This is a genomic window from Actinomadura decatromicini, assembly GCF_008121305.1.
Classification (GTDB): domain Bacteria; phylum Actinomycetota; class Actinomycetes; order Streptosporangiales; family Streptosporangiaceae; genus Spirillospora; species Spirillospora syzygii.
On record NZ_VSRQ01000004.1, the window covers coordinates 679,728 to 792,669 of the forward strand.

Below are 112,942 nucleotides of genomic sequence, written 5' to 3' on the forward strand. Positions count from 1 at the left end.
ATCCGGTCGGAGACCGCGAAGACGTCGTTCATGTTGTGCGAGATCAGCACGACGGCGAGGCCGCGGTCGGCGAGCCGCCGGACGGTCTCCAGCACCTGCTGGGTCTGCGCGACGCCGAGCGCGGCGGCGGGCTCGTCCAGGACGACGACCTTGCTGTCGTAGAGGACGGCGCGGGCGATCGCGACGGTCTGCCGCTGCCCGCCGGACAGCGTCGAGACCCGCCGCCGCACCGACCCCATCGTCCGGACGGCGAGCCCGGACAGCGCCGTCCGCGCCATCTCCTCCATCGTGTCCTCGTCGAGGGACAGGCCGCGGCGCCGCTCCCGGCCGAGGAAGAGGTTCTGGACGATGTCGAGGTTCTCGCAGAGCGCGAGGTCCTGGTGGACGACCTCGATGCCGAGCCGGCTCGCGTCGCGCGGGCTACCGACCCGCACCGGGCGCCCCTCGAAGCGGTACTCGCCCCGGTCGACCGGGTCGATGCCGCCGATGCACTTCACGAGGGTGGTCTTGCCCGCGCCGTTGTCGCCGACGAGCGCGGTGACCTCGCCCGGATAGGCGGTGAACGCGACGTCGTGGAGCACCCGGACGGAACCGAAGCTCTTGTCGACGCCGCGCAGATCCAGGACTGGCGTCACCGACATGCCGAGGGGCTCCCACCGTGCCACACCGCCCCCGCGCGCCAGGCGGTCGTGGTCAGTGAGCGTATCAGCAGCGTACGGAGCGCCGAAACGATCCGGAGCCGCGCCGTCCGGGACGGCCGGGGAGCCGATGGCGCGCGCCACCCGCTCCCCGCCGCCGTCCCCGCCGGCCGCCCCGCCGCCGTCCCCGGCCGGGTTCACGGGTCATCTCCCGGCGGTGGAGCGGCGCCGCCGGGCCAGCGCGTCGATGCTCGCCGCGAGCAGCAGCACCAGGCCGGTGATCAGGTAGCTGAGGTAGGCGCTGGTGCCGAGCAGCCCGAGCCCGTTGGCGATCAGCGCGATGACGAGCCCGCCGAGGACGGCGTCGCGGGCCTTGCCGCGCCCGCCGAACAGGCTCGTCCCGCCGATGACGGCGGCGCCGACGGCGTACAGCAGCGTGTTCCCGCCGCCCGCGTCGGTGGCGACGGAGCTGAGCCGGGACGCGGCGACGATCCCGCTGACCGCGGCCAGCCCGGACCCGATCATGAACACCGAGATCCGGATGCGGGTGACGTTGATCCCGGCCCGGCGGGCGGCCTCGGCGTTGCCGCCGACCGCGTAGACGTGCCGCCCGTAGGCGGTGCGTCCGAGCACGAACGAGCAGACGACCAGCAGGACGCCCGCGAGCAGCACGCCCCACGGGATGCCGCCGAGCGTGATCAGCGGGCTGGGCGCGCGGTCGAGGTTGAGGACGTAGGCGCTGACCAGGAGCGCCGCCGAGACGACCGCGCTCTGCGCGAGGACGAACTCCAGCGGCCGGGAGTGCAGCCCGCGGACGCGCTGCCGCCGCCAGCGCAGCACCTGCGTCGCCGTGTACGCGGCGGCGCAGCCCGCGGCGAGGACCCAGCCGAGCCAGACCGGCATGTTCTTGTTGGCGAGCGCGTAGATCACGTCGTCCCGGACGGGCACGGTGCCGCCCTGCCCGATCAGTTTCAGCGTGACGCCCTGCAGACCGAGGAAGAACGCCAGCGTGACGACGAACGACGGGATCCGCAGCACCGAGACGAGCCACCCGATCGTGGTTCCGATCACGATGCCGATCGCGACGGCGCTGATCGCAGCGACGTACCAGGGCTGCCCGGCGTCGGTGACCAGCTTGGCCAGCACCGCCGCGCACAGCCCGCTCGCGACGCCCGCCGACAGGTCGATCTCGCCGAGGAGCAGGACGAACACGAGCCCCATCGCGAGGATCGTGATCGGCAGCGCCTGCACCGAGAGGTTCGCCATGTTCCCCTTGCTGAGGAACGTGTCGGGTTTCAGCGCGGCGAACAGCACGACCAGGGAGATCAGCCCGAGGACGGCGGGCAGGGCGCCGAGCTCGCCGGACCTGATCCGGTTCCGGTAGTCCAGCAGCGCGGACCGCATGTCGTGCTCGCGGCGGTCGGCGGCGAAGTCGCCGTCCGACAGCGCCATGGCCGCCTCCCCGCCGTCGGCGAGGCTTTTCCCGGGGATGTCGGTGGACACCTGGTCCCCCCTTCAGATGCTCTCGGCGGCGGTCCGCGGCGCGAGGCCGAGATCGCCGGAACGGCCGGCGGTGATGAGCTCCACGACCTGGCCGTGGGTGACGTCGGCGCGGGCCACGTCCGCCGCGACCCGGCCGAGGTAGAGCGCGGTGACGCGGTCCGCGACCTCGAACACGTCGTTCATGTTGTGCGAGATGAGGACGACGGCGTGCCCGGTGTCGGCGAGCCGCCGGACGAGGTCGAGCACCTGCCGGGTCTGCGCGACGCCGAGCGCGGCGGTGGGCTCGTCCAGGATCACGAGCTTGGACTCCCACAGCGCGGCCTTGGCGATCGCGACGGTCTGCCGCTGCCCGCCGGACAGGCTCGCGACCCGCTGCCGGACGGACCGCACCGTCCGCACCGACAGCCGGGCGAGGGTCCGCCTGGCCGCCTCCTCCATGGACGCCTCGTCCAGGACGATCCCCTTCCGCCGTTCGCGGCCGAGGAACATGTTCTGCACGATGTCCAGGTTGTCGGCAAGTGCGAGGTCCTGGTAGACGACCTCGATCCCGAGCGCGGACGCGGCGCGCGGGCTGTCGATCGACACCGGGCGGCCGTCGAACTCGATCCGCCCGGAGTCGATCGGGTGGATCCCGGCGATGCACTTGATCAGCGTGGACTTCCCGGCGCCGTTGTCGCCGACGAGGGCCATCACCTCGCCGAGCCGCACCGCGAAGTCCACGTCGCGCAGCACATGGACGGCGCCGAAGCTCTTGTTGAGCCCGGTCACGCGGAGGACGGGGTCTCCGTTTTCTGCCACGTGTCTCCTTCCGAGGTGGGCAGAGGCGGGCGGGGCTACTCGATGCCCGCGTCCTTGCACTTGGCGGCGTACGCGCCCTTGCAGAGGTCGGCCTTCTTGACGAAGCCGTCGTCGACGACCCGCTTGACGCCGTCCTTGAAGATCGGGACTGGGTTGAGCAGCACGGACGGGACGTCCCGCTTGCCCTCCGGGTCGTTCACGGTGCCGTTCGTCTCGCCCTTCTCGCCCTTGATCAGGGCGACGGCGAGCTTGGCGACGGCGTCGGCCTCCTGCTTGACCGGCTTGTAGACCGTCATGCACTGGTTGCCGTCGAGGATGTTCTGCAGGCCCTCCAGCGTCGCGTCCTGGCCGGTGACGGCGACCTTCCCGGCCTCCTTGTTCTTCTTGAGGATCGACACCACCGCGTTGCCGACCCCGTCGTTGGCGGCGAGGACGCCGTCGATGGCGCCCTTCCGCTCCGTCCACATCTGCTCGAAGATCGTGGCGGCGTTCTCGGCCTTCCAGTCCGGGACGGCCTGCTCCGCGACCTTCGTGTACGACGCGGCCTTGTCGAGGACGCCGTGCGCGCCCCGCGCGAACAGCGTCGCGTTGTTGTCGGTGGGCGCGCCGTTCAGGTAGACGATGTTGCTCTTCTTGTCGCCGAGGCACTTCTGCAGGCCCTTGCCGAGCTCCTCGCCGACCTTCACGTTGTCGAACGACACGTAGTAGTCGGACACGCCGCCGAGCGCCAGCCGGTCGTAGTCGATGGTCTTCACGCCCTGCGCCTGCGCCTTGCGCTGGACGGCGGCGGCGGAATTGGAGTCGAGGCCGTCCACGACGAGGACGGTGACGCCGCTCGTGAGCATCTGGTCGGCGATCGTCTGGAACCGCTGGGTTGAGCCCTCCGCGTTCTGGATGTCGTAGCCGACCCCGGCGGCCTTGAACGCCTGCTCCAGGTAGGGACGGTCGAAGCTCTCGTAGCGGACGGACGACGTCGTGTCGGGCAGGATCACGCCGACCTTGCCCTTGACCGCTCCGGAGCCGGACGCCGCGGCGCCGTCGTCGGAGTCGTCCCCGCATGCGGTGAGAGTGAGCGCCGCGGCCGCCGCGACGGCCGTCAGGCTGAGGATCCCCTTGCGCATGTGCCCGGGTCCTTTCTGGGGGGCGGCCGCCGTGCCGCGGCCGGGGGGATGGCCGGTGCCGGTGGCCGCGCTCGGCGCGGCCCCGGCCGGGAATGTTGTGTCCCGCAACTTATGTCGCACGTGTCCGTCGCGCCAGACCTGCCGGACGGTCGATTTGTTGCGAGCGATAACAATCAAGTAACGCGAGTTCACCCCGCGAGAACCCGGACACGGCGGGAGGAAGCGACAAGAGGGCGCGGCGCCCGCGCGGGATCAGCCGAATGTTCGGCGGCTCAACATTTCAAGCCCGCGCCGTGCCCGGAGGCGGCGACGAGCCGCCGGTCCCGGGCAGGGCGCTGCGAAGGAAGAGCAGGCGCGCCGCGCTCAAGCGGCGCGCTCAGCCAGCGCGCTCAGACGGTACTCAGACGGTACTCAGACGGCGAGGACGCGCGCGACGCGGTCGGCCGCGGCCGCCGCGTCCCCGGCGGGCACGATGCGCTCGGCCCACGACCACCAGTACCACCAGCCGTCGGGGCCCTGCTCGGCGATGATGTTCTCGGTGAGCGCGGACGCCTCCGGGTTCAGCACGTGCAGGGCGGGCGACTGGCCCCTGGGCTGGACGATCCGCACCCGGAGCCCGCGCTTCGCGAGTTCTTCGCCGAGCTCTTCCAGATATTCGATCCGCGTCTTCGACGGCGCGGCGGTTCCCGTATCGTCAGGCGTCATCCTCAGTCCCCTCACGGACTCCGCGTGGCCCGACGAGATCACACCCTCCCCCCTCCACGCGCGGGAAGCAAGCACCCCGCAGGTCAGCGCGGTGCGGCGCGGCGCGCACAGGGCGCGGACGGGGCGCGGACGGGGCGGCGCGGAGGCTCCTCGACATATCGCGCGCGGTTACGGGATATCTTGCGCGTAGGCAGTGAAGCGGGAGCATGGGGGCGAAGATGACGCTGGGCCCGGAGCCGGCAGCCGACCCGGACGCCACTCCGATCGTCGGCACCCCGGCGGGCGCCGTCCCACCGGCGCCGCCAGGGCAGGTCGCGCCTGGACCGGTCGCACCGGGGCCGGGTGTGCCGGGTCCGGTCGTGTCAGGGCCGGGCGGACCGGCGGGCGCGCGGACGCGGAGCGGCCGCACGTGGCACCGCTTCCACTACGCGGTCGGCGTGTTCCTCATCGCCTACGGCGTGACGGGCCTCGCCACCGGCGTCCTCCTCTGGACCGACCGGCGGGACGAGATCGAGGGCTACTTCGCCTCCGTCGGGTCCGGGGCGGCGACCGGCGTGCTCGTCCTCGTGAAGGCGGTGGAGGCGGCGCTCGTGCTCGCCGCCGCCGCGGGCGTGGCGCTGCGCCGCGACATGCTGTTCGTGCCCGCGCTCGCGGGCTGGATGGCGGGGTTCGCGATGTTCGGCGTCCTCGACGTGTTCACCGCGCGGTGGGGCGGCCTCGCCGAGCACCTCGTCTACCTGGCCGGGTTCGTCCTGCTGCTGTTCCTGTCCTACGGGCTGAGCGCGAAGGCGCAGCTCGCGGGGGCCGCGCGGGAGGCTCCGGACGACCCGTCCGCCGGCTCGCGCGGGCTCACCCGGACGCAGGAGTTCGCCCTCCAGGCGATCAACCGGATCCCCACCGGGCTGACCGGCCCCCGCCCCCGCCCCGGCCGGCACGACTGACCGCGGCACGACCGACCACGGCACCGCTGACCACGCCAGACTGACCACGACGCGGCTGATCTTGGCAGAAGTTGCCCTTGGTGGGGCTTCGGGACGGTGCCACGTTGTGGCTCATGAGAGCCCGAAGACTGACGTTGCCGCTGGCACTGGCGGCGTCCCTGGCGGTGCCCGCGTCGCTGCTGACGCCCGCCGCCGCGCAGCCCCCGGCGTCCCCTCCGGCGGCCTGCGACGCTACGCGGACCGAACCCGTCTACCGGGGCAAGGTCCCCTCCCCCAAGCAGGTCCTCGGCTTCGACCTCGGCGACCGGCAGGCCACGGCCGCCGAGTCCGACAGGTACCTGGAGACGGTCGCCGCGAAGAGCGAGCGGGTCGTGTCCGGGACGCTCGCGACGACGGCGCGGGGCCGTCCGCTGAAGTACGCGATCGTCGGACGTCCCGTGCTCGTCTCCAAGGCGGGCCTGGCGAAGACCCGGCTGGAGGCGGGGCTGCTCCGCGACCCGCGCACGCCCGCTGCGCTCGCGAAGCGCATCACCGACCGCGGCGTCCCGATCCTGTGGGTCAGCGGGAACGTCCACGGCGACGAGCCGAGCGGCACGGACGCGGCGCTGAAGGTGCTCCGCGACCTCGGCGACCGGTCCGACTGCGCGGCGACGTCGATCCTCGACAACGCGCTCGTGATCGTCCTGCCGACGCAGAACCCGGACGGCCGCGAGGCGGTCACGCGCCAGAACGCCTACGGCTTCGACATGAACCGCGACTGGTTCGCGCGCACCCAGCCGGAGACGGACGGCAAGCTCGCGATGCTGAACCAGTACCCGCCCGCGCTCTACATCGACGCGCACGAGATGGGCGGGACGTCGTTCTTCTTCCCGCCGAACGCCGACCCGATCTACCACGAGACGCCCGAGCAGGCGGTCGGCTGGATCAACGACCTGTACGGCGCGGCGATGGCCGCCGAGTTCACCCGGCAGGGCATCGACTACTTCAACCGCGACGTGTACGACCTCTTCTACCAGGGGTACGGCGACTCGGTCCCGACCAGCGCGTTCCACGCCGCCGGGATGACGTACGAGAAGGGTGACGAGAGCCCGTACCCGGAGCGCGTGAAGGAGCAGTACCTCACGCAGTGGGTGTCGCTGTCGGCGGCGGCGCGCAACCGGCAGCGCATCCTCGGCGAGTGGCGGCAGATGACCGTGGACGCCTACGAGCAGGGCAAGGCGGGAACGCTGGAGCCCAACCAGATCTACAACCCGCCGAACCAGATCGACCGTCCGGTGCCCGACCGGAAGGTGCGGAGCTATTTCCTGCGGGACGACGTCCCCGCCAAGCACGCCCAGGTGAGCCTGATCGTGCGGCGGCTCCAGCGGATGGGCGTGCGCGTGGAGAAGCTCGTGCGGCCGCTGACCGTCCCGGACTTCAAGGAGTACGGGCGCGCGGAGGCGAGGACGACGCTGCCCGCCGGGACGTACTGGATCTCGATGGCGCAGGGCCAGAAGCACTGGATCCAGGCGATGCTCAACGAGGACTCCTACACGCCGTTCCCGTACTTCTACGACGTGACGGCGTGGAGCCTGCCGCTGCTCGGGAACGTGTCCGGCGGGTCGTCGGGCGCGGTGCTGTGGCCGAACGCCGTGCCGGTCAAGACCCTCCCGGCCGCGCGCCCGGGGCATGAGGGCAGGGCGCCGAAGCTCGCCGTCCTGCAACTGTCGCCGACGTCGTCGGCGGCGCGCCAGTCGACCGGCTGGCTGCGGAGCCGCCTCGACCGCGAGTGGAAGCTTCCGTTCACCCTGCTCACCCCGGCCGACGTCGCGGCGGGCAGGCTCGCCGGGATCGAGGTCCTGGTGACGCCGGACGGCCCGGCCGCCCCCGCCTACGCCGCCCTCGGCGACGCCGGACGGGCCGCGCTCCAGCGGTGGACGCGCGACGGCGGACGCTACATCGGCTGGCAGGGCGGCACGCAGATCGCCGCCTGGCTAGGGCTGACGACGGCGACGCTGGCCGAGCCGACGTCCGACATCCCCGGCACGCTGTTCCGCGTCAAGGTGGACGGGAGCAGCCCGCTCGGCAAGGGCGTGGGCGCGACGGCGTGGAACTTCACGTCCTACGACATGGTCATGCGGGCGTCCAGCGGCGTCGCCGTCTCCTACCCGGCGACGGACTCGCCCGACTGGTTCGTGTCCGGGTTCGAGAAGGGCGCGGCCGAGCTGGGCGGCACCGCCGCCGTCGTCGACCAGGCCGTGGGCGAGGGGCGTTCCGTGGTGTTCGCGGCCGACCCCAACTTCCGCGCGTTCAGCGACGGGACGGCCAAGCTGCTCTACAACGCGATCCTCGGCCCGGACCCGGCGAACGCGCCGCAGGCCACGGCCACCGCGCAGGCGGTGGAGCGGGCCGCCGCGCTGCCGTCGTACGAGTCGCCGATCCGCGTGTCGGTGCAGGCGGCGGACGCGGCGAAGGCGGCGTCCGTGCTGCGCTCGGTCGGCGCGGCGTGGACGGAGAGCCGGAGCGGCGGCGTCGTCCACTACGTGGTGGACAACCCGCGCGGGCTGCCGACCGACCACCATCCGTTCGCCGGACGGCTGCCGTCCCTGATCCGGAAGGCGGGGATCGACCCGGTCGCGGTCGTCCTGCCGTGACGGTCGTCCTGCCGTGACGGTCGTCCTGCCGTGACGGTCGTCCTGCCGTGACGGTCGTCCTGCCGTGACGGTCGCGCGGCGCGCCGGGGACGTCCCGGCGCGCCGCGCGCTACTTCCGGACGATCCAGGCGATCGCGGTCATCGTGCCGGGCGGGACCTCGGTGAACCCGCCGTCGCGGACCGCCACCGCCGCCTCCTTCACGCACCGCTTCCACGGGACGTCCGTAGCGAGGTGGACGCGGGCGCCGCCGTCCAGCCAGGCGGCGACGTCCTTGCACCGCCCGCCGCGCAGGAGGAGCTGGGCGGCGTGCCCGCACTGCGCGGCGGCCTTCCCGGTGGTCATCGTCACGTCCGGGTTGATCGCGATCACCGCGTACGGCGGTTCGGGCGGCGGCGCGGCGCCCTCGTCCGCAAGGTCGAGCCCGGCGACCTGGAGCTTCGCGAGCGCGGGCGGGACGTCCGCCACCGGCGCCGGCGGGAACACCCGGACCTGCGCGCCCGCGTGCTCGACGGTCACGCCCGGCAGCGCCCCGGCCTCCGGCCAGCGCACCCCGCGCGCCCGCCGCGTCACCTTCCGGATGCGGCGCGACTCCCATTCCAGGACGGCGCCGTGCCACTCCCCGCCGGGGTCCGCCGCGCGCGGGTCGGTCAGCAGCCGCACGACCGCCGTGGCCGCCGCCTCGCACACGGCGCGATGGCCCGGCGGATCGGCCTTCTCGGCGCGTACCACCAGTTGCATCGCCCAGGGCGGGTCGTCGCGGGGGTCGTATTCAGGACGCACGGGTGGAGTATTCCAAACCGAACGCGGCTTTCCCGACCCGGTAGTGGGTACTGCAACTTGTACCGTCCCCCGGACGTTCCACCTGTCACGGGCTTGACGGTCCTCGCCGTCACGGGCGAGGTGGCACGGCGGAGCAGTCGGGTCGGAGGTCGCCGGTGACCAGTGGCACATGGAGCGATTCCATACCGGGTGTCGGGACGTTCTTCGTCGGGATCGACGTCGCCCCCGGCCGCTACCGGTGCGACCAGGGCAAGGGCGGCTGGTGGGTGCGCTTCACCGGCCCGGGCGGCGGCGACCCGGTCGGCTCGTGGCCGCTGCCCGCGGGCCCGGTCGAGATCGAGATCGCGCGCACCGACTTCGCGTTCGAGACGCATGTCTCCACGTACTGGCGGCGGATCGCGCCGCCCCGCGCCGCCGAGGACGCCGCCCCCGCCGAGCCGCGCCCGGTCGCCGACCCGGCGCTGCGCGCCGAGCTGGACACGCTCGTCGCCCGCCGCCGCCCGCTGATGTGGCTCGCGCCGCTGTCGGTCCTCGGGCTCGGGCTGGTCGGGCACCCGCTGCTCGGCTCGCTGTGGCTGATCGCGCTCGGCATGCTCGCGGTGCTGGTCGCGCTCGGCACCCCGTCGGTGTCGCTCGACCTGCGGCGCGCCCGCGAGCTCGAACGCAGCCGCGACCGCTACTTCGTCCCGGACGACTTCGACGACGAGGGGCGGGCGCTGCTCGCCCGCGTCCAGGCGGCGGTGGACGCGGTCACCACCTCCGAGGTCAACCGCGAGGGCATGCTGGACGCGGTCGCCAACGCCGTGACGCTGCCCCGCCAGGAATGGGAGATCGCGCAGGTCCTCGCGCGGCAGTCCAAGCTGCGGGCCGAGCAGCGGGAGCTGGCCGAGGGCGCGACGCTGCCGGAGGTGGAGGCGGCGCTGCGGCCGCTGCGCGCGAAGCTCGACGTGTCCGTCGAGGCCGTGACGCGCCGCGTCGAGGCGCTCGAACGGTACGCGCGCAGCGCGCGGGAGGCGGACGAGGCCCTGCACGCCCAGCGCCACCTGGAGACGATCGCGGAGAAGGCGCACGAGTACGACGAGCTGCTCGCCGACACCGTCCGCGACGACCTCGCGCTGCCCGCGATCGAGCGGCTGCACGGGCAGAGCCACGAGCTGGTCAGGACGCTGCGCGAACGCCTCGCCAGGGCCGCCGAGGCCGCCGACGAACTACCGCCCTAGCCCCCGCGCGCAGCCCCTCGCTCACACGGCCCCGCTCACAGCAGGGCGCGGACCTGGGCGGGCGACTCGAACAGCTCGGCGCGCATGCCGAGGGCGCGGGCGGCGACGATGTTGCGCTCGGTGTCGTCGATGAACAGGACGTCCGACAGGTCCACGCCGAGCCGTTCGGCGCAGATCTTGTAGGCGCGCGGGTCGGGCTTGGCGACGCCGATGCGGCAGGAGTAGGTGAGCGCGTCGAACCGGCCTAGCCAGCCGCCGTGCCGGGCCTCGAAGCGGGGCACGAGGTCGTCGATGATGTTCGACAGGAGCCCGAGCGTCCGGCCGTCGTCGGCGAGCTCGTGGACGAGGGCGACCATCTCGTCGTCCGCCTCCGTCCAGCTGTCGAGGTCGGCCTCGATCAGGGCCGGGACGTCGGGGAACGCCGTGCCGAGCAGGCTCGCGACGTCCGCCCAGTAGGCCGCGCTGTCCCGCCCCGCGTCATAGGCGGGGCGGCAGGACCAGTACGCCTCCCAGAACGACGCGCCGCCCACTCCGGCGGTCTCCTCGATCCGCCGCACCGCCTCGGGGGTCTGGCCGCGCGCGATGACTCCGAACAGGTCGAAAACGATCACATCGGACATGCCCCGACCCTACGCGCGACGCGCCGCCGCCTCACCCCCTGCCGCCTCTTCATCAAGGCGGTACCAAGCGCTTGGTACAGGCGTACCCTGGTGCCCCCACCGAGCAAGCGGTAGGGCGACCCGGCGGGACCGGCACGGCATAATGAGGGGGTGACGACCACGAGCGCTGAATCCGGACGATCGAGAAGCCGCGCCGCCGGCGAGGGCGGGTCCCGCCGCCGCGGCAGGGGCTCGTCCGGCCCGGCGTCGGAACGCCGCGAGCACCTCGTGCGGCTGGCCGCCGAGCTGTTCGCCGAGAAGGGGTTCCAGGCCACGACGGTCCGCAACATCGCCGACGAGGCGGGCATCCTGTCGGGCAGCCTGTACCACCACTTCGACTCCAAGGAGTCGATCGTCGACGAGATCCTCGCGGGCTTCTTCAACGAGATCATGGCGGCGTACCAGCGGGTGGTCGACGAGAGCGCGGGCCCGCGCGAGACGGTCGCGGGGCTCGTCCGGGTCGCGTTCGGCAGCCTGGAGCCGCACCGCGCCGCGATCACGGTCATGCAGAACGACTGGAACTACCTCAAGGGCATGTCCCGCTTCGCCTACCTCACCAGGTCGGAGGAGGAGGTCGAGAAGATCTGGGTGGACGCCCTCGCGTCCGGCCAGCAGCGGGGCCTGTTCCGCGACGACCTCGACCCCCAGCTCACCTACCGGATGATCCGCGACACGATCTGGGTCGCGGTCCGGTGGTTCCGGCCGGGCGGCCGGCTGGACGCCGAGGGGCTCGCCGAGCACTACCTCAAGGTCATGTTCGACGGCATCAACGTCCACCCGGCCGCGACCCCGGAGTCCTAGCCCCGGAGTCCTGGCCCCGCGAGAGTCCTAGCCCCGCACCTCCGCCGGAGGCCGCTCCGAAGCGGCCGCGCCCCGGCGCGGGGGCAGCAGCTTCGCCAGCGGGCGCGGGAGCCACCAGTTCGCCTCGCCGAACAGCTCCATCAGCGCCGGGACGAGCACGAGCCGCACGACCGTCGCGTCGATCAGGATCGCCACGCCGAGGCCGAGGCCCATCTGCTTGACCGCGACGTCCGCGCCGAGCAGCACCGACAGGAACACCATCACCATGATCGCCGCAGCCGCCGTGATCACCCGGGCGGTGCGGGACAGCCCGAGCGCCACCGCCTCCCGGGTCGCGACGCCCGACTCGTACGTCTCGCGGATGCGGGACACGAGGAACACCTCGTAGTCCATCGAGAGCCCGAACAGGATCGGGAACATCATCAGCGGCACCCAGGTCGTCACCGGCATGTCCGTCGGGAACCCGAGCAGGCGCCCCGCCCAGCCCCACTGGACGACCGCCGTCACCACCCCGTACGCCGCCGCGATCGACAGCAGGTTCATCACCGCGGCCTGCAGCGCCACCGTCAGCGACCGGACGAGGGCGACGAGCAGCAGCAGCGACAGGCCGACGACGACGGCGATCAGCCACGGCAGCCGGGTGCTGACGTTCTCCGCGAAGTCGATGGACGCGGCGTTCTGCCCGCCGACGTAGGTGTGCGCGCCCGTCCCCCTGTTAACGCCCGGGATGACGTCGTCGCGCAGCGTGTGGACGAGCTTCGGCGTCGCCTCGTCCTGCACGCCGGTGGTCGGGAACGCGATGACGATGGACGCGGCGCCGTCCGCGCTGGTGCGCGGCGGCTGGACGGCCGCGACGCCCGGCGTCTGCCGGACCGCGGCGGCGAGCCGTCCGGCGTCGGCCTCCGTCCCGCCCTCGGTGACGAGGATCAGCGGCGCGGCCGTGCCCGGTCCGAAGCCGCGCGCCATGATCTGGCTCGCCTGGTAGCCGCTGTGGTCGCGCGGCTGGACGCTGGAGTCGGGCAGGCTGAGCCGCATCGACAGCGCGGGCACCGCGAGGACCAGCAGGATCGCGGCCGCGCACAGCCCCGCGACGACCGGGTGCCGCTGCACGACCCGCGCCCACCGCTCGGCGAGCGGACGCCGCCCGCCGCCGGCGGCGTGCCGGGTGCCCGGCAGCCGGAGCCGGTCGATGGCGCGCCCGGCGAAGCCGAGCAGGGCGGGCAGCAGGGTCACCGCGGCGAACATCGTCATCAGCACCGTGACCCCGGCCGCGACCGCGACGCCGTTGAGCAGGCTCTGCTGCATGACGAACAGGCCCATCAGCGCGATCACCACGGTGGTGCCAGCGAACAGGACGGCCCGCCCGGCGGTGGTGACGGCGGTGACCGTCGCCTCCTCGGGGTCGTTCCCGGCGTGCAGTTCCTCCCGGTAGCGGGTGACGATGAACAGCGCGTAGTCGATGCCGACGCCGAGCCCGATGAGCGCCGCGACGATCGGGCTGAACGACGGGGCGGGCAGCAGGTGCCCGATCAGCATGATCAGCGAGAGCCCGGTGCCGATGCCGAACAGCGCGGTCAGGATCGGCAGGCCCATGGCGAGCACCGAGCCGAACGCGACGAGCAGGATCACCATCGCGGCGACCACGCCGATGCCCTCGGACGGCCCGCCGCCCGGCGTCTCGGCGGAGTCCACGGCCGAGCCGCCCAGCTCGATCCGGACGGGCCCCGAGTCGGTGCGGACGTCGTCCAGCAGGGCCTTGACGTCGGACTTCGACATCTCGTCGGACGTGACGTCCAGGTTGGCGGCGGCGAACGCCGTCTTCCCGTCCTTGGAGACCTGCCCCGGCGTCGCGTAGGGCGACGACACCGAGGACACGTGCGGCGTCTTCGCGAGCCGCCCGATCGCCTGCTCGACCTTCGCCTTGGCCTCGGGGCTCCGGACGCCTCCGGGCGCGTAGACGGCGAGCGTGATCTCGTCGCCGCTCTGCTTCGGGAAGTGCTCGTCGAGGATGTCGCTCGCCTTCGCCGACCCGGAGTTCCCGCCGGAGAAGTCGTTCAGCGGCTCGGCCGCGAAGCCGAAGCCGACCGCCAGCACGACGACCAGGCCGGCTATCCAGCCCGCCACCGTCAGGCGTCGCCGCCGATAGCAGAATCGGGCGAGCCGGGCCAGCCTCATGGGGAACCACCTTCGTATGCGTGCCGCGTCGTGTGCATGCGTCGGTCCGCACGCCGCCGTCGATGACCTGATGACGTCCGGGCACTGGGGAATGTGACGGCTGCTACAGCGTTGCCTTTAGGCGGGCCCCGACACATCGGACGCGCGGTGTCATCCGCCCGGCCGTGTACATCCGTTGGAGTACACCCGGCGCGGTATCCCACTGTGCGAGTCCCCTAAGCCCCATAGTGTGCTTAGTCACAATTTGCCGAGTAGGGGTGACGCTTTGGCCCGTGGGGACGCTGTTACCGGAGAGATCGACGGGGGGAGGGCGGCATGACGGCTCAACGGGGCGCCGCCGGTCGCGACGAGCCCACGCCCGCCGCGATGCGGGCCGCCACCGCGCGCGGCCTGCAGGAGCAGTTTCCGGGCGTGCGGGTCTGGTACGGCGAGTCGACCGGGTCGTGGTGGGCGCTGGTGCCGACGCGCGGAGGTCCGCGCCTGGTGGAGGCGCCGACTCCGCAGCAGCTCCGCGAGGAGATCCTCAGCATCCGGAGCAGGGGCTGAGCCCTGCGGGGAGAGAGGGCGACGTGCCGCCCTCCGGGGACGGGGCGCGATCCGTCCCCGGGGGGCGTCTGTTCAGGAACGTAACCTGAAAATCGTTCAGGCACAAGCGCTTGCTCGGTGCTTCTCCGGACTCGGACGGCGGCGCGCCCGCCATGGTCACCGGCCCGCGAGCGGTCGGCTACAGCTCGTACTGGATGGCGGCGCGCTCCGCCACGATCGGCGCGACGTACTCCTCGACCACGGCTCGGTGGCTCGGGTGGTCGCGGTAAACGAGGTAGTCGTCCCGGTCGGCGAAGTCGGCCACCACGACGAAGTCGTACCCGCCCGGGTTCACCCCGGCGTTCGTCCCGAGGCTGTACTCCCGGATCTCCGGGAGCAGGCCGGGCAGCTCGCCCAGCCGCGCCGCGACCTCGTCCTGCTGGCCGGTCGTCGTGCCCTCGGCCCACCTGAACATCGCCACATGCCGGAATCCGCTCATGGGGGCACGCTATCGGGGCCCGGCCGCGCCGCCGCCGGTCAGAGGGCGCCGAGTTCCGCCGCCGTGACCGCGCCGAGCTCCCAGCACGCCTCCAGATCCTCCCTGGACGGCTCCCCGGTCACGACCACGGGCGGTTGGACGGCCTTCCACTTCAAGCCCGTGGTGATCGACTCAAGGGCGCGCAGCGCTCCCGTCGCGTCGCTGCCGCCGTGCAGGTACGCCCCGAACGGCCGCCGGACGGTCTCCTCCAGGCACGGGTAGTAGACCTGGTCGAAGAAATGCTTGAGAGCCCCGGACAGGTAGCCGAGGTTGACCGGCGAGCCGAGCAGGTAGCCGTCCGCTTCGAGGACGTCCACGGCGGTGGCCCCGAGCGCCGGACGGGTCACGACGTCCACGCCCTCGATCTCGTCGGTGCCCGCGCCGGACCGCACCGCCTCGAACATCGCCTGGAGGTTCGGCGACGGCGTGTGGTGGACGATCAGCAGCCTCTTCACCACCACGACACTAGACCGTGCGCGAACGACTGGACCGTGTGCGAACGGCCCCCACGTGGGAAGGGATCCCTTCGCGGGCGCGTCCTGACACGCCGTAACCTGAAGGGTGCGGACATGACCAACGTCCGGTCCGGGGAATGAGTTCCTAAGGATCTTGGTTGTGGGCCCAGCGGAGGTGTCCTTCGTGCAAGGCGATTCATCCTGGGGGGACGATCCCTCACTTCCGGCGCGGCCGGTGTGGCCGCTCGCCGCCGTCACGCTGGCCGTCGCCGTGCTGGTCGTCGTCCCGGCGGCGGCCGGGTCGCCGGAGTGGCTCGGGCGGCTGTCCCGGCTCGTCACCGGCAGCCCCCTGCTCCCGGCGCACGCCGTGGCGCTCGGCCTCGCGCTGCTGCTCGTCGCGCGCGGCGTCCTGCTGCGCCGCCGCGCCGCCTGGTACGGGCTCACGCTGCTGGTGCTCCTCGGCCTGCTCGCCGTCCTGACCGGGGACGACCCGGCCTGGCGGCTGCCGCTGCTCGCCGCCGTCCTCGGCGGGCTGTGGCTGGAGCGCGGGCGGTTCCCGGTCCGGCCGCATCCCGAGCGCGTCCGCGCGGCCGTGAAGACCGGGGCGTTCCTGGTGGTCGGCGCGGTCGCCGGGTCGCTCGTCCTCGGCGGCGTGTCGGTCCGGTCGGTCGGGCAGGTCGCGGGCGGGCTCGGCGCGACCGGCGCGCCCATCGACGGCGCGTCCTGGCTGCCCGGCGTGCTCGGGCTCGCGGGCGCGGCGGGCCTGCTCGTCATCGTCGTCACGCTGCTCGCGCCCGACCCGGCGCCGCCGCCCGGCGACGAGGCCGAGCGCCGCCGGGTCGCGGGCCTCGTCGCGCACCCCGGCTCCGACACCCTCGCCCCGTTCGCGCTCCGCCGCGACAAGGCGTACGTGTTCAGCCCGGACGGGCGCGCCGCGATCGGCTACCGCGTCCTGTTCGGGCTGGCGGTGGCGGGCGGCGACCCGGTCGGCGACCCCGCCTCGCACGCCGCCGCCGTCCGCGCGTTCCTCGCCCTGTGCCGGACGACCGGCTGGCGTCCCGCCGTGCTCGGCGCGAGCGACGGCCTGCTCCCGGTCTGGGGACGGTTCCGCTCCATCGGCTTCGGCGACGAGGTCGTGATCCGCCCGGAGGAGTTCACGCTGTCCGGGCGGACGATGCGGAACGTCCGGCAGGCGGTGCGGCGGACGGAGAACGCGGGGGTCACGTCCGAGATCGTCCCGGAGCGGGAGCTGGCGCCCGCGCTGCGCGACCGGCTGCTGGAGGTCGCGTCCCGCTCGCTCGGCGGCGCGGCCGAGCGCGGCTTCTCCATGAACCTGGACGAGCTGCTCACCGGCTACCACCCCGGGTCGCTCGTCGCCGTCGCCTACGACCAGGACAAGGAGCCCATCGCCTTCCAGCGCTACGTGACGGCGGGCGAGGGCGTCAGCCTGGACGCGATGCGCCGCGACCCCGGCGGGCCCAACGGCGTCAACGAGCGGCTGATCGTCGAGATGGTCGAGTACGCGGGCGAACGCGGGCACGGGGTCGTGTCGCTGAACTTCGCCGCGTTCCGCGAGCTGCTCGATGCCGCGGACCGCACGCCCCTGGAGAAGGCGGGCTACCGCGCCCTGCACCTGCTCGACCCGTGGATCGCGGTGGAGTCGCTGTACCTGTTCGACAAGAAGTTCAGGCCGTCCTACAAGCCGCGCAACGTGCTGTTCCGGTCGTGGTTCGACATCGCCTGGGTGGCCGCGGCGCTGCTCACGCTGGAGTTCGGCCGGACGCGCCCGGCCCGGCGCGCCGCCGACCCGGCGACCGAGCCCGTCCACCACCTGGGCTGACGCGGGCCGCCCGCGCCGCGGTCACTGCATGGTGATGCCACCGCTGACGGAGATCGTCTGGCCGGTGATGTACTCGGCGCGGTCCGTGCAGAGGAAGGCGACCAGCCCGGCGACGTCGTCCGGACGCCCGATCCGGCGCAGCGGGATCTGCTTGACGAACTTGTCGAGCATTCCGGAGTCGGGGTCGGCGCCGCCCCGGCGGAGCATCGGCGTGTCCGTCGGCCCGGGGCACACGACGTTGGACGTGACGCCGCCGCGCGCCGCCTCCCGCGCGAGCGTCTTCGCGAGCCCGAACAGCCCGGACTTCGTCGCCGCGTAGGCCGCCTCCCCGCCGCCGCCCGCCCGCGCCCCGTCCGAGGAGACGAACACGAGCCGTCCCCAGCCGCGCTCGGTCATGCCCGGCAGCAGCCGGTGCGTGAGCTGCATGGGCGCGCGCAGGTTGACGCGCCACATCAGGTCCCAGTGCGCCGGGTCGCTCGCGGTGAACGGCTCGATGATCGCGACGCCTGCGTTGTGGACGAGCACGTCCACCTTCCCGATCCCGGCGGCGAACGCGTCGACGGCGCCGTCATCGGCAAGGTCGACCGGGGCCGCCACGCCGCCGAGGTCTTGCGCTACCTCCCGGGCTCCCGTCTCGTCCCGGTCGGCGACGACGACGCGGGCGCCGAGCGCGGCGAGGTCGGCGCAGATCGCGCGTCCCATGCCGCCCGCGCCGCCGGTCACCACCGCCGTGCGGCCGTCGAGTCCCGTCCCGGTCAGATTGATCCCGTTCATGCGTACCTCCGAATCCGGTTCGATCAATACCTAACATCCGGCGTAATGTGCGGATTCATGGAGGTGCGCGTTCCGCACGAGTGGCCGTCCGGCGCGGCGGCCGCCGAGGCGATCCAGGACCGGCTGCGCCCACTGCTGGAGCTGGACGTTCCCGGCCCCGCAGCACCGCGGACCGTCGCGGGCCTCGACGTCTCCTACGCGGACGACGGCCGGCTCGCCGCCGCGGTCGTCGTCCTCGACGGGACGACCCTGGACGTCGTGGAGGAGTCGGTCGCCGCCGGCACGGCCGCGTTCCCCTACGTCCCCGGACTGTTCGCGTTCCGCGAGCTGCCCGCGCTGGTCGACGCGCTGCGCGCCCTCAAGACCGTCCCCGACCTGCTCGTCTGCGACGGGTTCGGCGTCGCGCACCCGCGCCGGTTCGGGCTCGCGTGCCATCTCGGCGTGCTGACCGGCCTGCCGTGCCTCGGCGTGGGCAAGACCGCGTTCGTCGGCGCGTACGCGCCGCCCGGCCCGCGGCGCGGCGACACCAGCCCGCTCGTGGACGGCGGCGAGGTCGTCGGGCGCGTCCTCCGCACGCAGGACGGCGTGAAACCGGTGTTCGTGTCGGTCGGGCATCGCACCGACCTCGACACGGCCTGCCGCAACGTCCTCGACCTGTGTCCCCGGTACCGGCTGCCGGAGACGACCCGCAGGGCGGACCGCCTGTCCCGCGACGCCCTCACCGCGTGACCCGGGCCGGTGGTGCGGACCGGTGGTGCAAGCTCGTGGTGCGGGGCCGTGGCGCGGCGGCAGGTGGCGCGGAGTTGCGGAAAATGGCAATCTCATCTGCAAGTAGACGGTGACAACCCCAGGTCATCCGCGACACCCGCTGGACGGTGCCCTTGGACACCCGGCCGATGCGGGCCGACGCCCGCCGCAACTACGAACGACTGATCACGACGGCTCGCACCGCGTTCATGGAGCACGGCACGGGCGCGTCCCTCGACGACATCGCGAAGCGGGCGGGCGTCGGCTCCGGGACGCTCTACCGCCACTTCCCCACCAGGGACGCCCTGCTGCACGCCGTCCTGCGCGACCGGATCGACGCACTGCTCGCCCACGCCGACGAACTCCTCGCCGAGCCCGCGCCCGACCCGGAGGCCGAGGCGCTGGACGCCGAGGCCGCGCTCGGCCGCTGGCTGCGCACCTACCTGACCGGCGCGGCCACGCCGCGCGGCACCGCCACAGTGATCATCGAGGCGATGTCGGCGGAGTGGGCGCACACCGGGCTCGGCGCCGCCGCCGCCGCGATCTGCGACGCGCTCGGCCGGCTGCTGGACCGGGCGCAGCGCGCGGGCGCCATCCGGCCGGAGGTCGGCCCGCGCGACCTGCTGCGGATCACCAACGCGATCGGCGTCGCCGCCGAGCGCACCTCCGACCCGTCCGCGTACTCCGACCGGATGCTGGCGCTGCTCTTCGACGGTCTGCGCACCGGCTAGGCCCTTGTTCAGTTGACCAAGCGTTCGCTAGGTTGACGGTCGTACGGGCGCGGGGCACGGCACGGCACGGCACGAGGAGCGTTGATGGGGCGGCTGGACGGCAAGGTTGCGCTGATCACCGGCGGTGCGCGCGGGATGGGCAAGTCCCACGTCCGCCGGTTCCTGGACGAGGGCGCCGAGGTGGTGTTCGGCGACGTCCTGACGGACGAGGGCGCGAAACTCGCCGCCGACCTCGGCGCGGGCGTCCGCTTCGTCGCCATGGACGTGACGCGCGAGGACGACTGGGCCGCCGCCGTCGAGACCGCGACCTCCGCCTTCGGTCGGCTGGACGTCCTCGTCAACAACGCGGGGATCATCCGGCACAAGACCATCGAGGAAATGTCCGTCGACGAATTCCGCCGGGTCGTCGACGTGAACCTGCTCGGGCAATGGCTCGGGGTGAAGTCCGTCATCGCGCCGATGCGGGAGGCGGGCGGCGGATCGATCGTCAACGTGTCCTCGACGGAGGGCTTCATCGGCGCGTCCGGCCTCGCCGCCTACAGCGCCAGCAAGTTCGGGATCCGCGGCCTCACCAAGGCCGCCGCCCGCGAACTCGGCCAGTACGGGATCCGGGTGAACTCCATTCATCCCGGCGGCGTCCTGACACCCCTCTCCCTCCAGGAGGACGTCGTCGCCGCCACCGCGGACAGCGCCGACGCCTTCCTGAAGGCCCTTCCGCTCGGCCGCATGGGAAAGTCGAAAGAGGTATCGGGACTCGTCGTCTACCTCGCGTCGGACGACTCGTCCTACTGCACGGGCAGCGAGGTCCTCGTGGACGGCGGAATGCTCACCGGAGCGGGCTACTGAGTTCGCGCGGGCGCCGTTCGGCCCATCCCTCGGCCGACTCCAGCTGGGCGGCGAGCGAGATCAGCGTCGCCTCGTCGGAGTCGTGCCCGAGAAGCTGCGCCCCGATCGGCAGGCCGCGCTCGGTGAACCCCGCCGGGACGTTCACTCCCGGCCAGCCGAGGACGTTCCACGTCCACGCGTAGGGGCACGCCGCGGCGACTCCGGACTGCGTGTCCCGATACCCCTTCCCGTCGAAGGCGCCCACTTTCAACGGCGGCAGCGCGGTCGTCGGCGTCAGCACCACGTCGGCGACCTGAAAAATCCGCCCGACCTTTCTTCTCAGATAAGGATCCAAGCGTTTTGCCAAGGGCAACAGCCGTCTGCCGACCGTGCGCCCGATCCGCGCCTCGACCTCCGTCCGCCGCTCCGGACGCGCCCCCGGAATCGAATCGAGCCACTCGGCGACCCCGACTGTTCCACGGGGAATGAGCCCGAGCCCCACCAACCCGTAATCGGGATCGGCGGGAAAGACCTTGTGCCCAAGCTCGGTCAGCCTCCGCGCCACCCGCTCAACAGCGGCCCGGATCTCCGGGTCGAGCTTCCCGCTGACCCCGAACGCCGTCCGAAACGAAACAGCGATACGCAGCCTCCCCGGCTCCCTCCTAGCCGCCTCCACGAAAGGCGTCGCTATCGGATCGAGCCGATACACATCCTCGCGATGGCTGCCGCTCAACACATCGAGCAGAAGCGCCGCGTCAGCGACATTCCTGGCGAGCGGCCCCCAAACGGTGAGCCCGTTGAACGGATCGGTGTGCGGATGGGCGGAGACCCGGCCCCGCTGCGGCTTGATGCCGACGAGCCCCGTCCACGCCGCCGGAATGCGGATCGACCCGGCCCCGTCCGAACCCACCGCCGCCGCGACCATTCCCGCCGCCACCGCCGCCGCCGACCCGCCCGACGACCCGCCCGGCGTGTATTCGGGATTCCACGGATTCCGCGCCGCCCCGAATCCGGGCGACTCGCTGAACGGCCACAGCCCCAGCTCACACGTCGTGGTCTTCCCCACGACGATCGCCCCGGCCGCCCGCAGCTTGCGCACGACCTCCCCGTCATTCACCGCCGGACGGTGATCCCCGGCCACGGCGAACGGCGTCGTCTCCCCCGCCACATCGGTGTCGTCCTTGACGGCGACGGGAACCCCCAGCAACGGCAGCCGCTCCCCTTCCCCGAGCCGCTTATCCGCCGCGACCGCCTCCCGCCGGGCCGCCTCCACCCGCACGACCCGAAACGCCCCGAGCGACTCCTGCCGCGCGATGCTCTCCAGACACTCCTCGACCAGCTCCCGCGCGGACACCTCCCCCCGCGCCAACGCGTCCGCCTGCCCGACCAGCCCCAACACCACACCACCCACTATCGTTCGTTCGAACGAACGATACAGAAGGCTCCAACCCTACGGAAGACTGTGCACCGATGAGCGCGCGCGACGAGATCGTCCAAGCAACCCTCCGCCTGATCGGCGAGCAGGGCATAGGCGCCGTGACCAACCGCGCCGTGGCCCGCGCCGCCGGCGTCTCCCTGGGCTCCCTCACCTACCATTTCCCGAGCCAGGAAGACCTTCTCCGCGAGGCCCTGCACACCTTCGTGGAAAACGAGATCGCCCGCATCACGGCCCACGTCGCGGCATTCACCGCCATGTCCCCGGCCGACGTCCCCGCCGAGGTTGAAAAGGCCGTGGCCGCCTTCGCCCACGGCCCGGAACAGATCGCCAACTTGGAACTACACCTGCACGCGGCCCGCGACCCGTCCCTCCGCGAGACCTCGACCCGCTCCGTGGAGGCGTACGACAACCTGGCCACGACCATACTCACCGCCCTCGGCATCCCCGACGCCGAACGCCACGCCCCCGCGGTGGTGGCCCTCCTCTACGGCCTGGCCGTCCGCCGCCTGGCCACCGGCGACACCACCGCCACCGGCACCGCCGACGCCTTCCGCCTGCTCCTCCAAGGCGCCCTCCCCCGCCCGTAGAAAGGATTCTGGCCCGCACGGCCCCAGAGCGGGGTACAAGGCCGTGCGGGCCAGAAACCTGTCTCATACAGGAACCTCAGTCGGAACCTCAGCCGACGTTCGCTCTGCTCTCCGTCTGTGCACCTCCGGCCGTGTCTCCGATGTGACACCCAGAACGCTAAGCCGCCCCCCACCCCAAAAGAACCCATTTAACCCTCACTTAGGGAACCGCTGAGCCCGCCTTATTCGGGCCCCGTCTGGGGTGGCCGGGGGAAGTCGCTCCGGAAGCCGTCCACCTGTGGAAACGGGAAGAGAGGCCATGGGAGCGTCTTGCGGCCATGCGTGATCGCATTCCCTGGGTGGACGGCCTGATCGCGGGCGCGGGCGTGGCGATCCTGGACGTCGGTCGCTGGAAACGGGCTGCTCTTGCCTGAGCGGAGTCTCACCGCGGCATTGCGACAACGGTCGGCGCCTACGCGAGCGCGCGCCCCAGGGGCGTCATCAGTCCCCATAAGCCGCTCAAAGCGCTCTAAGTGGCGCGGAGCGCGATGCCGTATAGCTGAATCTCGCCGCCACCCACGGCCCGCAAGGTCCTGAAATGAACGGGGTGTGATGGGCGCATTATGCCGCTGTCTTCGGTGAGGAAGAGTTCGGCGTGGGCGCGAATACCGTTTTCAACGCGCAGGTCGTGAATGAGCGGTTGGCAGACCTGGCGGGGAACGGCTCACCTGGGTGCGGGGTAGGTCATCAGAACGTCAATCGGTGGCGGTTTACGCCTGGACGTTCGCCACGGTTAGTTGCGGCCGGAAGTCGGCCTTGTCCGGCCTGATCAGGGGGCTTGGGGGTTGCTTCACTAAGAGTCTCCGTTGCTTAGGGTATTTGGTTGATTACTTTGGGTACATGGCGGGGTGTAGGTCGGAACACACTGGAGGGGAACAGATGGAGCTAGGTGTCAAGCTCGGTGCGGGGCTGGCGGCCTTCGTGCTGGCCGGGGGCGCGCTGGGTTACGGGGCGGTCGCCGAGGCGGCGCCCCCGCCGCAGCCGGGGCAGGGGCAGTCGGCGCAGGCCGCGCCGGCGCCCGTCGAGGAGGGCCAGGGCCCCGGGGCGATCTTCGTCGGGCCCGAGGGCAACGCCCTCGCGCTGCAGCGGATGGTGGACCAGGACGAGCAGCGGGTCCGCCTCTGCCGCGGGACGGTCGTGGTCGAGCGGCTGAACATCCGCAGAGGGCCCGGGCTCAGTTTCGCCATCGTCGGGCACTACAACCGCGGCGCGCGCATCACGACGGACTGGGACACCATCCAGCGCCGGGACGGCTACCTGTGGGTGCGCCTCGCCAACAGCACCCACTGGATCGCCGACTACAAGCTCGGCACCGGGAACAACGGCAAGTGGTACGTGCGGTACTCGAACTGCTGAGCGGGCGCCGGGGCCGGCGCGCGGGCGCCGGCCCCGGCCTCCGTTGGTAGCGTCTGCCGGTATGGACGGCGTGCCGTACACCGGCGGTGAGAAGGAGAACCTGAAGTCCAGCCTCGACCGGCACCGCGACGTGGTGCTGTGGAAGCTCGAGGGGCTGGACGAGGAGCAGGTCCGGCGGCCGATGACGCCGTCCGGGACGAACCTGCTCGGTCTGACCAAGCATCTGGCGTCCGTCGAGTACGGGTGGTTCTGCGAGACGTTCGGCCGCGAGTCCGACGCCGTCCCGTACGACGAGGACGATCCCGACGCCGACATGCGCGCGGAGCCCCACGAGACGACGGCGGACATCGTCGCCTACTACCGGCGCGCGCGCGAGGCGTCCGACCGAACCATCGAGGAGTTGGACCTCGACGCCCTCGGCACCTCCTGGCGCGGCGTGACCGTGTCGCTGAGGTGGGTGCTGCTGCACATGATCGAGGAGACGGCGCGGCACGCCGGGCACATGGACATCGTCCGCGAGCTGATCGACAGCGCCACCGGCTACCACCGGGACACCTAGGACCTGACGACGGAGGAGTTCGGGGCGTCCCCGCCCGTGACGAGCCCGAGAACCGCTAGCCGCGGGAGCGGGAGTGGCGGCGGCGGACGAGGCGGCGGGAGCGGCGGGCGGGCGGGAGCCATTTCGTCCGGAACCACATCTGCACCTGCGCCCCGCCGAGGACGCTCCGGTGGATGCGCAGGTAGCCGCCGGTGGACTCGGCGGCGCGGCGGGCGATGTCCAGGCCGAGGCCGGTGGAGCCGCCGCCGCTGCTGCCCCGCTTCAGCGCCGCGTCGGGGTCGGCGATGCCGGGGCCGCCGTCGGCGACGAGGATGCCGGTGACGCCCTGGCCCTGGTGGAGGGTGACGGCGAAGCCGGTGCCCTCGGACGTGTGCCGGAAGATGTTGCCGAGCAGCGCGTCCACGGCGGCGGCCAGCTCGGTGCCGGGGAGCGGGAGCGGCGCCGGACGTTCGGCGCCGATCAGCTCGCAGGAGCGGCCCTCGTCCTCGGCCAGCACCGACCAGAACGCGACGCGGTCGCGCAGCACCTTCGCGGCGTCGCAGCTCCCCCGGCCGGTCGGCCGCCGGACGGTCCGGATGATCTGGTCGACCTCGCGCTCGATGCGGTCGACGGCCTCGCGGGTCTGCTCGGCGACCGGGCCGTCGCCGAGCGCCTCGGCGTTGAGGCGCAGCGCGGCGAGCGGGGTGCGCAGCCGGTGCGACAGGTCGGCGGCCATCTCCCGCTCGGCGGCCAGGAGCTGGACGACGTGGTCCGCCATCGCGTTGAAGGCGAGCCCGGCCTCGACCAGCTCGGGCGGGCCGTCCGGCTCGATGCGGACGGACAGCTCCCCGTCCCCGAACGCGCCCGCCGCCTCCGCCAGCCGCCGGGTAGAGCGGATCATGCGGTTGCCGAGCCGGTCGGCGACGGCGACGGACCCGGCGACGAGCGCGGCGGCGACGGTCGTCATCACGAGCCACGCCTTCCACACGCCCTGGGAGAGGTCGCCGTCGGGCAGGTACACCTCGACGACGGCGGTGCGCCCCGCGTCCAGCGACACGGGCTGCAGGAGCGCGTAGCCGCCGCCGACGCGGGCGGTGTAGGAGCGGCCGCGCCGTCCCGCCTCGGCGATCTGCTCGGGGTCGGCGGAGCCGTCGCCGCGGGCGTCGCGCGGGACGACGCCGCCGTCCGGCATGTGCACGGTCATCCGCCCGGCGGCGCCCGCCTGCGTGCTGGCGACGGCGCGTTCGAGGGCGGGCGGGTCCTCGGTGACGACGAGGACGGGGCCGAGCGCGCTCGCCTGCCGCTCGGCGGTGGTGAGCGCGCGGTCCCGGGCGATCTCCCGGACGGTCAGCGCGAGCGGGATGAGGAACGCCAGCGCGACCATCGAGGTCACGGCCAGCGACACGAGGACGAGCGTCCGCCTCATGGCCGCGGGTCGGGCTCGGCGAGGCGGACCCCGACGCCGCGCACCGTGTGCAGGTACCGGGGCGCCGCGGCGGTCTCGCCCAGCTTGCGGCGCAGCCAGGACAGGTGGACGTCGATGGTCTGGTCGTCGCCGTACGCCTGCCGCCACACCTCGGCGAGCAGCTCGCGGCGCGCGACGACCCGGCCCGGCCGGGCGGCGAGGTAGGCCAGCAGGTCGAACTCGCGGCGGGTCAGTTCGAGCGGCGCGCCGTCGAGCGTCGCCTCCCGCCGGTCGAGGTCGATGTGCAGCCCGCCGACGCTCAGCTCGGCGGTCGGCCCGGAGCGCGCCGACCGGCGCAGCACGGCGGCGAGCCGCGCGCTCAGGTGCTCGATGGAGAACGGCTTGATGAGGTAGTCGTCGGCGCCCGCGTTCAGCAGCCGGACGATCTCGGGCTCGTCGTCGCGGGCGGTCGCGATGATGACCGGCACGTCGGAGATGCCGCGGAGCATCTTCAGCACCTCCGCGCCGTCGAGGTCGGGCAGTCCGAGGTCGAGGACGACGACGTCGGGCGGCGACTGCGTGACCTCGCGCAGCGCGTCCATCGCGGTGCCGACGCTGCGGACGACGTGCGACCGGGCGCTCAGTTCCCTGATCAGGGCGGTCCGGACGTTCGCGTCGTCCTCGACCACCAGAACACTCGCCATGGCGGAACCGTATGCCACCATGTGCCCATGCGTCGCGCGATGTCGTATGTTGCCCCGTGGGCGGGGGTGACGGCGCTCGCGGTCGCGCTCTCGTGGCTCGGGGTGCGCGACGTCGTGCGCGGCGCGGTGTCGGAGCGGTCGGCGCCGCCGCCGATCGCCGGGCCCGTCATCCACTCCAGCCCGGCGACGCCGCCGGGGCCGACGTCGATCGGCTCGCCGACGTCCCGGCCCGGCCCGGTGACCGGCGAGGACGTGGCGCCGCGCCCGTCGAGGCCGACGGTCCGGCCGTCGGAGAAGGCGCCGCCGCCGAAGCCGCCGGACAACGTGCGCAGCTTCGCCACCCGGGGCGGGCGCGCCGCGATGTCGTTCGAGAAGGACCGCGTGCGGCTCGTGTCGGCGACGCCCAACCCCGGCTACGAGACGCGGGTGACGCAGACCGAGGGCTGGCTCCGCGTCGACTTCCTCGACGACAAGCACACGTCGTCGGTGGTCGCGTCCTGGTACGGGCACGCCCCGACCGTCAAGGTCTACGAATACTGACGCCTGTGAGCGGTGTCAGTACTGGGACGTCACGAAGCGCTGCGGCATGACGAACAGCGCGGTGGCCTCGACGGTGACGCGGCCGTCTGGGGCGGCGATCGTCCCGGACGCGAACACCTTGCGGCCCTCCACGCGGCTCGCCTTCGCCTCGGCGAGCAGCGGGACGCCGAGCGGGGTCGGACGCCGGTAGCGCAGCTCCAGGGTCGCGGTCATGCCGGGCGTCCCGGTCGCGGCCGCCGCCATCCCGAGGACCTGGTCGAGCACCATCGCGGACACGCCGCCGTGCACGTACGACGGCGGCCCCTCGTAGACGGGCCCGAGCGTGAACTCGCCGCGGACGATGCCGTCCGAGGTGACTTCCAGCTCGATCGGCGGCGCGAGCGGGTTCAGCGGGCCGGTGACGGGGTTGGCGAGCTGCCGGTCCATGCGGACGCCGTCCGGGGACGCGGCGAACGGCGGGTGGTCGCGGCGCTCGGCGCCGAGGCGCGCGGTGAGGGCGGCGACCTCGTCCGCGACGGCGGCCGCCTCGGCGGCGTCCACGCCGGTGAGCACGGCGGCCTCGGTCAGCTCGCGGACGCGCGCGGCGAGCCCGGCCAGCGTCGCGGCCTCGGCCGCGTCGAGCCGGGGCCGTTCGTCCGGCATCGCGTTCATGCACCCCTCCCGTGCGGGACGTCCCCTACGTCCCCCGATGAGTCGAACGCGATTCTAAGATGTGCGGCGGACCGGTCCGAACGCCGGGGTCGGTCGACCGGAGGGCCGCATGCCCGGCCCGACCGGATTTGGATAGGTTCTGCGTGACTCCCGACCGCCTCGGACCAGAGGAAACGAGCAGTGACCGACCAGCCTCCCCCGTACGGACCGCCGCCCGGTCAGCCTCCCGGTCAGCCTCCCGGGCCGCCGCCGCCCGGCGGGCAGTACGACCCGCGCTGGGGATACGGGCCGCCCGGCGTCCCGAGCGGCATGCCGCGGCACGGGCAGGGCGAGGAGACGACCTGGGCGGTCTTCTCCTACGTCGGGATAGCGGTGATCGGGTTCCTCGCGCCGCTGATCATCTACTGCGTGAAGAAGAACGACTCCCCGTTCACCAGGTACCACGCGGCGCAGGCGCTGAACTACGAGATCACCCTGCTGATCCACCTGCTCGCCGTGGCCGCGCTCTGCGCGGCGCCCGCCATCGTGCTGTCGCCCTGGTTCCTCGTCGCGCTCGCCGTCCCCTACCTGGAGTCGCTGATCGGGCAGTTCGTGTTCGCCATCGTCGGCGCGGTGAAGGCCGGGAAGGGGGAGTACGTCCGCTTCCCGACGTTCTTCTGCTTCCGGATGATCCGCTAGCGGAAGACGCGCGCTCAAAGGTAGGCGCGGGCGTACTCGTCCAGCAGGGGCAGGACGGTGTCGCGTCCCGCGCCGGGCGCGCGCAGCACGACCTCCTCGATCCCGAGGGAGGCGTAGTAGTCGAGCTTCTCCGGGGTCGGGCTCGTGCCGAACGGGACGACCGGCACCATGTCGCGTCCGGCCTCCGCGCAGGCGCGGCGCAGGTCGGGCAGCGCCTCGCGGACGCCCGCCCCGCCGATCGGCAGCCATCCGTCGCCGTACTCGGCGATGTGCGCGAACAGCGTCGGCCCGGGCGCGCCGCCGAGCAGCACCGGCACCCGGCGGGACGGCTTCGGCCACGACCAGCACGGGCCGAAGTCGACGAACTCGCCTTTGAAGGACGCCTCGTCGTCCGTCCACAGGGCGCGCATGGCGAGGACGTGCTCGCGCGCCACCGCCCGCCGCCGCTTCCAGGGGACGCCGTGGTCCGCGCCCTCCTCGGCGTTCCAGCCGAAGCCGACGCCGAGCGCGACCCGACCGCCCGCGAGCCGGTCGAGGGTCGCGACGGCCTTCGCGGTGACGATCGGGTCGCGCTGCGCGGGGAGCAGGACGCCCGTCCCGAGCGTGATCCGCTCCGTCGCCGCCGCGGCGGCGGCGAGCGCGACGAGCGGGTCGAGCGTCCGCGCGTACTCGGCGGGCAGGGCCGCGTCGCCGGTCGGCGGCGGCGTCTCGCGGGACACCGGGATGTGCGTGTGCTCCGGCACGTAGACGGACGCGAACCCGCGCTCCTCCGCCGCGCGGGCCAGCTCGTGCGGCGGCATGGTCCGGTCGGTCGCGAACATCGTGATCCCGAGCCGCATCCCGCGGCCTCCTCCCGCCGGCGGACACCCGACCGCCCAGCCTACCGAACCAAACAGCCGCTCGGTTGGGACGGCGCGCCCGGTCAGAACACGCAGACCGCGACCGTCGCGTCGTCGTGGACCTTGCCGCGCGGCCACCGGACGGACCGGGGGTCGGTGCGCTCGACCTCGCGCGTCCGCTCGATCAGCGCGGCGGGCCCGGCGGCGCCCGAGGCGAGGTCGGCGAGGCCCTTCCAGTCGGTGACGCCGAACATGTCGGCGAGCCGGGTGGCGCCGTCGGTCAGCAGGAGGACGCGGCTCAGCTCGGCCGCCGGGACGGTCCCGGTGATCGCCTCGTCCGCCACCGCCGGGTCGGCCGCCGCGTAGTACGGCCCGCCGGTGATCGGCCGGAGCCCGCCGCGCCCGTCCAGGATCAGCGTGGAGTCGGCCAGCACCAGGTAGTCGACCAGCTCGCCGCGCCGCCGCACCGCGACCACGGTCGCCGCGGGCGTCGTCGCGAGGCGCAGGTCGCAGGTCGCCCGGTGCGCGGCGGCGACGTCCTCGATCGCCCCGGCGAGCCGCGCCACCAGCGGGCGCTCGCGGGGCCGGTGCGCGCCCTCCGGCGGGCCGACCGGCGCGCTCGCGACCGGGCCCAGGCCGTCCAGCAGCCGGGCGAGCAGCCGCGTGCCGAGCGAGCGCGCGTACCAGGCGGTCCCGTGCGCGCAGCCGAGGTCGGTGCCGAGCGGCAGCCCGCACCCGTCGAGGACGACGACGGCCCCGGCGGCCGCGGCCACGAAGTCCTCGTTGCCGCGTTCGGCGCTGCCCAGCTCGGTCGCCCACGAGACCCTCAAGACACCCGTCCTTCCGTTCGCCCGGATCCAGTATCGGTCACTCGCCGACGCGCGCCACGGCGCGGACGGGAGCGCCGTCGGCGCCCGCGAGGGCGATCGGGAACAGCGACACGTCGACCGCGCGGCCCGCGTCCCGCGCGGCGAGGACGCGGCCGAGCCCGGTGAGGTTCTCGGCGATCACCGCGCCCGCCCCGCAGAGGACGCGGTGCGCCGCGAGGGAGAAGCCGTCCGCGCCGGGCGGCGGGGTGCGGTCGACGCTGAGCGCGTCGACGCCGACCGTCCGCACCCCGGCGGCGACGATCGCCTCCGCCGTCTCCGGCGTCGGGTACGGGTGGGCGAGGTAGCCGTCGCTCCCCCAGTGCTCGGACCAGCCCGTCGCGATGAGCAGCACGACGCCGGGCGCGAGCCCGTCCGGGAGCAGTTCGGGGCCGATGGGCGCGCGGGGCGGGAGGCCGCGCGCGTCCAGGACGGCGGCCGGGCCGGTGAAGCGGGACAGGGGCAGCTCGTCCAGGCGGGGCAGCGCGTCGTCGATGTGGAACGGCGCGTCGACGTGCGTGCCGGTCTGCGAGCCCATGTGCAGCCGGAGCACGTTCACGCCCGCGTCCGCGACGGTCAGCGCCGGGACGGCCTCCACCTCTGGGTCGCCCGGGTACACGGGCATGCCCGTGGCGATCGGCACGGACAGGTCGAGCAGCTCAACGCCCATGCCGCCGATTATCCCGGCCCGCCGCGGACCCGGTAGCGTTGCGACGTGTTGCCACATGTGACGGCCATCCGCTACGTCACGCCGTTGCGTGAGGGCGGGTCGCTGCCGGGCGTCGTCGAGGCCGACGACCTCGGGACCTATGTCATGAAGTTCCACGGCGCCGGGCAGGGCCGCAAGGCGCTGATCGCCGAGGTCATCGCCGGTGAGCTGGCGCGCCGGCTCGGCTTCCGGGTGCCCGACCAGGTGCTCATCGACCTCGACCCGGCGATCGGGCGGCACGAGCCCGACCCCGACGTGCAGGACCTTCTCAAGGCGAGCCCCGGCTGGAACCTCGGCGTCGACTTCCTGCCCGGCTCGCTCGGGTTCGACCCGCTCGGCTGGAGCCCCGACCCCGACTTCGCGTCCCGCGTGCTGTGGCTGGACGCCTTCATCGGCAACGTCGACCGGAGCTGGCGGAACCCGAACATGCTGGTCTGGCACGGCGACGTGTGGCTGATCGACCACGGCGCGAGCCTGATCTTCCACCACGCCTGGACGAACGCGACCCGCCTGTTCTCCGGCCCCTACGACCTGGACGACCACGTCCTCACCCCGTACGCGACCCGGCTGGAGGCCGCCGAGGCCGAGCTCGCGCCGAAGCTCACCGAGGGCCTGCTGCGCGAGGTCGCCGCCCTGGTGCCGGACCTGTGGCTGGACGGCGAGCCCGGCTTCGCCGACCCGCAGGCGCTGCGCGACGCCTACGTCGACATCCTGCTGCCCCGCGCCGGGAAGCCGCGCGACTGGCTGCCGGACCTCGACGTCGCCGGGCGGGCGTCCGGGACGTCCGGCACGTCCGCGCCGCGCGGCCGGAACCGGCCGGACTGGCTCGGCGGCGGCGCGCCATGAGCCCCGGGACCAACATCAGGGCGGCGGGCCAGCCCACCGTGTTCGAGTACGCGGTGTTGCGGGTCGTGCCGCGCGTCGAGCGCGGCGAGGCGATGAACGTCGGCGTGGTCGTGTACTGCCGGGCGCTCGACTACCTCGGCTGCCGCGTCCACCTGGACGAGCGGCGCCTGCTCGCCCTCGACCCCTCGCTCGACATGGAGGGCGTCCGGGCGGCGCTCAAGGGCGTGGACGCGGTCTGCTGCGGCGGCGAGCGCGCGGGGCAGGCGGCCGAGGAGCCGCCGGGCGCGCGGTTCCGGTGGCTGACCGCGCCGCGCAGCACGATCGTCCAGCCGGGGCCGGTGCACGCCGGGCTCACCGACGACCCGGCCGCCGAGCTGGACCGGCTACTCGACCTCCTGGTCAAGTAGCACGGGTCGGTCAAGGAGCACTGGGCGGACTACGTCCACTCCCAGCGGATGCCGTGGTAGCCCGCGGCCATCCCGAACTCGATGAAGTGGACGCTGTGGTAGCTGGACAGCCGCAGGTCGGCGGAGTCCTTGAGCGCGGTGTGGCCGTCGGGGCGCCACGTCCGGTAGCACCGGGCGGGCAGCGCCGACGGGTGGAACCGCACCTCGATGAGGTACTCGTGCTGGGGCGCGCGGAACCCGCGGCCCTCCTCGTTGATCGGCGGGCCCGTCTCGTCGAACCCGAACCCGTACTCCAGCAGGTAGGTCTCGCCGCGGCCGAGCGACCGGTCGAACAGCAGCTCGGCGGCGATGAGGCCGGTGGCCTCGTCCATCCGGACGCGCCCGAACCGGCACCCGCGCACGGTGCGCGAGGACGGCAGCACGCCCTGCGGATGGTGGTACACGGCGATCCACCGGTCGACGCCGCGCTGCTGCGCCTGGAAGACCGCGCGGACGCGGACCTCGTGCAGCTCCCGGCGGCGGCCGATGATGTACTGGTCGTGCATGCTGAGCCCGGTGAGCTGCCGCTCGCCGCGATCGCCGATCTCGTTCAGCAGATCGCGGACGCCCGGCTCCGGGCACAGCTCCTCCACCGGCAGCCACGGCCCGGTGGAGCGTTCTGCCGTGGGCTTGAGCAGCGTCAGCAATGAATGACGCGGCAGTTCGAGGATGACCTCCAGGCCCCGCACCGCGCGCATCGAGTCGGCGCGCTCCGGCCGCGTCCGGCCGCGCTGCCAGTAGCTCAGCGTGGACAGGCTGACCGCGATGCCCTGCTCCTCCAGGCGCCGGCGCAGCGAGTCGAGACTGAGCCCGCGTGCCTGGATCGCCGCGTGCAGGGCGACGTTGAAGGGACCGTACTGAAGGACCTGTAGGAGATCGTCCTCTGCGACACTCTGCATTTTTCGGCCTCCGGATCCGCTCCGGCCGGCCCCCGCACAACGGCCTTGACTACTGCAATTGGAACTTCAGCGCTCACTGTAAGTCCCCCGTGGCTGGATGCCAACAGGCAACTTGCTACAACCGTGAGCCCCGGGGACCGCATCGCCGAGCACCGGAACCCCGGATCGTGCCTGGCGACGCATCTTACCCGCGCGGCCCGCGGCATGCCCGCGAACCGGACTTTCGGCCGCCATTCCTCCTCCCCATGCCATTGCCTCAATGCCATTCCCATTCGATGCCGACGATGCCGCGCCGGACGGCCCCGACCGCGATGTTCGCGCTGCCCGACGTCCCGATCCACAGCTCGCCGAGCCGCTGCCGGGGCGCCTCGGAGCTCTCCGCGGTGTAGCCGTAGCAGCGGGCCGGGAGCCGCTCGCCCTCGAACTGGATGATCGCCACGTAGTCGTGGACGGGGTGGGCGAAGCGCCGGTCGTAGCTGTCGTAGGCGGGCTCGTCGACGGGGCCGATCTCGTACTCGACGACGGCCGTGTCCCCCGCCGACAGGACGCGGTCGAAGACCAGCTCGAACGCGACCATCCCGCCCTCGGCGCGGATCCGGCCGGGACGGCAGTACCGCACCTCGGACAGCCCCGCCGTGGCGCTGGCCGTCGCCGCGCCGCCCGGCGCCTGACCGGTTGCGGCCGCCGGGTCGGCGGCGGCCAGCACGCCGCTCGCCGTCACGCCGGACGCGCCGGCCGTCCCCGCCGGGCCCGCGCCGTCCTCGGAGAAGCCCGCGGGGTGCCCGTCGACGGTGTTCCCCGGCTGCCGCGCGCCCGCGATCTGGTGGACGCACACCACCCGGTCGATGTCGTCCCCGGCCGCGCGCAGCACGGTGCGCACCGACAGCGTCCACGAGCGGCGGACCTCGTTGAGCCGGAAGACGTCGTGGATGCTGAGGCGTTCGAGGCGGTGGTCGCCCGACCGGTCGAGCTGGCCGACGAGGTCGGCGTACCGCTCGGGGTCGGGCCACAGATCGCGCGCCGGGCGGTTGCGCTCCCCCGTACCCGGCGGACCGGCCGCCAGGCCCCCGCGCACCTGCGGCGCGGTGGGCGCTGGATCGTCCAGCAACTCCGTCAGCGTACCCGGCGGCACCTGGAGGATCTCCTCCAGCGCGACGACCACTGCGCGCGAACGCGGCCTGCTACGACCACGCTGCCAGTAGCTGAGCGTGGCCACGCTGACGGCCAGACCGCGCCTGCCGAGCCGGTGGCGGATCCGTTCCAGGGTCAGCCCGCTGGCCTGAATGGCCTGGCGTAATGCCCCGGCAAACTCCACGGCCGGATGGTACCCGTCCGCGAAGATCGATTCCGGGATTCGGATAGACCAGGCAGGCAATGACAAGTCAGTTGAATCAGACAGACGACATGGAACGCGGCATGTATGCAAAGAATGCCGACGTCAGAAAAGAATCGACATGAACGAGTCGAGCTCGGTGAACCCGACACGCCGGTAGGCGGCGCGTGCCCGCGTGTTGTAGTCGTTGACGTAGAGCGACACCGTCGGCGCGATTCCGCGCAGCGCCTCCCCGACCACCGCCGCCATTCCGGACACCGACCGGCCCTGCCCGCGAAGGTCCGGCGGCACCCACACGCCCTGCACCTGGCAGGCGCGGGGGGTCACGGCGCCGATCTCGGCCTTGAACGTGACGCGGCCGTCCTCGATGCGGGCGAAGGCGCGGCCGTCGCGGATCAGCTCGGCGACGCGGGCGCGGTAGAGGACGCCGCCGTCGCCGGTGTTGGGCGAGACGCCGACCTCCTCGGTGAACATGGAGACGCACGCGGGGTAGACGATGTCGAACTCGTCCATCCGGACGCGGCGGACGGACGGGTCGGGCGCCACGTCCGGAACGTCGGACGTCGCCATGACGGGCTGAGCGGCCCGCACCGCCCGCGGCGGCCCCCAGTACGGCGCGAGGATCTCCCAGAGGTCCCCCACGGCCCCCACGGGCCCCACGATGGACGAGCACCGCCTCCCCTGGGCCCTGGCCCGCTCCGCGAACGCACGGACCGCCTCAGGGCCCGCGGCGACCGGGATGAGGTTCGCGCCGGAGTAGCACAACGAGACGAGCCGTCCGTCGCGCAGGTAGCCCCACATCTGGGCGCCGAGCCGGCGCGGGTCGAGCCCCGCCGCGTGGACGCGCGACCCGACGAACACGTTGGAGACCGGGTCGGCGTCGAGGATCGCGAGGGCCTCCGCGCGGTGCCGGTCGTCCAGGACGCGGACCGGCAGCGAGCCCAGCATGCGCACGGCTACCGGCTCCGCGACGGGAACGGCCCCCGCTGGGCCCTCACCACTGAAAGCTCCACGTGGCCAAGCCTATGTCGTCGGCGGCGCCCGCACCCCCGTGGCCCCGGAGACGGCGCTGTCCGGCCGCGGTCTCCTTCCCCGGCGGAGACCCTCGCGCCCCGCTCAGCGGTGGGCGGCGGTGTGCTCGGCCCTGTCCGGCCGCTTGCTGGCGGCGGGCTCGGGCTCGCGCGGGGCCGCGCAGCTCGCGTCCGGGCCCGGCCTGCTCGCGGGCACGCGGCCGTCGGCGAGGTAGGCGGCGACCGCGCCGTCGACGCACTTGTCGCCGGACAGCGAGACGCCGTGATTGCGCCCTCCGGCCTGCGCGACCAGCCGCGACGACGGGAACGCGCGGTGCGTTTCGAGCGCGCCCGGGTAGGGGGTGGCCGCGTCCTCGGTCGCCTGGACGAGCAGGAGCGGCGGCAGCGCGGCGGTCCCGCCGACGCGGGGCGGCGGGCCGCCGGTCCCCGGCCAGAACGCGCAGGGCGCGTTGTACCAGGTGTTGCTCCAGGTCTCGAAGCGGTAGCCCTCCCGGTAGAGGCGGGCGCTGTCGGCGTGCCAGCGGCCCCAGTCGCGCGGCCAGGCCGCGTCCCGGCACTGGACGGCGTTGTAGACCGCGTAGTTGTTCTGGTCGAGCTTGCCCGGCGGCTGCCACGCCTTGCGCAGCGGCCCGGCGTCGTGCCGGACGGCGAGGGCCGACAGCGCCTTGGCGTGCGCGTCCCAGGCGTAGTCGCCGTAGCCGTCGGCGAGGAACACGTCGTCCAGTTCGGACGGGCCGATCTTCCCCCCGATGGGGTCTTTCCTGAGCGCCTGGCGCGCCTTCGCGTACGCGGCGGCGACCTGCCGCTCCGTGGCGCCCAGCCGGTAGACCCTGTCGTGGCGGGCGATCCAGGTGAAGTAGGCGCGGATCCGCTTCTCGAACGCGACGTTCTGGTCGAGGTTGTCCTGGTACCAGACCCCGCTCGGACGGACGACGCTGTCGAGCACCATGCGGCGGACCCGTCCGGGGAACATCGTCGCGTACACCGCGCCCAGGTAGCTGCCGTAGGAGTAGCCGAAGTAGTTGAGCTTCTCCTGGTCGAGGGCCTGGCGGATCTGGTCCATGTCGCGTGCCCAGTCGGCCGTGCCCATGTGCGGGAGGATCCTGCCGTACTTGCGGGCGCAGTCGTTCGCGTACGCCTTGGCACGGTCGGTCCAGGCGCGCTCTTCGGCGGCGTCAGCCGGAATGGTGTCGGCGCGGGCGCGGCCTGGATCCTGATAGGCCGGGTCGCAGATCAGGGACGGTTCGCTTGCCCCGACACCCCGCGGGTCGAAGCCGATCCAGTCGTAGGACGCGGCGACCCCCTTCGGGAGCGAGGACCTGAAGAAGGCGGCGAGGTCGCGTCCGTGCGCGCCGGGGCCGCCCCTGTTCAGCAGGACGACTCCCTGGGAGCGGGACGCGGTGTGCCGTGCGCGGGTCAGTTCGAGCGTGACCTGCTCGCCGCGCGGCCGCGCGTAGTCGAGCGGGACCCGCACCGACGCGCACTGGAGGCCCTTGAGCCGTCCGCCCTCGACCGGGTCCTTGACGGGGCACGCCCGCCAGGCCGGCCCGGCGGGCCGCGGCTCGGGGCCGGAACGCGGCGCGGCGGTGGCCGGCGCCCCGAGGGCCGCGGCTCCGAGCGTGATCACGGCGGCGGCCGTCCCGGCGGCGGCCCTCTTCCCAGCGTCGTTCAGCACACCCGCTTTCTACCGGGGGGACGGCCTCCGGCCGGTGCATCCCCGGGATCACGCGATTCCCGTCCGAACCGGGATGTGTCACACGATCGCGCGGCGTGCCCGCCCGCCCCGGAGGACGGGCGCGCACGCCGCGGTCACGGTTCGGGTGCTACGGGCGTCCGACCGGGAGGTCCTTGCCCGCGCGGGCTCCGGCGGCCTTCGCCCGCATGGCCGTCGGGTCCGGGTCGTTCAGCTCCGGGACGGCCTTGCAGTAGGCGTCCGGGCCCCGGTGGCTGCGCGGCAGCGCACCCGTGTCCAGGTACGCGGCGACCTTGTCGTCCAGGCAGGCGTTGCCGTTGAGCGTGTTGGCGTGCGTCTTGCCGCCGAGCTCGAACACCAGGCGCGAGGACGGGAAGACCTTGTGCATCTCGAGTCCGCCCACGACCGGCGTCGCCGCGTCCTGCGTGGACTGCACGAGCAGCAGCCCCGGCAGGCTCTTGCTGCCCTGCAGCTTGAACTTCGGACCGCCGTTGAACGGCCAGAACGCGATGGGCGCGTTGTACCAGACGTTGCTCCAGGTGTTGAACCGGTAGCCCTGCTTGTAGAGCTTCGCGGCGTCGTTGTGCCACTTGCTCCAACTGCGCGGCCACTTGGCGTCCGCCGCCTGGACGGCGTTGTAAACGGCGAAGTCGTTGTCCTCCCCGCCGGTGTTGAGCCAGTCGAGGAGGCCCGAGGCGTCCTTGCCGTTGACCCACGCCGACAGCGCCTGGGCGAACGGGATGTAGTAGCCGGTGTTGTAGCCAGCGGTCAGGACGATGTCGTCCAGCTCGTCCGGGCCGATCTTCCCGGCGATGGGGGCCTTCTTCGCCGCGGCGCGCGTCGCGTAGTACTTGGCCTCGACCGCCTTCTCGGTCTTGCCGAGGTGGTACAGCGAGTCCCACTTGGCGATCCACGCCCACCAGGACTTCATGTTCTTCTCGAACGCCTTGTCCTGTTCGAGCTGGGAGTCGTACCAGACCGTCTTGGGGTTGACGTTGCCGTCCAGGACCATCCGGTCGACGCGCTTGGGGAAGAGCGTGGCGTAGGTGGCGCCGAAGTACGTCCCGTAGGAGAAGCCGTACCAGCTGATCTTCTGCTGGCCGAGGGCGGCGCGGATCGTGTCGATGTCGCGCGCGGCGTCGGTGGTGCGCATGTGCGGCAGCAGCCAGCCGAACTTGGCGGCGCAGTCCTTGGCGTACTTCGCCGACCTGGCGATCCAGGCCGCCTCCTCCTTCTTCGAGGAGGGGACGTAGTCCGGCCTGACCGGGTTGAAGTAGTTCGGGTCGCAGGTCAGCGCGGGCTTGCTGGAGCCGACGCCGCGGGGGTCGAAGCCGATGATGTCGTACTTGGCGGCGACGTCGGCGTGCCCGGTCCCGGCGATCCAGCGGGCGAGCGCGGGCGCGTACGGCAGGCCGGACCCGCCGGGGCCGCCCGGGTTCACGAACAGGACGCCCTTGTAGTTCTTGTCGTCGGTGTGCTTGAACCGCGACACCGCGATGGAGATCTTGCGGCCGCCGGGGCGGGAGTAGTCGAGGGGGACCTCGACCTGGGCGCACTGCGCCTGGTTCATCGGGTCGTCCGGCCCGCTGACCTCGCACTTGCCCCAGTCGATCCCGGTGGCCGCGACCGGCGCGGCGCCGGCCCGGCCGGTGTCGGCGTTCGCGGCGACGGCGGCTCCGGTGCCGCCCGCCGCGACGGCCGCCGCGGCCGTGACGAGAAGAATCCTTTTCACCTGACCCCCTCAGATCGGCGGCTCGGGCCCCGGTCGGAGGGCCGGAGGGGAGAGCCACGCCGATGCATAGCGGATGCGGATTGCGTGGAGATTGTGACGGTCCAGCCGGTTGCGACGGCAGTGCCGGGAAGGAGTGGATGCGGAATCGTGACAAGATCAGCGGAACTTCGTGACGCGGCCGGGCGTCCGCCCCCCGGCGCGACCCGCCCGCCGCGTGTGCTGCGGCGGGCGGGTGCGGGGCGTCGGCCCGTGGACCGGCGCGGTCTTGCGTGCCCTACTCGGTTCCGTGTCTCACGTCCCTCGGGGGGACGTCAGCGGATGACGTCCGCCTCGATCCGGGCGGCCGCACCGGCGCCCGTGAGGCTCTTCGCGTTCGCCGCCGCCGGCGGGGTCGGGTCGCCGAGCTGCGGGACGTGGACCGTCCGCGCGCTCGGGCGCTCGCCGCGCAGGAAGTAGGCGTCGAAGTAGGCGTCCACCGCCGCCGAGCCGCGGTGCACGATGCAGTGCGTGCGGTCGCCGTCCTGGACGACGAGGCGCGAGCCCTTGAGGCGGCGCTGCATGTCGAGGGCGCCCGCGTACGGCGTGGCGGCGTCCTCGGTCGACTGGAACATCAGAATGTTGTTCGGCAGGTCCCGGGTGTGCCCGATGTCGACCGGCTTGCCGGCCTTGGCGCCCCAGAACAGGCACGGCGCGTTGAACCAGGCGTTCGCCCAGGTCTCGAACGGGTGCTTGCGCTGGATGCGGTCGTTGTCCCGCTGCCACTTCTTCCAGCTCAGCGGCCACTGGACGTCGGTGCACTGCACGGCGAGGTAGACGGCGTTGCTGTTGTCGTCCGACCCGCCGGTGGTCTGCGCGCCGAAGGTCTGCACGAACGTCGCGACGTCGCCCTTCGCGAGCGCCGACAGCCCGGACGCGTACCCGTGCCAGACGGCCTGGCTGCGCCGGTATCCCGCGTTGAGGATCACGTCGGTCAGCTCGTCCGGCCCGACGGCGAGGGTCTGCCCGCTGTCGGGGTCGGTGTAGCGGAGCGGCTTCTTCTTGAGCGCGGCGCGCAGGCCGTAGAAGAAGGCGCGGACGTCGCTCTGCTTCTTGCCCAGGTGGTACACCGAGTCGTACTTGGCGATCCAGCCGAGGTAGTACTCGAAGTTCTTGTCGAACTGGATGTCCTGGTTGAGGTTGGCGTCGTACCAGGCGTCCGACGGGCCGACGTTGCCGTCCAGCACCATCTTGTCGACCTTCTTCGGGTACACCGTGGCGTACGCCGAGCCGAGGTAGGTGCCGTAGGACGCGCCGTAGTAGTCGAGCTTGTCGTTGCCGAGCGCACGCCGGATCGACTCGATGTCCCTGACCGAGTCGATGGTCTTGATGTGGTTCAGCAGCCCGATCTTGTCGTTCTTCGCGCAGTTCTCGGCGTAGCCCTTGGTCAGCTTCAGCCAGGTGCGGACGGACGCGCGGTCACCGGTGCCGTAGTCGGGGCGCGGGGCGTTCGAGTAGTTCTTGTCGCAGGTGAGCGCCGGGACGCTCATGCCGACGCCGCGCGGGTCGAACCCGATGACGTTGTACGCCTCGCGCATGGGAGCGGAGTTCTGCGCGAACACCCGGGGCCCGAAGAGCGCGCCGCCGCCGCCCGGGCCGCCGGGGTTGACCACGATGTCGCCCTTGGCCTTGCCCTTGCCGGTGTGCGGCGTCCTGGTGAGCTGGAGCGTGATCTTCTTGCCGCCCGGCTTGGCGTAGTCCAGCGGCACCGACAGCTCGGCGCACTGCACGATCTTCGAGACCGGGTAGATCACGTCGTACAGGTCGTGCACCTGCTTGACGAAGTCCGCCGGACAGGCGTGCCACTTCGCAGCGGCGGGTTCGAAGCCTCCGGCCGATCCGGTGGAGGGGCCCGCGGCCTGCGCGCTTGTGGCGCCCAGCCCGGTGAGACCGAGCCCGGCCACCGCGGCCATGACAACGATCCTCTTCACAAATCCCCCTAAACGTGCCGACTCCGTTTGAGTCAGACATACGGGTAAATGAGTGAAGATTGTGGCGTCCTGCGCTGGAAGCCCGACAGGGCCCCCCATGAGTGGATGCCGAATCGTGACAAGATCAGCGGAACTTCGTGATCAGCGCGGACGTTCCGGATCCGGGGTCGTGCGGCGCGTAGATTCAGCGGCCCGGAGCAGAGGGTCCGGACACGCCGAAAAGGGCCCCGGGGTGATGTCACCCGGAGCCCTCGTATCAGCTCTCGCGTCGGCTCTCGGCCGCCCGTCCGGCGGCCGCCGGTCAGCTCACGACCACCTCGGCGCCCGGCCCGGAGACGGCGCCGTCCTCACCGATCTCGACGCCCATCTCGTCGGCGATGCGCATGGCCTCCTCGATCAGGGTCTCCACGATCTGCGCCTCCGGGACGGTCTTGACGACCTGCCCCTTCACGAAGATCTGCCCCTTGCCGTTCCCGGACGCGACGCCGAGGTCGGCCTCGCGCGCCTCGCCCGGCCCGTTCACGACGCAGCCCATCACCGCGACGCGCAGCGGGACGGGGAAGTCCTTCAGCCCGGCGGTGACGCGCTCGGCCAGCGTGTAGACGTCGACCTGCGCGCGCCCGCAGGACGGGCACGACACGATCTCCAGCCCGCGCTGCCGCAGCCCGAGCGACTCCAGGATCGCGGTGCCGACCTTGACCTCCTCGACGGGAGGCGCGGAAAGGGACACCCGGATCGTGTCGCCGATGCCCTCGGCGAGCAGCGCGCCGAACGCGACCGCGGACTTGATCGTCCCCTGGAAGGCGGGGCCCGCCTCGGTCACGCCGAGGTGCAGCGGGTAGTCGCAGGCCGCCGCGAGCCGCCGGTAGGCCTCGATCATCACGACCGGGTCGTTGTGCTTGACCGAGATCTTGATGTCGCGGAAGCCGTGCTCCTCGAACAGCGAGCACTCCCAGAGCGCCGACTCGACCAGCGCCTCCGGCGTGGCCCTGCCGTGCTTCTCCAGCAGCCGCTTGTCGAGCGACCCGGCGTTCACCCCGATCCGGATCGGGACGCCGGCGTCGGTCGCCGCGCGGGCGATCTCGCCGACCTTGTCGTCGAACTTCTTGATGTTGCCCGGGTTCACCCGGACGGCGGCGCACCCCGCGTCGATCGCCGCGAAGACGTACTTGGGCTGGAAGTGGATGTCGGCGATCACGGGGATCGGCGACTTGCGGGCGATCGCGGGCAGCGCGTCGGCGTCGTCCTGGGACGGCACCGCCACCCGCACGATCTGGCAGCCCGCCGCGGTCAGCTCCGCGATCTGCTGCAGCGTGGCGTTCACGTCGGCGGTCAGCGTGGTCGTCATCGACTGCACCGACACCGGCGCGTCGCCCCCGACGGGCACGTTCCCGACCATGATCTGCCGGGACCTGCGACGGGGAGTGGCGAGCCCCGGCGCCCCCTGACCATCGCCCTCGCCGCGGATGTTCGGCATTCCCAGTGAAACGCTCATCCCTCTCCTCTTACTCAGGGCCCCGTACAAGCCTAAGCGTCGTCCGCGGCCGGGGAGACGGCGCCCCGCGCCCGGCCACGTGACCATTCAACTACTCTAGGTCAACATTTTGTGTCATTCCGGTACGTGGAGGGGATTGACGAGATCAGCGAGGATCAGCAGCACCCCGAGCCCCACGAGCAGCACCACCGCGAGATAAGTCAGTGGCAGCAGCCTCGTCATGTCCACCGTGCCCGGATCCGGACGTCCGCGGATCCGGTTCACCGCCGCCCGCGCCCGCTCGTACCCGACGACCGCGAGATGGCCGCCGTCCAGGGGCAGCAGGGGGAGGACGTTCAGCGCCCCGAGGAAGATGTTCACCGAGACGACCAGCGACAGATACAGGGCGGCCTTGTCGCGGGCCGACGTCTCGGACGCGAAGATCTGGCCCGACACGTCCGTCGCGCCGACCACGCTGCCGACCTGCCCGCCGGGCGTGCTCTCCCGCTCCGGCGAGAACAGCTTCGGGATCGCGGACGGCAGGTCCGCCGCGACCTCCCCGATGCCCGCGACGGTGCGGCCGATGCCGCGGCCGGCGAACACGGCGGCGCCGATCGGGCCGGTCCGGTCGTAGCCCGCGCCGACGACCTTCGCGGACATGCCGACGAACGCCGCGCCGTCCACGTCCGCGAGCGTGACGGGCAGCGTCACCGGGCGCGCCTCCCCCGGACGCTGCACGACGACCGGCACCGTCTGCCCCGGCTTCGCCCTGCCGATCGCCTTGGTCAGGTCATGCCAGTCGGAGACGGGCGTGCCGTTGAACGACACGACGCGGTCGCCCGCCCGCAGCCCCGCCCGCGCGGCCGGGGACGGCGGGCGCCCCGCCGCGCACTCGGCCCGCAGCCCGGACGGCACGCACCGGGTCACCTCGTCAACGGTGCTCGTCACGGTGCCGGGGTCGCGCACGCCGATCGTCATCGCCATGACCATGAGCAGGAGGAACGCGAACGCGAAGTTGGCGACGACGCCCGCCCCGATCACGACCGCGCGGCGCCCGGCGGGCTGCCGGTAGAACGCGCGGGGACGGTCCTCCGGCTCGACCTCCTCCAGCGGCGTGTAGCCCACGATCTTGACGAACCCGCCGAGCGGGACCGCCTTCACGCCGTACTCGGTCTCGCCCCGGCGCGCCGACCACAGCGTCGGCCCGAAGCCGACGAAGTACTGCGTGGCCTTCATCCCGAACCGCTTCGCGGTGAGCAGGTGCCCGCCCTCGTGCAGCATCACCGACACCAGGAGCGCGACGACGAACGCCGCCGCGCCGAGGAAGAAGGCCATCCGGGTCCCCTTGGCGTCGTCCGGAGGCGGTCCCCCGGTGTGTCAGTCGGTTCCGGCCAGTTCCCTGGCCCTGCCGCGGGCCCACCCGTCGGCCGCGAGGACGCCGTCCAGCGTCGGCTCCCCGGACCGGTCCCGACCGTGCTCGCGTTCGTGCTCGTCCATCACGCGCTCGATCGTGTCGACGATCCCGAGGAACGGGAGACGGCCCGCGCGGAACGCGTCCACACATTCCTCATTGGCGGCGTTGTAAACGGCGGGGAACGTCCGCCCCAGCTCACCGGCCCGGCGGGCGAGCGCGACGGCGGGGAACGCCTCGTCGTCGAGCGGGAACAGCTCCCAGGTGTGCGCCCGCGTCCAGTCGACGCCGGGCGCGGCGTCCGGGACGCGGTGCGGCCAGTCGACGCCGAGCGCGATCGGCAGCCGCATGTCGGGCGGGCTCGCCTGCGCCAGCGTGGACCCGTCGGTGAACTCCACCATCGAGTGGATCATCGACTGGGGGTGCACCATGACCTCGATCCGGTCCATCGGGACGTCGAACAGCAGGTGCGCCTCGATGACCTCCAGCCCCTTGTTGACCAGGGTCGCGGAGTTGATCGTGATGACGGGGCCCATGTCCCAGGTGGGGTGGTTCATCGCCTGCTCGGGCGTGACGTCCGCCAGCTCGGCGCGGCTCCGCCCCCGGAACGGTCCGCCGCTCGCGGTGAGGACGAGCCGCCGCACCTCGTCCGGGCGCCCGCCGCGCAGGCACTGCGCCAGCGCCGAGTGCTCGGAGTCGACCGGGACGATCTGCCCCGGCCGCGCCCGCTCCTTGACCAGCGGCCCGCCGACGATCAGCGACTCCTTGTTGGCGAGCGCGAGCGTGCGGCCGGCGTCCAGCGCGGCGAGCGTGGACGCGAGCCCGAGCGCTCCCGTCACCCCGTTCAGCACCACGTCGCAGGGCCAGGCGGCGGTCTCGGCCACCGCGTCCGGGCCCGCGACGATCTTGGGGATGGCGAAGTCGCCGGACGCGTACCCGCGCCGCTTGGCCTCGGCGTAGAAGGCGAGCTGGAGCTCCTGCGCGGCGGACGCCTTGGCGACGGCGACGACCTCGGGCCGGAACTCCAGCGCCTGCTCGGCGAGCAGGCCGACCCGCCCGCCGCCCGCCGCGAGGCCGGTCACCCGGAACCTGCCGGGGTTGCGGCGGACGACGTCCAGCGCCTGCGTGCCGATCGAACCGGTGGAGCCGAGGACGACCAGCTCGCGGGCCGCCCCGTCGGGGCTTGAGGGAGACATCACCGGACCATTGTCGGACATCGCCGCGCGCGGGGCGCGTCCCGCCGCGACTCATCCGGCCGCATCCTCGCCGGGGTCGGGCGGGGCGAGCGGCAGCCGCAGCACGAGCCGCGCCCCCCGCGCGGCGTCCCCGGCGTAGAGGCGGCCGCCGTGCGCGACGGCGACCTGCCGCGCGATCGCGAGGCCGAGGCCGCTGCCGCCGTCCGCGCGGCTGCGCGCGGCGTCCAGCCGGGCGAAGCGCTCGAACACCCGGTCGCGGTCGGCGGGCGGGATGCCGGGGCCGTCGTCGCGCACCTCCGCGACCGCCTCCCCCGGCTCGGCCCGCACCTCGACCTCGATCCTCGTGGCGGCGTGCCGCTCGGCGTTGGCCAGCAGGTTCTGCAGGACGCGGCGGAGCCGCGCCCGGTTCGCGTCCACGAGCACGCCCGGCTCGGCCTTCACCGACAGCGGGACGCGCGGCGCGCGGCGGCGGGTCTCGTCCTCGACGAGCGCGCCGAGGTCGAGGCGGTCGCGGGGCGCGCGCTCCCCCGAGTCCAGCCGGGCGAGGACGAGGAGGTCGTCGACGATCTGGTGCAGCCGGTCCACGTCCCCGAGCGCGCCGCGCAGGGTGTCGACGAGCTCGGCGTCGTCCGGGACGGCGAGGGCCAGCTCGATGCGGGTCCGCAGCCCGGCGAGGGGCGTGCGGATCTCGTGCGAGGCGTCCGCGATGAACGCGCGCCGCTCCAGCGCCTCGTTCTCCAGGCGGCCGAGCAGGCAGTTGACCCGGCCGGCGAGGCGCTCGACCTCGTCCCCGCTGGCCGGCACCGCGACCCGGCGGGCGAGGTCGGCGCCGCGCAGCCGGTCGAGGTCGGCGTCGAGCCGCTCCACCGGCCCGAGCGCCCACCCGACCGCGCGCCGGACGCCCCACACCGCGAGGCCCGCCGCGACGGCGCACAGCAGGGCCGTCACGGTGAGCAGGACGCCGGTGCGGCGGACGTCCGCGAGCAGGTAGAGCGCGCCGGCCGCCACGACCACCGCGCCCGCCAGCGGGGGCGCGGTCGCGGCGAGCGCGCGCGGCGTCACGCGCGCCCGCGCCGAACCGGGCGCGGAATCGACCGCGGAACCGGGCCCGCGCGGCCGGACGCGTGTCCCCCCATTCCGGACCGACATGCCTCCTTTGTACGCAATATCAGTCAAAGGAACGGCAAAAGATCCGACCGCTGAGCGTATCGCCATGGTCCGCGTACGCCCTGGTCAACGGGATCCTCGGCCGCGGAGGCCGCGCGCGCGGGCGCGTAGCGCGGACGATCGCGGACGGCCGCCCGACACGTAAGCCTTTGCCACCCTTTTCACGTACGGTAACAATGACAACACCCGCACCGCCCTATAAAGGAAGTCACGTGACGTCGACTCCCGCCAGGGGGATGGGGACATGGGGCAGACGGACGAGCCGACGATGGACCCGCGCGGGCTGAGCATGGCCCAGCGCCTCGGGGAAGCGTGCGTCGTCTGCCGCGGGAAATGGCCCAGGCCGCGCGTCCGCGTCGGCCGCCTGCCTGACTCGACCGCCGTGTTCGCGTGCGACGAGTGCGCGCCCGCCCCGCCGGCGCCCCGCCGCGCGCGGCGGCCGAGGGAATCGGTCACGACCGTCGGACGGCCCGCCGGAGAGCGGCCGCCGGCGAGGGCGGCGGCGCCCGCCGCCCGGACGGACACCGCTGTGCGGGACACCGTCTGGGACGACGCCGCCGCCGTGGAGGTCTCTCCAGGGAGAAGGGTGACCCGGGCGTTCGGGGGGAAGTCCGGGACCACCCGATAGGCGCGCCCGGCTGGGGGCGGCCGGGCGCGCCGGGAGAGACCCTCTCCGACGCGCGCGTCAGCGCGCTAGAGCTTCGTGGACTCGATCCACGTCTTCGTCCACTCGGCGTAGTCGGTGCAGTCGTTCTTCTTGGCCTTGGCGTCGCACGCCTTGGTGGGCGCGTGCGCGAAGACGATCTTCTCCAGGTAGTCGCGGTCGCCGACGTGGTAGGCGGCGCAGAAGCCGGGCTTGAGCCGGTCGCCCGAGCACGCCTGCGGGTTGGCGGGCGCCACGCCGGTCCACTCGGCCACCTGCTGCTGGACGTCGGGCGACGCCGTCCACTGGAGCCACTGGTACATGCAGTTCGGGTGCTGGACGCGGGCGCCGATCATCCAGGCGTCCATCCAGCCGGTGACGCCCTCGGACGGCAGCACCCCCTGGATGGGACGCGACGCGCGGTTCAGGACGTCCACCTGGTACGGCCCCGCCTGCCCCAGCACGGCCCGGCCGCCCGCGAACGCGCTGACGGCGTCGGCGGGCCGCGCCCAGTACTCCTCGACGTGCGGGCGCTGCCTGGTCAGGACGCGGCCCGCCGCGGCGAGCTGCGCGGGCGTCAGCGAGTACGGGTCGCGGATCTTGAGCTTGCGGTCGCGGGCCCTGAGGTAGAGCGCGGCCTCGGCGATGGCGAGCGGGCTGTCGCGCATGACGATCTTGCCGGAGTAGCGGCGGGCCTGGGCGGGGTCGAACAGCGCGGACCAGCCGCTCGGCGGCGGGACGGCCCGCGTGTCGTACATCAGCAGGTTGGCGCTCCACGCGTACGGGACGCCGTAGGTCTTGCCGTTCCGCCGCAGCAGGCCGCGCAGCTTCGGCTCCAGCTTCTTGTAGCCGTCGACGAGGTCGGTGTTGACGGGGGCGACCCGGTTCTCGGCGACGAGGCGCCCGGCGACCTCGGGCGGCGCGGCGACGCCGTCGTACCGGCGGTCGTCGTCGCGCATGAGGTCGGCCATATGCTCGGGTGTCTTGACGACCTTCAGCCCGACCTTGCAGCCGGTGCGCTCCTGGAACGGGGTGACCCAGTCGACGCGCGGGTCGGTGCCGCCGCTCTCGATCGAGCCGGGCAGCGCGAGGAGGTTCAGCATGCCCTCGCCGGGCCCGAGGGTGCTCGCGACCTTGGCGACGCCGACCGGCTCGTCGTCCCCGCCGCCCCCGCCGAGGCCCGCGGCGGCGAGCGCGAGGGCCACCGCGGCGGCGACCGCGACGGCCGCCCCCGCCTTGACCCGTGTCGTGGCCTTGAACCGCATCTCGCTCCCCGCTCGGCGCCAAGCGGCAGCGTAGCGTCTCCGGGACGGCGGAGCGGCGCGCACCCCGCGCGCGGGACCCGGTGTCCGGCCGGACCACCATTCGCCTCAGCCCTCGCGACTGCGGGCGCGTTTATGGCCGGTCATCGGGGATTCGGGCGCCGCCGCGCGGGAAAACGGCCATTGCCCGCCAAAGGTCACGACTTGGTCTCAGGTCGTTTAATATCGCGGAGGTAAGGTCGCCCTTTCCTTTCGGCCACCGATTATGCCCGCGATTCCGGGACGGTTTCCCGGACGGCCGTTTCGGCCGGGCGTTTCAGCAGGCCGTTTCGGCAGGCCGTTTCAGCGGGGCGTTTCGGCGGGGCGGGCGGAGAAAAGACCGCCACGGCCCCGGGGGAACGGCGGGTGCTGGCGTCCGCGCCATAACGGAGGTTGCTGGAGAGGGATATGGCGCGGGCTGCCGCCCTTCCCGGGGCCGCGGCGGCACCGGCGGACGTGGCGAGGTTGGGGAACAGCGGATCACCTTGCAGTGCTGCCTGGCCACGCGATCGCCGGCACCCGGCCGAACGGCGACGGTGTGACGCCCTCAAGACGGCGGAGGTTAGAGGGACGTCGCACGTCGGGCCGGGAGTCGCGGGGGTCGCGGGACGGCCGCGGACGGCCGTGCCGAACCGCGGGTCGTCTCGATGCCGAGTCTGTGACCACCTCGATCCGTGCGATGAGCCGCTGCGGCGTGTCGGCTTCGAGGAAGTCGCCGACGTCACGGTCCTTAGGAGGGAGCGCCCACCAGCTTCCGGTGAACGGGCCGAACCAAATGGTCCAGCCCGGAAATCGCCTTCCGAGCGCGTCCACCTCTGCCTGGTGGTCGACTCCGGTCATAGCGCGGCTCTCCTGCACGTCCCGCCCACCGGCCCCGCGGCTCCGGAGTCGGCGTTTCTGACGGCGGACCCTGACATTTAATTTGGTCCCAATTAATGGAGACAGTCAGATTGTGTCGCCCGGCACAGAGCCCGTCAATGGTTGTTGGCATTATTCGCCCGCCCGCGGCGGACGAAAATCTACGACGAAAGCCGCCGGAGGTGGGAAAGTCCCATGCGGGGCGACCTGCGCGTTCTCACCGTGCGGCGGTCGGTATTCACGCCGCGCGACCCCGTCTAGCGCACTTTGGTGTGCTTTGTCGCTTGTGGTGATGTTTAACCGTTATCTAGGCAGACGCATGTACGGCCGGTCATGCCGACCGGCCGCACATGCGCGATCACTCCGGGCGCGATCCGACTCAGCCGCTGGTCGGGAAGCCGAGGTTCACTCCCCCGTGGCTCGGGTCGAGCCAACGCGCCGTGACGGCCTTCGTCCGCGTGTAGAAGTGGACGCCCTCCATCCCGTGCGCGTGGCTGTCACCGAAGAGTGAGTCCTTCCAGCCGCCGAAGGAGTAGTAAGCCATCGGGACCGGGATCGGCACGTTGATACCCACCATCCCGACCTCCACCTCGCTCTGGAAGCGGCGCGCCGCCCCGCCGTCGTTGGTGAAGATCGCGGTGCCGTTGCCGTACGGGTTGGCCGAGATCAGCTCCATGGCCTCCGCGTACGAGCCGGACCGCACGACCGACAGCACCGGGCCGAAGATCTCGTCCTTGTAGGCGTCCATCTCCGGCGTGACGTGGTCGAGGACGCTCGGGCCGAGCCAGAAGCCGTCGCCCGCGCCGCCGAGCACGTCCGGGTCGCGCCCGTCGATCGCGAGCTCGGCGCCCTGCGCGACGCCGCTCTCCAGGTAGGACGCGACCTTGTCGCGGTGCGCCCGCGTCACGAGCGGGCCCATCTCCGCCTCGGCGTTGTCGCCGGGGCCGACCTTGAGCTTGGCGACCCGCTCGCGGATCTTGGCCGTCAGCTCGTCCCCGACCGGGTCGACGGCGACGACGACGGAGATCGCCATGCACCGCTCCCCCGCCGAGCCGAACCCGGCGGACACGGCGGCGTCCGCGGCGAGGTCGAGGTCGGCGTCCGGCAGCACGAGCATGTGGTTCTTCGCACCGCCGAGCGCCTGCACCCGCTTGCCGTTCGCCGCCGCCGTCTCGTAGATGTAGCGGGCGATCGGGGTGGAGCCGACGAAGCTGACCGCCTTGACGTCCGGGTGGCGGAGCAGGCCGTCCACCGCCGCCTTGTCGCCGTGGACGACGTTGAACACGCCGTCCGGCAGCCCCGCCTCGGCCCACAGCTCGGCGAGCCGCACCGACGCCGACGGGTCCTTCTCCGACGGCTTCAGGACGAACGTGTTCCCGCAGGCGATCGCCACCGGGAACATCCACATCGGCACCATCGCCGGGAAGTTGAACGGCGTGATCCCGGCCGCGACCCCGACCGGCTGGAGGATCGAGTAGGCGTCCACCCGGGTCGACACGTTCTCGGAGAACCCGCCCTTGAGCAGGTGCGGGATGCCGCAGGCGAACTCGACGACCTCAAGGCCGCGCGCCACCTCGCCCGCCGCGTCCGAGACGACCTTGCCGTGCTCGGACGAGATCAGCCGCGCCAGCTCGTCCCGGTGCGCCTCCACCAGCTCGCGGAACCGGAACAGGATCCGCGCGCGCTTGGACAGCGAGGTGTCCCGCCAGCCGGGGAACGCGGCCTTCGCGGCGGCGACGGCCGCGTCCACGTCCTCCCGGGCGGCGAAGTCGACCGTCCCGGCGACGCGGCCGGAGGCGGGCTCGTAGAGGTCGCCCCGCCGCGCCGCCTCCCCGTCCCACGGCTTCCCGCCGATCCAGTGGGTGACGTGCTTGCTCTCACTCATGCTTCCGCTTCCTCCTTGTGGGGGGCCGTCCCCCACACCCCCAGTCCGCTTCCTTATGAAGTGGCTTGCTCGTTGACCGCCTCAAGCGAGGCGATCAGGATGCCGAGGCCCTCGGCGGCCTCGGCGTCGGTCAAGGTCATCGGCGGCGCCATCCGTACCACGTTGCCGTACAGGCCGCCCTTGCCGACCAGCAGGCCCCGCTCGCGGGCGGCCTCCATCAGCGCGGCGGCGAGCGGCGGGCTCGGCTCGCCGGTGGCCGGGTCGGCCAGCTCGACCGCGAACATCAGGCCCTTGCCCCGGACGTCCTTGACCACCGGGAACCGCCCGGCCGCCGACGCCAGCCCGCCGATGATCGTCGCACCCTGTTTCGCGGCGTTCGCCTGGAGGTCGTGGTCGAGGACGTAGTCGAGCGTCGCGTTCGCCGCGGCCATCGAGACCGGGTTGCCGCCGAACGTGGAGAGCCCGATCGCGTGCAGGCCGTCCATCAGGTCGCCGCGGGCGACGACGCCGCCGACCGCGAAGCCGTTCCCGAGGCCCTTGGCGAAGGTCATCATGTCCGGCGTCACGCCGTGGTTGTCGATGCCCCAGAAGCCCTGGCCCGTCCGTCCCCAGCCGGTCTGGACCTCGTCCGAGATGAACAGGATCCCGAACTCGTCGAGGACGCTCTTGTACGCGGCGAACAGCCCGTCCGGGGCCATCGTGAACCCGCCGACGCCCTGGATCGGCTCGGCGATCAGCGCGGCGACGTCCCCGCCGGTCGCGGTGGCGAGCACGTGCCGCAGGTCCTGCACGCAGGCGTCGACGTACTGCTCGTCGCTCATCCCGGCGAACTGCGGGAGGTGCCGGTCGGCGCCGTGCAGGAAGTGCGCGTTCAGCGGCGAGTAGGACAGGTTCGTCCACGCCCGGTTGCCCGTGACGCCTACCGCGCCGAACGACCGGCCGTGGTAGCTCTGCCGCATCGCGAGGACCTGGTCGCTGCGCCGCGCGTACGCGGCGAGCAGCAGGGCCGTCTCGTTGGCCTCGGTCCCGGAGTTGGTGAAGAACACCTTCGCGTCCGGGATGCCCGACAGGCGGGCGATCTTCTCGGCCAGCTCGACCTGCCCGCGCAGCAGGTACGCCGTCGACGTGTGGACGACGCCGGTGGCGAGCTGCCGCTCCACCGCCTCCCGCACCTCGGGCACGTCATACCCGAGCATGTTGGTCAGGATGCCGGTGAAGAAGTCGAGGTAGCCCTTCCCCTCGGCGTCGGTCACGCGGTTGCCCTTGCCGCCGACGATCTCGATGGGGTCCTGGTAGTTGAGCGCCATCCAGGACGGCATGACCGCCCGGTGGCGCCGGAGCAGATTCGCGTGTTCCGACATGTCTCAAGTCTTGTTCTTCCCGGACTCCGCGGAAACCCGCAGAGTGTCAGGACCCCGGGCGTCCCGTTAACGCTCTGCTGGCACTCGACAGGGGGTAACCGCCCGATCAGCGTCTTTGACACCTTGTCCGGATATCATCCCAGGTGATGCTGCCCACCCTCAACGACGTCCTCCAGCTCGACGCGGTACGCCGCGGCCAGCCGCACGTCGTCGCGGGCGGCGACCGGACCGGCAACCGCGTCCGCTGGGTGCACGTCGCCGAGGTCACCGACATCGCCCACCTGCTGCACGGCGGCGAGCTGGTCCTCACGACGGGAATCGCCCTGCCGGACGAGCCCGACCGCCTGCGCGCCTACATCACCGAGCTGGCCGAGGTCGGGGTCAGCGGCCTGATGATCGAGCTGGGGCGGCGGTACGCGAGCGTCCTGCCGCCCGCGCTGATCTCCGCCGCCGAGGACCACCGGCTCCCGGTGGTCGTCCTCGCGCACGAGCCCGCGTTCGTCGACATCACCGAGTCGGTGCACGCGCGGATCGTCCAGGACCAGTTCGCCGAGCTGCGCGCGTCCGAGCGGCTGCACGAGATCTTCACCCAGCTCTCGGTGGAGGGCGCGTCCACGGACGAGGTCGTCCGGCAGGTCGCCACGCTCGGCGGGCGTCCCGTCGTGCTGGAGAACCTCGCCCACCAGGTGCTCGCCGCCGACGCCGCCGGAGCCGACCCGTCGGAGCTGCTGTCGGCGTGGGAGACGCGGTCGCGGGCCGTCCGGCCGGGCCGCCGCACCGGGTTCGACGCGACGTCCGGCTGGCTCGTGACCATGGTCGGCGCGCGCGGCGAGGACTGGGGCCGCCTGATCATCGACCTCGGCGCGCCGCCGTCCGCCCGCGAGACCGTGCTGATCGAGCGGGCCGCGACCACCCTCGCGCTCGGCCGGCTGCTCGACCGGCACGCCGAGAGCGTCGAGCGGCAGGCGCACGGCACGATCATCGCCCGCATCCTCGCGCACGCCTACTCCGACCCGCAGGAGGCCGCCGCGCGGGCCCGCGCGCTCGGCGTCCCGCTGTCCGGCCGCAGGCTGCTCGGCGTGGTGCTGCGGCACCGCGGCCCGGGGACGCCCGCGCCGCCGATCGGGGAGCTGGCCGCGCTCGCCGAGACCGCCGCCGCCGCCTGCAAGGACGCCCGGCTCGCCGCCCTCGTCGGCGTCCTGGACGAGGGCGGCCCGCACGCCCGCGTCGGGGTCCTCGCCTCGCTGCCCGCCCGCGCGGACGTGGAGACGGCCCTCGGCGCGGTCGCGACGCGGATCCGCGAGCAGTCCGGCGAGACGGTCATGGCGGCGGGCTCGGTCGTGGAGACGATCCGCGACGTGCGCCGCTCGTTCCTGGAGGCCGAGCAGGTCGCCGACGTCGCCGCCCGCGGGTCCGGCGGGCGGCTCTTCTACCGGCTGCCCGACCTGCGGCTGCGCGGCCTGCTGCACCTGCTGCGCGACGACGCCCGCGTGCAGACGTTCGTCGAGCGCGAGCTCGGCCCGCTGCTGGAGTACGACGCCCAGCGCGGCAGCGACCTGACCCGCATCCTGGAGCTCTACCTCGAATCGGGGCGCAACAAGGCGGTCGCCGCGCAACAGGCGCACCTGTCCCGCCCGGCGTTCTACGAGCGGCTGCGGCGCATCGAGCGCGTCCTCGACGCCGACCTCGACGACGTGGAGTCGTGCGTCTCGTTCCACGTCGCCCTCCTGGCGCTCAGCTCGGTGCGTTGGGAACGCTCCTGAGGCGGAGGGCAGGTCGTTACGCTTCACTCCATGACGGACGCGGCATTGTTTGTGCATCGGTATGGGGATTCGGCGGGAGCGCCGGTCGTCCTGCTGCACGGGGTCACGGGACACGGCGCGCGGTGGCGGCGGACGGCCGAGGGCCATCTCGCGGACCGCCGCGTCATCGCGCCCGACCTGCGCGGCCACGGCCGGTCCCCGTACGAGCCGCCGTGGACCGTCGACCGGCACGTCGCGGACGTCCTCGCCATGCTGGACGTGGAGGGCGTCGAGCGCGCGGACGTCGTCGGCCACTCCTTCGGCGGCATGATCGCGCTGCACCTGGCGCGGACGGCCCCTGAACGGGTGCGGCGGCTCGTCCTGCTCGACCCGGCGATCGGGCTCGATCCGGAGTTCGCGGGGCGGGAGGCGCGCGGGTACCTCGTCCCGGTGTCGTTCGCGGACGCCGCCGAGGCGCGGGCGTTCCGCGCGGCCCGCTGGCCGAAGGCGTCCCCCGCCCTCCTGGACGAGGAGGTCGAGGCCCACCTCGAACCCCTCCCGGACGGGAGGCTGCGCTGGCGCTTCGAGCCCGCCGCGATCGTGGGCGCGTACTCGGAGATGGCCCGGCCGCACGTGCCGCCGCCGGTGGACGTCCCCACCCACCTGGTGATCGCGACGCAGGCCGACCTGGTGCGCCCGGAGTTCGTCGTGGACTGCCGCGCCACGCTCGGTCCCGGCCTCACGATCAGCGAGATCGAGTCGGGGCACATGCTGTACGTCGACCGCCTCGCCCAGACCGGGGCGCTGCTCAGGTCCTGGCTGGACGGACCAGTCGACGCCCGGTGACCGCGGGCAGGGTCAGCGGCGTGTGCAGGCCCGGCGCCGCGTCCGCGACCGCCGGGACGGCGTTGACCAGGCGCGACGCGGTGACGAGCGGGTCCGGGACGGCTGGGCCTGCGAGGTCCAGCCGCCAGGGCGGCTCGCCCGCGATCTCGACCCGATGGCCGCCGGGCTCGCCGAACGGCGGCGCGGGCCAGTGCGGGGCGATGTCCTCGCGCAGCCGGGCGACGTGCTCGACGGTGATCACGGGACGTCCGCGGCACAGCCCCGCCACCCGGAACCGGACGCCCGCGACCGTGCCCTTCTCGATCCGCCCGGCGGCGCCGTCGAACGCCTCCGGGGCCGGGCAGAGCTCGTGGTCCTCGGCGAGACCGTCCAGCGGGACGGCGAGCTGATCGGCGATCAGCCGGACGACCGGCCCCCACGTCAGCCCCGGGAGGCCCGGCCGCAGTGCGGGCGGCCGATGCCCGATCGGCCCGCCGAAGCCGAGTTCGCGCAGGGCCGGGTCTTCCCCTCGGCCATGGCAGGCGATCTCTGTGATCGTGACGGCCTCGACCCGCCGGGAGGCCCCGCTGAGCAGCAGCGGAAGCATGTCGACCACCGGACCGGGCACAGTCGTGAGGAAGGCCGACCCACCCGTCGCGCACGCCGCCCGTAGCCGCCGGACGAGCGCCCGGTCGGCGGACGGCGGATGCGCCAGCGGGGGCAGCGCCGCCGACACCACGCTCGCGCCCGACTCCAGGAGGCGGCAGAGGTCGTCGGCCACCCGTCCGGGACGCCGCGCGTCGGCGGCCGCCGTGTGGCAGACCGCGTGCGGGCGGCGGGCGAGCAGGGTGGCCGGGTCCTCGGTGGCGAGCACGCCCGTGGGACGGCCGGTCCCGGCCAGGACGGCGGCGTCCAGCCCGGCCTCGCGCGGGCCGTCGACGACGACGCCCGCGAGTTCGAGGTCCGGGTGCTCGATGATGGCGCGCAGCGCCCGCCTGCCGAGACGTCCGGCGGCCCAGTGGCCCACGAGGTACGACATATCACCAAATTTCAACCAAGCGTTAGTTCGGGCGCGCGCATTGTAAGCAGGGCGTTCGCCACATGAGGACCCTCTTCGGGGACGTAGACCCGTGCACCGCAGGGCACAACCATCTGGTGGCACATCACACGCATTGCCGGACAATCGGGGTGGAGGAGGAGCTCCTCCTCGTCGATCCTGATACCGGCGTCCCGCAGTCGGTGTCCGGGTCCGTGATCCGGTACGCCCGGCGGCACGACGAGCTCTTCCTCACCGGGGGACGGCGGTCGAAGGCGCTGGAGACGGAGCTGCAGCGCGAGCAGTTGGAGACGGCCACCCCCGTCTGCTCGTCGCTGGCCGAGCTGTCGGAGCACGTCCGGTCGGCGCGGATGGCCGCGGCGCAGTCGGCGGCGGGCGTCGGGGTCGCGGTCGCGGCGCTCGCGACGTCCCCGGTCGCCGTCCGGCCGTCGCTCACCCCGTCGCAGCGCTACGCGCGGATGGCGGACGCCTACGGCCCCGCGATGGACGAGAAGCTCACCTGCGGCTGCCACGTCCACGTGGGCGTCGAGTCGCCGGAGGAGGGCGTCGCCGTCCTGGACCGGATCCGCCCGTGGCTGCCGCCGCTGCTCGCGCTCAGCGCCAACTCGCCGTTCTGGCAGGGCGCGGACACCGGCTACGACAGCTGGCGGCACCAGGTCTGGGGGCGCTGGCCGTCCAGCGGCCCGACCGAGCTGTTCGGCTCCGCCCGCGCGTACCGGGCGACGGTCGAGGGCCTGCTCGCCACCGGCGCGATCCTCGACGAGGGCATGATCTACTTCGACGCGCGGCTGTCCCGGCGCTACCCGACGGTGGAGATCCGCGTCCCGGACGTGTGCCTGGACGCCGACGACGCCGTGCTGATGGCGGCGCTCGTCCGCGCCCTGGTCGACACGGCGGCGACGGCCTGGCGGAACGGCGAGCCGCCGGACCCGGTCCGCGCCGACCTGATGCGCCTCGCGATGTGGCGCGCCGGACGCTCCGGCCTGCGCGACGACCTCGTCCATCCGACGACCCGCCGCGCCGCGCCCGCCCGCGAGGTCGTGGCCGCCCTCCTGGACCACACGGCCCCCGCCCTGGACCGCGCAGGCGACCTCGAACCCGTGAGCGCCCTCCTCCAGGACGTCCTGGACCGCGGCAACGGCGCCCGCATCCAACGAGCCGCCTACGCCCGCACCGGCGACATCACCGCCGTAGTGGCCACCGCCGCCGACCACACAGTGACCGCCTGACCCTCCTGGCAGAATCCCAACGTGCCCCTGGACGACCCCACTCTGGAACGCTCGCCGGTGGTGGCCAACTGCGAGATGAACCGCGAGCGAACCCTTTCCGCCTACTCACGCGAACTGGGCATCGCGCCCCTCGCGGAGACCGGCTCCGGCCGCTGGCTGGACCTCTGCTGCGGCTCCGCCCGCGCCCTGACCGAAGCGGCCCTCGCCCTACCCGTCGGCGCTGAGATCGTGGGCGTAGACCTGGTGGACCACTTCGTCCCCGCCCCACGCCCGTCCGCCCTACGCCTGATCACCGCCTCGGTGACCGCCTGGACCCCGGACACCGCCTTCGACCTGATCACCTGCGTACACGGCCTGCACTACGTGGGCGACAAGCTGGCCGTCCTGACCAACGCGGCAAGTTGGCTGACCGAGAACGGCCTCCTGATAGCGAACTTCGACCCGCAGAGCATCCGCCACCCCGACGGCACCCCGGCCGGACGCCGCCTGACGACCGCCCTACGCCAGGCGGGCTTCACCTACGACCCAAGACGCCGCCTGATCTCCCGCCGAGGCCAAAAGAGGATCACCCTCCCCTACACGTACCTGGGCGCCGACGACCAAGCAGGCCCCAACTACACAGGCCAACCAGCCGTAAACAGCCTCTACAACCCCCACCCGAACGGGACCTGAGCCGGAGTCACGGGTCGTGCGGCCGGAGGCGCCCCAGCGCCTCCGGCCGCACGACCCGCCCGCACGGCGGGCCGTTTCCCGAGGAGCGAACGCGATCTCGGGAAACGGCCCGCCGTGCGCAACGGGGGTTCCAGGGGGTCGCCCCCCTGGGTGAATTCAGCCCCTTCTCTGGAACGGCAGATACCGCTCCGCCCTGCGGGGCCGGGCCAGGAGGCCGGTGGATTCGACGGCGAGGATCCGGTCGAAGCGGAAGGCGCGGATGCCGCGGCGCATGCGGCACCAGCCGACGAGGTACCAGTGGTCGCGGTGGACGAGGCAGGTGACCGGTTCGACCTCGCGGATCGTGACGTTGGCGCCGGCGTCGCCGTAGCAGAGCCGGACGACGCGGTGCTCGGTGATCGCGGCGGCGATCACCCGGGCGCGGTCGGAGGTGGCGGTGTCGAGGGGCGTGGTGAGGGTGGCGAGCGTGGTGGTGACCACGTCGTCGTGCGGGGCGGCGTCGAGGAGGGTGTGCAGGGCCCGGCGCGCGGTGACGGCCTGCGGGCCGGCGCCGAGGTGCGCGAGCGACAGCGCGAGGGCGGCGATCTCCGCCGCGGTGAGCGGGGCCGACGCGGTCGGCGCGGTGGTCGCGGTCTGGGGGTGCGTCGCAACGTTCGCCATGGTTCGATCATACGTTCGAGCACTGACATTCCGAAGCCCCCGGACGCCCCGGAATCGAGCCGTTCGGCGCCGCCGCGACGATGATCGGCCCTCGGCTTGAGAAGCCGACCGCGCATGGTGAAAACTTGGGCACCGAAACGTGCTCTATTTGGGGGAATCGGGGGCGCACATGGGCCGACCGTGGACCGGCGTTGAGTGACGCGCGGCTGGGTCGGCCCCCGATGAGCCGAGACGAGGCGGACCGGACGCTGGCGCGCCTCCGCGACGAGCGGGAGCGCATCAGCGGCGCGCTGCTCGAACTGGAGGCCCACCACGGGTACCAGCTGCTGGAGGGCGCGGTGCTGGAGGGCGCGACGCGGCGCGTGCAGTCGGAGGTGCGCGCCGGGATGACGTCCCTGTGGAGCCTGTTCGACGTGTACGGCCAGGTGCTCCGCGACGCCGAGGACCTGCGCGCCCGCCATGCCAAGCCGAGCCAGGCGCAGCTCGCCGAGCTCACCTGGATGCTGGCGGGCCCCTCGGTCGAGCTGCCCGCCGAGGAGGTGCCGCTGGAGCGGCGGACGCTGCTGTCCGTCCCGTCCGGGGAGAGGTTGACGCTGCGGTCGGCGGTCGAGCGGATGACGCCGATGTACGAGGAGGTCGCGCGGTCGGTCGCGGCGCTCGACGCGGTCTGGTCGGCGCTGCTGTCGCAGCTCGCCGAGGTGGAGGCCGAGCGGCGGGCGGCGGACGAGCTGCTGGAGTCCCTCGGCGGCGCCGAGCCCGAGCTCGACCGGCTGCGCGCCGACCTCGACTCGGTCGCCGCGGTCGTCCGGCACGACCCGATGGCGCTGGCCCGCGACGGCCGCGCCGACACCGCCCGGCTGGACGCGGTCCGCGCCGGGCTCGCCGAGGTGCGCCGCGGCCTCGCCGAGGCGGAGCGGCTGCGCGACGGGTTCGCCGGCCGGCTCCGCGGAATCGCCGCCGTCCTCGCTGAACTGCGCGGGACGGAGGCCGACGCCCGCCGCGCCCGCGACGAGGTGCTCGCCAAGATCGCGTCCCCGGTGCTGCCCGACCCGCCCGAGCTGTCCGCCGCGCTGGCGGACCGGCTCGCCGCGGTGAGCCGTCCCGCCCGGGGCGGCGGCTGGAACGACCTCGCCGTCCGGGTCGCCGACCTGGAGCGCGCCGCGCGGGACGCGTTGGAGCGCGCCCGCGAGACGACCGGCGTGATCCGCGGACTGCTGGACCGGCGCGAGGAGCTGCGCGGCCGGCTGGAGTCCTACCGGGTGAAGGCGGCGCGCCTCGGCCACGCCGAGGACGCCGAACTCGCCCGGATATACGAGCAGGCCCGCGAGCTGTTGTGGACCTCCCCCTGCGATCTCCGCAAGGCGACCGTGACGCTGTCGGGGTACCAGCAGGCCATCAACGCGCGGGCGAAGGGAGCGGAACGATGAGCCAGTGCGCCGAGCCGGGCTGCGGCGGAACCGTCGAAGGCGGATATTGCGTCCTATGCGGCGTGGCAGCCGCACCCAGCCCGCCGCCCCGACCGGCGTCGCCGCCGCCGGGGGCGTGCGCGCAGCCCGGCTGCACCGGCACGATCGTGGACGGCTACTGCGACGTCTGCGGCAATCCCCCGGCCGCCCCTCCCGCCGCCGCTCCCGCCGCCGCCCCGGCGGCCGCCGCGCCCCCGCAGGCGACTCCGCCGGTGCCGAGCGTCCCCGCGCCGCGTCCGCCGGTGACCGTCCCGGACGACGCGTGCCGCATGGCGGGCTGCACGGGCACGATCATGGACGGCTACTGCGACGTCTGCGGCTCGCCGCCCGCGCACACGGCCCTCACGTCCCGGGCGGGCGCGTCCGGCCGCCGCGGCTCGTCCGGCAGCGGCGGGACGTCCGGCAGCACGCGGACGGGCAGCACCCGCACCGGCAGCACCCGCACGGGGTCGTCGCGCTCGTCCGGCAGCCGCGGGCTGCTCGGCGCGGGCCTGGTCGAGGTGCCGCGCGTGCCGTACCGCGACCCGTCCACCGCCGTGATGAGCGACCCGCAGGTCGCGGAGGGCAAGCGGTTCTGCAGCAACTGCGACGAGCCGGTCGGCCGGGGACGCGCCGGACGCCCCGGCCGCACCGACGGCTTCTGCCCGAAGTGCGGCACCAAGTTCTCGTTCACCCCGAAGCTCCGCCCGGGCGACATGGTCGGCGGGCAGTACGGCGTGCTCGGCTGCCTCGCCCACGGCGGCCTCGGGTGGATCTACCTCGCCAAGGACCACAACGTCAGCGACCGGTGGGTGGTGCTCAAGGGCCTGCTGGACAGCGGCGACGCCGACGCGATGGCGGCCGCGGCGGCGGAGCGGGCGTTCCTCGCCGAGGTCGAGCACCCGAACATCGTCAAGATCTACAACTTCGTCCAGCATGACGGCGACGGCTACATCGTCATGGAGTACGTGGGCGGCCAGTCGCTCAAGGACATCCTGCTCCGGCAGCCGCAGCCGCAGGGGGAGAAGCACCTGCCGCTCGCGCAGGCCATCGCGTACGGGCTGGAGGTGCTCCGCGCGTTCGAGTACCTGCACGCGCAGGGCCTCGTCTACTGCGACTTCAAGCCGGACAACGTGATCCAGTCCGAGGAGCAGCTCCGGCTGATCGACCTCGGCGGCGTCCGGCGGCTGGACGACCCGGACGGCGCCATCTACGGCACGGTCGGCTACCAGGCGCCGGAGATCGCCGACGACGGCCCCTCGGTGTCGTCCGACCTCTACACGGTCGGGCGGGCGCTGGCCGTGCTGAGCTTCCCGTTCCGCGGCTTCACCCGGACGTACACGCACTCGCTGCCGCCCCGCTCGGAGATCCCCGTCCTGCGGCGGTTCGAGTCGTTCGACCGGTTCCTGCGCCGCGCGACGCACGACGACCCGGCGGCCCGGTTCCAGGACGCCGCCGAGATGTCCGAGCAGCTCACCGGCGTGCTGCGCGAGGTGCTCGCCGCCGAGGACGGCACGCCGCGCCCGGCCCCGTCCGCGCTGTTCGGCCCGGAGCGGTTCGCGACCCGGACGGCGGGCGGCGAGACCGACGGGGCGGCGCTGCCGCCCGTCCCGCCGCCGGTCGCCGCGGCGGCGCTGCCCGTCCCGCTGGTGGACGGCGCCGACCCCGCCGCCGCGTTCGTCTCCGGGCTCGGCGCGCTGGAGCCCGCGCAGGCCGCCGAGGCGGCGCAGCGCGCCCCGGACCGCACCGCCGAGGTCAGGTTCGCGCTCGCCCGCGCCAAGATCGAGCTGGGCGCCGCCGCGGAGGCGGACGCGCTGCTCGACGAGCTGGCGATCGAGCGTCCGGGCGACTGGCGGATCGACTGGTACCGCGCGGTCGGGCTCCTCGCCCAGGGCCGGACGGCCGAGGCCGAGCCGCGCTTCGACCGGCTGTACGGGCTGCTGCCGGGCGAGGCCGCGCCGAAGCTCGCCCTCGCCTACTGCCGCGAGCGGACGTCGCCGCAGGACGCCGTCCGGCTGTACGAGACGGTGTGGCGCACCGACCAGAGCTACATCAACGCCGCGTTCGGGCTCGCCCGGGTGCACCTCGCGGCGGGCGACCAGGGCGCGGCCGTCGCCGCGCTCGACTCGGTGCCGAAGATCTCGATCCGGTACGTGCCCGCGCAGGTGGCGGCCGTCGCGACGGCGGTCAGGGGCCGCGACCCCGGCACGCTCACGGCGGCGGAGCTGGTCACCGCGGGCGCCCGGCTCGGCGCGCTCGACCTGGACGCCGACCGCCGCGACCGGCTGGCCGCCGAGGTGCTGGAGGCCGCGCTCGACTGGCTCGTGCACGCCGGGGACGGGCCGTCACGCGCGGCCGCGGCGGACGGGGCGCGCGGCGGCGCCCTGCTCGGCGCGCCGCTCGCCGAGACCCCGCTGCGCCGCCGGTTGGAGACGACGTACCGCGAGCTGGCCCGCCGCACCCGCGACCGGGACGAGGCCCGCCGCCTCGTCGACTCCGCGAACGCCGTCCGCCCGAGGACGCTGCTGTGACCGGCGACCCGGGCGGCGCGAAGGCCGCGGAGCTGACCTGCCCGTCCTGCGGCGAGATCGTGTTCGCCGACGAGATCTTCTGCGAGGAGTGCGGGCACCGGCTCGCCGAGTCCCCGCCCGCCGCACCGGCCGAGCCCACACCGGCCGAGCCCGCCCCGGCGGCCGAGCCCGAGCGCGTCGACGCGACGGTGGTGCAGAGCACGCCGTCCGCGCGCCGGCGGGCGTCCGCGCGGCCCTGCGCGGGCTGCGGCGCGGCGACGATCGACGCGGACGGCTACTGCGAGGCGTGCGGCCTGCGCCAGCCCGCCGAACGCGACCACGTCGAGATCGAGCTTCCGGCGCCGGGCGGGAACGGGACGAGCCCGGTGGTCGCGGCGGGCGCGAGCGACCGGGGCCGCCGCTACAGCCGCAACGAGGACGCGATCGCCATCGCCGCGCATTCGGCCGGGATCGCGGCCGTGGTGTCCGACGGGGTCGGGTCGTCGCAGCGTCCCGACGACGCGTCCCGCGCCGCCGCCGACACCGGCGCGGCGGAGCTCGTCGCGCGCCTCGACGCCGGGGACGACCCGGAGGACGCCACCCGCGCCGCCGCGCTCGCCGCCGCCGCGGCCGTCGCGGCGCTGTCCACGTCCCCGGCGGAGGCGCCGTCGTGCACATACGTGTCCGCGGTGACGCGCGGCCCGTCCGTCACGGTCGGGTGGGTGGGCGACAGCCGCGCCTACTGGCTCGCCGCCGACGGCAGCGTGGAAGACCCGGCCGCCGAGGGGACGTCGCTGGACGCGGCGGAGGTGAGCACCGGCGACATGGCCGAGCTCGGCCCGTCCCGCCGCCTCACCGACGACGACTCCTGGGCCGCCTTCATGGTCGCGCAGGGCTCGCTGACCGAGGCGGAGGCGGAGGCCCATCCGAACGCGCACGTCATCACCGCCTGGATGGGCGCCGACGCCGGGCAGGTCAACCCGCACGTGGCGACGTTCCGGCCGTCCCGTCCGGGGACCCTGCTGGTGTGCAGCGACGGCCTGTGGAACTACTTCCCGGCGGCGGGCGACATCGCCGCGCTGCTGGCCGCCGGTCCCGACGGGGCGGAGGCCGCCGCGGGCGCGCCCGACCCGGGGCACGATCCGGCGGCCGACCCCCTCGCCGTCGCGCGGACGCTGGTCCGCCACGCCCTGGACGCGGGCGGCCGGGACAACATCACGGTCGCCGTGATCCCGCTGCCGCCGCCCGCCGTCCCGCAGAGCCGCGTCCACCCGAGCATCCCGCAGAGCACGGAGCAGCCCCGATGAGCGAGCAGCCGCAGTTCACCGTCACGATCGACCAGAACAAGTTCCTGCCCGAGGGCGGCCGCGAGGTGCACGCCATCGTGTCCGTCGAGGCGTCCGGCGGGGCGGTCGCGCCCGCGTCCACCCGGGCGTCCGAGGTCATCATCATCGACACCTCGGGCTCGATGTCCTATCCGAACACGAAGCTGACCGCCGCGATCTCGGCGGCGAAGGTCGCGATCGACACGCTGCGCGACGGCGTCGAGTTCGCGGTGATCTCCGGGTCCAACACCGCGTCGATGGTGTTCCCCGCGCAGCCGGGGCTGGTCGCGGCGAACCCGCAGACCAGGGAGCAGGCCAAGGCCGCGCTGAGCAGGCTGAAGGCGTCCGGCGGCACGGCGATCGGGTCGTGGCTGCGGCTCGCCGACCAGATCTTCGGCGACGTCCAGGGCGGGATCCGGCACGCGATCCTGCTGACCGACGGCAAGAACCAGCACGAGACGGCCGAGGAGCTCGACGCCGTCCTGTTCCGCTGCAACGGCCGGTTCGTGTGCGACTGCCGCGGCGTCGGCACCGACTGGGAGGTCGCGGAGCTGCGCAAGGTCGCGTCCGCGCTGCTCGGCAGCGTGGACATCGTCGCCGACCCGGCCGGGCTCGTCGCCGACTTCCAGGCGATGACGGAGGCGGCGATGGGCAAGTCCGTCGCCGACGTCGCCCTCCGGGTGTGGACGCCGCAGACGGCGCGGCTGAGGTTCGTCAAGCAGGTCATGCCGACCGTGGAGGACCTGACCGCGCGGCGCGTCGAGTCGGCGCCGCAGGCCGGTGACTACCCGCTCGGCGCGTGGGGTGCCGAGTCCCGCGACTACCACATCAGCGTGGAGGTGCCGCCGGGCGAGGTGGGCAAGGAGCTGCGCGCGGCATGGGTGAAGCTCATCGTGCCGGGCGCGCCCGGTGAGGAGGCGCAGGTCCTCGCCACCGGGAACGTCCTGGCCCAGTGGACGGACGACGAGGCCGCGTCCACCCGGATCAACGCGCGGGTCGCGCACTACACCGGGCAGGCCGAACTCGCCGCCGCCATCCAGGAGGGCCTCCAGGCGCGCAAGGACGGCGACGTCGACACCGCGACCGCGCGGCTCGGCCGGGCCGTCGTCCTGGCCGACGAGGCGGGCAACGAGGAGATCACCTCGATGCTGCGCCGGGTGGTGGACGTGGTCGACACCGCGACCGGCACCGTCCGGTTGAAGCGCAACGTCGACAAGGCTCACGAGATGGAGCTCGACACCCGCTCCAGCAAGACCGTCCGCACCCGGCGGGACGAGACCGTCCCGCCCCGCAAGGACGAGACGGTGACCACCCGACGAGGAACCGACTCCCTAGGGACGCGCAGAGGCGACCCCTCGGGCGGACGTCCGGACGAGGGCTGAGCATGCCGCACTGCCCCAGCGGACACGCCTCGCAGGCGACCGACTTCTGCGACGTCTGCGGCGAGCGCATCGCCTCGTCCGCCCCCTCCACCCCGTCCGGAGGGGGCGCGACCGGCGCCCAGCCCGTGCCCGGAGCCCCGGCGGCCGGGACGCCCTGCCCCGACTGCGGGACGCCCGGCTCCGACCGGTTCTGCGAGGCGTGCGGCTACGACTTCGCGACCGGCGGCGGCGTGCCCACCCCGCGCACCGCCCCGGCGGGCTCGACCGCCCAGACCGTCCTGCCCACTCCCCCGGCGCCCCCGGCCCGTCCGGGCGGGCCGCCGGACCGGGGGCCGTCCGACCCGCGGCCGCCGACGCCGGAGCCGCCGCCCGTCCCGTCCCCGCCGCCGCCCGCCCCGGCGTCCGCGTCCGGGACGGCGACCGCGTGGACGGCGGTCGTGCGAGCCGACCGCGACTACTTCGACGCGGTCATGGCGGAGGAGGGCCCCGACTCGGCGACCCTCGCGTTCCCGCCGTACGCGCCGGAGCGGCGGATCCCGCTCGCCGGGCCGCAGGTCCGGATCGGGCGGCGCGGCTCCGCCCAGCCCACCCCGCCCGAGATCGACCTGCGCGATCCCCCCGAGGACCCCGGCATCTCGCACGTCCACGCCGTCCTGCTGGCGCGGCCGGACGGCACGTGGTCGCTGGTCGACCCCGGCTCCACGAACGGGACCTGCGTGAACGGGTCCACCGAGCCCATCCCCACCAACGTGGAGGTCCCGGTCTCCGACGGCGACCGCATCCACGTCGGCGCCTGGACCACCATCACGCTCATCCGAGAGGCACCATGATCCGCGCTTCGCGCCGGTCCTGGCGCCTCGTCCCCCAGATAGGCGTCCCCCAGATAGGCAGGGCGACATGACGGCTGTGCAGCACGCTCCCCCGGCGGGACAGCCCGCTCCCGCCCCCGGGCGGCCGCCCGCGCGGCGGCGCGGCGCCGCGCGGCCCTGGCGGACGCCGCAGCCGCCGCCGACCGGCGTCGCGCGGCTGCTGCCGCACACCGTCGCGGGCCGCGTCCGGGCGCTGACCGCGCTCGCGGCCGTGCTGCTCGTCGCGATGCTGGCGGTGTCGTGGTGGGCGATCGCGAACGCGCGCGAGGGCGTCCGGGTGATCGGCCAGGACGCGGGCCCGCAGGTCGTCGCGACCGGCGACCTGTACTTCCAGCTCACCGACATGGACGCGCAGCTCGCCAACGCCCTGCTGATCGGCGGCGCGGCGGGCGGCGGGCGCGCCCAGGCCCTCGCCCGCTACGACGAGAACCGGCAGAAGGCGGGCACCGCGCTCCTCAAGGCGGCCAAGCTCGCCGACGAGACGACCGAGGACAACACCGCCCGCGACGTCCTGGACGCCCTCGGCCGCTACGAGTACCTCGCCGGGCGGGCGCTGCTGCTCGACGAGCAGTCCCAGCACGCCTCCGGGCCGCCGTCCGACAAGGTCATCGACCTGTACCGCCAGGCGACCGACCTGATGAAGCTGGACGTGCTGCCCAAGGCGTACAACCTGACGCTCGACAACGGGACGCTCGTCCGGCACACCTACGAGGACAAGCGGTCCGCCGTCCTCGCGGGCCGCACCTGGATCACGGTCACCGGGGTGGCGCTGCTCGCCGTCCTGCTCGGCTTCCAGCTCTACCTGGCCCGGCGCTTCCGCAGGCTCCTGAACGTGCCGCTGGCGCTCGCAACGCTTGGCACGCTCGCCCTGCTCGTGGCGGGCGCCACGATGCTCTCCGGGCAGGCGGGCCACCTCCGCAAGGCCAAGGAGGAGGGTTTCGACTCGATCCTGGCGCTGTCCCGGACGCGCGCCATCAGCAACAGCGCCGCCGCAGACGAGACCCGCTTCCTCCTCGACCCGGGACGCGCGGACGCCTACGAGCAGGTCTATCTGAGCAAGTCGCAGACCGTCCTGTACCTCAAGGCGGGGAACTTGACCGAGTACAACCAGGCCGTGCAGAGCAACCTGGCGTTCGAGCCCGGACGCGCGAAGTTCCTGGGCTTCCTCGGCACCGAGGCCAACCGTCCCACCGAGTCCGACAGGCGGCGGGCGCAGCTGGCCGACGCGCTGGGCAAGGCGTTGAAGGACTACCAGAAGGTGCAGGCGAACGACAGCCGGATGAGGGCGCTCGTGCACGGCGGGCAGCGCGAGCAGGCCGTCGCCGGGCGGGCCGCGTCCGCCGCCGACTTCACCGAGTACGACCGGTCGCTGCAGGCGCTGGCGCGCGTCCACCAGACGGCGTTCGACGAGGCCGTGAAGGACGGCGACGACGGGACGAGCGGCTGGTACGCCGTCCTGCCCATCGCGGGCGTCGCCATCGCCGCGCTGGTGTTCGCCGGTGTGCGTCCCCGGCTCGCCGAGTACCGGTGGTCGAAGTGAGGCGGCGGCTGACGGCGAGCGTCCTCGCGGCGGCGCTGCTCGCCGCGGCGGCGGCGTGCGGGATCGCCGACGCCGACGAGAACTCCGTCCGGGGCCGCGACCGGCTCGTCATCGGCGTCAACGCCGACCAGCCGGGCCTCGGCGAGCGCGCCGCAGACGGCTCCTACCGGGGCTTCGACGTCGACGTCGGGAAGGACATCGCGCGGCGGCTCGGCGTGCCCGGCGGGAACGTGGCATTCAAGCGGGTCACGTCCGCGACCCGCGAGACGATGATCCAGAACGGGGACGTCGACCTCGTCGTCGCCAGCTACTCCGTGACGCCCGAGCGCAAGGTGAAGGTCGCGTTCGCGGGGCCGTACTACGTCGCGCACCAGGACGTGCTCGTCCGCGACTCCGACGCCCGGACGATCCGCGACGTCCACGACCTGCGGGGGCGGCGGCTCTGCCGGGTGCCGGGGTCGGTGTCGTTCCCGCGCGTCCACGACGAGCTGGGCGTCGCCGCGCTGCCCGTCGAGGCGGACGGCTACAGCGGCTGCCTCGACGCCCTGACCTCCGGACGGCTGGACGCGGTGTCGACCGACGACCTGATCCTCGCCGGGCTCGCCGCGAAGGCCTCCGGCAGCGGACCGAAACCCAGGATCGTCAACGCGCCGTTCACCGACGAGCCGTACGGCGTCGGCATCCGGCACGGCGACGTGGACGGCTGCGAGGCGGTCAACAAGGCCATCACGGAGATGTACCAGGACGGTACGGCGCAGCGGCTGCTCCGCAAATGGTTCGCGCCCGTCGGGTTGGCGTTCACAACCACCGTCCCGCAATTCGAGGGATGCGTGTGAACGGCGATCACCCGCTGCACGACGACGGTCACGGAATGGCGCGGGAAGGGCCGGTGCCACCGGTCGGTCACTGAGATCAGTCGGTTACGTAAGTGTCGGTCGGCGCGCGTGATCGTAAGTTATGGTCGCGTTCAAAACCCGTTCCGGTAACCACCGTCACGTCCGAGGAGTGCCATGACGACGGTCATCCTGGTGGTGATGTGCGTCGTCGTTGGGGCGCTCGAACTCTACGCGGGAAAGCAGAGCCGGGACCAGGCGAACGCTTTCACGCGGCGAATCGACGCGCTGAACGAGCAGGTCACCAAGCAGAACAACGTCCTCGTCACGGTCGGGGAACAGCTCACCGCCGAACTCGGAAGGGTGAAGCAGGACGTCCTCCCAGCGCTCGACACCCGGCTCCGGCAGAACACCGGTCAGGTGGAGGAGCTGGCGGGGCTCGTCCACCAGGCGGACGACTTCCTGCGCACGCAGGCCGGGCGGCTCCGCGACCTGGAGCAGCAGCGGATCACGCTCGCCGCGCTGCGCCGCAAGCTCACCGAGGTGGAGACGTCGGTGCGGGCCGTCACCCGCGCGGGCTCGGACGAGGTCGAGGGCAAGGTCGACACCGCGCTCGACCGGCTCGCCGAACTGGAGCGCGGCGGCGCCGAGATCCTCGAACTGCAACGCACCCTGACCCGCACCCTGGAGGACGTCGAGGACGTCGTCGCCGAACTCCTCCAGTACACCGAAGGCGAGCTGGACGACACCGTCACCGCCGCGCTGACCGGCCGCCCCCACTCGGACGGCGAGTCGGTGACCGCGACCGGGCGGCTGTGGACGCGCGACGAGCAGCTCGACGACATCCTCGGCGAGATGTACGAGCGGTGCGTGCGGGCGAGCAGGCTGAACGTCCGGTTCCGCACGGTCGAGGGCCCGAACGGGTCCGCGCCGGGCGCGCCGGAGCGCCGCCGCTACTTCCTCGGCGGGCAGGCCGCCGACGACCTCGCGGGCGCGTTCAGCGCGCTCCTCATCTCGACCGGCGCGGACCTGCCGCACAACGGGAGCGCGAGCGGCGGGAGCGCGCGGCGCGGGCTGGCGCGGGTGGAGCCGGGCGTCCCGGCGGGCGTGGAGCCGACCCGGCCGCCGGAGGACGAGGCGGCCTTGAAGGCCCTGCTGCGGACGCTGTCCGAGTGTTCGGGCGCGGTGGCGCAGATCGGGCCGCTGATGGCCGTCCGGACGCGGGACGAGCTGCTGTGCGCCGTGCTGACCGCCGCGCAGTCGCTGGAGCTGGAGAGCGACGAGGTGTTCTGGGACCCGGCCGCCGCGACCGTCCGGCTGCGGCGGCTGCCGTCGCATCAGCTGTGGGACCTCACCGGCTGGGCCGCCGCCCCGTAGGCGCGCACCGTCCGCTGGGACGGGCTCCCGATCCGCACGTACAACGGGCACGTCAGCGCGCGGGTGGCCGGGTCGACCTCGGCGCACAGCCCGATCCCGGCGGCGCGGTCGAGGAACACGGCGTTCTCCACCGCCCGCGCCCCGCGGACCGCGTACGGGACCGAGTCGGGGTCGCCGGGGTCGAACAGCTCCTCGAACGTGAGCCGCCGCGCGAACCGCATCAGCGTGCCGGCGTCGACGACGCGGCTCCCGATCGCCGCGGCCGGGCCCGCGACGACGATGCCGAAGCTCGGGTTCTCCCGGCCCCGGACGTAGATCTCCCGGTCGGGCTCCAGGCCCTTGCGGCGGCCGGGGATCTGAACGCCGAACCCCGCGTCGCCGTTCAGGTAGGCGGGCGGGCCGAAGCCGGGGGACGGCGTCCCGTCCCGGACGCGGAGCGCGCCCGCGGGCATCTCCCAGCCCGGCAGGTACACGCCGAGACCCCGCAGCAGGAGCCGCCAGACGGGGCGTCCCGTCACGTCGTGCGCGAACTCGCCCTCCGGCCCGCGCGCCCCGCCCTGCCCGGCGGGGCGGCCGCCGTTGCCGTCCGCGTCCATCTAGTCGGGGGACTCGTCGATGGTGCCGAAGATGACCGATGAGACCTCGAGGTAGAGCTGCTCCGGGTACGGCATGAAGCCGACGTTGCGGAGCGCCTGCTTCTGCCCGGCGGATTCCATCACGAATTCCCCGTACCCCATAATCCGGCCGCCGACGGAGCGGTTCAGCGCGATATCCGTCACTTTCGCGACGGGCATCATCGCGACAGTCCGGTTGAGCACGCCCATGACCACCATGACGCGGTGCTCGGTGACCAGGAAGAACTCGATCGACCAGGCGATGACCTTCCAGACCAGGTAGGCGATGGCGACCAGCCACACCCACCAGATCCAGATGATGCCGCTGATGGCGCTGACCGCGGCGCAGGCGACGAGCCCGGCGACGACGATCCCGACCGGCAGCAGCAGGACGGCGGGGTGGCGGCGGACGGCGATGACACGTCCCTCGTGGGACATCAGGTACTTGTCGACGGTGCGCGACGAGCTGTCGTGCTGCACCATCATGTCCTGCAGGTTCACGGCGTCGTCCTCGTCATGATCCGGGTGGTTCAACGGTAGCCGACCCGGCCCTGCCGATGCAGTGATCAACCGGTTGCCTCCCCATAACATCCGCCCCCGGACGCGCCTGTGTTCGCACCCGAGGACGACGAAACGGCGCACGCCGCTCGGCAACGGCGAAACCGCCCCGCCGCAACACTCGGGCACGCCCAGAAGGACCGCCCCCCACCGGATCCACCGGCCCGCCCACCCGGACAAGACCGAACGCCCCGGCGACCGCGCGGCACCCGACCGCTGGATGCCCCGGCGACCGGGTGGCCGGGTGGCTGGGTGACCGAACGCCCCGGCGACCACGTGCCCGGACCCCCCGGCGACCACGTGGCCGCGGGGCCGGACGGCCCGGCGACCGAGTGGCCCGACCGCTGGACGGCCGGTGGCCGGGTGGCTGTGCGACCGACCACTGGCGGCAGCGTGGCTGGGCGCCGCGCCGCCGCCCGTGTGGCCGGATGGCCGGGCATCGGGACGTGGGTCAGCCGCCGATGTAGTGCATGACGTGCTTGACGCGGGTGTAGTCCTCGATTCCGTACATCGACATGTCCTTGCCGTAGCCGGAGTGCTTGAAGCCGCCGTGCGGCATCTCCGACACCAGCGGGATGTGGGTGTTGACCCAGACGGCGCCGAAGTCCAGGGCCTTGGTCATGCGCATGGCGCGGCCGTGGTTCTGCGTCCAGACGCTGGCGGCCAGGCCGTACTTGACGCCGTTCGCCCACTCGACGGCCTGGGCCTCGTCCGTGAAGCTCTGGACGGTGATGACCGGCCCGAACACCTCGTCCTGGATCATCTCGTCGTCCTGGCGGAGGCCGCCCACGACGGTCGGCGCGAAGAAGTATCCGCGGTCGCCGACGCGCTCGCCTCCGGCCAGGACGCGCGCGTGCGCGGGGACGCGGTCGATGAACCCCTGCACGCGGTCGAGCTGGTTGGCGTTGTTGACCGGGCCGTAGTAGGCGTCCGTGTCGCTGGGCGGGCCGACCGTCGTCCCCTTGGCGGCCTCGGTGAGGGCTTCGGTGAAGTCGTCGTGCAGCCGGTCGGCGACGAGGACGCGCGTGGCGGCCGTGCAGTCCTGGCCCGCGTTGAAGTATCCGGCCTCGGCGATGCCCGCGGCGGCGGACGCGACGTCCGCGTCGTCGAACACGACCACCGGCGCCTTGCCGCCGAGCTCCAGGTGCACCCGCTTGAGGTCCTTGGCAGCGGACGCGGCGACCTCCATCCCCGCCCGGACGCTCCCGGTGATGGACACCATCTGCGGCGTCGGGTGCTCGACCAGGGCGCGTCCCGCGTCCCGGTCGCCGCAGATGACGTTGAACACGCCGGGCGGCAGGAACTCGGCCGCGATCTCCGCGAGCAGCAGCGTGCTCGCCGGGGTCGTCTCGGACGGCTTGAGCACGACCGTGTTGCCCGTCGCCAGCGCGGGCCCGATCTTCCAGACCGCCATCATCATGGGGTAGTTCCAGGGCGTCACCTGGGCGCAGACCCCGATCGGCTCCCGCCTGATGGAGGACGTGTGGTCCGCCATGTACTCGGCGGTCGCCTTGCCCTCCAGGACCCGCGACGCGCCCGCGAAGAAGCGGAGGTTGTCCACCATGGGGGGCACTTCCTCGTCCATGGTCAACTGGAGCGGCTTGCCCGTATCGCGGCTCTCCGCGGCGACGAGGTCCCCGGCGCGTCTCTCGACGGCGTCGGCGAACCGCAGCATCGCGAGGCTCCGCTCGCCCGGCGTCGCGTCCCGCCAGGCGGGGAACGCCCCGGCGGCCGCGTGGAAGGCGGCGTCGACGTCGCCGGGGCCGGACGCGGGGGCCTCCGCGTACGCCTCGCCGGTGCTGGGGTCGATCACCTCCATCGTCCGGCCGTCCTTGGCGTCGACGTACTCGCCGCCGATAAAGTTACGCAGCCGCTCGCCGCTCATCCTCAGGTCCCTCCTGGGCTCCGTCGCCCGTTGTGTCCTGTTGGCCCGACCCTTACAGAGGCTTCCGCCCAATACAAGTGATTCCGTCGCAATGGCCAGTTTTCATGACTGATTCACTTGACTCTGACGCCTCATACCCTCGATGCCGCAAATTCGGGAGACCAGCGATGGAACGCGCAGCCCGCGTCCAGCTCGACGAGACCGCCAAGCAGATCATCGAGCAGCTCCAGCAGGACGGCCGCCGCTCCTACGCCGCCATCGGCAAGGCGGTCGGGCTCTCCGAGGCCGCCGTCCGGCAGCGCGTGCAGAAGCTCCTCGACACCGGGGTCATGCAGATCGTCGGCGTCACCGACCCGCTCATGCTCGGCTTCCACCGGCAGATGATGATCGGCGTGAAGTGCGAGGGCGACCTGGAGAAGGCCGCCGACCAGCTCGCGGGCATCGACGAGATCGACTACGTCGTCATCACCGCCGGATCATTCGACATCCTCCTCGAACTCGTCTGCGAGGACGACGAACGCCTCCTCGAACTCCTCGCCCGTATCCGCGCCGTGCCCGGCGTCGTCTCCACCGAGAGCTTCGTCTACCTGAAATTGCGCAAACAGACTTACTCCTGGGGTACTCGCTGACTCCTACCAGGAGTGCGCAATTCTCGTCCTCAGTGGGGATGTCCAGGCCACACCTCGCGGCGTACGTTGAGATGCCGCAAGGAAGGAGACCGGCCATGTCTGAGTCGGTTCGCCAGGACCTTCCCGCCGCCCACGCCGACATAGCCCTCCGGCCGTCCGCGGAGCAGCTTCTCGTGATCCGCAAGGCCGCGGAGCTGATCGGCTGGACGGTCACCGACTACGTCCTCTCCACGGCCCTGGACCGGGCCGAACGCGACCTGTACGAGGCGGCGGCCCAAGACGCCCGCCACTCCGCCGACACGGACCCTTCGGGCCCGTTCACGGCCGTCCTGCTCGCCCTGACCTGACCTACCCGCCGTCCACCCCGAGCGCCTCGGCCAAGCGCCCGGCGTACTCGGCCGCCTCACCGTCCGACTCGTACTTCTGCCGCGGCCAGAAGAACCCGCGCAGCCCGTCCTTCCGGTTGCGCGGCACCACGTGCACATGCAGATGCGGGACGCTCTGACTCACCCGATTGTTCATGGCCACGAACGACCCGGCGGCCCCGAGCACCGACTCCATCGCCCCCGCGAGCAGCTGCGCATACCCGAAGAACGGCCCGAGCAGCTCCGCGGGCAGATCGGTGAGCGTCTCGTAATGCACCCGCGGCACGAGCAACGTGTGCCCCTTGAACAAGGGCCGCGAATCAAGAAACGCCACCGCCTCGGGCCGCTCCATCACAACATGCGCGCTCCTCTCCCCCGCGACGATCTCGCAGAACAAGCACCCCTGCTCACCCATCCAGACCTCCGCCCCCAACCCAACTAAATCTCCCCACCCTCCACAACCAGCCCCCCACCTCCAACACACATGGCCCGGTGCACTGGCGTCGTCCGCCGGTGCCGTGCCAAGGACGAGACGCACCGTGCGGAAGGGGCGGCCGGGTGGGTTTGTGGTTAACGGTGGGCTTACTCGTGGGCGGCTACGGTCCGGGTTTCATGCGGTTGGAAGGTGTCGCGTTTCGATATCGCCGGAAGGACCCCTGGGTCTTCAGGGATGTGACGCTGTCGCTCCCTCCCGGCGGCGTGACAGAGGTGACCGGGCGCAATGGCGCCGGGAAGTCGACTCTGCTCCGCGTGATCGCTGGTTTGCGCAGCCCGGGTAAGGGCGTCGTCAGCGACCGGCCCGAGCGCGTGGGATATGCGCCCGAACGCTTTCCGGTGAACCAGCCGTTCACCGTCCGGAGCTACCTCGGCCACATGGCCGCGATACGCCGCGTCCCTGCGGAATCCGTTGGGACGTGGGTGGAGCGACTCGGCCTTGATCACCTCCTCGGCGTGCGGCTGCCTGAGTTGTCGAAGGGCAGCGCGCAAAAGGTCGGCCTCGCACAAGCCCTCCTGGACGACCCGGGGCTGCTCATCCTGGACGAGCCGTTCGCCGGGCTGGACGCGGCCACCCGCGACCTCCTGCCCGCCCTGATCTCCGAGATCGCGACGGGCGGCACGACGGTCGTCGTCAGCGACCACCAGCGCAGCATCGAGACTCTCCCGGACATCGACCGGCTCCGCGTGGCCGATGGAAAGGTCACCCACCTCTCCTCGGTCAAGACGGACTGGACCGTCCTGGAAGTCGAAGTCCCAGCCGATCAGGCCGACACCGTGGAGACCAAGCTCCGCGCGGACGGCTACCGAGTGCGAAGGCCAGAGCAGTGACGGCGCTCGTCAGATTCCAGGTCGCGGGCTATGTCCGTTCCCTACGGGTGCTGCACCCGTTGATCGTCGTAGGGCTCGTCGTGGTGCTCGTCCTCATCCAGGGGCCCGCCGGACGGAACGCCTCCGATCTCGCGATCGGCACCTTCGGCGACGTAGCGGCGTTCATGTTCCCCGTCTGGGCCTGGGCGGCCCGCGCCCTCCTCGACACCCAGCCGGACGAACAGCGCGCGCTGACCGCCCTCGCCGCCCGCCGTCCCTCGGCCCCGACGCTCGCGGGACTGCTCTCGGCCTACGGCGTGAACCTCTCCCTAGGCGTCGTCGCATTGGTCATTCCTCTCTTCCAGGCGATCCAAGTGGAGTCGCCTGGATCGGCGATCCTCGCGGGTTGTGCGCTCAACCTCCTCGTCGCTATTCCCGGCACGCTCATCGGCGCATGGACGAGCCGAGCCCTGATCCCCGACCCCGGCGTTTCCCTGCTGGCCCTCCTCAGCGCGCTCACCGCCGCGATCCTCCTGGGCATCGGACGTCTCTCCTGGCTCTCCGTCCCCCTGATCGGTTGGCTCCGCGCCGCCCACGACGGCGCCAACGACTTCACCTCGCGTTTCCCGGAGATCGCTCTGCACCTAGCCATTTGGTCCGCTCTGGCAGGAGCCGCCTACCTCACCGCAGCCCGCCGCCGTTCCTGATTCCGCAGCACTCCTCGCACCAGTTCCGCCGGGCAACAGAGCCGCCAGACAACAGGGCCGTCGCACCACAGCTCCATCGCCCCACAGCCCGCCTGGCAACAGGGCCCTCGGGTAGCAGCACCATCGCGCAACAACCCGCCTGGCAACAGGGCCCTCAGAAGCAGCCTCCTCGGGTAACGGCGGCCTGCGTTACGTGGCCTGGAGGCTCAGCCAGGATTCCTCCAAGGGGACGTTGGGGCGGGCGCTGAAGTAGACGCGGCCCGGGTCGCCCCAGTACCAGCCCAGGCGCTGGTCGGAGTCGAGTTGGAGCAGGAGACGCCAGTCGTCCACGGCGCCCTCCTCGTCGGGCGACAGGGGCGGGGGTTTGGGTGAGTCCAGCGGGCGGCCCGCGGAGGCGTACAGGCAGTCCGGGCCGAGCGGGCGCTGGACGAGCGTCGGCCAGCCGCCTAACTGATGCGCGGGCATGCCGTCCGGCCAGGCGTACCGGGACCACGCGGCATGCAACTGCTCGTAGACCGGCAGGAAACCCCGGCACGTGGCCTCCAGGCGGCGCATGGGCAACTCCTGCGGTGAGGGCAGCGACAGGAACGGGGCCGCGTACAGGTGCGTCCTGCGGAAGGTCAGCGCGTCAGAGGGCGGCGCGGCGGGCCTGAGGTCGCCGCTCAGGACGCGCCAGCCGTCCCGCTGCGACGCCTCGTCGCCCCAGGGACGGGGCGTCGCGGTCGCGTAGTAGAACGCGGCCCGGCCGGACGTCGGAAGACCCCGGATGTCACCGAACCCGGCGAGGTCGGCGAAGTCGATCGCGCCGAGGAAGTCGAGCGGACGGCCGTTCCAGCGCGGCCAGGGCGCACCCGGCGGGAGGAGCGGGGTGCCGCCGAGGTGGACCGGCACCCCGCCGCCCGCGCCCAGCCTCAGCGCGGGCCTGATCAGCGGGAGCAGAGCGGCCGTGAACTCGGGGAGCAGGAAGGCCGCGAGGAGGGAGCGGAGCCGCTGGTACTGTGCCGCGAAATCATCCATGCACGTAGCGTGACGCGGCCCGCGCCGCCCGCACACCCTCCGCCGAAATTGTGGATAACTTCGTCAGCGGCCTTCGAGGGCGCTCGCGAGCTGCACCAGGAAGCGGTCCACTTCCTGCTCGTCGTAGCCGGGTCCGAGGCGGACGACGCGGAACGTGCTCTCCCGGATGTCGCGGGCGCTGACCGGCGGGGCGGCGCCGCGCAGCCCGGCGATCACGCGGTCCAGGAAGGCGTCCACGTCGCGGACGTCGTAGCCCGAGCGCATGCCGGCGCCGGAGAACCGGGCGTTCTGGATCCAGTTGATCAGCCAGCTCGGGTTGGCGCGCGGGCGGGCGGGCCGGTCCGCGATCGGCCCCCTGGCCTCAAGCTCCCTGATGCACTCGCGCACCAGTTCGTCCACGGCGCGGGGCTCGTAGCCGCGCAGGACGACGTCGAACCGCGTCACCCGAATCTCATCCGCGTCCATGGGCGGGCCGCCGTTCAACGCCTGCGAGATCCGTTTCAGCAGGCCGTCCACCTGGTCGCGGTCGTACCCCCGCAGGACCACCGGCAGCCGCGCACTGGGTCGCACCGCGCACCGCTCCTCAGCCGTATCCCCGGCGCCCGCGGGACGACGGGGACACGCCCGCGCGCGCTCAGTCCTTCGTCGCCGCGGCCAACTGGCCGCAGGCCCCGTCGATCTCCCTGCCCCGAGTGTCGCGCACCGTGACCGGGACCCCGTGGGCCTCCAGGCGGCGGACGAACTCGCGCTCGTCCGACGGCCTTGAGGCGGTCCACTTGGAACCCGGCGTCGGGTTCAACGGAATCAGGTTGACGTGTACGAGATTCCCGCGCAAGAGCCTTCCGAGAAGATCGGCCCGCCATGCCTGATCGTTGACGTCCTTGATGAGCGCGTACTCGATCGAGACGCGCCGTCCGCTACGGTCCGCATAGGCCCAGGCCGCGTCCAGTACCTCAGAGACCTTCCACCGGGTGTTGATGGGGACGAGCTCGTCGCGCAGTTCGTCATCGGGCGCGTGCAGGGACACTGCCAGCCGTACGGACATGTCCTCTGCGGCGAGCTTCTCGATGGCTGGGACGAGCCCGACCGTGGATACGGTCACCGCCCGCTGAGAGATGCCCAACCCGGCCGGTGCGGGATCGGTGATGCGCCGTACCGCGCCCAGAACCGCCTTGTAGTTGGCGAGCGGCTCGCCCATTCCCATGAAGACGACGTTGGAGACACGACCCGTTCCACCCGGGATACGGCCACGAGCCAGAGCGCGCGCGCCCGCCGTGACCTGTTCCACTATCTCTGCCGTGGAAAGGTTGCGAGTGAGCCCTGCCTGACCGGTCGCGCAGAAGGGGCAGTTCATGCCGCACCCCGCCTGGGACGAGACGCACATCGTCGCCCTGTCCGGATACCGCATCAGCACGGACTCGAACAGGACGCCGTCGAAGGCCTTCCACACTGACTTGAGGGTCATCCCACCGTCACACGTCAATTCCCGTACCGGGGTCAGCAACGAGGGCAGCAACTCGGACACGAGTCGTTCACGGACGGCCGCGGGAAGGTCCGTCATCTGAGCCGGATCGTCCACGAGACGCGCGAAATAGTGCCGGGACAACTGGTCGGCCCGGAACGGCTTCTCACCCAGCTCGGCCACCGCCTCCCGGCGTTCCGCCGCCGTGAGGTCGGCGAGGTGCCTCGGCGGCTTGCCGCGCCTGGGCGCGGCGAACACGAGCTTCGCCGGGGTCTTCTTCGGCGCGGAGTCTGCGGGGGCGGATCGGGTGGCAGCCATGGTCCCTCCAGTGTGGCAAACACCTGGGTGTGCGTCGTCCGCCCGCGGACACGCCTTCCCGCCCGCGACACGACATCGCTGCAGATGACCTTGTCTGCGACTAAGGTCTCGATCATGTCGGTATTGCGCAGGGGAGCGTCCCCGCCCCGGGGATCCACGGCCGCGGTCCTCCACACCGCGGCCAGCCCGTACGGCAGCCGGCGGCTCACCGTCGAGACCGACGGCGACGTTACGGCGGCCTTCCTGAAAGACGCGCGGGACTCGGTGGTCGGGGCGGTATGGGTCGCCAACCACCGCAAGGCGCCACCGGACCTGGACCAATCCCGCCTGGACGCGGGCCGCGCGCCCCTCATGCCGGAATCCCACGTACGCCACCCGGCGGGACGCAAGGAACTGGACGTCGAAGCCCTAGAGGTCGTGTGGTTCGAGGAGGGTGACGGCGTCGCCGTCCTGGAGGCGGGCGACCCGCTGTTCGTGATCCCCGGTTGGTCCGACATGGGGCGCGGTATCCCCGGATACGCCCGCGACGTCGTCCGGCAGAGCCCGTTCGCCTTCCCCCTGGAAGAGGAGATCGAGGACTTCGGACCACGCATCGACCGGGCCCGCGAGCACTGGAAGATGTGCCGCGCGGACAGTTCCTGGGCCGAGTTCCAGCAGTCTGTGCTCGGCCATCTCCTGCAGAGGCTCGGCCCAGGTGGCCACTACTGGCACGATGTCGGACGCCAATTGGGCGGCGGCCGGACGAACATGGCCCCGACCGTAGGGGTGTCGGAACGTCCGGCAAGAGGCGACCGGGGGTTCACCGTGCTGAGCACGGTCGGGATGTGCCGTCAACGGATGCCAACGGTCGAACTGTACGAGGACGACGTCGCCCCTTATGGACGCATCGAACTCGCCGTAGCGAGCACTCTGCCCAGTCAGCGCGCGGGCAGCATCTTCCCGTGGCTGGCCCAGTATCCATGGCGTTCGGTGACGTGGTTCGCCCCTGGGGACGTCGTCAAGTGGTACCACGAGGCCCGCACGTTTCCCTTGCGGAACGGTGAGTCGGCCTGGGAGGGCGTCCTTCTCCTGGACGATCCGAGCCGTCTGCCTGGCCCCGACTCCCCCGACCTGACCGGATTGACGCAGAACGAGGACCCCGTCCGGTGGCTGTGGCTCGTGCCCATCACCGGTGAGGAACACCGCTTCGCCAAGAGTGAGGGATCGGACGCGCTTGTCCGTCGCCTCGCCCAGCAGGGTCGTTCCTGGGTCGTCTCCTAACGCGGACACCCCCCGCCTAGGAGCCTTCCAGGCGACCCTAGGCGGGGACGAACAGCTCCAAGAGAAGCCACACGACGGGCGCGGTCGCGACCAGTGAGTCCAGGCGGTCCATGACCCCGCCGTGGCCGGGCAGGATCGTTCCCAGATCCTTGATGCCGAGATCCCGTTTGATCATCGACTCGACGAGGTCGCCCGCGGTCGCCGTCACCACGGCGGCGAGGCCGATCAGGACGCCCTGCCAGACGTGGCCGCCGTCCATCAGCCACCAGACCAGCCAGCCTCCGACGACCATGCAGGTGAGGGCCGAGCCCGTCACGCCTTCCCAGGTCTTCTTGGGGCTGATCGTGGGCGCCAGCTTGTGCTTCCCCAGGAACGCCCCCGCGAAGTACCCGCCCGTGTCGCTCGCGACGGTGATGGCGATGAAGATGACGATGCGGTGGTCGCCGTCGTCCGGGCGGAGCAGGAGCGCCACGGTGCCGCCCATGAGGACGAGGTAACCGGCGACGAGCGACCCTGCGGCGACATCGCGCACGTACCCTTCGGCGCCTTCGGTCATCCGCGTCATCAGCAACGCGAGCACCGTGAGGGACAACGCCGCCACCGTGGCGGTCGGCCCCCACACATAGGTCACGACTGGAGTGCCGACCATGCCCGTCGCGACCGGAATGAACGGGACACGGATGTCACGGCTCTTGAACGCCTCGGTCAGTTCCCGCATGCCGACGAACAGGAACACGACCATCACGGCCAGGAAGATCTCCTTGACCGTGTAGAGAGAGAGCAGCACAAGGGCGCCGAGCCCAAGGCCAACGAAGATGGCGAGCGGAAGATTTCGGCCCGCCTTGCCTTCGCGCTTGCCGCCGGACGCCCCATCAGAAGACGTCTCGTCACCGGACGTCGCCCCAGGGGACGTCCCGTTGTCGGAAGGGCCCGCATACACGTGCGCGCCCGTGGAGGGGGTGGGGCCGGAGGACGAGGTGTCCCCGGTGGACGTGTCCGGCGTCCGCCCGGCCATGTCGGCCTCCGGCTCATCCGGGGAGCGGGAGGGCTCCCCGGCGTCGTCGAGTCCCATCAAACTTCGAGCAGTTCTGCCTTCTTGTGCTCAAGAAGTTCGTCGATCTGCGCCACGTAGCGGTGCGTGGCGTCGTCGAGCTCCTTCTCCGCACGCCGGACCTCGTCCTCTCCCGCCTCGCCGTCCTTGGCGAGCTTGTCGAGCGTGTCCTTGGCACGGCGGCGGATGTTGCGGATGGAGACCCGGCTGTCCTCGGCCTTGTGGCCCGCGACCTTGATGAACTCCTTGCGCCGCTCCTCCGACAGGTCGGGGAAGACGACGCGGATGACGTTGCCGTCGTTGGTGGGGTTCACGCCAAGGTCGCTGTCGCGGATGGCCTTCTCCACGGCCTGCATGGACGACTTGTCGAAGACCTGGACGATGACCATCCGGGGCTCCGGCAGGGTGAACGACGCGAGCTGGTTGATCGGCGTCGGCGTCCCGTAGTACTCCGCGGTGATCTTGTTGAACATCGCGGGGGTGACCCGTCCGGTGCGGATGGCCTGGAAGTCCTCCTTGGCGACCGCGACCGCCTTCTCCATCTTCTCCTCTGCTTCGAGGAGGGTCTCGTCGATCACTGTGACTCCCGTGTCATCTGGTCGGCCTGGTCGGACGGTTCCGCACCGCGTCCGGCTCCGCGTCCGGCGCCGCGACGCGCGCTGCGGCTGGAGGGCTGCCGGTCAGCCCTCCTCCGGGCTGACCAGCGTGCCGATCTTCTCACCCCGGACGGCCCGGACGATGTTGCCCTGCCCCATGAGGTCGAAGACCACGATGGGGAGCGCGTTGTCCATGCAGAGGCTGATGGCCGTGGCGTCCATGACCTTCAGGCCCCGCTGTAGAACTTCACCGTAATCCAAACGGTCGAACTTGACCGCGTCAGGATTCTTTCGCGGATCGGCATCGTAGACACCGTCCACTTGGGTGGCCTTCAGGACGGCCTCCGCCCCGATCTCCAGCGCGCGCTGGGCGGCGGTGGTGTCGGTGGAGAAGAACGGCTGACCGAGACCCGCGCCGAAGATGACGACGCGCCCCTTCTCCAGGTGCCGGATGGCGCGCCGCGGAATGTACGGCTCGGCCACCTGGCTCATGGTGATGGCGGTCTGCACGCGGGTGTCGAGCCCCAGCTTCTCCAGGAAGTCCTGGAGGGCGAGGCAGTTGATGACCGTGCCGATCATGCCCATGTAGTCGGCGCGGCCGCGGTCCATTCCGCGCTCGGCCATGACCGCCCCGCGGAACATGTTGCCGCCGCCGCAGACGACCGCGACCTGGACGCCGTCCCGCACGGCCTCGGAGATGGCCTCCGCCACGTGCTGGACGACCTCCGGGTCGATCCCCAGCGGGTCGCGTCCGGCGAACGCCTCGCCGGACAGCTTCAGCAGGACCCGCTTCCACCCGGCGCGCGGCGCGTGCTGCCCGGGTGCGGGCGACGAGGCCGCCGCCGCGCTATTGGTCGTCTTGTCCGGCACGTCGGCGGCCTCCTCGTAGTCTCGCGTGGTCTTTCGGGTATCCCTGTCTCCAGAGTGCCCTTACGCCTGCCCGACCTTGAACCGGGCGAAGCGGACGACCTTGACCCCGGCCTCGTCCAGGACCTTGGCGATCGTCTTCTTGTTGTCCTTCACGAACGCCTGCTCAAGCAGGACGAAGTCGCGGAAGTAGGCGTTCACCCGGCCCTCGACGATCTTCGGGATGGCCTGCTCGGGCTTGCCCTCGTCCCGGGTGAGCTGCTCGGCGAGCGCCCGCTCCTTCTCGACCGCCTCGGCGGGGATCTCCTCGCGGGTGAGGTACTTCGGGGACATCGCCGCGATCTGCTGGGCGACGTCCTTGGCGACCTCGGGGTTCTCCTTGTCCAGCTCGACCAGCACGCCGGTGGTCGGCGGCAGGGACGGGTCGGACTTGTGCAGGTAGCTGGCCACGTAGGCGCCCTGGTAGTGGGCGAAGCGGCGCAGCTCCAGCTTCTCGCCGATCTTGGCGCTGTTCTCCTCGATCAGGGCCTGGACGGTCTTGCCCGGCTCGATCTCGGCGCCCAGCAGGCCCGGCGCGTCGGCGGCGCCGCTGCCCGCGGCGAACTCGACGAGGCGGTTCGCCAGCTGGATGAACTGCTCGTTCTTGGCGACGAAGTCGGTCTCGCAGTTCAGCTCCAGGAGCGCCCCGTCGCCGGAGTTGGCGAAGTACTCGGCGACCAGGCCGTTGGCGGCGGTGCGCTCGGCGCGCTTGCCGACGTCCTTGGCGCCCTTGAGACGCAGCAGCTCGGTGGCCTTCTCGAAGTCGCCGTCCGCCTCGGTGAGGGCGTTCTTGACGGCCATCATTCCGGAGCCGGTCAGGTCACGCAGCCGCTTGACGTCCGCGGCGGTGAAGTTAGCCATTGCTCTCTTCGCTTCTCTCGTCGTCGTTGGTCGTGGGACCCGCGACGGTTCCGGCCCGTCCGCACCGGACGGGCCGGGACCGCGGGATCAAGCCTGCTCGGCCTCGGCGGGCTTCGGCGCTTCCTCGGCCGGAGCCTCGTCGGCCTTGGCCTCCTCGGCCGGGGCGTCCTCGGCCTTAGCCTCCTGCGCCGGAGCGTCCTCGGCGGGAGCGTCCTCGGCCGGAGCCTCCTCGGTGGCTGCGGCGGCCTCCGCCGGGGCCTCGGCGCCGTCCTCGGACGGCTTCAGCAGGTCCCGCTCCCACTCGGGCAGCGGCTCGTCGGAGACCGCGGTGGCGGCGCCCTCGGCCGGCTTCTCGTCCGCGCCGGGCGCGGCGCCCGCGCGCGCGATGAGGCCGTCCGCGACGGAGTCGGCGACGACGCGGGTCAGCAGGCTGACGCTGCGGATGGCGTCGTCGTTGCCCGGGACCGGGTAGTCGACCTCGTCCGGGTCGCAGTTGGTGTCCAGGATCGCGACGACCGGGATACCGAGCTTCTTGGCCTCGTTGACCGCGATGTGCTCCTTCTTGGTGTCCACGATCCAGATGGCGCTCGGGACCTTCGCCATGTCGCGGATACCGCCGAGGGTGCGCTCCAGCTTGTCCTTCTCGCGGCGGAGCCCGAGGAGCTCCTTCTTGGTCATGCCCGAACCGGCCACGTCGTCGTAGTTGATCTCCTCCAGCTCCTTGAGCCGGGTGAGCCGCTTGTGGACGGTGGAGAAGTTCGTGAGCATGCCGCCCAGCCAGCGCTGGTTGACGTAGGGCATGCCGACCCGGGTCGCCTGCTCGGCGATGGACTCCTGGGCCTGCTTCTTGGTGCCGACGAACAGGATCGTCCCGCCGTGGGCGACCGTGGCCTTGACGAACTCGAAGGCGCGGTCGATGTAGGACAGGGACTGCTGGAGGTCGATGATGTAGATGCCGTTGCGCTCGGTGAGGATGAAGCGCTTCATCTTCGGGTTCCAGCGGCGGGTCTGGTGGCCGAAGTGGACGCCGCTCTCAAGGAGCTGCCGCATGGTGACGACGGGTGCCATTGCCCGTGTTCTCCTTCTCTGGCCCTGCCGGGCCGCATTTGGTTGTCTCCTGCGCCCGGGTGCCGTCCCACCGTCGCCGCGGCGACGGACCTGGGGACGGCGCCCCACCCATGTCAGCGGTGGCATGCGGGCGCGTGAAATCAGCCGCCGGGACATCCCCAGGCGGCTGTGACCCGTTTCCGGGTCTGTGACCTCGCCGCTCACCGCGGCTTCTCGTCTCTCCCCCCCTGCGGACGGATCGTCGACGGCCTGGCCCTGGCCGGTGCCCTCTCGGACACTGCTACAGATTATCAGGGCGCGGGGGTGTCCGGGAATGAACGGCGGCCGAGGTTATCCACAGTTGACGTAGCCTCTGTCGGCGTGGCTGGCGGGGCGGCAGGCTGCGACGCATGACTTTATTGACATTGCTTCTCACCTGCACGATCGCCCTCGGGACGCCTGGCCCGGGAGTGTGGCGGTGGCCGCTCGGGCCGCCCGCGCCACAGGTGGTCCGGGCCTTCGCGCCGCCCGCCTCGCCGTGGGGACCCGGCCACCGGGGCGTCGACCTGGCGGCGCGGCCGGGTCAGCCCGTCTACGCCGCCGGTGCGGGCCGCGTCTCCTACGCCCGGCGTCTGGCCGGACGGGGCGTGGTCGCGATCGATCACGGTGTGCTGCGGACCACGTATCTGCCGGTCCGCGCCAGCATCGGCGTGGGGCGGCAGGTGACGGCGGGTACGCGGATCGGGGTCCTGGAAGGCGGCGTGCTGCACTGCCGGGTGCCGTGCCTGCACTGGGGGCTGCTGCGGGGCTCGCTCTACCTGGATCCGCTGAGCCTCGTCCAGCGCCAGGTGCGCCTGCTGCCCTACTGGCCGAAGTCCACGGCGTCGCCTGCACCCGCGCCGGAGCCGGCGCACCAGCCCGACCTGGTGCTGCGGGACGCCACCACGGCGACGGGCGGCGCGCTGACCGGGGTGTTGCTGACCCTCACGCTGGCGTTCCTCTGGCGCCGCACCGGGCTCCGGTTCCGGCTGCACCGCAGGCACCGTCCGCCGCCGGGCGTGATCAACCTGTCCCGGGAACGCCGCCTCCGCCGCGCCCGCTGACCCGCCGCCTGCCGTCCCGCCCTCCCGCATGTGGGACGGCATGGCCGTTCACCCTCATGCCGGTTGGGCACGGTCAGTCGGGTTGGGCTCCGCGGGGGTGGGCCTGCCGATGGACGTTCTTGAGGCGTTCGGGCGACACGTGGGTGTAGATCTGGGTCGTCTGCAATGAGGCGTGGCCGAGGATCTCCTGGACGCTCCTCAGGTCCGCCCCGCCTTCGAGCAGATGGGTGGCGGCGCTGTGGCGCAGGCCGTGCGGGCTCAGGTCGGGGACTTCCCCGACCTCGGTGATCCGGTCGTGGACGATGCGGCGCGCGCTGGTCGGGTGCAGGCGTCCGCCGCGCACGCCCAGGAACAGGGCGGGGCCACTCTTCTCGGTCGAGAGGGCGGGGCGCCCGGCCCGGAGCCAGTCCTGGACGGCGCGGACGGCAGGCTCTCCCACCGGAACGGTCCGCTCACGTCCGCCCTTGCCCAGGACGCGGACCGTGCGACGGCCGGTGTCCAGGTCGTCGACGTCCAGACCGCACAGTTCACTGACCCGAACGCCCGTTCCGTAGAGCAGTTCCAGGACGGCCAGGTCACGGAGACCGAGAGGCCCCTGGGCGTCCATCGTGTCCAGGAGACGTGCGGCTTCCTCCTGGGTGAGTGCGGTGGGCAGGTCCCGTTGCCGCTTGGGAGTGCCGAGCAATAGCCCCGGATCGTCGTCGAGCAGACCTCGCCGGTGCAGGTGGCGGGTGAAGGCGCGGACGGCCGCCGTCCTGCGGGCCAGGGTGGCGCGCGAGCGGCCGAGCGCGTGCTGGCGGGCGAGCCAGGCGCGCAGGAGCGAGACGTCCAATTCCCCCGGTTCCGTCACGCCGGTGTCGGCGGCGTAGCCGACCAGGTCGTTCAGATCGCCGAGGTAGGCGCGCAGCGTGTGCGGTGAGACGTCGCGCTCCGCGCGCAGATGGCGCCCGAAGTCGGAGACGGCTTCCTCCAGCGCAAGGGTCACAGGCGTCACGCTGCGCCAGACACCCCGCCGAAGCAAGGACCCGACGCCGTTTCGCGGTGATCGTCGCGAATGCTCCCGAGGTTATCCACAATTCGCGTTCCCTCTGTCACACATCGTCACCGCGCGGCATCGTCGAAGTCCGGAGGTGAGGCCATGAAAGCCCACATCAGCCTCGGCAGGCGCGGCGAGGACGCCGCCGCCGACTACCTGCTCGAACTCGGCTGGACGATTCTCGACCGCAACTGGCGGTGCCCGGAGGGCGAGCTCGACATCGTCGCCCACGACGGCCGCCGGCACGTCGTCTGCGAGGTGAAGACCCGCGGGTCCACCCGCTTCGGCGACCCCCTCGAAGCGATCACGGAGGACAAGGCCGCCCGGTTACGGCGGCTGGCCTGGCGGTGGGCCGCCGCGCACGGCGTCGGGTCCGCGACCGTGCGCGTCGACGTCCTCGGCCTGGTCTCCAAGGGGACCGGCTTCTCCATCGACCACCTGAGGGAGGTGTGCTGAATGACGCTCGCGAAGACCCGCTCGGTGTCGCTCGTCGGGGTGGACGGCCTCGTCGTCGACGTCGAGGCGGCCATCACCAGCGGCGTGCCGGGCCTCCACCTGGTCGGCCTCCCGGACACCGCGCTCAGCGAGGCCCGCGACCGCGTCCGGGCCGCCATCTTCAACTCCGGTGAAGATTGGCCCAACCGCCATGTCACGGTGTCGCTGTTCCCGGCGAGCGTGCCGAAGAAGGGATCGACCTTCGATCTCGCCATCGCGATCGCGTTGCTCGCGGCGGCGGAGGCCGTCCCGCCACGCGCCTGCGCCGACCTTGTGCTGATCGGCGAACTCGGTCTGGACGGCCGGCTCCGTCCGATCCAGGGCGTCCTGCCCGCCGTGCTGGCGGCGGCCAACAACGGCTGCCAGACGGTGGTCGTCCCGCAGGCGAACGCGGCCGAGGCGGAGCTCGTCCCGGACATGAAGGTCATCTCGGCGAGGACGCTGCGCGCTCTCCTCTGCCTCCTGCGCGACCAGCCACCGCCCATCGAAGAGGAGCAGGACGAGGGGCCGCCCTCCACCGCCGACGGGTATTCGGTGCGACGGCACGACATTCCGCCCGACCTGGACCTGGCCGACGTCCGCGGGCAGGCGGAGGCACGCCGCGCCTTAGAGATCAGTGCGGCGGGAGGGCACCATCTCTTCTTCGCCGGGCCTCCCGGCTGCGGGAAGACCATGCTCGCGGAACGCCTGCCGACGCTGATGCCGCCCCTGGAGCCCGACGTCGCGCTGGAGGTCACGGCGATCCACTCCGTCGCGGGCACGCTCCGGCCGGGTCAGCCGCTGATCGTCCAGCCGCCGTTCTACGCGCCGCACCACTCGGCGTCCCGGGCGTCGCTGGTCGGCGGCGGATCGGGGCGCGTCCTCCAGCCCGGAGCCGTTTCGCTGGCCCATCGAGGGATCCTGTTTCTAGATGAAGCTCCTGAGTTTCTAGCCGGAACGCTCGACGCGCTGCGCCAGCCGCTCGAAGAGGGCGAGGTGAGGATCAGCCGGATCGAGGGCATGGCACGGTTCCCCGCCCGGTTCACGCTCGTCCTGGCGGCGAATCCCTGCCCGTGCGCCGCCGCCAAGCAGATCGACTGCTCGTGCGCCCCCGGCGCGCGCCGCAAGTACGCCTCCCGCGTCTCCGGCCCGCTGCTCGACCGCATCGACCTCAAGCTGGAACTGGCCCCGGCCAGCCGCGCCGAACTCCGCTACGACCTGGAGTTCGCCGAATCCAGCAAGGTGGTGGCCGAACGCGTCCTGCTCGCCAGGGAACGGACGCTCAGCCGCCTGGCGGGCACCCCGTGGAGATCCAACTCCGAGATCCCCGGGCCGGAACTGCGCCGCCGCTTCACCCCGTCGTCGGAGGCGATGCAGGGCGCCGACCAGGCCCTCCAGCGTGGCGCGCTGAGCGCCCGCGGGCTCGACCGCGTCCTGCGCGTCGCCTGGACCCTCGCCGACCTGGCGGGCCGCGACGAGCCCGGTTCGGACGACGTCGGCGGCGCGCTCGCCCTGTGGTCGGCGGTGCGCCAATGAGCGACGAGCGCACCGCCCGCGCCACCCTGACCGCCGTCGCCGAACCCGGCGACGCCTTCCTCAACCGGATCATCGACACGTCCGGCCCGGAGCGGGCCCTCGAAGCGATCCGCACCGGACGCCTCCCCGACGACGTGCCCGCCGGCCCCAAGGAGATCGATCGCCTGGCACATTGGCGGATCCGGCTGATCGCCGCCGAACCCGACCAGGACATGGCCGTCTGCGCCCGCTTCCATGGCCGCCTCATCTGCCCGGGCGAGCCCGAATGGCCGACGACCCTCGACGACCTCGGCAGCGGACGCCCCTACGCCCTGTGGCTGCGCGGCCCCGGCGACCTGCGCTACAACTGCCTGCGCTCGGTCGCCGTCGTCGGCTCCCGCGCCGCGTCCCCGTACGGCATGCGCGCCGCCTCCGACTTCGCCTCCGAACTCGCCGACCGGGGCTGGACGGTGATCTCCGGCGGTGCGCTCGGGATCGACGCGGCCGCCCACCGGGGCGCGCTCGCCGCCGACGGGCGCACCGTCGCGGTCTTCGCGAACGGCGTCGACGTCCCTTATCCGGCGTCCAACGAAGGGCTCTTCGCCGAGATAGCCCGGAGGTCCCTGCTGGTCAGCGAGTCGCCGCCCGGCACTCACCCGCACCGGCTCCGCTTCCTGATCCGCAACCGGGTGATCGCCGCCCTTTCGCGCGGGACGCTCGTCGTCGAGGCGGAGGCCCGCAGCGGCGCCCTCAACACGGCCGCCTGGGCCGCCAGGCTCGGCCGCATGGTGATGGCCGTGCCGGGCCCGATCACCAGCCGGACATCGGTCGGCTGCCACCGGCTCCTACGCGAGGAGAACGCCACCGTCATCACCCGCACCGAGGAGATCATCGAAACGGTCGGCCGCCTCGGCACCGACCTGGCCCCGCCTCCGCACACCCCGGTCTTCCCGCGCGACCGCTTGGAGCCGGTCACCCGGTCCGTCCTGGAAGCGTTCCCTGCCCGGGGTGCGGTCGGTCCCGCCCAGCTCGCCGTGAAGGCGGGCATGGATCTGCCGACCGTCAACGCCAAGCTGGGGCTGCTGGCCGCCGCGGGCTTCGTAGAACGCGCTCCCGGCGGCTGGCGGTTGGCGAAGTCGGCAAAGTCCCCCGGCCCCGTCGCGCCCATCCCCCAAGGACCCCCGGAATGAACCGTGTGAACACAGAGGACCGTCCGAACACAGAGGGAGGACGCCGTTCACGATCACCGCCTCGGATTCCGTCCGGCTCCGGACGATCGGCCCACGCACATCGTGAGGCACGAACGGGCTGGGGTCTATCGAAGATTCGGCTGCTCTGCAGGAGGCCGAGTCGGGGCCGAGCCGTGGTCTGGCCGGGCGGTCAGCCAGGTCTAGGTGGGAGTCGGCTTATTGGTCGGACGGGAGTTCGAAGTCGCTTTTGGCGAGTTCTTCGACATTGACGTCCTTGAAGGTGACGACACGCACGTTCTTGACGAAGCGGGCGGGGCGGTACATGTCCCAGACCCAAGCGTCCTGCATCGTGACCTCGAAGTAGACCTCGCCGTTCTCGACACTGCGCACCTGGAGGTCCACGGAATTGGTCAGGTAGAACCGGCGCTCGGTCTCGACGACGTAGCCGAAGAGCCCGAGCACGTCGCGGTACTCGCGATAGAGCTGCAGCTCCATCTCGGTCTCGTACTTCTCGAGATCCTCGGCGCTCACGCTCGTGCCCCTTCCGTCCGGCCCTCGCCGGGGACCTCTCCTTCGGTCTCCTCCTCCAAGGCCACCTCTCCATTGTTACGCAAGGCACGCCCGACGTTGACGTAGGAGAACCGATGCTCTGGACAAGGCCCGTGCACCGAGAGCGCCTTGCCGTGCGCGCGGGTGACGTACCCCTTGTGAAGGTCGAAGCCGTACTCCGGGTACCGCTCGTGGAGTTCCACCATGATCCGGTCTCGGGTGACCTTCGCGACGATGGACGCCGCCGCGACGCACGCCGCGACCTGGTCACCCTTAATCATCGGAAGCCCGGGGACGTCCAGGCCGGGGACCGGGAAGCCGTCGCTGAGGACGTAGGCGGGCCGCTTGTCCAGGGCGGCCAGGGCCCGCCGCATCCCCGTGACGTTGCAGCGGTGAAGGCCGATCCGGTCGATGTCGTGGCACGGGATGACGACGGCGCTCCAGGCGTAGGCGCGCTTGGTGATCTCCTCGTAGAGCTCCTCGCGGCGGGCGGGTGTGAGCATCTTGGAATCGGTGAGGCCGTCGATCCTGCCCCGTCCCCCCTGAAGGATCACCGCGCCGACGACCATGGGCCCGGCGCACGCCCCCCGCCCCGCCTCGTCGACACCCGCCACCGGGCTGAACCCGGCGTGCTCCAGAACGCGCTCGTACGCGTGCAACCCCGCGTCACGACGCGGCGTGAAACGAAGTGGGCGACCCTTCATGCTCCGCAGCGTACGTCCCCGTCCCCGGCCGCCGCTCGCCGATCCGCATCCTTCCCGCCATGGCCCTGATCACCCCTGTCCCCGACATCTGCTCGGAGGAATGACATTGATCGACGACACCGGAACGCGCCCTGCCCTGACCTGCCCGAATCGCCGAACCGGTGGAGCATTACGCGCCTCGGCCACCGAACGCGCCGCCCCGGCGCAGCAACACCATCCACCCGACCACGCACTGCGCGCCGCGCTTGACCAAAGCTCCACCCGGCCCCTCCGGCCCGAGCTCGCGTTGCATGCCGCGGCCAGAAAGCCATCCCTCTGGCGCGCCACAACCGCCCGCCTGAGCTTGCGGAGGACCGTCACACGGGGGTCGTGTCGCTCGGGTGGGCAGGCGCTTTGGAGCGTGAATGATCAGCGGGCTTGGCTGGCGGGGCGGCGTCGGCCGGTCGACTTCGGGTTGTGGGCTGTCGGCCCACGCCGTCCCGGGTGGGTGCGGTGGTGTCGAGCGGTCGGCCGTGTTGTGTGCGTTGCCGCGGTGGACGCGGTCGTCGCCGTCAGGAGGCTCTCAGGCGACGGCGACGCAGGAGGTAGGCGAGGGGCAGGGTGCCGATGACGCCGAGGGCGTACGGCGTGGCGGGAAGGGCCGCGGCGGAGGACTTCTCGAGGGCCTTCTGCTTGAACGTGTCCGGGATCGGGAGGTTGCCCATGCGGTCGAGCGGCCAGACGATGACGAAGGCGCGGCCGATCACGCGGTCGATCGGGATGGTGCCGCCGCCCGGGTCGCCGCGGTGGGAGCGGGAGTCGAAGGAGAGTTCGCGGTGGTCGCCCATGACCCACAATTGACCCGGCTTCACGGTGACGTCGAAGGGGTCGTTCGACGGCTTGTTCCGCTCGTGCGTGATCGGGTCGGTGTAGAGGTAGGAGTTCTCGTCCAGCGGGACGCCGTTGACGGTGACGCGGCCCTGTGCGTCGCAGCATTTGACGTGGTCGCCGGGGATGCCGATGACGCGCTTGATGTAGTCCTTCTCGTTGGGCGCGACGCCGAAGGCGGTGCCGACGGCGCGCAGCGCCTTCGAGACGGGGTTGCCGGGCTCCTTGACCTGGACCTCCGGGTCCCAGGAGTCGAGGCCGTTGAAGACGATCACGTCACCGCGGGCGATGTCGCGGGTGTGGTACACGATCTTGTTGACGAGGACGCGGTCACCGACCTGGAGGGTGTTCTCCATGGAGCCGGACGGGATGTAGAACGCCTGGACCGCGAACGCCTTGATGACGAGGGCGAGCACGACGGCGACGACGATGAGGACGGGGAGCTCTTTCCAGAACGAGCCCTGCCGCTTCTTCTTCTTGCCCTTGGCGTCGTCTTCGGAGTCGTCGGCCGCGTCCTCGGTCGAGTCCACGGGCTCCTTCTCTTCGGGCACCGCGCCCTCGGCTTCGGATCGCACGTCTCTCCGATCGTCCTCGTCAGTCATCAGAGCGAAAGCCTAGCGGCGCGGGGCACGCGCGACGCCGCGCGCGGGCGTGTCGCGGCCGTCCGGGCCGGCCATCTCCGTCCGAAACGGGCAACGCCCCGGTTACCGTCTCGGGTTCCCGGGGCGTCGTCCTTCATCGGCTCAGTGGTCGCGCTTCTCCTTGATGCGCGCGGCCTTGCCGCGCAGGTTCCGCAGGTAGTACAGCTTGGCGCGGCGGACGTCGCCGCGCGTCACGACCTCGATCTTGTCGATGGACGGGCTGTTGAGCGGGAAGGTCCGCTCGACGCCGACGCTGTAGCTCACCTTGCGGACGGTGAAGGTCTCGCGGGCGCCGCCGCCCTGGCGCCGGATCACCACGCCCTGGAAGACCTGAATTCGGCTCCGGTTGCCTTCGGTGACGCGCACATGCACCTTCAAGGTGTCGCCCGGACGGAAGTCCGGGACGTCGGTGCGCATCGCGGCCTTCTCGATCTCCTGGATCAGGGTGTGCATCGCAGCGGTTCCTCATGGTCGAACGCGGGCGTCGAGAGGCCCCGGAAGGTCTGGCGTGGGGGCGTCGCGCCGCGGAAAGTGGTCCTGGGGTGCCGTGCGGTCTCGACGCACGGACGCTTTAGTCTGCCATACGTTCGCCGTCAACCGGAAAACCGGCGGCACGGAGGACGTCCCGATCCCGATCATCGAGGGTTCCGGGGGCGAGGCGCGCGAGAAGCTCCGGACGGTGCCGCGCGGTGCGGCGGAGCGCCTCGTCCCGCCGCCAGCGGGCGATCGCGCCGTGGTGCCCCGACAGGAGGACGTCCGGGACGGGGCGTTCGCGCCAGACCGGCGGCTTCGTGTACACGGGGCCCTCCAGCAGCGACTCCATGGCGCCGGGGGCGAAGGAGTCGTCGGCGATCGAGTCGGCGTTGCCGAGCACGCCGGGCAGGAGGCGTCCGACCGCCTCGACCATGACCAGGACGGCGACCTCTCCCCCGGCGAGCACGAAGTCGCCGAGGCTGATCTCGTCCACGGGCATGCGGGTGCGGGCCTCCTCGGCGACGCGCGAGTCGATGCCCTCGTAGCGCCCGCAGGCGAACAGCAGCCACGGTTCGGCCGCGTACTCGGCGGCCAGCGCCTGGGTGAACGGCCGTCCGCTCGGAGTCGGGATGACCAGCCGCGGGACGGCTCCGGGAGCCGATGAGGCTCCCGGCGTCCGAGCGACGGATCCCGCGGCGCGCCCAGGTGACTGCAAATCGGAAAATGTGGACATTTCGGGCGGCCCGGAAGTGGGGGGCGCGGAGCCGTCCGGCGGCGGCTGGGCCGATTCCGAGGGCGGCTCTGGGTGGTCGCTTGAGGCGAACGGCCCGGAAGGCTCTGATTCGGAGGGAAGTTGATCTTGAACGGGTGCGGGAGGGGCGATGGCGTCGAGGGCCTCGCCCCAGGGGTCCGGCTTCATGACCATGCCGGGGCCGCCGCCGTAGGGGGTGTCGTCGACGGTGCGGTGCCGGTCGTGGGTCCAGTCGCGGAGGTCGTGGACGTGGACGTCCAGCAGTCCCGTCCGCCGCGCCTTCCCTATGAGGGAGATGTCGAGGGCGGCGAAGTACTCGGGGAAGATCGTGACGATGTCGAGTCTCATGGGCGGTCGAGCAGTCCGGGGGGCGGGTCGATCACGAGCCGCCCCCCGGGGACGTCCACCTCGGGGACGAGCGCGGCCACGAACGGGACCAGCGTCTCCCCGGCCGGTCCGGTCACGACGAGGAGGTCCTGGCCGTGATGGAGGACGTCGGCGACGTGGCCGACATCCGCGCCGTCCGCGGTGACGACCGCGAGGCCGATCAACTCCCGGTCGTGGAAGTCGTCCGGGTCGGCGGACGGAGAAATGTCGCCGGGGTCGACGACCAGCCAGACGCCGCGGAGTCCCTCCGCGGCGTCCCGGTCGCCGATCCCGGCGAAGCGCAGGAGCAGGCGTCCCGAATGCCAGCGGGCACGCTCGACGGTGAGGGGGCCGGCGGCCGCCGGGTCGGTGCGGATCTCCGCGCCGACGGCGAACCGGGACTCCGGTTCGTCCGTGCGGACGTCGACGGTGATCTCACCGCGGATTCCGTGCGGCCGTCCGATCCGTCCCACCACGAGCGGTTCGCTCATCGGGACGCCACTCAGCGGACCTCGTTGACGTCGAGGAGGTCGACACGCACGTACCGGCCCCCGGAAAGGGCGCTGATCACGGTGCGGAGGGCCTTGGCGGTGCGACCGCTGCGGCCGATGACCTTTCCGAGGTCCTCGGGGTGCACGCGCACCTCGAGGACCCGGCCGCCCCTGATCCGGCGGGCGCGGACCCGGACGTCGTCCGGGTTCTCCACGATCCCGCGGACCAGGTGCTCGAGCGCTTCTTCGAGCACGTCAGCCCTCGCTCTTAGCTTCGGTGTTCTCGGCGGCCTTCGCCTCGGACTTCTTCGGCTCGGCCTTCTTCTTGCTCCGGGTCGCGGTGGCGGCGGCCTCGTCCTCGCCCAGGGACTCCTTGACCGCGGCCTCGAACGCGGCCTTCCTGTCGGCCCTGGGCTCGGCGACCTTGAGGGTGCCCTCGGCGCCCGGCTCGCCCTTGAACTTCTGCCAGTCGCCGGTGATCTTCAGCAGGTTGAGCACGGGCTCGGTCGGCTGCGCGCCGACGCCGAGCCAGTACTGCGCCCGCTCAGAGTCGATCTTGATGAGGGACGGGTCTTCCTTGGGGTGGTAGAGCCCGATCTCCTCGATCGCCCGCCCGTCACGCTTGGTGCGGGCGTCGGCGACGACGACCCGGTACTGCGGGTTCCGGATCTTCCCCAGACGCTTCAGCTTGATCTTGACTGCCACGGGTGTGGTGTACTCCAGACTTCATTACAGGGTGGGCGGGCCCGCGCCAGGTGGGGAACACCGGCTCATGGCCGCCCATGGACTCCGGCCGCGCAGGACGAGAGAGGGCGCCTGGCGACTCCGGGTTTCCAGCGTGTCATTCTGCCAGACGATGACACCAAAAGCGCAATCGCGCGCTCCTGTGTCGACCCCGCGGGCCGGGCTCTTTCCGACACCGGCATTCGCCCGACCACCAAGGCCGCCCCGCCACGTGCTGCGACACCTGCGGATCGGGGTTCCTGCGCGCCGGGCATGCCGTCGATGCCGGTGCGGCTACTTCTTCTTGCGGCCCTGGAGCTTGCCCAGATCGGGCATCTGGAAGCCGGGGGGGAGCTGGCCGCCCAGTCCCGGCGGGAGCGCGCCCGGCGTGCCGCCGGGGGCGCCGCCGAGGCCGGGCGGGAGGCCCTGGGGGGCGCCGTCCGCGGCGGGCTGCTGGTCCTGACGGGGCTTGCCGGCGGCGCGCTTGCGCGGGTCGCCGCTGCGCTGCTTGCCCTTCTTGTTCTTGGCCGCCTTCGCCGCCTTCGTGGCCTTCCGGCGTCCGCCCGGCATGCCGGGAATGCCCATGCCGCCCGCCATCTGGCGCATCATCTTCTGCGCGTCGAAGAAGCGGGTGACGAGGCTGCTGACCTCGCCGACGCTGACGCCGGAGCCCGCGGCGATGCGGGCCCGCCGGGAGCCGTTGATGATCTTCGGCTGGCTGCGCTCCTGCGGCGTCATCGAGCGGATGATCGCGGCGATGCGGTCCAGGTCGCGGTCGTCGATCTGGCTGATCTGGTCGCGGACCTGGCCCATGCCGGGCATCATCCCGAGCAGGTTCCCGATCGGGCCGAGCTTGCGGATCATCATCATCTGCTCGAGGAAGTCCTCGAGCGTGAAGTCCTCGCCCGAGGCGAACTTGCTCGACATCTTCTCGGCCTGCTCGGCGTCGAACGCCTGCTCGGCCTGCTCGATCAGGGTGAGGATGTCGCCCATGTCGAGGATCCGGCCCGCCATGCGGTCCGGGTGGAAGACGCTGAAGTCCTCGAGCTTCTCGCCCGTCGAGGCGAACATGATCGGACGCCCGGTGACATGCCGGACCGACAGGGCCGCGCCGCCGCGCGCGTCGCCGTCGAGCTTGGTGAGGACGACGCCGTCGAAGCCGACGCCGTCCATGAACGCCTGCGCGGTGTTGACGGCGTCCTGGCCGACCATGGCGTCGACGACGAACAGCACGTCGTCGGGCTTGACGGCGTCCCGGATGTCGATGGCCTGCTGCATCATCTCGGTGTCGACGCCGAGGCGTCCCGCCGTGTCGATGACGACGACGTCGTGCTGGGCGTGCCTGGCCTGCTCGATGGACCGGCGCGACACGTCCACCGGGTCGCCGACGCCGCTGCCCGGCTCGGGCGCGAACACCGGCACCCCGGCCCGCTCGCCGACGACCTGGAGCTGCTGGACGGCGTTCGGACGCTGCAGGTCGGCGGCCACGAGCAGCGGCGCGTGCCCCTCCTGCTTCAGCCAGCGGGCCAGCTTGCCCGCCAGGGTCGTCTTACCGGCGCCCTGGAGACCGGCGAGCATGATCACGGTAGGCGGGTTCTTGGCCAGCCGGATCCGGCGCGTCTCGCCGCCGAGGATGTTGATGAGCTCCTCGTTGACGATCTTGACGACCTGCTGCGCCGGGTTCAGCGCCTGCGAGACCTCCGAGCCCCGCGCCCGCTCCTTGACCTGGGCGATGAAGTCCTTGACGACGGGCAGCGCGACGTCGGCCTCGAGCAGCGCGACACGGATCTCGCGGGCCGTGGCGTTGATGTCGGCCTCGGAGAGCCTGCCCTTGCTGCGCAGCGAGGAGAAGACCGTCGTCAACCGGTCGGAGAGCGTCTCGAACACGTGTCTGGACCGTCCTTGAAAGCTTCTGGGATCGCTTATCAGCGTATCGGGTCACCGGCCGCATCCTGCCCGTCCGACGAAGCCCGTTCGCCAAGGGGCCCACCCAGCCCGTCCGTCCGCCTTAGCCGAGGACGCCCGCCGAGCCCGCGCGGCCGAGCGCGTTCAGCCACTCGCCCGCCTCGTCTACCCGCTCTACCTGGCCACGGACCTGGCCGTCACTTCGAGCCCTGTCCTCACCTCGGGTCTGGTCGTCGCTCGGTCTTGTCGTCGCTTCAGACCTAGCCCGCGCTTCGAACTTGGCCGTCGCTACGACCCCAGGCCGTCGCCTCGAACTTGGCCGTAGCTGCGGGCATTGCCGCCGTCACGGGCCTCGTCGTCGCTATGGGCCTCGTCGTCGCCTTGCGCCTTGCGGTCGCTTCGAGCCTTGCTGTCGCCTCAGTCTTGGCCGTCGCTTCGAACCTGTTCGTCCCCGGACCCTGGTCCTCGCTGCGGGCCTTGCCAGCGTCACGAGCCTTGCCGTCGCCTTGGGTCTGGGCGGCGCCTCGGGTCTTGGTGTCGCCTCCGGACTGGGCGTCGGTTCGGACCGATCGGTGCTTCGGGCTTGGGTTTGGGCGCCGAGGCGGGGTGTAGTCGGGTGCGTTCGGTGGATGAGGGGAGGGCGGGTGGGTTAGTGGAGGGTGGCCAGGACTCGGGAGCGGAGGGTGGCGAGGGCGGCCGGGTCGTCTAGGGGGCGGCCGGCCTGGTCGACCACGTAGAAGACGTCGACGGCCTCCGCGCCCAGTGTGTCGACCTGCGCGGCGCGGACCTGGAGGCCGCAGGCGCCGAGCGTCCGGCCGATCCGCCACAGCAGTCCCGGGCGGTCGTGGGCGCGGACTTCTACAACGGTGGCCGTGCGGGAGGCGTCGTCCACGATCGCCACCCGGGGCGGTGGGACGGTCAGCCCAGGACGGGGCGGTCGTGTCGAGCGGGAGCGGCGTTCCAGGCGGTCGGCGACGTCTAGGCGGTCCGCGAGCATGCGGCGCAGGTCGGCCTCCAGCGCGGCCGGGTCCGGCGGCGTTCCGAACTCGGGCACGGCGGTGAAGTCGAGCACGGCCGTCCCGTCCGCCCGATCTTCGCCCGGGGTGGACGAGATCGTGCGGGCCGTCTTCACCGCCAGGCGGTGGAGGGCGAGGACTCCGGCAGCGCGCCAGAGGAGGCCGGGACGGTCCGGCGCGGCGATGGTGACGCGGGAGCCGATGACGCGGACGGCGGCGCCGTCGTGGCGGGCCAGCGCCAGGTGGGCGGGGTCCAGGACGGGGGCGGGCGGCGTCCCGCCGGAGAGGGCCGCGGCGGCACGGCGGGCCAGTTCGGCGACCAGTCCGGCTTTCCACGCGCCCCAGGCGGCGGGGCCGGTGGCGATGCCGTCGGCGACGGCGAGGGCGGCGAGGATGTCGAGGGTCTCGCGCTCGCGGCCGGGCACGGCGGAGAGCGCCTCGGCCATCGCGCGGACGGTCATCGGGTCGTCGAGGTCGCGGCGGGTCGCGGTTTCGGGGAGGAGCAGGTGGTGGCGGACGACGGTCTCCAGCACGCGGACGTCTTCGTCCGGGAACCCGAGGTAGGCGGCGATGTCGCGGGCGATGACCGCGCCGCTGGTCGAGTGGTCACCGGGTCGGCCCTTCCCGATGTCGTGCAGGAGCGCGCCCACGAGGAGGAGGTCGGGACGGGCGACCTCGCGGGTGAGCGCGGCGGCGCCCGCGGCCGTCTCGACCAGGTGACGGTCGACGGTGAAACGGTGGACGGGGTTGCGCTGCGGACGGTTCCGGACATGTTCCCACTCCGGCAGCAGGCGGACGACCAGCCCCGCCTGGTCGAGCGCCTCCCACACGCCGATGGCCGCCGGACCGGCGCCGAGCAGGGACACGAGGGCGTCGCGCGCCCCGTCCGGCCATGGCGGGCTGGGCAGGACGGCATCTTCGGCGAGCCGGGCGACGGTCGCGGGAGCGAGCGGCAATCCCGCTTGGGCTGCGGCCGCGGCGACGCGGAGGACGAGCGCCGGGTCGCTCAGGTCTGCACCGCGAGCGAGGACGACCTCACCGTCATGCTCGACGGCCCCGTCCCCCACGGGCCGCCGCTCGACCCCAGCAAAACGCCCGCCACCCTCGCCAAGGCGACGTCCATTCCGAACAACACGACGCACCTGCCCACTGGAACGACGCTCCTCCTCCCCGGCAGTACGATGCCCCTGCCCCACGGGCCGATGCTCTTCTCCAGCAGACCGTCGCTCCTGCCCCACGCGCCCATGGTCCTCTTCGGCGGGCAGACGCTTCTCCCCAGCAGACCGATGCTGTTGCCCAGCAGACCGATGCTCCTTCCCGGCGGGGCGATACTCCTGCCCAACGGGCGGATGCTCCTCCTCGGCGGGCCGACGCTCCTGCCCAATGGGCCGCCGGTCCTCGCCAGCGAGCCCTTGCTCCTCCCGAACGGGACGCTCCGCCCCGGTGAAGCGGCCTTTGCCCCTGAGGGGATTGCGGTTGGCGTCGGCGGGTTGTCCTTCGTCCCCTGCGGAGTCGCGGTTCGGCGCGGCGAGGGGGCGGGGGACGCTGGTGGGAGGACGGGTGTCCCGGGCCTCGCGGGTGGGGAGGCGGGCGGTGCTGGTGGGGCGGGGGGTGGGTTTGTGGTGGGTGCGGGTGTAGCGGTCTACGCGGCGCCAGAGGTGGGTGCTCGTGTAGGCGATGGTGCGGGCGGCTTCGGAGATGGAGCGTTGGAGGGCGTTGGCGTTCGGCAGGCCCAGGGCGTGGGCGACTGAGTCCTGTTCTTGGAGGACGAGCCGGTCCGACGACCGGGCGGTGGTCTTGTGCAGGGCGTGACGGACGTCCAGGAGGAGGTCGTGGGCGGCTCGGACGCGGGAGCCGGGCGCGGACGCGACCCACGACGCGGCGACCGCGTTCATGGCGTGGACGTCCCGCAGGCCGCCGTGCGCCTCTTTCAGGTCGGGCTCCAGCAGGAAGGCGAGCTCGCCATGCGCCTCCCACCGCTCGCGGCTCAGCGCGGACAGCTCGGCCAGCCGGACGGGGGCGTCCGCCCGCCAGTCGGCGAGGACGGCGGCGCGCAGCTCGTCCACGATCGCTGGAGTGCCCGCGATGTGGCGCGCCGACAGGAGGCCGAGGGCGGCCTTGAGGTCCTGGCGGGCGACGGTTCGGGCCTCGCTGACGGTGCGGACGGAGTGGTCGAGCCGGAGACCGGAGTCCCAGATCGGGTACCAGATCCGCTCCGCGACCTCGGCCACGCCGGGCACGTCGCGGTGCAGGAGGACCAGGTCGAGGTCCCCGCCAGGGGTCAGCTCGCGGCGGGCGTGGCTGCCGACCGCGGCGAGCGCGATGCCCCCTGCGGTGTCCAACGCGATGTCCCCGGCGGTGTCCGACGCGATGTCGCCTGCGCCGTTCCGCTCCTCGTTTCCGGTGTCGTCCGGGAGAAGGGTGGCGAGCCAGTGGTCCAGTTCGGCGGTGCGCACGGCCCGCGCCGCCGCGAGGGCGGCGCGGGCCGTGACCGAGCGGGCCATGGCCGGGTCCTCCGTCACCGGACGATCCGCTGGCGCCTCGACCGGCACCGAGCGATGTAGTGGTGGGTGGCCATCAGAGGGCCTCTGGGCCGGTTTCGCCGGTGCGGACTCGGACCACCGAGTCGACCGGGACGGCCCAGACCTTCCCGTCGCCGATCTTGTCGGTGCGGGCCGCTTTGACGATGACGTCGATGATGTCGTCGGCGTCCGCGGCCTCGACCAGGACCTCGATCCGGACCTTCGGCACGAGGTCGACCTGGTACTCGGCGCCCCGGTAGACCTCGGTGTGGCCCTTCTGGCGGCCGTAGCCGCTGGCCTCGCTGACGGTCATGCCCCTGACGCCGAACGCCTCCAGGGCCTTCTTGACCTCGTCCAGCTTGAACGGCTTGATGACCGCCGTGATGAGCTTCATTTCTTCGCCTCGACCTTCTTCGCCTCGGCCTTCTCCGCGGCGGTCCCCTCCGCCTCGACCTTCTTCGCGGCGGTCTCCGCGGCGCGGACGTGCGGGGCGGCGGTGGCGCCGGCGCCCGAGCCGATGCCCGCGCGGATGGAGCCGAAGTCGTAGGCCGTCTCCGCGTGCACCGTCCCGTCGATGCCCGCCGCCTCGTCGTCCACGCTGATCCGGAAGCCCATGACCAGGTCGATGACCTTCGCGATGACGAGCGTGACGACGAACGAGTAGGCGAGGGTCGCGAGGACGGCGACCGCCTGCTTGCCGAGCAGCCCGAACCCGCCGCCCGCGAGCAGCCCGTCGGCGCCCGCGCCGTTGACGGCGGTGGTCGCGAGGAGGCCGATGAGCAGGGCGCCGACGATCCCGCCGACCATGTGGACGCCGACGACGTCGAGCGCGTCGTCGTAGCCCAGCTTGTACTTGAGGCTGACGGCGAACGCGCAGACGGCACCCGCGACGAGCCCGATGGCGATCGCGCCGAGCGGCGTCACGAACGCGCACGCCGGGGTGACCGCGACGAGCCCGGCGACGATGCCGGACGCGATCCCGAGCGTGGTGGACGCGCCGTCCCGCAGCTTCTCGACGACGATCCAGGCGACCGCGGCGGCGCAGGCCGCGGCGAGCGTGTTGACGAACGCGACGGCCGCGGTCGCGCCGGACGACAGCGCCGACCCGGCGTTGAACCCGAACCACCCGAACCACAGCAGCCCGGCGCCGAGCAGGACGAACGGCAGGTTGTGCGGCCGCATCGGCTCCCGCGGCCAGCCGTTCCGGCGGCCGAGGACGAGGACCAGCGCCAGCGCCGCGACTCCCGCGTTGATGTGGACGACCGTCCCGCCCGCGAAGTCCAGGGCGCCGAGGTCGAACAGCCAGCCGGAGGCGCCCTTGCCGTCCGTCCACCAGACCCAGTGCGCGATCGGGAAGTAGACGAGCGTCACCCAGGCCAGGGAGAACACGACCCAGGCCCCGAACTTGGCGCGGTCGGCGACGGCGCCGCTGATGAGCGCGACCGTGATGATCGCGAACGTCGCCTGGAAGGCGGCGAAGACGAGCTGCGGGACCCCGGTCCCGTCGCCGGCCGTCGCCGCCTTCTCCAGGCCGACGAGCCCCAGGTCGCCGAACCCGCCGATGAACGAGCCGACCGGGCCGCCGTCGCCGAAGGCGAGGGAGTAGCCGTAGACGACCCACGCCATTCCGACGACGGCGATGCTGACGAAGCTCATCATCATCATGTTGAGGACGCTCTTCGCCCGGCTCATGCCTCCGTAGAAGAAGGCCAGCCCGGGCGTCATCAGCAGGACGAGCGCGCTGCTCGTCAGCATCCAGGCGGTACCACCGCTATCGATCTTCATCTCCGATACAGCCCCTCCTCGCCGGAGAACACGACTGCTCAGAGATTCGGACGCGGCGGTTTCAGCCGGAGGATCCGGGTGTTTCGGCGATGTGAAACCCCGCACCGGTGTGTTTCCCCGGTGTTTCCGAAACCTCGCAAACCGGATTTACCGCATCATCAGCGGAATTTTCAGTCCCCCAGGATCGCGTCCACGAACGCCTCGGGCTCGAACGGGGCGAGGTCGTCCGGACCCTCGCCGAGGCCGACCAGCTTGACCGGGACGCCCAGCTCCCGCTGCACCTGGACGACAATGCCGCCCTTCGCGGTGCCGTCCAGCTTGGTCAGGACGACGCCGGTGATGTTGACGACCTCGGCGAACACGCGGGCCTGCTGCATGCCGTTCTGCCCGGTCGTCGCGTCCAGGACGAGGAGCACCTCGTCGACCATGGCCTGCTTCTCCACGACGCGCTTGACCTTGCCGAGCTCGTCCATCAGGCCGGTCTTGGTGTGCAGGCGTCCCGCGGTGTCGACGATGACCACGTCGACCTTGGACTCGATGCCCTGCTTGACGGCGTCGAACGCGACGCTCGCCGGGTCGGCGCCCTCGCCGCGCCGGACGACCTGCGCCCCGACCCGCGTCCCCCACGTCTCCAGCTGGTCTGCGGCGGCGGCGCGGAAGGTGTCGGCGGCGCCGAGCACGACGGTCTTGCCGTCCCCGACGAGGACGCGGCCGAGCTTGCCGCACGTGGTGGTCTTGCCGGTGCCGTTGACGCCGACGACCATCATCACGGCCGGACGCTCCCCCGGCGCCTCGGTGTGGAGCGCGCGGTCGAGGTCGGGGCCGATCTGCTTGACCAGCTCGTCCTTGAGCATCGCGCGCACCTCCTCCGGGCTGCGCGTCCCGAGGACCTGGACCCGCGTGCGCAGGTCGTCGGTGACCTGCCGGGCGACGCTCGTGCCCATGTCGGCGGTGATCAGGGTGTCCTCGATCTCCTCCCAGGCGTCGTCGTCCAGCGTGTCGCGGGACAGCAGGCCGAGGAGGGTCTTGCCGAACGTGTTCTGGGAGCGGGCGAGCCGCGCGCGCAGCCGGACGAGCCGCCCCGCGCCGGGCGGCGGCTTCTCTATCTCGACGACGGGCGGCGCGGCCTCCACGGGCGGCCGCTCGGCGACGGTCGCGCCCGCCTCCGCCTCGTCGACGGCGGTGGCGCCGCCGGTCCGTTCCGCGGGGCCCTCCAGGGGCGGGCGCGGCCGGGTGCGGCGGGGCCCGAGCAGCCAGACGCCGCCCGCGATCAGCGCGACGGCCGCCAGCGCGGCGATGACGATCACATATTCCATAGCGCCCCCAGTTTTACAGAAGGTGTCCGCCCGGCGGCACAGTCTGCCCCCCGGGGCGCGCCGCGCGAAATCGCCGTCCCCCCGTCACCGGGCGGGGACGACCGTCACCGCAGGTCAGCGGGGCAGGGACGACTGCTCGGACGCCTCCCACTCGGCGACGTTGCGCAGCAGGGCCTCCAGGTAGCTGCGCAGGTGGCTGCGGTAGACGTCGCTGTAGGTGCGCAGGTAGGCGACCTCGCGCTGGAGGGCGAGGCGCTCGTCGTCGGGCATGCCCCCGGCGCCGTCCGGCATGCCTCCGGCGCGGGGCGTCCCGGGCGGCTGCTGCTGCCCGGCGTGCCGGACGGCCGCCTCCGCGACGGCGACGGCCTTGCGGTGCGCGTCCTCCAGCATCTGCTCGGCGCGCCCCTTCGCGTCGGACAGGATCGCCTCCCGCTGCAGCCGCGCCTCGTGGGCGAGCTCGCGGGTGTAGCGCTCGGCGTCCGCCACGTACAGGTCGGCGGTCTGCTGCGCCTGCGACAGGATCCGGACGGCCTGGAAGTGCGCGTCCTCGGGCGCCATCACGCCGCGGGTCCCCTTGGCGGCCTGGGCGCGCAGCCGGTTCACCTCGTCGGCGAGGACCGCCTGGTCGTTGAAGATCTGGACGAGCTCCCGCTCGACGTAGGCGAGGAAGTTGCGGACCTGCTCCTCGTCGTAGCCGCGGCGGCCGAGCGCCGCCCGGGCGAACACCACGGAGTGGAGCTCGCCCGGGGTCAGCCGTGTTCCCTCGGAGACGACGGGAAGGTTCGGGGAGTTCATCGCGCTCACCTCTGTGCGTCTGCGAAGGTTTCCAGCCGGATGCGGTCCCTGGGGACGCCGAGCCGCGCGAGCTGCTCGACCGTGTGCCCGACCATCGCGCCCGGCCCGCACACGTAGGCGTCGTGGCCGTCCCACGGACCCTGCCGCGCCACGACGTCCGACAGGTTCCCGTACTCCACGCCGTCGCCCCCGCCCGGCGGCCCGCCCGGCGGGCCGCTCGCCGGCGAGGGCGGGCCGGGGGCGTCGAACCATGACCGCGACGCGGGCGGCGCGCCCGGCGGCGGCCCGGACTGGAGGACGGTGGAGAAGCCGTGCCCGCCCGACTCGTCCGACACGGCGGGGACGACCCTGAGCCAGGGGAACCGGCCCGCCATCTTCGCGAGGTCCTCCAGGTCGTAGAGGCCGTCGCGGGTGCGGGCGCCGAAGAACAGGTGGACGCGCGGCGGGGCGGGACGGCGCGCGATCTGCTCCAGGATCGCCTTCAGCGGCGCGAGGCCGGTGCTGCCCGCGACGAGCAGGACGTCGCGTCCCGACTCCTCGTCCAGGGTGAGGGTGCCGACGGCCGCGCCCATCCGGAGGCGGTCGCCGGTCTCCGTCCCGCGCACCAGGACGGGGCTCACCGGGCCGCCGTCCACCAGCCGGACGTGGAAGTCCATGGTCTGGTCGGGACGCGGCGCGTTCGCCATCGAGTAGTACCGCCAGTGCCGCAGCCGGGACGGCACCTCCACCGCGACCGACTGGCCCGGCAGGTAGGGCAGCGGACGGTCCGGCTGGACGCGCAGGACGGCGATGTCGAACCGGCGCCGTTCGACCGCGACGACCTGGCCGTTCCACCAGGCGGGGCTGGTCAGCGAGTCCTCGTCGGCGGCTTCGAGCATGACCTTGGCGACCAGGCCGTAGGCGGCGTTCCAGTCGTTCTCGACGTCCTCCGACCAGGACGCCCCGGAGAAGTGCCGCAGGGTGGCGACGAGGCTGGCGCCGACGTGCGGGTAGTGCTCGGCGATGATCCCGAACCTGCGGTGGTCGCGGCCGAGCTGCTGGAGGAACGGGACGAGCGCGGGCAGGTCGTCGACCTTCGCGACGATGCTCCCGAGGGCGCGCAGCAGCTTGTCGCGCTGGTGGCTCATCCCGATGGGGAACATGTCCCGCAGGTGCGGGTTGCGCACGAACAGGTCGGAGTAGAAGAAGAGGGCGACGGCGTCGCCCTGCTCCGCGACGAGGGCGAAGCTGTCCTTGAGGCGCTGGGCGTCCACGGCGGATTCAGACGGCCTGCTCGGCGGCCGCCCCCGTCATGACGTCGGTGACGAGGCCGTAGGCGGCCGTCCAGTCGCGTTCGAGCTCGGCGTCCCAGCCGGGTCCGGTGAAGTAGGCGAGGGTGGCGAGCAGGCTCGCGCCGACCGGCGCGTAGTGCTCGGCGGTGACGCCGAAGCCGACGTGCCGCTCGCCGAGGTCCCGCAGGAACGGGACGAGCGTGTCGGGGTCGTCGACGGACGAGACGATCCGCGACAGCGCGCCGAGCAGCACCTCGTGCTGGCGGCCCATCCCGGCCGGGAACATCGATCTGAGCTGCGGCGCCCGCGCGAAAAGGTCGGCGTAGAAGAATTCGGCGACGTCCACGCCGTTCGCGCCCACCAGGGCGAAATTGTCTTTGAGTTTCCGCGGGTCCATGGGCATCACCTCTCGATGGTCCTCCGCACCGGGCGGGGTGTCCGGTGTGGCGGCGGGGCCGGAGAACCACGATGCACATGCGTAGTGGATGGCTCCGGGGCGCACAAGCCCGCCAGCGTCGCCGCGTTGTCACGGTCGGTGCACGGCCGTCCGGGCGATCAACCGATAACCGGCGGAAATACACGGGACGCAATGCGCCATTGGCGGCTGGAAATAAACGGAGACCGGGGCATGGCGAGTCCGAAATGCGGAACGCCGGGCTTCGGGACCGTTCCGGAAAACGTGTCCCATATCACCTTCGGCGAAATTCCCGGACCGCCGGACCGCCGGACCGGCGCCCGCCCCCGGGCGGGGCGCCGGTTCCGGATGTCGCGCGGCGCGGGTGGCTCGCGGCGCCCGCGCGCGGCCGCCGCCGGCCGCGGCGGCGGCCGGCGCGGCCCGCGCGGGGCGGGGCCGCGCGTTCCGCGCTCCCATTCACGTGGAATTCCCTTCCCGCTGGTCGTGCCGTCTCCCGCAGACGCTACGGGCGCGCAATTCACCGGCCCAGGGCCCTAGGGCCCTGTTTCCGGGAATAGGGGGCCCTATCCGCGCTGGTCCGGCGGGCGGCCGGGACGATGCGTGTCCGGGCCGATCTGCCCCGTGTTCTTACCTCTGGTCATCCACCGGGAAAGGCGTTAATCTTCGGCTGGCCGCCTGATCTTGGTGAAAGGCGGCCGCCGGGCATTGTCCGGACACCCCGCGTTCATGGAGGCACCCATGACCCGACGATTCACCGCCCATGCCGGCCGGGGCCGGCACGGACTCGCCGGGACGGCGCTCGCCGTGGCATTCCTCGCCGCCCTCGCCGGCTGCGGCGGCGACGATTCAGGCGGGTCCAAGGGCGCCGAGGCGGGCGCCTCGTCCGCCGCCACGCCCACCCCCTCGTCCGCCGCGCCCACCGGCGCGGAGACCTCGCCGAAGCCGGTCGAGCGCTCCACCGACCCGGCGATGCAGCCCGGGATCAAGGGCGCGCGGCAGGCGCTCCAGGCGTTCCTGCGCGGGCAGGCGGCCGGGGATCCGGCGGTCTGCCGCTACGTCGCCCCGGGAGGGAAGTTCGTCCGCGGCGAGGCGCTCAAGGGCAACTGCGAACGGGGGGTGCGCAACACGCCGCACCTCGTCCGCCCGGCGGAGCGCGAGGCCCTGCGCACCGTCACGGTGAAGGGCGGCCGGATCGTGGGCGAGGAGGCGGTCATCCCCTTCTCCGCCCTGCACTGGACGAGCGGCTCCATGGTGGAGAGCACCCTCCAGGACAAGTTCACCCTCCGCCGCGAGAACCAGCTCTGGCAGATCGTGAAGTAGGCGTTCGGCCCCACGGGCGGCCCCGCGGGCTCACGGCCGGTACATCGCGATCCAGTCGACCGACAGCGTGACGGGCGCCGTCCGGCTGACGCCGGCCTTCGTCCGCTTGGTGAGCCCGGGGAACCAGTCGAGCTGGACGGCCTGCCCCATCTTCCCCGGCGGCAGCGCCGCGCGGTCGGACGTGTGGAACGTCTTCCGCCCGTCCATGAAGCCGGTCACGCCCCGCGAGTTCCACTCCACCGCGAAGACGTGCCACTTCCGCAGGTCGACGCGGACGTGCGCGTCCTTGCGCTGATGGTCGTCCTCGGGGCCGTAGTGCAGGAAGAAGTTCGTGCCCTCGCGCAGGCCGCGGTCGCCGAAGGTCTCCATCCAGTCGATCTCACCGCCGCCGCCGCGCGGGTCCGTCCCGCCGCCGCCGTTCACCGGCCACAGCAGCAGGTTCGCGTTGTAGCAGGCGCAGCCGCGGCTCACCTTGACCCGCGCCTCCCAGCGGCCCTCCTTCTGCGCGCCGCGCATCCAGGCGAGGCCGCCGGTGTCGCCGTTGCGCGTCCCGGTGATCCGCAGGACACCGCCCTTCACGGTCACGGCGCGGGCGAGACGGCGTCCCTTGCCGTTGTTGCCGGGCCCCGTGTAGACCTCCCAGGCGCGCCGGTCGAGCGTGCGGAACCCGTCGGCGGCGATCGGGCGCCCCCACCCGTAGCGCTTCGCCGCCGTGGTCGGGACCGGCTTCTTCCTGCCCTTCGCCGCGACGGCGTCCTCCTGGTCCTTGGGCCCCGGCTTCGTGTACGACACGGCCGGGGCGGAGCGCTCCAGCGCGCCGAGCGCGATCGCGCGGGACGGGTCCGGGCCCGGCGCCGACGAGGACGGGACGGCGAGCGCGAACGAGCAGCCGGCGGCCACGATCCCGCCGCCGACCGCGGCCATTCTGTTGCGCGGCGGAAAAATCACGGTGCACCTCCGGGACGAAATGAGACGGAGGCCCGGAGAAAGGCACCGTCCGGCGTGTTTTCCATTCGTCCGGAAGGCTATGGCGGGGCCGCGGAACGCCGTTAGGGCCCTAGGGCCCTAGCCGCGGCGGCCGCGGACCCCAATCGCGTACGCGCAGTTCAGCCGCCCGGCGGCAGCCCGATCCAGGTCACGATGGCGGTGGCCCGGTTCGGCGCGCCCAGTTTCGCATATATGCGGTTGATGTAGTTCTTGACGGTTTTCTCGGTGAGAAATAGCTTGGCCGCGATGTCCTGATTCGCAAGACCGCGCACGATCAGTTCCATCACCTCCGCCTCGCGGGCGGAGAGGCCGTACCGCGCGCGCCGCTCCGCCGGATCGGCGGCGGGCGCCGCGGGACGGTCGGTCCGCGCGGCGTCGATGAGGGCGGCGCTGGCCGCGTGCGAGAGGGGGTGGGCCCGGTGCCGAACGGTGTCGCGGATGGCGGCGGCGAGCTCGTCCACGGTGAAGGTGTTGTGCACGAGGTACCCGACGGCCCCGTTGCGGACGGCCGACAGCACCACGTCGGGGTCGTCCACCTGGGTCAGCATGATGACCCGGCTGATCTTGCTGAGCGCGGCGGCGGCGCTGACCCCGTCCACCCGGGGCATCCGCACGTCGAGCAGGACGACGTCGGGCGTCAGCCGCCACGCCATCTCCTCGGCGGTGCGGCCGTCCCCGGCCTCCCCCACCACCTCGATGTCGTCGGTCGCCTCCAGCGCGGAGGTGAGCCCGGCGCGGATGAACGTGTTGTCGTCCACGACGAGGACGCGGTAGCGCGCCTCCGGGGCCCGGTCGCCCATCAGCCGCTCCCCAGTTCGGCGCCGGCGGGCTCGGCGTCCGCGCCCGCCGCCGGGACCAGCACCGTGATCTCGGTGCCGCCGCCCGGGATGGAGGCGACCGCGAGCCGGCCGCCCGCGCGTCCGGCCCGCTCGTGCATGCCGACGAGGCCGTAGTGTCCGCCGCGGGCGAGCGCGTCCAGCCAGCCGGGGTCGTCGGGGCGTCCGGGCAGGCCCCGGCCGTCGTCGCGGACGCGCGCCTCCACCCCGTCCGCGACGGCGCGCGTGACGATCTCGACGCGGGACGCGGCCGCGTGCCGCCGGACGTTCTCCAGCGCCTCCCGGACGATCGTCACCAGCTCGCGCCGGGCGGGCGGCGGGAGGTCGGCGCCCGGCGCGGCGTCCACGCCGACCGGGACGCCGGTGCGGCCCTGCCACTCCTCCGCGAGCTCCCGGACGGCCTCGGCGAGCGGCGTCCCGCCCGCCTCGTCGCGCAGCTCGGCGATCAGCGAGCGGGCCTCCCGGGTCGCGACCTGCGCGGCGGTGGCGATCCGCGCCGCCTCCTCGGCGGCCCGGTCCGGCGACTTGCGGAGCCAGGCGGGCAGGCCGGTCGCCGACAGCGCGATCCCGGAGAGCGTCGCGGTCAGCGAGTCGTGCATCTCCCTGGCGAGCCGGGTGCGCTCCTCGGCCGCCATCGCGAGGGCCTCCATCCGCCAGCGCCGCTCCTCGGCGGCGGCGTGCTCGTCGAACAGGCGGCGCAGGACCGTCCCGACCAGCGCGGCGACGCCGTAGAACACGGGCAGCACGACGAGCAGCGGCATCGCGACGCGGCCGTCGTCGTCCGGGGCGTTCCGGTAGAGCGCCGTGTAGTACAGGACGGTCTGCTGCGCGCACAGCAGCGCGGTCACCTGCCACCGGTAGAGCAGCCCGGCGAGGCCGGCGGTCACGACGGTGACGAGGAAGTACGGCCCGAAGATCCCGCCGACGCGCAGCACGGCGTAGCCGAGGAGCACGTCGAAGGCCAGCAGGGCGGGCTGCTCGAACAGCCGCAGGACGACCTTCTCCCACCCCGCGAGGGCGACCCCGGACACCACCACCGCGAGGACCAGCACGCCGAGCGCCCACCGGTCGCCGCGGACCTGCCCGTCCATCAGGATCGTCACCCCGACGACGAGCACGCGAAGCTGCATGAGCAGGACGAACGTGGTGCCGACCCTGGTCTCGACGGATCGCCGGAGCCCGGGCGGGAGCTGAACACCGGAGTCCGGCATCGCGAACCCCTCCATCTGACGGGCGCCGACCCTCATGACGCCATTCATCTTGATCTTGCCGAAGACCGCATAACGAACATTAGCCACTAGGGGACAGGAGATCGCTACGATGCCCACTAATACTCGCGTTCCCGTTCACGGAAGGACACCGTTGGCGGTCCCGAGGGCGGTGCCACAGCCGGAGGAGGCGCGCGTCCCCGCCGATCTCCTCGCGCTGCTCGGCCGCCTGCGGCAGTGGTCCGGCCTGCCGCTTTCCGAGATCGACGAGCGGCTGCGCGCGGCCGGGTTCGCCGTTCCGGACGGGGCCGCGGGAATGCTCGGCGCCGGAACGCTGCCGGATCGTGTGTTGCTGTCCGCTTTTGTGACCACATGCGGCCTTGTGCCGGAGGAGCGGGACCGGTGGCTGCGCGTCCACGACCGCCTCCGCGCGCCCGCGGAACCCCCGGTCAGCGGGCCCGCAGGCACCGAGGCCACGGTCTCCGGAGGCATGGGCGCTGGAAGCACGGGCACTGGAGGCACGGGCACCAGGACGGTGGACGGCGACCGGCGCGTCGCCGGGCGGCCCGCGCTGAACATGGGCCCCCGGCCCGCAGTGGAGAAGGCAGTGGAGAAGGCGGTGGAGACAGCGAAGGACGACGCGGCGGACAGGCCCGCCGAGAAGCCGAGGGAGAACGGGTCGGGACGGCACGCGAGGACGTCGCCGTCGGCGCCCCGGCACCGCCGGAGGTCCCGGCGCGTCCCCGCCCCGCACCGGCGCGTGTCGCTGCTGGTGGCGGCACCGGCGATCATCACGATCGCGGTGGTGGCGTCGACCCTGCCGGAGCTGCTCGGCGGCGACGACGGGAACGGGCACCCGGCCGCGCCGTCGAAGGCGACGGTCCAGGCGAGCCCGAAGGCGGCGCCGCCCACGCCCGGCTGGTACACGATCACGCCGGTGACCGACGACGAGCGGACCGGCAACTGCCTGTCGGTCATGCCGGACGACCGGTTGAAGCCGCAGCTCGCGCAGGACAAGTGCACGGACGACGACAACCTCCAGCGGATCAAGCTCGTCAAGGCGCCGGGCGCGGAGGGGACGTTCCGGCTCCAGGCGTGGACCCCGGCCTCGAAGCTCTGGTGCACAACCCTCGACTCCCGCGAGAAGGACTCCGCGCTCCACATGGCGGAGTGCGGGGACGACCCGCTGCAGCGGTTCGGGCTGACGCCGTCCACCCGGCAGGTGAAGGCGGGGCGGGTGTTCGACATCGTCCCGGAGGCGACGCGTGCGGAGGGGATGTGCGTGGGCGTCGACGTCCGGGAGACGGGCGGGCTGCAGGCCGTCCACGCGGAGTGCGGCAGGACCGGGGTCCGCGGGTACCTGCTCACGCCCGTCGCCCAGCCGCCCGCGCCCTGACCGGCGGCCCTTCGGGGGTCAGGCGTGGTCGCGGAGCCGCTGGCTGACGACCTGCGTGACGCCGTCGCCGCGCATGCTGACGCCGTAGAGCGCGTCGGCGCCCTCCATGGTCCGCTTCTGGTGCGTGATCACGATGAGCTGGGACGATTCGCGCAGCTCCTCGAACACGGTGATGAGCCGCTGCGTGTTGGTGTCGTCGAGCGCCGCCTCGACCTCGTCCAAGACGTAGAACGGCGACGGCCGCGCCTTGAACACGGCGACGAGGAACGCGATCGCGACGAGCGACCGCTCGCCGCCGGACAGCAGCGACAGCCGCTTGACCTTCTTGCCCGGCGGGCGGGCGGCGACCTCGACCCCGGTGGCGAGCATGTCGCCGGGCTCGGTCAGCGACAGGCTGCCCTCGCCGCCGGGGAACAGCCGGGCGAAGATCCGCTCGAACTCGCGCGCGGTGTCGTCGTAGGCGGCGGCGAACACCTGCTGGACGCGCTCGTCCACCTCCTTGACGAGGCCGAGCAGCTCCCGCTGGGTCTTCTTCAGGTCTTCGAGCTGGGACGTGAGGAAGGCGTGCCGCTCCTCCAGCGCCGCGAACTCCTCCAGGGCCAGCGGGTTGACCTTGCCGAGCTGGTTGAGCTGCCGCTCGGCGGCCTTCGCGCGCTTCTCCTGCACCGTCCTGTCGTACGGGGCGGGCAGCGCGTCCTCGCCCTTGTCCGGGTCGGGCGGGACGGGCTGGTCGGGCCCGTACTCGGAGACGAGCGACTCGACCTCAAGGCCGAACTCGTCCAGGGCCCGCTGCTCGTACTGCTCCAGCCGGAGCCGCTGCTCGGCCCGCGCGACCTCGTTGCCGTGGACGACGTTGACCAGCCGTTCGAGGGTGCCGGACAGCTCGCGCACCTGCGTCCGGACGACCTTCAGCTCCGCCTCGCGGGCGGCCTTGGCCCGCTCGGCGGCCTCCCTGCGGCGGACGGCGGCGGCGAGGGACAGGTCGATGCGCTCCAGGGCCGTCCGCGCACCGCGCAGGACGGCCTTCGCGACGCGGGCCTGCCGTTCGCGGCGGGCCCGGCGCTCGGCGGCCCGCGCCCGCTCCTCCCGCTCGCGGCGCGCGCCGCGTTCGAGGGCGTCGGCGCGTCCCGCGATCGCCTGGACGCGCTCCTCCGCCGTGCGGACGGAGAGCCGCGCCTCCATCTCGACGCCGCGGAGCTCCTGGCAGCGGGCGTTCAGCTCGTCGCGGGCCTCGGT

At 72.6% G+C, this 112,942-nt stretch carries 106 protein-coding genes (2 of these 106 only partly in view); 40 read left to right on the top strand and 66 right to left on the bottom strand.

Going from position 1 to position 112,942, the window contains the following annotated elements; genetic code table 11:
• The 5 genes from FXF68_RS21595 to FXF68_RS21615 all read right to left on the bottom strand — a co-directional run.
• Positions 1-641, bottom strand: partial view of an ATP-binding cassette domain-containing protein gene (locus FXF68_RS21595; RefSeq protein ID WP_148761941.1) — the 5' portion only. Its footprint begins 118 nt before the window's first position; 641 of the gene's 759 nt are visible here — the first part of the coding sequence; it begins with the start codon at positions 639-641; its stop codon lies off the left edge, out of view.
• A 201-nt stretch (positions 642-842) separates the two neighbouring features.
• Complete coding sequence (locus FXF68_RS21600) at positions 843-2,141, bottom strand: sugar ABC transporter permease (RefSeq protein WP_246178849.1); 1,299 nt, start codon at positions 2,139-2,141, stop codon at positions 843-845.
• Between the two features lie 12 nt (positions 2,142-2,153).
• Positions 2,154-2,939: an ATP-binding cassette domain-containing protein gene (locus FXF68_RS21605; RefSeq protein ID WP_148761943.1), complete on the bottom strand. Its 786-nt coding sequence runs from the start codon at positions 2,937-2,939 to the stop codon at positions 2,154-2,156.
• A 35-nt stretch (positions 2,940-2,974) separates the two neighbouring features.
• Entirely contained in the window at positions 2,975-4,060 is a 1,086-nt protein-coding gene (locus FXF68_RS21610; protein ID WP_148761945.1) for a sugar ABC transporter substrate-binding protein, read from the bottom strand.
• A gap of 411 nt (positions 4,061-4,471) precedes the next feature.
• Positions 4,472-4,765, bottom strand: a complete 294-nt coding sequence (locus FXF68_RS21615; RefSeq protein WP_148761946.1) for a hypothetical protein — start codon at positions 4,763-4,765, stop codon at positions 4,472-4,474.
• A 218-nt stretch (positions 4,766-4,983) separates the two neighbouring features.
• Between FXF68_RS21615 and FXF68_RS21625 the strand changes: the two genes are divergently transcribed.
• Together FXF68_RS21625 and FXF68_RS21630 are read left to right on the top strand one after the other, a co-directional pair.
• Complete coding sequence (locus FXF68_RS21625; protein ID WP_187438029.1) at positions 4,984-5,706, top strand: hypothetical protein; 723 nt, start codon at positions 4,984-4,986, stop codon at positions 5,704-5,706.
• 113 nt (positions 5,707-5,819) lie between these two features.
• Positions 5,820-8,339: a M14 family zinc carboxypeptidase gene (locus FXF68_RS21630; protein ID WP_148761951.1), complete on the top strand. Its 2,520-nt coding sequence runs from the start codon at positions 5,820-5,822 to the stop codon at positions 8,337-8,339.
• Positions 8,340-8,448: 109 nt separating this feature from the next.
• Here the strand turns inward: FXF68_RS21630 and FXF68_RS21635 are convergent, their stop codons facing one another.
• Positions 8,449-9,120 (bottom strand): aminoacyl-tRNA hydrolase, encoded by a 672-nt coding sequence (locus FXF68_RS21635; RefSeq protein ID WP_148761953.1) that lies wholly within the window; start codon positions 9,118-9,120, stop codon positions 8,449-8,451.
• Between the two features lie 155 nt (positions 9,121-9,275).
• Between FXF68_RS21635 and FXF68_RS21640 the strand changes: the two genes are divergently transcribed.
• On the top strand, positions 9,276-10,340 hold the full coding sequence (locus FXF68_RS21640) for an Rv1352/Rv1906c domain-containing protein (RefSeq protein ID WP_148761955.1): 1,065 nt from the start codon (positions 9,276-9,278) through the stop codon (positions 10,338-10,340).
• Positions 10,341-10,375: 35 nt separating this feature from the next.
• Here FXF68_RS21640 and FXF68_RS21645 read toward each other — a convergent pair whose 3' ends face one another.
• Positions 10,376-10,960, bottom strand: coding sequence for an HAD family hydrolase (locus FXF68_RS21645; RefSeq protein WP_148761957.1), 585 nt, complete (start codon positions 10,958-10,960; stop codon positions 10,376-10,378).
• A gap of 150 nt (positions 10,961-11,110) precedes the next feature.
• Here FXF68_RS21645 and FXF68_RS21650 point away from each other — a divergent pair, with 150 nt between their 5' ends.
• Entirely contained in the window at positions 11,111-11,800 is a 690-nt protein-coding gene (locus FXF68_RS21650; protein ID WP_148761959.1) for a TetR/AcrR family transcriptional regulator, read from the top strand.
• Between the two features lie 27 nt (positions 11,801-11,827).
• Here FXF68_RS21650 and FXF68_RS21655 read toward each other — a convergent pair whose 3' ends face one another.
• Positions 11,828-13,975 carry an MMPL family transporter gene (locus FXF68_RS21655; protein WP_148761961.1) on the bottom strand — a complete coding sequence of 716 codons (2,148 nt, stop codon included), beginning with the start codon at positions 13,973-13,975 and terminating at the stop codon, positions 11,828-11,830.
• A gap of 315 nt (positions 13,976-14,290) precedes the next feature.
• Here FXF68_RS21655 and FXF68_RS21660 point away from each other — a divergent pair, with 315 nt between their 5' ends.
• A complete protein-coding gene (locus FXF68_RS21660; protein WP_148352801.1) occupies positions 14,291-14,521 on the top strand; it encodes a hypothetical protein in 231 nt (76 codons plus the stop codon).
• A 178-nt stretch (positions 14,522-14,699) separates the two neighbouring features.
• Here FXF68_RS21660 and FXF68_RS21665 read toward each other — a convergent pair whose 3' ends face one another.
• Complete coding sequence (locus FXF68_RS21665) at positions 14,700-14,999, bottom strand: Dabb family protein (protein WP_148761962.1); 300 nt, start codon at positions 14,997-14,999, stop codon at positions 14,700-14,702.
• A gap of 38 nt (positions 15,000-15,037) precedes the next feature.
• Positions 15,038-15,493 carry a flavodoxin family protein gene (locus FXF68_RS21670; RefSeq protein WP_148761964.1) on the bottom strand — a complete coding sequence of 152 codons (456 nt, stop codon included), beginning with the start codon at positions 15,491-15,493 and terminating at the stop codon, positions 15,038-15,040.
• Positions 15,494-15,677: 184 nt separating this feature from the next.
• Here FXF68_RS21670 and FXF68_RS21675 point away from each other — a divergent pair, with 184 nt between their 5' ends.
• Positions 15,678-17,333: a bifunctional lysylphosphatidylglycerol flippase/synthetase MprF gene (locus tag FXF68_RS21675; protein WP_148761966.1), complete on the top strand. Its 1,656-nt coding sequence runs from the start codon at positions 15,678-15,680 to the stop codon at positions 17,331-17,333.
• Between the two features lie 21 nt (positions 17,334-17,354).
• Here FXF68_RS21675 and FXF68_RS21680 read toward each other — a convergent pair whose 3' ends face one another.
• Positions 17,355-18,107, bottom strand: coding sequence for an SDR family NAD(P)-dependent oxidoreductase (locus tag FXF68_RS21680; RefSeq protein WP_148761968.1), 753 nt, complete (start codon positions 18,105-18,107; stop codon positions 17,355-17,357).
• A 57-nt stretch (positions 18,108-18,164) separates the two neighbouring features.
• On the opposite strand from FXF68_RS21680, the gene FXF68_RS21685 reads away from it, so the two are divergent.
• The 3 genes from FXF68_RS21685 (at position 18,165) to FXF68_RS21695 (ending at position 20,431) form a co-directional block, all read left to right on the top strand.
• On the top strand, positions 18,165-18,836 hold the full coding sequence (locus FXF68_RS21685) for an endonuclease V (RefSeq protein ID WP_148761970.1): 672 nt from the start codon (positions 18,165-18,167) through the stop codon (positions 18,834-18,836).
• Between the two features lie 146 nt (positions 18,837-18,982).
• A complete protein-coding gene (locus tag FXF68_RS21690; protein WP_246178850.1) occupies positions 18,983-19,585 on the top strand; it encodes a TetR/AcrR family transcriptional regulator in 603 nt (200 codons plus the stop codon).
• Between the two features lie 84 nt (positions 19,586-19,669).
• Positions 19,670-20,431 carry a glucose 1-dehydrogenase gene (locus FXF68_RS21695; RefSeq protein WP_148761972.1) on the top strand — a complete coding sequence of 254 codons (762 nt, stop codon included), beginning with the start codon at positions 19,670-19,672 and terminating at the stop codon, positions 20,429-20,431.
• Here the strand turns inward: FXF68_RS21695 and FXF68_RS21700 are convergent.
• On the bottom strand, positions 20,412-21,806 hold the full coding sequence (locus tag FXF68_RS21700) for an amidase (protein ID WP_425458609.1): 1,395 nt from the start codon (positions 21,804-21,806) through the stop codon (positions 20,412-20,414). The two genes, FXF68_RS21695 and FXF68_RS21700, sit on opposite strands and share 20 nt — an antisense overlap.
• A 74-nt stretch (positions 21,807-21,880) precedes the next feature.
• Between FXF68_RS21700 and FXF68_RS21705 the strand changes: the two genes are divergently transcribed.
• The 3 genes from FXF68_RS21705 to FXF68_RS21715 all read left to right on the top strand — a co-directional run bounded on the left by FXF68_RS21705 (position 21,881) and on the right by FXF68_RS21715 (position 24,389).
• A complete protein-coding gene (locus FXF68_RS21705; RefSeq protein ID WP_148761976.1) occupies positions 21,881-22,435 on the top strand; it encodes a TetR/AcrR family transcriptional regulator in 555 nt (184 codons plus the stop codon).
• 918 nt (positions 22,436-23,353) lie between these two features.
• A complete protein-coding gene (locus tag FXF68_RS21710) occupies positions 23,354-23,830 on the top strand; it encodes an SH3 domain-containing protein (protein ID WP_148761978.1) in 477 nt (158 codons plus the stop codon).
• A gap of 61 nt (positions 23,831-23,891) precedes the next feature.
• Positions 23,892-24,389, top strand: a complete 498-nt coding sequence (locus FXF68_RS21715; protein ID WP_148761981.1) for a DinB family protein — start codon at positions 23,892-23,894, stop codon at positions 24,387-24,389.
• Between the two features lie 55 nt (positions 24,390-24,444).
• On the opposite strand, the gene FXF68_RS21720 is transcribed toward FXF68_RS21715, so the two are convergent.
• Together FXF68_RS21720 and FXF68_RS21725 are read right to left on the bottom strand one after the other, a co-directional pair.
• The gene (locus FXF68_RS21720; RefSeq protein ID WP_148761983.1) at positions 24,445-25,794 is read right to left on the bottom strand and encodes a sensor histidine kinase; all 1,350 of its coding nucleotides are present in this window, start codon (positions 25,792-25,794) and stop codon (positions 24,445-24,447) included.
• A complete protein-coding gene (locus FXF68_RS21725; RefSeq protein ID WP_187412522.1) occupies positions 25,791-26,477 on the bottom strand; it encodes a response regulator transcription factor in 687 nt (228 codons plus the stop codon). The genes FXF68_RS21720 and FXF68_RS21725 overlap by 4 nt, the downstream gene beginning before the upstream one ends.
• Before the next feature lie 27 nt (positions 26,478-26,504).
• Here FXF68_RS21725 and FXF68_RS21730 point away from each other — a divergent pair, with 27 nt between their 5' ends.
• A complete protein-coding gene (locus FXF68_RS21730) occupies positions 26,505-27,017 on the top strand; it encodes a hypothetical protein (protein WP_148761984.1) in 513 nt (170 codons plus the stop codon).
• A gap of 15 nt (positions 27,018-27,032) precedes the next feature.
• Here FXF68_RS21730 and FXF68_RS21735 read toward each other — a convergent pair whose 3' ends face one another.
• Positions 27,033-27,668 (bottom strand): PaaI family thioesterase, encoded by a 636-nt coding sequence (locus FXF68_RS21735; protein WP_148761986.1) that lies wholly within the window; start codon positions 27,666-27,668, stop codon positions 27,033-27,035.
• Between the two features lie 180 nt (positions 27,669-27,848).
• On the opposite strand from FXF68_RS21735, the gene FXF68_RS21740 reads away from it, so the two are divergent.
• Positions 27,849-28,346, top strand: a complete 498-nt coding sequence (locus FXF68_RS21740) for a DUF4870 domain-containing protein (RefSeq protein ID WP_148761988.1) — start codon at positions 27,849-27,851, stop codon at positions 28,344-28,346.
• Between the two features lie 14 nt (positions 28,347-28,360).
• On the opposite strand, the gene FXF68_RS21745 is transcribed toward FXF68_RS21740, so the two are convergent.
• The 3 genes from FXF68_RS21745 to FXF68_RS21755 all read right to left on the bottom strand — a co-directional run bounded on the left by FXF68_RS21745 (position 28,361) and on the right by FXF68_RS21755 (position 30,721).
• On the bottom strand, positions 28,361-29,185 hold the full coding sequence (locus FXF68_RS21745; RefSeq protein WP_148761990.1) for an LLM class F420-dependent oxidoreductase: 825 nt from the start codon (positions 29,183-29,185) through the stop codon (positions 28,361-28,363).
• Between the two features lie 83 nt (positions 29,186-29,268).
• Positions 29,269-30,015, bottom strand: coding sequence for a hypothetical protein (locus tag FXF68_RS21750; protein ID WP_148761992.1), 747 nt, complete (start codon positions 30,013-30,015; stop codon positions 29,269-29,271).
• Between the two features lie 37 nt (positions 30,016-30,052).
• On the bottom strand, positions 30,053-30,721 hold the full coding sequence (locus tag FXF68_RS21755; protein ID WP_148761994.1) for a cyclase family protein: 669 nt from the start codon (positions 30,719-30,721) through the stop codon (positions 30,053-30,055).
• Positions 30,722-30,766: 45 nt separating this feature from the next.
• On the opposite strand from FXF68_RS21755, the gene FXF68_RS21760 reads away from it, so the two are divergent.
• A complete protein-coding gene (locus FXF68_RS21760) occupies positions 30,767-31,606 on the top strand; it encodes a HipA family kinase (protein WP_187438030.1) in 840 nt (279 codons plus the stop codon).
• Positions 31,603-32,013 (top strand): DUF3037 domain-containing protein, encoded by a 411-nt coding sequence (locus FXF68_RS21765; RefSeq protein WP_148761996.1) that lies wholly within the window; start codon positions 31,603-31,605, stop codon positions 32,011-32,013. Before FXF68_RS21760 ends, FXF68_RS21765 begins: the two co-directional genes overlap by 4 nt.
• A gap of 29 nt (positions 32,014-32,042) precedes the next feature.
• On the opposite strand, the gene FXF68_RS21770 is transcribed toward FXF68_RS21765, so the two are convergent.
• From FXF68_RS21770 to FXF68_RS21815, 10 genes are all read right to left on the bottom strand, one after another.
• Positions 32,043-32,951 carry a hypothetical protein gene (locus FXF68_RS21770; RefSeq protein WP_148761998.1) on the bottom strand — a complete coding sequence of 303 codons (909 nt, stop codon included), beginning with the start codon at positions 32,949-32,951 and terminating at the stop codon, positions 32,043-32,045.
• Between the two features lie 256 nt (positions 32,952-33,207).
• Positions 33,208-34,266 (bottom strand): helix-turn-helix domain-containing protein, encoded by a 1,059-nt coding sequence (locus tag FXF68_RS21775; RefSeq protein ID WP_148762000.1) that lies wholly within the window; start codon positions 34,264-34,266, stop codon positions 33,208-33,210.
• A 123-nt stretch (positions 34,267-34,389) separates the two neighbouring features.
• Complete coding sequence (locus tag FXF68_RS21780) at positions 34,390-35,232, bottom strand: GNAT family N-acetyltransferase (RefSeq protein ID WP_148762418.1); 843 nt, start codon at positions 35,230-35,232, stop codon at positions 34,390-34,392.
• Positions 35,233-35,400: 168 nt separating this feature from the next.
• Entirely contained in the window at positions 35,401-36,990 is a 1,590-nt protein-coding gene (locus tag FXF68_RS21785) for an alpha/beta hydrolase (protein ID WP_148762002.1), read from the bottom strand.
• 148 nt (positions 36,991-37,138) lie between these two features.
• Positions 37,139-38,740, bottom strand: a complete 1,602-nt coding sequence (locus tag FXF68_RS21790) for an alpha/beta hydrolase (protein WP_246178851.1) — start codon at positions 38,738-38,740, stop codon at positions 37,139-37,141.
• A gap of 311 nt (positions 38,741-39,051) precedes the next feature.
• Positions 39,052-40,707 carry an alpha/beta fold hydrolase gene (locus tag FXF68_RS21795; protein WP_187438031.1) on the bottom strand — a complete coding sequence of 552 codons (1,656 nt, stop codon included), beginning with the start codon at positions 40,705-40,707 and terminating at the stop codon, positions 39,052-39,054.
• A gap of 301 nt (positions 40,708-41,008) precedes the next feature.
• Positions 41,009-42,202, bottom strand: a complete 1,194-nt coding sequence (gene ispG / locus FXF68_RS21800) for a flavodoxin-dependent (E)-4-hydroxy-3-methylbut-2-enyl-diphosphate synthase (protein WP_425458610.1) — start codon at positions 42,200-42,202, stop codon at positions 41,009-41,011.
• 114 nt (positions 42,203-42,316) lie between these two features.
• A complete protein-coding gene (locus FXF68_RS21805; protein ID WP_148762006.1) occupies positions 42,317-43,516 on the bottom strand; it encodes a M50 family metallopeptidase in 1,200 nt (399 codons plus the stop codon).
• 42 nt (positions 43,517-43,558) lie between these two features.
• On the bottom strand, positions 43,559-44,788 hold the full coding sequence (gene dxr / locus FXF68_RS21810; RefSeq protein ID WP_148762008.1) for a 1-deoxy-D-xylulose-5-phosphate reductoisomerase: 1,230 nt from the start codon (positions 44,786-44,788) through the stop codon (positions 43,559-43,561).
• Positions 44,789-44,839: 51 nt separating this feature from the next.
• Positions 44,840-45,850 (bottom strand): sensor histidine kinase, encoded by a 1,011-nt coding sequence (locus FXF68_RS21815; protein WP_187438032.1) that lies wholly within the window; start codon positions 45,848-45,850, stop codon positions 44,840-44,842.
• Positions 45,851-46,199: 349 nt separating this feature from the next.
• Here FXF68_RS21815 and FXF68_RS21820 point away from each other — a divergent pair, with 349 nt between their 5' ends.
• Positions 46,200-46,583 (top strand): hypothetical protein, encoded by a 384-nt coding sequence (locus tag FXF68_RS21820; protein WP_148762011.1) that lies wholly within the window; start codon positions 46,200-46,202, stop codon positions 46,581-46,583.
• 65 nt (positions 46,584-46,648) lie between these two features.
• Here FXF68_RS21820 and FXF68_RS21825 read toward each other — a convergent pair whose 3' ends face one another.
• From FXF68_RS21825 to FXF68_RS21840, 3 genes are all read right to left on the bottom strand, one after another.
• Positions 46,649-47,863: an ABC transporter substrate-binding protein gene (locus tag FXF68_RS21825; RefSeq protein ID WP_148762013.1), complete on the bottom strand. Its 1,215-nt coding sequence runs from the start codon at positions 47,861-47,863 to the stop codon at positions 46,649-46,651.
• Positions 47,864-49,136: 1,273 nt separating this feature from the next.
• The gene (locus FXF68_RS21835) at positions 49,137-50,642 is read right to left on the bottom strand and encodes a CoA-acylating methylmalonate-semialdehyde dehydrogenase (protein WP_148762017.1); all 1,506 of its coding nucleotides are present in this window, start codon (positions 50,640-50,642) and stop codon (positions 49,137-49,139) included.
• 53 nt (positions 50,643-50,695) lie between these two features.
• Positions 50,696-52,003, bottom strand: a complete 1,308-nt coding sequence (locus FXF68_RS21840; protein WP_148762019.1) for an aspartate aminotransferase family protein — start codon at positions 52,001-52,003, stop codon at positions 50,696-50,698.
• Positions 52,004-52,149: 146 nt separating this feature from the next.
• Between FXF68_RS21840 and FXF68_RS21845 the strand changes: the two genes are divergently transcribed.
• Entirely contained in the window at positions 52,150-53,766 is a 1,617-nt protein-coding gene (locus FXF68_RS21845; protein ID WP_148762021.1) for a PucR family transcriptional regulator, read from the top strand.
• A 30-nt stretch (positions 53,767-53,796) separates the two neighbouring features.
• A complete protein-coding gene (locus FXF68_RS21850; protein WP_148762022.1) occupies positions 53,797-54,591 on the top strand; it encodes an alpha/beta hydrolase in 795 nt (264 codons plus the stop codon).
• Here the strand turns inward: FXF68_RS21850 and FXF68_RS21855 are convergent.
• The gene (locus tag FXF68_RS21855; RefSeq protein WP_148762024.1) at positions 54,554-55,609 is read right to left on the bottom strand and encodes an NAD(P)H-dependent amine dehydrogenase family protein; all 1,056 of its coding nucleotides are present in this window, start codon (positions 55,607-55,609) and stop codon (positions 54,554-54,556) included. The genes FXF68_RS21850 and FXF68_RS21855 overlap by 38 nt on opposite strands.
• A gap of 116 nt (positions 55,610-55,725) precedes the next feature.
• Between FXF68_RS21855 and FXF68_RS21860 the strand changes: the two genes are divergently transcribed.
• Both FXF68_RS21860 and FXF68_RS21865 read left to right on the top strand, forming a co-directional pair.
• Positions 55,726-56,856 (top strand): glutamate--cysteine ligase, encoded by a 1,131-nt coding sequence (locus FXF68_RS21860; RefSeq protein WP_281292225.1) that lies wholly within the window; start codon positions 55,726-55,728, stop codon positions 56,854-56,856.
• A gap of 21 nt (positions 56,857-56,877) precedes the next feature.
• A complete protein-coding gene (locus FXF68_RS21865; protein WP_246178853.1) occupies positions 56,878-57,528 on the top strand; it encodes a class I SAM-dependent methyltransferase in 651 nt (216 codons plus the stop codon).
• A gap of 156 nt (positions 57,529-57,684) precedes the next feature.
• Here FXF68_RS21865 and FXF68_RS21870 read toward each other — a convergent pair whose 3' ends face one another.
• The gene (locus FXF68_RS21870; RefSeq protein WP_148762028.1) at positions 57,685-58,188 is read right to left on the bottom strand and encodes a helix-turn-helix transcriptional regulator; all 504 of its coding nucleotides are present in this window, start codon (positions 58,186-58,188) and stop codon (positions 57,685-57,687) included.
• Between the two features lie 221 nt (positions 58,189-58,409).
• Here FXF68_RS21870 and FXF68_RS21875 point away from each other — a divergent pair, with 221 nt between their 5' ends.
• The 8 genes from FXF68_RS21875 (at position 58,410) to FXF68_RS21910 (ending at position 69,469) form a co-directional block, all read left to right on the top strand.
• Positions 58,410-59,615 carry a coiled-coil domain-containing protein gene (locus tag FXF68_RS21875; protein ID WP_148762030.1) on the top strand — a complete coding sequence of 402 codons (1,206 nt, stop codon included), beginning with the start codon at positions 58,410-58,412 and terminating at the stop codon, positions 59,613-59,615.
• Positions 59,616-59,947: 332 nt separating this feature from the next.
• Positions 59,948-62,164 (top strand): serine/threonine-protein kinase, encoded by a 2,217-nt coding sequence (locus FXF68_RS21880; protein ID WP_425458613.1) that lies wholly within the window; start codon positions 59,948-59,950, stop codon positions 62,162-62,164.
• Complete coding sequence (locus FXF68_RS21885) at positions 62,161-63,450, top strand: PP2C family protein-serine/threonine phosphatase (protein WP_148762034.1); 1,290 nt, start codon at positions 62,161-62,163, stop codon at positions 63,448-63,450. Before FXF68_RS21880 ends, FXF68_RS21885 begins: the two co-directional genes overlap by 4 nt.
• Positions 63,447-64,850, top strand: coding sequence for a vWA domain-containing protein (locus FXF68_RS21890; RefSeq protein ID WP_148762036.1), 1,404 nt, complete (start codon positions 63,447-63,449; stop codon positions 64,848-64,850). Before FXF68_RS21885 ends, FXF68_RS21890 begins: the two co-directional genes overlap by 4 nt.
• 2 nt (positions 64,851-64,852) lie before the next feature.
• Entirely contained in the window at positions 64,853-65,680 is an 828-nt protein-coding gene (locus FXF68_RS21895; protein ID WP_148762038.1) for an FHA domain-containing protein, read from the top strand.
• Positions 65,681-65,747: 67 nt separating this feature from the next.
• Positions 65,748-67,259: a hypothetical protein gene (locus tag FXF68_RS21900; RefSeq protein WP_148762040.1), complete on the top strand. Its 1,512-nt coding sequence runs from the start codon at positions 65,748-65,750 to the stop codon at positions 67,257-67,259.
• On the top strand, positions 67,256-68,095 hold the full coding sequence (locus tag FXF68_RS21905; protein WP_246178854.1) for a glutamate ABC transporter substrate-binding protein: 840 nt from the start codon (positions 67,256-67,258) through the stop codon (positions 68,093-68,095). The genes FXF68_RS21900 and FXF68_RS21905 overlap by 4 nt, the downstream gene beginning before the upstream one ends.
• A 174-nt stretch (positions 68,096-68,269) precedes the next feature.
• Positions 68,270-69,469 (top strand): hypothetical protein, encoded by a 1,200-nt coding sequence (locus FXF68_RS21910; RefSeq protein WP_148762044.1) that lies wholly within the window; start codon positions 68,270-68,272, stop codon positions 69,467-69,469.
• Here the strand turns inward: FXF68_RS21910 and FXF68_RS21915 are convergent.
• The 3 genes from FXF68_RS21915 to FXF68_RS21925 all read right to left on the bottom strand — a co-directional run bounded on the left by FXF68_RS21915 (position 69,430) and on the right by FXF68_RS21925 (position 72,526).
• On the bottom strand, positions 69,430-70,065 hold the full coding sequence (locus FXF68_RS21915; RefSeq protein ID WP_148762046.1) for a hypothetical protein: 636 nt from the start codon (positions 70,063-70,065) through the stop codon (positions 69,430-69,432). The genes FXF68_RS21910 and FXF68_RS21915 overlap by 40 nt on opposite strands.
• Positions 70,066-70,584 (bottom strand): PH domain-containing protein, encoded by a 519-nt coding sequence (locus tag FXF68_RS21920; protein ID WP_246178855.1) that lies wholly within the window; start codon positions 70,582-70,584, stop codon positions 70,066-70,068.
• A 508-nt stretch (positions 70,585-71,092) separates the two neighbouring features.
• Positions 71,093-72,526 (bottom strand): gamma-aminobutyraldehyde dehydrogenase, encoded by a 1,434-nt coding sequence (locus FXF68_RS21925; protein WP_148762048.1) that lies wholly within the window; start codon positions 72,524-72,526, stop codon positions 71,093-71,095.
• Positions 72,527-72,693: 167 nt separating this feature from the next.
• Between FXF68_RS21925 and FXF68_RS21930 the strand changes: the two genes are divergently transcribed.
• Positions 72,694-73,155, top strand: coding sequence for an Lrp/AsnC family transcriptional regulator (locus FXF68_RS21930; RefSeq protein WP_148762050.1), 462 nt, complete (start codon positions 72,694-72,696; stop codon positions 73,153-73,155).
• A 95-nt stretch (positions 73,156-73,250) separates the two neighbouring features.
• On the top strand, positions 73,251-73,502 hold the full coding sequence (locus FXF68_RS21935) for a type II toxin -antitoxin system TacA 1-like antitoxin (protein WP_148762052.1): 252 nt from the start codon (positions 73,251-73,253) through the stop codon (positions 73,500-73,502).
• A 1-nt stretch (position 73,503) separates the two neighbouring features.
• Here FXF68_RS21935 and FXF68_RS21940 read toward each other — a convergent pair whose 3' ends face one another.
• Positions 73,504-73,935, bottom strand: coding sequence for an HIT family protein (locus tag FXF68_RS21940; protein WP_148762054.1), 432 nt, complete (start codon positions 73,933-73,935; stop codon positions 73,504-73,506).
• 197 nt (positions 73,936-74,132) lie between these two features.
• Between FXF68_RS21940 and FXF68_RS21945 the strand changes: the two genes are divergently transcribed.
• Together FXF68_RS21945 and FXF68_RS21950 are read left to right on the top strand one after the other, a co-directional pair.
• Positions 74,133-74,846, top strand: coding sequence for an ABC transporter ATP-binding protein (locus tag FXF68_RS21945; protein ID WP_148762056.1), 714 nt, complete (start codon positions 74,133-74,135; stop codon positions 74,844-74,846).
• Entirely contained in the window at positions 74,843-75,532 is a 690-nt protein-coding gene (locus FXF68_RS21950; protein WP_148762058.1) for a hypothetical protein, read from the top strand. The genes FXF68_RS21945 and FXF68_RS21950 overlap by 4 nt, the downstream gene beginning before the upstream one ends.
• A 189-nt stretch (positions 75,533-75,721) precedes the next feature.
• On the opposite strand, the gene FXF68_RS21955 is transcribed toward FXF68_RS21950, so the two are convergent.
• The 3 genes from FXF68_RS21955 to rlmN all read right to left on the bottom strand — a co-directional run bounded on the left by FXF68_RS21955 (position 75,722) and on the right by rlmN (position 78,329).
• Entirely contained in the window at positions 75,722-76,549 is an 828-nt protein-coding gene (locus tag FXF68_RS21955) for a DUF1963 domain-containing protein (RefSeq protein WP_148762060.1), read from the bottom strand.
• A 63-nt stretch (positions 76,550-76,612) separates the two neighbouring features.
• A complete protein-coding gene (locus FXF68_RS21960; RefSeq protein WP_148762062.1) occupies positions 76,613-77,119 on the bottom strand; it encodes a DivIVA domain-containing protein in 507 nt (168 codons plus the stop codon).
• A 64-nt stretch (positions 77,120-77,183) separates the two neighbouring features.
• Positions 77,184-78,329 (bottom strand): dual-specificity RNA methyltransferase RlmN, encoded by a 1,146-nt coding sequence (gene rlmN, locus FXF68_RS21965; RefSeq protein WP_148762064.1) that lies wholly within the window; start codon positions 78,327-78,329, stop codon positions 77,184-77,186.
• 114 nt (positions 78,330-78,443) lie between these two features.
• Here rlmN and FXF68_RS21970 point away from each other — a divergent pair, with 114 nt between their 5' ends.
• Entirely contained in the window at positions 78,444-79,589 is a 1,146-nt protein-coding gene (locus FXF68_RS21970) for a suppressor of fused domain protein (RefSeq protein WP_148762066.1), read from the top strand.
• Positions 79,590-79,626: 37 nt separating this feature from the next.
• Here the strand turns inward: FXF68_RS21970 and FXF68_RS21975 are convergent, their stop codons facing one another.
• From FXF68_RS21975 to rpsB, 5 genes are all read right to left on the bottom strand, one after another.
• On the bottom strand, positions 79,627-80,661 hold the full coding sequence (locus tag FXF68_RS21975; protein WP_246178856.1) for a phosphatidate cytidylyltransferase: 1,035 nt from the start codon (positions 80,659-80,661) through the stop codon (positions 79,627-79,629).
• Complete coding sequence (frr, locus tag FXF68_RS21980; protein WP_148762067.1) at positions 80,661-81,218, bottom strand: ribosome recycling factor; 558 nt, start codon at positions 81,216-81,218, stop codon at positions 80,661-80,663. Before frr ends, FXF68_RS21975 begins: the two co-directional genes overlap by 1 nt.
• Positions 81,219-81,320: 102 nt before the next feature.
• Complete coding sequence (gene pyrH, locus FXF68_RS21985; RefSeq protein ID WP_246178889.1) at positions 81,321-82,019, bottom strand: UMP kinase; 699 nt, start codon at positions 82,017-82,019, stop codon at positions 81,321-81,323.
• Positions 82,020-82,166: 147 nt separating this feature from the next.
• Positions 82,167-83,003 (bottom strand): translation elongation factor Ts, encoded by an 837-nt coding sequence (gene tsf / locus FXF68_RS21990; protein WP_148762071.1) that lies wholly within the window; start codon positions 83,001-83,003, stop codon positions 82,167-82,169.
• A gap of 87 nt (positions 83,004-83,090) precedes the next feature.
• On the bottom strand, positions 83,091-84,071 hold the full coding sequence (rpsB, locus tag FXF68_RS21995) for a 30S ribosomal protein S2 (RefSeq protein WP_148762073.1): 981 nt from the start codon (positions 84,069-84,071) through the stop codon (positions 83,091-83,093).
• Positions 84,072-84,460: 389 nt separating this feature from the next.
• On the opposite strand from rpsB, the gene FXF68_RS22000 reads away from it, so the two are divergent.
• Complete coding sequence (locus FXF68_RS22000; protein WP_148762075.1) at positions 84,461-85,153, top strand: murein hydrolase activator EnvC family protein; 693 nt, start codon at positions 84,461-84,463, stop codon at positions 85,151-85,153.
• A gap of 73 nt (positions 85,154-85,226) precedes the next feature.
• Here FXF68_RS22000 and FXF68_RS22005 read toward each other — a convergent pair whose 3' ends face one another.
• Positions 85,227-86,138, bottom strand: a complete 912-nt coding sequence (locus FXF68_RS22005; RefSeq protein ID WP_246178857.1) for a tyrosine recombinase XerC — start codon at positions 86,136-86,138, stop codon at positions 85,227-85,229.
• A gap of 153 nt (positions 86,139-86,291) precedes the next feature.
• Between FXF68_RS22005 and FXF68_RS22010 the strand changes: the two genes are divergently transcribed.
• Genes FXF68_RS22010 through dprA form a run of 3 tightly spaced genes read left to right on the top strand, consistent with a single transcriptional unit; the run spans position 86,292 to position 89,368 of the window.
• Entirely contained in the window at positions 86,292-86,645 is a 354-nt protein-coding gene (locus FXF68_RS22010) for a YraN family protein (protein ID WP_148762080.1), read from the top strand.
• Positions 86,646-88,199 (top strand): YifB family Mg chelatase-like AAA ATPase, encoded by a 1,554-nt coding sequence (locus FXF68_RS22015; protein ID WP_148762082.1) that lies wholly within the window; start codon positions 86,646-86,648, stop codon positions 88,197-88,199.
• Complete coding sequence (gene dprA, locus FXF68_RS22020; protein ID WP_148762084.1) at positions 88,196-89,368, top strand: DNA-processing protein DprA; 1,173 nt, start codon at positions 88,196-88,198, stop codon at positions 89,366-89,368. Before FXF68_RS22015 ends, dprA begins: the two co-directional genes overlap by 4 nt.
• Before the next feature lie 216 nt (positions 89,369-89,584).
• On the opposite strand, the gene FXF68_RS22025 is transcribed toward dprA, so the two are convergent.
• The 16 genes from FXF68_RS22025 to FXF68_RS22105 form a co-directional block, all read right to left on the bottom strand.
• A complete protein-coding gene (locus FXF68_RS22025) occupies positions 89,585-89,899 on the bottom strand; it encodes a DUF2469 domain-containing protein (protein WP_148762086.1) in 315 nt (104 codons plus the stop codon).
• On the bottom strand, positions 89,896-90,621 hold the full coding sequence (locus tag FXF68_RS22030; RefSeq protein WP_148762088.1) for a ribonuclease HII: 726 nt from the start codon (positions 90,619-90,621) through the stop codon (positions 89,896-89,898). The genes FXF68_RS22025 and FXF68_RS22030 overlap by 4 nt, the downstream gene beginning before the upstream one ends.
• A 551-nt stretch (positions 90,622-91,172) precedes the next feature.
• Positions 91,173-92,063 (bottom strand): signal peptidase I, encoded by an 891-nt coding sequence (lepB, locus tag FXF68_RS22035; protein WP_246178858.1) that lies wholly within the window; start codon positions 92,061-92,063, stop codon positions 91,173-91,175.
• A gap of 168 nt (positions 92,064-92,231) precedes the next feature.
• On the bottom strand, positions 92,232-92,582 hold the full coding sequence (gene rplS / locus FXF68_RS22040) for a 50S ribosomal protein L19 (protein ID WP_067883960.1): 351 nt from the start codon (positions 92,580-92,582) through the stop codon (positions 92,232-92,234).
• A gap of 118 nt (positions 92,583-92,700) precedes the next feature.
• Positions 92,701-93,702, bottom strand: a complete 1,002-nt coding sequence (trmD, locus tag FXF68_RS22045) for a tRNA (guanosine(37)-N1)-methyltransferase TrmD (RefSeq protein ID WP_148762092.1) — start codon at positions 93,700-93,702, stop codon at positions 92,701-92,703.
• The gene (rimM, locus tag FXF68_RS22050) at positions 93,699-94,211 is read right to left on the bottom strand and encodes a ribosome maturation factor RimM (protein ID WP_148762094.1); all 513 of its coding nucleotides are present in this window, start codon (positions 94,209-94,211) and stop codon (positions 93,699-93,701) included. The genes trmD and rimM overlap by 4 nt, the downstream gene beginning before the upstream one ends.
• An 11-nt stretch (positions 94,212-94,222) precedes the next feature.
• The gene (locus FXF68_RS22055; RefSeq protein WP_021598307.1) at positions 94,223-94,465 is read right to left on the bottom strand and encodes an RNA-binding protein; all 243 of its coding nucleotides are present in this window, start codon (positions 94,463-94,465) and stop codon (positions 94,223-94,225) included.
• Between the two features lies 1 nt (position 94,466).
• Positions 94,467-94,916 carry a 30S ribosomal protein S16 gene (gene rpsP / locus FXF68_RS22060; protein WP_148762096.1) on the bottom strand — a complete coding sequence of 150 codons (450 nt, stop codon included), beginning with the start codon at positions 94,914-94,916 and terminating at the stop codon, positions 94,467-94,469.
• 312 nt (positions 94,917-95,228) lie between these two features.
• Entirely contained in the window at positions 95,229-96,821 is a 1,593-nt protein-coding gene (ffh, locus tag FXF68_RS22065; RefSeq protein ID WP_148762099.1) for a signal recognition particle protein, read from the bottom strand.
• A 667-nt stretch (positions 96,822-97,488) separates the two neighbouring features.
• Positions 97,489-100,359: a [protein-PII] uridylyltransferase family protein gene (locus tag FXF68_RS22070; protein ID WP_246178890.1), complete on the bottom strand. Its 2,871-nt coding sequence runs from the start codon at positions 100,357-100,359 to the stop codon at positions 97,489-97,491.
• A gap of 73 nt (positions 100,360-100,432) precedes the next feature.
• Positions 100,433-100,771 (bottom strand): P-II family nitrogen regulator, encoded by a 339-nt coding sequence (locus tag FXF68_RS22080; RefSeq protein WP_148762101.1) that lies wholly within the window; start codon positions 100,769-100,771, stop codon positions 100,433-100,435.
• Positions 100,768-102,162: an ammonium transporter gene (locus tag FXF68_RS22085; protein ID WP_148762103.1), complete on the bottom strand. Its 1,395-nt coding sequence runs from the start codon at positions 102,160-102,162 to the stop codon at positions 100,768-100,770. The genes FXF68_RS22080 and FXF68_RS22085 overlap by 4 nt, the downstream gene beginning before the upstream one ends.
• 170 nt (positions 102,163-102,332) lie before the next feature.
• Positions 102,333-103,478, bottom strand: a complete 1,146-nt coding sequence (ftsY, locus tag FXF68_RS22090) for a signal recognition particle-docking protein FtsY (protein WP_148762105.1) — start codon at positions 103,476-103,478, stop codon at positions 102,333-102,335.
• A 114-nt stretch (positions 103,479-103,592) separates the two neighbouring features.
• Positions 103,593-104,273: a DivIVA domain-containing protein gene (locus tag FXF68_RS22095; protein ID WP_187438033.1), complete on the bottom strand. Its 681-nt coding sequence runs from the start codon at positions 104,271-104,273 to the stop codon at positions 103,593-103,595.
• Positions 104,274-104,278: 5 nt separating this feature from the next.
• Positions 104,279-105,526, bottom strand: coding sequence for a globin domain-containing protein (locus FXF68_RS22100; RefSeq protein WP_148762109.1), 1,248 nt, complete (start codon positions 105,524-105,526; stop codon positions 104,279-104,281).
• A gap of 7 nt (positions 105,527-105,533) precedes the next feature.
• Complete coding sequence (locus FXF68_RS22105; protein WP_187438034.1) at positions 105,534-105,941, bottom strand: globin domain-containing protein; 408 nt, start codon at positions 105,939-105,941, stop codon at positions 105,534-105,536.
• A 756-nt stretch (positions 105,942-106,697) separates the two neighbouring features.
• Between FXF68_RS22105 and FXF68_RS42480 the strand changes: the two genes are divergently transcribed.
• Positions 106,698-107,279: a hypothetical protein gene (locus FXF68_RS42480; RefSeq protein WP_187438035.1), complete on the top strand. Its 582-nt coding sequence runs from the start codon at positions 106,698-106,700 to the stop codon at positions 107,277-107,279.
• Between the two features lie 30 nt (positions 107,280-107,309).
• On the opposite strand, the gene FXF68_RS22120 is transcribed toward FXF68_RS42480, so the two are convergent.
• The 3 genes from FXF68_RS22120 to FXF68_RS22130 form a co-directional block, all read right to left on the bottom strand.
• Entirely contained in the window at positions 107,310-108,227 is a 918-nt protein-coding gene (locus tag FXF68_RS22120) for a glycoside hydrolase family 16 protein (RefSeq protein ID WP_148762115.1), read from the bottom strand.
• Positions 108,228-108,385: 158 nt separating this feature from the next.
• The gene (locus tag FXF68_RS22125) at positions 108,386-109,066 is read right to left on the bottom strand and encodes a response regulator transcription factor (protein ID WP_148762117.1); all 681 of its coding nucleotides are present in this window, start codon (positions 109,064-109,066) and stop codon (positions 108,386-108,388) included.
• A complete protein-coding gene (locus FXF68_RS22130; protein ID WP_148762119.1) occupies positions 109,066-110,349 on the bottom strand; it encodes a sensor histidine kinase in 1,284 nt (427 codons plus the stop codon). The genes FXF68_RS22125 and FXF68_RS22130 overlap by 1 nt, the downstream gene beginning before the upstream one ends.
• A gap of 133 nt (positions 110,350-110,482) precedes the next feature.
• On the opposite strand from FXF68_RS22130, the gene FXF68_RS22135 reads away from it, so the two are divergent.
• Positions 110,483-111,706, top strand: coding sequence for an RICIN domain-containing protein (locus tag FXF68_RS22135; protein WP_187438036.1), 1,224 nt, complete (start codon positions 110,483-110,485; stop codon positions 111,704-111,706).
• An 18-nt stretch (positions 111,707-111,724) separates the two neighbouring features.
• Here FXF68_RS22135 and smc read toward each other — a convergent pair whose 3' ends face one another.
• Positions 111,725-112,942, bottom strand: the final stretch of a protein-coding gene (gene smc, locus FXF68_RS22140; protein WP_148762123.1) for a chromosome segregation protein SMC. 2,442 nt of this gene lie beyond the right edge of the window; 1,218 of the gene's 3,660 nt are visible here — the last part of the coding sequence; its start codon lies beyond the right edge, outside the window; its stop codon occupies positions 111,725-111,727.

Excerpts from the sequence above, each read along its gene's own strand:
- FXF68_RS21820 (WP_148762011.1), top strand. The coding sequence starts at position 46,200 with ATGGGGCAGACGGACGAGCCGACGATGGACCCGCGCGGGCTGAGCATG.
- FXF68_RS21755 (WP_148761994.1), bottom strand. The coding sequence starts at position 30,721 with ATGGGCGTTGAGCTGCTCGACCTGTCCGTGCCGATCGCCACGGGCATG.
- FXF68_RS21945 (WP_148762056.1), top strand. The coding sequence starts at position 74,133 with ATGCGGTTGGAAGGTGTCGCGTTTCGATATCGCCGGAAGGACCCCTGG.
- FXF68_RS21935 (WP_148762052.1), top strand. The coding sequence starts at position 73,251 with ATGTCTGAGTCGGTTCGCCAGGACCTTCCCGCCGCCCACGCCGACATA.
- FXF68_RS21845 (WP_148762021.1), top strand. The coding sequence starts at position 52,150 with ATGCTGCCCACCCTCAACGACGTCCTCCAGCTCGACGCGGTACGCCGC.
- FXF68_RS21680 (WP_148761968.1), bottom strand. The coding sequence starts at position 18,107 with ATGAACGGGATCAATCTGACCGGGACGGGACTCGACGGCCGCACGGCG.
- FXF68_RS21880 (WP_425458613.1), top strand. The coding sequence starts at position 59,948 with ATGGACGGCTACTGCGACGTCTGCGGCTCGCCGCCCGCGCACACGGCC.
- FXF68_RS21875 (WP_148762030.1), top strand. The coding sequence starts at position 58,410 with ATGAGCCGAGACGAGGCGGACCGGACGCTGGCGCGCCTCCGCGACGAG.
- rimM (WP_148762094.1), bottom strand. The coding sequence starts at position 94,211 with ATGAGCGAACCGCTCGTGGTGGGACGGATCGGACGGCCGCACGGAATC.
- FXF68_RS21900 (WP_148762040.1), top strand. The coding sequence starts at position 65,748 with ATGACGGCTGTGCAGCACGCTCCCCCGGCGGGACAGCCCGCTCCCGCC.
- FXF68_RS21805 (WP_148762006.1), bottom strand. The coding sequence starts at position 43,516 with ATGGCCTTCTTCCTCGGCGCGGCGGCGTTCGTCGTCGCGCTCCTGGTG.
- FXF68_RS21630 (WP_148761951.1), top strand. The coding sequence starts at position 5,820 with ATGAGAGCCCGAAGACTGACGTTGCCGCTGGCACTGGCGGCGTCCCTG.
- rplS (WP_067883960.1), bottom strand. The coding sequence starts at position 92,582 with ATGCACACCCTGATCCAGGAGATCGAGAAGGCCGCGATGCGCACCGAC.
- FXF68_RS22070 (WP_246178890.1), bottom strand. The coding sequence starts at position 100,359 with ATGGCCCGCTCGGTCACGGCCCGCGCCGCCCTCGCGGCGGCGCGGGCC.
- FXF68_RS21930 (WP_148762050.1), top strand. The coding sequence starts at position 72,694 with ATGGAACGCGCAGCCCGCGTCCAGCTCGACGAGACCGCCAAGCAGATC.
- FXF68_RS21615 (WP_148761946.1), bottom strand. The coding sequence starts at position 4,765 with ATGACGCCTGACGATACGGGAACCGCCGCGCCGTCGAAGACGCGGATC.
- ispG (WP_425458610.1), bottom strand. The coding sequence starts at position 42,202 with ATGAGCGTTTCACTGGGAATGCCGAACATCCGCGGCGAGGGCGATGGT.
- rlmN (WP_148762064.1), bottom strand. The coding sequence starts at position 78,329 with ATGGCTGCCACCCGATCCGCCCCCGCAGACTCCGCGCCGAAGAAGACC.
- dprA (WP_148762084.1), top strand. The coding sequence starts at position 88,196 with ATGAGCGACGAGCGCACCGCCCGCGCCACCCTGACCGCCGTCGCCGAA.
- dxr (WP_148762008.1), bottom strand. The coding sequence starts at position 44,788 with ATGTCTCCCTCAAGCCCCGACGGGGCGGCCCGCGAGCTGGTCGTCCTC.
- FXF68_RS21895 (WP_148762038.1), top strand. The coding sequence starts at position 64,853 with ATGCCGCACTGCCCCAGCGGACACGCCTCGCAGGCGACCGACTTCTGC.
- FXF68_RS21625 (WP_187438029.1), top strand. The coding sequence starts at position 4,984 with ATGACGCTGGGCCCGGAGCCGGCAGCCGACCCGGACGCCACTCCGATC.
- ftsY (WP_148762105.1), bottom strand. The coding sequence starts at position 103,478 with ATGGAATATGTGATCGTCATCGCCGCGCTGGCGGCCGTCGCGCTGATC.
- FXF68_RS21955 (WP_148762060.1), bottom strand. The coding sequence starts at position 76,549 with ATGGATGATTTCGCGGCACAGTACCAGCGGCTCCGCTCCCTCCTCGCG.
- FXF68_RS22105 (WP_187438034.1), bottom strand. The coding sequence starts at position 105,941 with ATGGACCCGCGGAAACTCAAAGACAATTTCGCCCTGGTGGGCGCGAAC.
- FXF68_RS21715 (WP_148761981.1), top strand. The coding sequence starts at position 23,892 with ATGGACGGCGTGCCGTACACCGGCGGTGAGAAGGAGAACCTGAAGTCC.
- FXF68_RS22125 (WP_148762117.1), bottom strand. The coding sequence starts at position 109,066 with ATGGGCGACCGGGCCCCGGAGGCGCGCTACCGCGTCCTCGTCGTGGAC.
- FXF68_RS21655 (WP_148761961.1), bottom strand. The coding sequence starts at position 13,975 with ATGAGGCTGGCCCGGCTCGCCCGATTCTGCTATCGGCGGCGACGCCTG.
- FXF68_RS22095 (WP_187438033.1), bottom strand. The coding sequence starts at position 104,273 with ATGAACTCCCCGAACCTTCCCGTCGTCTCCGAGGGAACACGGCTGACC.
- FXF68_RS21645 (WP_148761957.1), bottom strand. The coding sequence starts at position 10,960 with ATGTCCGATGTGATCGTTTTCGACCTGTTCGGAGTCATCGCGCGCGGC.
- FXF68_RS21975 (WP_246178856.1), bottom strand. The coding sequence starts at position 80,661 with ATGGGACTCGACGACGCCGGGGAGCCCTCCCGCTCCCCGGATGAGCCG.
- FXF68_RS42480 (WP_187438035.1), top strand. The coding sequence starts at position 106,698 with ATGACCCGACGATTCACCGCCCATGCCGGCCGGGGCCGGCACGGACTC.
- FXF68_RS21970 (WP_148762066.1), top strand. The coding sequence starts at position 78,444 with ATGTCGGTATTGCGCAGGGGAGCGTCCCCGCCCCGGGGATCCACGGCC.
- FXF68_RS21910 (WP_148762044.1), top strand. The coding sequence starts at position 68,270 with ATGACGACGGTCATCCTGGTGGTGATGTGCGTCGTCGTTGGGGCGCTC.
- FXF68_RS22085 (WP_148762103.1), bottom strand. The coding sequence starts at position 102,162 with ATGAAGATCGATAGCGGTGGTACCGCCTGGATGCTGACGAGCAGCGCG.
- trmD (WP_148762092.1), bottom strand. The coding sequence starts at position 93,702 with ATGAGACTCGACATCGTCACGATCTTCCCCGAGTACTTCGCCGCCCTC.
- FXF68_RS21780 (WP_148762418.1), bottom strand. The coding sequence starts at position 35,232 with ATGCTGGGCTCGCTGCCGGTCCGCGTCCTGGACGACCGGCACCGCGCG.
- FXF68_RS21665 (WP_148761962.1), bottom strand. The coding sequence starts at position 14,999 with ATGAGCGGATTCCGGCATGTGGCGATGTTCAGGTGGGCCGAGGGCACG.
- FXF68_RS22015 (WP_148762082.1), top strand. The coding sequence starts at position 86,646 with ATGACGCTCGCGAAGACCCGCTCGGTGTCGCTCGTCGGGGTGGACGGC.
- FXF68_RS21685 (WP_148761970.1), top strand. The coding sequence starts at position 18,165 with ATGGAGGTGCGCGTTCCGCACGAGTGGCCGTCCGGCGCGGCGGCCGCC.
- FXF68_RS22080 (WP_148762101.1), bottom strand. The coding sequence starts at position 100,771 with ATGAAGCTCATCACGGCGGTCATCAAGCCGTTCAAGCTGGACGAGGTC.
- rpsB (WP_148762073.1), bottom strand. The coding sequence starts at position 84,071 with ATGGCACCCGTCGTCACCATGCGGCAGCTCCTTGAGAGCGGCGTCCAC.
- FXF68_RS21825 (WP_148762013.1), bottom strand. The coding sequence starts at position 47,863 with ATGCGGTTCAAGGCCACGACACGGGTCAAGGCGGGGGCGGCCGTCGCG.
- FXF68_RS21705 (WP_148761976.1), top strand. The coding sequence starts at position 21,881 with ATGAGCGCGCGCGACGAGATCGTCCAAGCAACCCTCCGCCTGATCGGC.
- tsf (WP_148762071.1), bottom strand. The coding sequence starts at position 83,003 with ATGGCTAACTTCACCGCCGCGGACGTCAAGCGGCTGCGTGACCTGACC.
- FXF68_RS21890 (WP_148762036.1), top strand. The coding sequence starts at position 63,447 with ATGAGCGAGCAGCCGCAGTTCACCGTCACGATCGACCAGAACAAGTTC.
- FXF68_RS21925 (WP_148762048.1), bottom strand. The coding sequence starts at position 72,526 with ATGAGCGGCGAGCGGCTGCGTAACTTTATCGGCGGCGAGTACGTCGAC.
- FXF68_RS21745 (WP_148761990.1), bottom strand. The coding sequence starts at position 29,185 with ATGCGGCTCGGGATCACGATGTTCGCGACCGACCGGACCATGCCGCCG.
- FXF68_RS21870 (WP_148762028.1), bottom strand. The coding sequence starts at position 58,188 with ATGGCGAACGTTGCGACGCACCCCCAGACCGCGACCACCGCGCCGACC.
- FXF68_RS21835 (WP_148762017.1), bottom strand. The coding sequence starts at position 50,642 with ATGAGTGAGAGCAAGCACGTCACCCACTGGATCGGCGGGAAGCCGTGG.
- FXF68_RS21915 (WP_148762046.1), bottom strand. The coding sequence starts at position 70,065 with ATGGACGCGGACGGCAACGGCGGCCGCCCCGCCGGGCAGGGCGGGGCG.
- FXF68_RS21660 (WP_148352801.1), top strand. The coding sequence starts at position 14,291 with ATGACGGCTCAACGGGGCGCCGCCGGTCGCGACGAGCCCACGCCCGCC.
- FXF68_RS21940 (WP_148762054.1), bottom strand. The coding sequence starts at position 73,935 with ATGGGTGAGCAGGGGTGCTTGTTCTGCGAGATCGTCGCGGGGGAGAGG.
- FXF68_RS22010 (WP_148762080.1), top strand. The coding sequence starts at position 86,292 with ATGAAAGCCCACATCAGCCTCGGCAGGCGCGGCGAGGACGCCGCCGCC.
- FXF68_RS22130 (WP_148762119.1), bottom strand. The coding sequence starts at position 110,349 with ATGAGGGTCGGCGCCCGTCAGATGGAGGGGTTCGCGATGCCGGACTCC.
- FXF68_RS21610 (WP_148761945.1), bottom strand. The coding sequence starts at position 4,060 with ATGCGCAAGGGGATCCTCAGCCTGACGGCCGTCGCGGCGGCCGCGGCG.
- FXF68_RS22030 (WP_148762088.1), bottom strand. The coding sequence starts at position 90,621 with ATGAAGGGTCGCCCACTTCGTTTCACGCCGCGTCGTGACGCGGGGTTG.
- FXF68_RS21765 (WP_148761996.1), top strand. The coding sequence starts at position 31,603 with ATGAGCCCCGGGACCAACATCAGGGCGGCGGGCCAGCCCACCGTGTTC.
- FXF68_RS22000 (WP_148762075.1), top strand. The coding sequence starts at position 84,461 with ATGACTTTATTGACATTGCTTCTCACCTGCACGATCGCCCTCGGGACG.
- FXF68_RS21850 (WP_148762022.1), top strand. The coding sequence starts at position 53,797 with ATGACGGACGCGGCATTGTTTGTGCATCGGTATGGGGATTCGGCGGGA.
- FXF68_RS21720 (WP_148761983.1), bottom strand. The coding sequence starts at position 25,794 with ATGAGGCGGACGCTCGTCCTCGTGTCGCTGGCCGTGACCTCGATGGTC.
- FXF68_RS21770 (WP_148761998.1), bottom strand. The coding sequence starts at position 32,951 with ATGCAGAGTGTCGCAGAGGACGATCTCCTACAGGTCCTTCAGTACGGT.
- FXF68_RS21730 (WP_148761984.1), top strand. The coding sequence starts at position 26,505 with ATGCGTCGCGCGATGTCGTATGTTGCCCCGTGGGCGGGGGTGACGGCG.
- FXF68_RS21710 (WP_148761978.1), top strand. The coding sequence starts at position 23,354 with ATGGAGCTAGGTGTCAAGCTCGGTGCGGGGCTGGCGGCCTTCGTGCTG.
- FXF68_RS21855 (WP_148762024.1), bottom strand. The coding sequence starts at position 55,609 with ATGTCGTACCTCGTGGGCCACTGGGCCGCCGGACGTCTCGGCAGGCGG.
- FXF68_RS21725 (WP_187412522.1), bottom strand. The coding sequence starts at position 26,477 with ATGGCGAGTGTTCTGGTGGTCGAGGACGACGCGAACGTCCGGACCGCC.
- FXF68_RS21735 (WP_148761986.1), bottom strand. The coding sequence starts at position 27,668 with ATGAACGCGATGCCGGACGAACGGCCCCGGCTCGACGCGGCCGAGGCC.
- FXF68_RS21840 (WP_148762019.1), bottom strand. The coding sequence starts at position 52,003 with ATGTCGGAACACGCGAATCTGCTCCGGCGCCACCGGGCGGTCATGCCG.
- FXF68_RS21695 (WP_148761972.1), top strand. The coding sequence starts at position 19,670 with ATGGGGCGGCTGGACGGCAAGGTTGCGCTGATCACCGGCGGTGCGCGC.